103 protein-coding genes, 1 tRNA gene and 3 pseudogenes are annotated in these 113,847 nt (G+C 62.1%); 55 read left to right on the top strand and 52 right to left on the bottom strand.

Going from position 1 to position 113,847, the window contains the following annotated elements:
• Positions 1–248: 248 nt before the first annotated feature.
• The 14 genes from tolQ (at position 249) to ASD03_RS30170 (ending at position 16,811) form a co-directional block, all read left to right on the top strand.
• The gene (gene tolQ / locus ASD03_RS30235) at positions 249–971 is read left to right on the top strand and encodes a protein TolQ (protein ID WP_025424731.1); all 723 of its coding nucleotides are present in this window, start codon (positions 249–251) and stop codon (positions 969–971) included.
• A gap of 27 nt (positions 972–998) precedes the next feature.
• Positions 999–1,451 carry a protein TolR gene (gene tolR / locus ASD03_RS30230; RefSeq protein ID WP_025424730.1) on the top strand — a complete coding sequence of 151 codons (453 nt, stop codon included), beginning with the start codon at positions 999–1,001 and terminating at the stop codon, positions 1,449–1,451.
• A 9-nt stretch (positions 1,452–1,460) separates the two neighbouring features.
• Complete coding sequence (tolA, locus tag ASD03_RS30225) at positions 1,461–2,540, top strand: cell envelope integrity protein TolA (protein ID WP_025424729.1); 1,080 nt, start codon at positions 1,461–1,463, stop codon at positions 2,538–2,540.
• A gap of 78 nt (positions 2,541–2,618) precedes the next feature.
• A complete protein-coding gene (tolB, locus tag ASD03_RS30220) occupies positions 2,619–3,929 on the top strand; it encodes a Tol-Pal system beta propeller repeat protein TolB (RefSeq protein WP_025424728.1) in 1,311 nt (436 codons plus the stop codon).
• 182 nt (positions 3,930–4,111) lie between these two features.
• Positions 4,112–4,642 (top strand): peptidoglycan-associated lipoprotein Pal, encoded by a 531-nt coding sequence (gene pal / locus ASD03_RS30215; protein ID WP_025424727.1) that lies wholly within the window; start codon positions 4,112–4,114, stop codon positions 4,640–4,642.
• 197 nt (positions 4,643–4,839) lie between these two features.
• Positions 4,840–5,871: a tol-pal system protein YbgF gene (ybgF, locus tag ASD03_RS30210; RefSeq protein WP_025424726.1), complete on the top strand. Its 1,032-nt coding sequence runs from the start codon at positions 4,840–4,842 to the stop codon at positions 5,869–5,871.
• A complete protein-coding gene (gene tilS, locus ASD03_RS30205) occupies positions 5,861–7,201 on the top strand; it encodes a tRNA lysidine(34) synthetase TilS (RefSeq protein ID WP_057217918.1) in 1,341 nt (446 codons plus the stop codon). Before ybgF ends, tilS begins: the two co-directional genes overlap by 11 nt.
• Positions 7,202–7,301: 100 nt before the next feature.
• Positions 7,302–9,245 carry an ATP-dependent zinc metalloprotease FtsH gene (ftsH, locus tag ASD03_RS30200; protein ID WP_025424724.1) on the top strand — a complete coding sequence of 648 codons (1,944 nt, stop codon included), beginning with the start codon at positions 7,302–7,304 and terminating at the stop codon, positions 9,243–9,245.
• A 417-nt stretch (positions 9,246–9,662) separates the two neighbouring features.
• Entirely contained in the window at positions 9,663–11,015 is a 1,353-nt protein-coding gene (glmM, locus tag ASD03_RS30195; RefSeq protein ID WP_025424723.1) for a phosphoglucosamine mutase, read from the top strand.
• Positions 11,016–11,245: 230 nt separating this feature from the next.
• Positions 11,246–12,064, top strand: a complete 819-nt coding sequence (locus ASD03_RS30190; protein WP_057206601.1) for an outer membrane protein — start codon at positions 11,246–11,248, stop codon at positions 12,062–12,064.
• Positions 12,065–12,254: 190 nt separating this feature from the next.
• Positions 12,255–13,088 carry an outer membrane protein gene (locus tag ASD03_RS30185; RefSeq protein WP_057206644.1) on the top strand — a complete coding sequence of 278 codons (834 nt, stop codon included), beginning with the start codon at positions 12,255–12,257 and terminating at the stop codon, positions 13,086–13,088.
• 164 nt (positions 13,089–13,252) lie between these two features.
• Positions 13,253–14,431: a phosphoserine transaminase gene (locus tag ASD03_RS30180; protein ID WP_057206599.1), complete on the top strand. Its 1,179-nt coding sequence runs from the start codon at positions 13,253–13,255 to the stop codon at positions 14,429–14,431.
• Positions 14,432–14,517: 86 nt separating this feature from the next.
• Positions 14,518–16,113: a phosphoglycerate dehydrogenase gene (gene serA / locus ASD03_RS30175; RefSeq protein WP_057217916.1), complete on the top strand. Its 1,596-nt coding sequence runs from the start codon at positions 14,518–14,520 to the stop codon at positions 16,111–16,113.
• Between the two features lie 113 nt (positions 16,114–16,226).
• Complete coding sequence (locus tag ASD03_RS30170) at positions 16,227–16,811, top strand: GNAT family N-acetyltransferase (protein ID WP_234907901.1); 585 nt, start codon at positions 16,227–16,229, stop codon at positions 16,809–16,811.
• Between the two features lie 48 nt (positions 16,812–16,859).
• On the opposite strand, the gene ASD03_RS30165 is transcribed toward ASD03_RS30170, so the two are convergent.
• Positions 16,860–17,744, bottom strand: a complete 885-nt coding sequence (locus ASD03_RS30165; protein WP_057206595.1) for a DMT family transporter — start codon at positions 17,742–17,744, stop codon at positions 16,860–16,862.
• A gap of 207 nt (positions 17,745–17,951) precedes the next feature.
• On the opposite strand from ASD03_RS30165, the gene ASD03_RS30160 reads away from it, so the two are divergent.
• Together ASD03_RS30160 and ASD03_RS30155 are read left to right on the top strand one after the other, a co-directional pair.
• The gene (locus ASD03_RS30160; RefSeq protein ID WP_057206594.1) at positions 17,952–19,250 is read left to right on the top strand and encodes an adenylosuccinate synthase; all 1,299 of its coding nucleotides are present in this window, start codon (positions 17,952–17,954) and stop codon (positions 19,248–19,250) included.
• A gap of 63 nt (positions 19,251–19,313) precedes the next feature.
• On the top strand, positions 19,314–21,575 hold the full coding sequence (locus tag ASD03_RS30155; RefSeq protein WP_057217914.1) for a hypothetical protein: 2,262 nt from the start codon (positions 19,314–19,316) through the stop codon (positions 21,573–21,575).
• Positions 21,576–21,662: 87 nt separating this feature from the next.
• Here ASD03_RS30155 and rpoH read toward each other — a convergent pair whose 3' ends face one another.
• Together rpoH and ASD03_RS30145 are read right to left on the bottom strand one after the other, a co-directional pair.
• Positions 21,663–22,568, bottom strand: a complete 906-nt coding sequence (gene rpoH / locus ASD03_RS30150) for an RNA polymerase sigma factor RpoH (protein WP_057217912.1) — start codon at positions 22,566–22,568, stop codon at positions 21,663–21,665.
• Positions 22,569–22,778: 210 nt separating this feature from the next.
• Positions 22,779–23,807 (bottom strand): RluA family pseudouridine synthase, encoded by a 1,029-nt coding sequence (locus ASD03_RS30145; protein WP_025424713.1) that lies wholly within the window; start codon positions 23,805–23,807, stop codon positions 22,779–22,781.
• A 29-nt stretch (positions 23,808–23,836) separates the two neighbouring features.
• Between ASD03_RS30145 and ASD03_RS30140 the strand changes: the two genes are divergently transcribed.
• Positions 23,837–24,220, top strand: coding sequence for a hypothetical protein (locus tag ASD03_RS30140; RefSeq protein WP_025424712.1), 384 nt, complete (start codon positions 23,837–23,839; stop codon positions 24,218–24,220).
• Positions 24,221–24,224: 4 nt separating this feature from the next.
• Complete coding sequence (locus tag ASD03_RS30135; RefSeq protein ID WP_057217911.1) at positions 24,225–25,061, top strand: RNA methyltransferase; 837 nt, start codon at positions 24,225–24,227, stop codon at positions 25,059–25,061.
• 16 nt (positions 25,062–25,077) lie between these two features.
• Here ASD03_RS30135 and ASD03_RS30130 read toward each other — a convergent pair whose 3' ends face one another.
• Both ASD03_RS30130 and ASD03_RS30125 read right to left on the bottom strand, forming a co-directional pair.
• Positions 25,078–26,259 carry a hypothetical protein gene (locus tag ASD03_RS30130; protein WP_057217910.1) on the bottom strand — a complete coding sequence of 394 codons (1,182 nt, stop codon included), beginning with the start codon at positions 26,257–26,259 and terminating at the stop codon, positions 25,078–25,080.
• Between the two features lie 261 nt (positions 26,260–26,520).
• Complete coding sequence (locus tag ASD03_RS30125) at positions 26,521–27,108, bottom strand: EipA family protein (protein ID WP_025424709.1); 588 nt, start codon at positions 27,106–27,108, stop codon at positions 26,521–26,523.
• Positions 27,109–27,385: 277 nt separating this feature from the next.
• On the opposite strand from ASD03_RS30125, the gene ASD03_RS30120 reads away from it, so the two are divergent.
• Entirely contained in the window at positions 27,386–28,039 is a 654-nt protein-coding gene (locus ASD03_RS30120) for a histidine phosphotransferase family protein (protein WP_057206585.1), read from the top strand.
• A 264-nt stretch (positions 28,040–28,303) separates the two neighbouring features.
• Positions 28,304–28,666: a response regulator gene (locus ASD03_RS30115; protein WP_025424707.1), complete on the top strand. Its 363-nt coding sequence runs from the start codon at positions 28,304–28,306 to the stop codon at positions 28,664–28,666.
• 279 nt (positions 28,667–28,945) lie between these two features.
• Here ASD03_RS30115 and ctrA read toward each other — a convergent pair whose 3' ends face one another.
• Positions 28,946–29,647, bottom strand: coding sequence for a cell cycle two-component system response regulator CtrA (gene ctrA, locus ASD03_RS30110; RefSeq protein ID WP_025424706.1), 702 nt, complete (start codon positions 29,645–29,647; stop codon positions 28,946–28,948).
• Between the two features lie 441 nt (positions 29,648–30,088).
• Between ctrA and ASD03_RS30105 the strand changes: the two genes are divergently transcribed.
• Entirely contained in the window at positions 30,089–30,439 is a 351-nt protein-coding gene (locus ASD03_RS30105) for a hypothetical protein (protein ID WP_025424705.1), read from the top strand.
• Between the two features lie 158 nt (positions 30,440–30,597).
• Here ASD03_RS30105 and ASD03_RS30100 read toward each other — a convergent pair whose 3' ends face one another.
• Complete coding sequence (locus ASD03_RS30100) at positions 30,598–30,879, bottom strand: GNAT family N-acetyltransferase (protein ID WP_025424704.1); 282 nt, start codon at positions 30,877–30,879, stop codon at positions 30,598–30,600.
• A 216-nt stretch (positions 30,880–31,095) separates the two neighbouring features.
• Positions 31,096–31,371, bottom strand: coding sequence for a DUF1153 domain-containing protein (locus ASD03_RS30095; protein WP_003527546.1), 276 nt, complete (start codon positions 31,369–31,371; stop codon positions 31,096–31,098).
• 487 nt (positions 31,372–31,858) lie between these two features.
• Here ASD03_RS30095 and ASD03_RS30090 point away from each other — a divergent pair, with 487 nt between their 5' ends.
• From ASD03_RS30090 to ASD03_RS30070, 4 genes and pseudogenes are all read left to right on the top strand, one after another.
• Entirely contained in the window at positions 31,859–32,608 is a 750-nt protein-coding gene (locus tag ASD03_RS30090; protein WP_057217909.1) for a LuxR family transcriptional regulator, read from the top strand.
• 278 nt (positions 32,609–32,886) lie between these two features.
• On the top strand, positions 32,887–34,083 hold the full coding sequence (gene mnmA, locus ASD03_RS30085; RefSeq protein WP_057217975.1) for a tRNA 2-thiouridine(34) synthase MnmA: 1,197 nt from the start codon (positions 32,887–32,889) through the stop codon (positions 34,081–34,083).
• 134 nt (positions 34,084–34,217) lie between these two features.
• Positions 34,218–34,294 (top strand) — tRNA-Met (locus ASD03_RS30080).
• An 895-nt stretch (positions 34,295–35,189) separates the two neighbouring features.
• Positions 35,190–35,630 (top strand): annotated as a pseudogene (locus ASD03_RS30070) (transposase); the annotation flags it as partial.
• A 692-nt stretch (positions 35,631–36,322) separates the two neighbouring features.
• On the opposite strand, the gene ASD03_RS30065 reads toward ASD03_RS30070, so the two are convergent.
• Complete coding sequence (locus ASD03_RS30065) at positions 36,323–37,384, bottom strand: DMT family transporter (RefSeq protein WP_057217905.1); 1,062 nt, start codon at positions 37,382–37,384, stop codon at positions 36,323–36,325.
• A 206-nt stretch (positions 37,385–37,590) separates the two neighbouring features.
• Positions 37,591–37,815 carry a hypothetical protein gene (locus ASD03_RS39475; RefSeq protein ID WP_146160922.1) on the bottom strand — a complete coding sequence of 75 codons (225 nt, stop codon included), beginning with the start codon at positions 37,813–37,815 and terminating at the stop codon, positions 37,591–37,593.
• Positions 37,816–37,956: 141 nt separating this feature from the next.
• Between ASD03_RS39475 and ASD03_RS30060 the strand changes: the two genes are divergently transcribed.
• Complete coding sequence (locus tag ASD03_RS30060; protein WP_113567688.1) at positions 37,957–38,838, top strand: hypothetical protein; 882 nt, start codon at positions 37,957–37,959, stop codon at positions 38,836–38,838.
• A gap of 202 nt (positions 38,839–39,040) precedes the next feature.
• On the opposite strand, the gene ASD03_RS39470 is transcribed toward ASD03_RS30060, so the two are convergent.
• The gene (locus ASD03_RS39470; RefSeq protein ID WP_156408099.1) at positions 39,041–39,199 is read right to left on the bottom strand and encodes a hypothetical protein; all 159 of its coding nucleotides are present in this window, start codon (positions 39,197–39,199) and stop codon (positions 39,041–39,043) included.
• A gap of 119 nt (positions 39,200–39,318) precedes the next feature.
• On the opposite strand from ASD03_RS39470, the gene ASD03_RS30055 reads away from it, so the two are divergent.
• Positions 39,319–39,579: a hypothetical protein gene (locus ASD03_RS30055; protein ID WP_146160921.1), complete on the top strand. Its 261-nt coding sequence runs from the start codon at positions 39,319–39,321 to the stop codon at positions 39,577–39,579.
• An 89-nt stretch (positions 39,580–39,668) separates the two neighbouring features.
• On the opposite strand, the gene ASD03_RS30050 is transcribed toward ASD03_RS30055, so the two are convergent.
• From ASD03_RS30050 to hutF, 6 genes are all read right to left on the bottom strand, one after another.
• A complete protein-coding gene (locus ASD03_RS30050) occupies positions 39,669–40,253 on the bottom strand; it encodes a HutD family protein (RefSeq protein ID WP_057217900.1) in 585 nt (194 codons plus the stop codon).
• Complete coding sequence (hutH, locus tag ASD03_RS30045) at positions 40,250–41,737, bottom strand: histidine ammonia-lyase (RefSeq protein WP_057217899.1); 1,488 nt, start codon at positions 41,735–41,737, stop codon at positions 40,250–40,252. Before hutH ends, ASD03_RS30050 begins: the two co-directional genes overlap by 4 nt.
• Positions 41,730–42,557, bottom strand: coding sequence for a betaine/proline/choline family ABC transporter ATP-binding protein (locus tag ASD03_RS30040; RefSeq protein ID WP_025424694.1), 828 nt, complete (start codon positions 42,555–42,557; stop codon positions 41,730–41,732). Before ASD03_RS30040 ends, hutH begins: the two co-directional genes overlap by 8 nt.
• On the bottom strand, positions 42,550–43,407 hold the full coding sequence (locus ASD03_RS30035) for a proline/glycine betaine ABC transporter permease (protein ID WP_053249722.1): 858 nt from the start codon (positions 43,405–43,407) through the stop codon (positions 42,550–42,552). Before ASD03_RS30035 ends, ASD03_RS30040 begins: the two co-directional genes overlap by 8 nt.
• Before the next feature lie 161 nt (positions 43,408–43,568).
• A complete protein-coding gene (locus ASD03_RS30030; RefSeq protein WP_057206637.1) occupies positions 43,569–44,603 on the bottom strand; it encodes an ABC transporter substrate-binding protein in 1,035 nt (344 codons plus the stop codon).
• A 35-nt stretch (positions 44,604–44,638) separates the two neighbouring features.
• Entirely contained in the window at positions 44,639–46,015 is a 1,377-nt protein-coding gene (gene hutF, locus ASD03_RS30025; RefSeq protein WP_057217898.1) for a formimidoylglutamate deiminase, read from the bottom strand.
• Positions 46,016–46,153: 138 nt separating this feature from the next.
• On the opposite strand from hutF, the gene hutC reads away from it, so the two are divergent.
• Entirely contained in the window at positions 46,154–46,897 is a 744-nt protein-coding gene (gene hutC / locus ASD03_RS30020; protein WP_025424690.1) for a histidine utilization repressor, read from the top strand.
• A gap of 63 nt (positions 46,898–46,960) precedes the next feature.
• On the top strand, positions 46,961–49,888 hold the full coding sequence (locus tag ASD03_RS30015; protein ID WP_038575667.1) for an aminotransferase: 2,928 nt from the start codon (positions 46,961–46,963) through the stop codon (positions 49,886–49,888).
• A 39-nt stretch (positions 49,889–49,927) separates the two neighbouring features.
• On the opposite strand, the gene ASD03_RS30010 is transcribed toward ASD03_RS30015, so the two are convergent.
• The 5 genes from ASD03_RS30010 to ASD03_RS29990 are packed head-to-tail and all read right to left on the bottom strand — an operon-like array spanning position 49,928 to position 55,053.
• Positions 49,928–51,247: an aspartate aminotransferase family protein gene (locus ASD03_RS30010; protein WP_025424688.1), complete on the bottom strand. Its 1,320-nt coding sequence runs from the start codon at positions 51,245–51,247 to the stop codon at positions 49,928–49,930.
• Positions 51,244–52,068 carry an N-formylglutamate amidohydrolase gene (locus ASD03_RS30005; protein ID WP_082557443.1) on the bottom strand — a complete coding sequence of 275 codons (825 nt, stop codon included), beginning with the start codon at positions 52,066–52,068 and terminating at the stop codon, positions 51,244–51,246. Before ASD03_RS30005 ends, ASD03_RS30010 begins: the two co-directional genes overlap by 4 nt.
• Positions 52,069–52,083: 15 nt before the next feature.
• Entirely contained in the window at positions 52,084–53,430 is a 1,347-nt protein-coding gene (locus ASD03_RS30000; protein WP_057217897.1) for a glutamine synthetase family protein, read from the bottom strand.
• Positions 53,431–53,466: 36 nt separating this feature from the next.
• Positions 53,467–54,129, bottom strand: a complete 663-nt coding sequence (locus ASD03_RS29995; RefSeq protein ID WP_025424685.1) for an isochorismatase family cysteine hydrolase — start codon at positions 54,127–54,129, stop codon at positions 53,467–53,469.
• Between the two features lie 42 nt (positions 54,130–54,171).
• A complete protein-coding gene (locus ASD03_RS29990) occupies positions 54,172–55,053 on the bottom strand; it encodes a MurR/RpiR family transcriptional regulator (protein ID WP_025424684.1) in 882 nt (293 codons plus the stop codon).
• A 178-nt stretch (positions 55,054–55,231) separates the two neighbouring features.
• On the opposite strand from ASD03_RS29990, the gene ASD03_RS29985 reads away from it, so the two are divergent.
• From ASD03_RS29985 to ASD03_RS29970, 4 genes are all read left to right on the top strand, one after another.
• Positions 55,232–57,109, top strand: a complete 1,878-nt coding sequence (locus tag ASD03_RS29985) for a branched-chain amino acid ABC transporter ATP-binding protein/permease (protein WP_025424683.1) — start codon at positions 55,232–55,234, stop codon at positions 57,107–57,109.
• Between the two features lie 34 nt (positions 57,110–57,143).
• Positions 57,144–58,307, top strand: coding sequence for an ABC transporter substrate-binding protein (locus ASD03_RS29980; RefSeq protein WP_025424682.1), 1,164 nt, complete (start codon positions 57,144–57,146; stop codon positions 58,305–58,307).
• A gap of 92 nt (positions 58,308–58,399) precedes the next feature.
• Complete coding sequence (locus ASD03_RS29975) at positions 58,400–59,137, top strand: ABC transporter ATP-binding protein (protein WP_107028043.1); 738 nt, start codon at positions 58,400–58,402, stop codon at positions 59,135–59,137.
• A gap of 25 nt (positions 59,138–59,162) precedes the next feature.
• Positions 59,163–60,050, top strand: a complete 888-nt coding sequence (locus ASD03_RS29970) for a branched-chain amino acid ABC transporter permease (RefSeq protein WP_025424680.1) — start codon at positions 59,163–59,165, stop codon at positions 60,048–60,050.
• 509 nt (positions 60,051–60,559) lie between these two features.
• Here ASD03_RS29970 and ASD03_RS29965 read toward each other — a convergent pair.
• Positions 60,560–61,570 carry an amino acid ABC transporter substrate-binding protein gene (locus tag ASD03_RS29965; RefSeq protein ID WP_025424679.1) on the bottom strand — a complete coding sequence of 337 codons (1,011 nt, stop codon included), beginning with the start codon at positions 61,568–61,570 and terminating at the stop codon, positions 60,560–60,562.
• 109 nt (positions 61,571–61,679) lie between these two features.
• The gene (locus ASD03_RS29960) at positions 61,680–64,736 is read right to left on the bottom strand and encodes an aminotransferase class III-fold pyridoxal phosphate-dependent enzyme (protein ID WP_057217892.1); all 3,057 of its coding nucleotides are present in this window, start codon (positions 64,734–64,736) and stop codon (positions 61,680–61,682) included.
• A 79-nt stretch (positions 64,737–64,815) separates the two neighbouring features.
• Here ASD03_RS29960 and ASD03_RS29955 point away from each other — a divergent pair, with 79 nt between their 5' ends.
• Complete coding sequence (locus tag ASD03_RS29955) at positions 64,816–65,298, top strand: Lrp/AsnC family transcriptional regulator (protein WP_051509126.1); 483 nt, start codon at positions 64,816–64,818, stop codon at positions 65,296–65,298.
• Positions 65,299–65,332: 34 nt separating this feature from the next.
• On the opposite strand, the gene ASD03_RS29950 is transcribed toward ASD03_RS29955, so the two are convergent.
• The gene (locus ASD03_RS29950; RefSeq protein ID WP_025424676.1) at positions 65,333–66,274 is read right to left on the bottom strand and encodes an AraC family transcriptional regulator; all 942 of its coding nucleotides are present in this window, start codon (positions 66,272–66,274) and stop codon (positions 65,333–65,335) included.
• A 221-nt stretch (positions 66,275–66,495) separates the two neighbouring features.
• On the opposite strand from ASD03_RS29950, the gene ASD03_RS29945 reads away from it, so the two are divergent.
• Entirely contained in the window at positions 66,496–67,545 is a 1,050-nt protein-coding gene (locus ASD03_RS29945; RefSeq protein WP_025424675.1) for an NAD(P)-dependent alcohol dehydrogenase, read from the top strand.
• Positions 67,546–67,621: 76 nt separating this feature from the next.
• On the opposite strand, the gene ASD03_RS29940 is transcribed toward ASD03_RS29945, so the two are convergent.
• Positions 67,622–68,086, bottom strand: coding sequence for an Lrp/AsnC ligand binding domain-containing protein (locus ASD03_RS29940; protein WP_025424674.1), 465 nt, complete (start codon positions 68,084–68,086; stop codon positions 67,622–67,624).
• A 22-nt stretch (positions 68,087–68,108) separates the two neighbouring features.
• Complete coding sequence (locus ASD03_RS29935) at positions 68,109–69,272, bottom strand: M20 aminoacylase family protein (RefSeq protein ID WP_025424673.1); 1,164 nt, start codon at positions 69,270–69,272, stop codon at positions 68,109–68,111.
• 191 nt (positions 69,273–69,463) lie between these two features.
• On the opposite strand from ASD03_RS29935, the gene ASD03_RS29930 reads away from it, so the two are divergent.
• The 3 genes from ASD03_RS29930 (at position 69,464) to ASD03_RS29920 (ending at position 72,849) form a co-directional block, all read left to right on the top strand.
• The gene (locus ASD03_RS29930; RefSeq protein WP_025424672.1) at positions 69,464–70,534 is read left to right on the top strand and encodes a D-alanyl-D-alanine carboxypeptidase family protein; all 1,071 of its coding nucleotides are present in this window, start codon (positions 69,464–69,466) and stop codon (positions 70,532–70,534) included.
• A 12-nt stretch (positions 70,535–70,546) separates the two neighbouring features.
• A complete protein-coding gene (locus ASD03_RS29925) occupies positions 70,547–71,716 on the top strand; it encodes a GTP-binding protein (protein WP_057217891.1) in 1,170 nt (389 codons plus the stop codon).
• A gap of 452 nt (positions 71,717–72,168) precedes the next feature.
• On the top strand, positions 72,169–72,849 hold the full coding sequence (locus ASD03_RS29920; RefSeq protein WP_025424670.1) for a response regulator transcription factor: 681 nt from the start codon (positions 72,169–72,171) through the stop codon (positions 72,847–72,849).
• A gap of 39 nt (positions 72,850–72,888) precedes the next feature.
• On the opposite strand, the gene ASD03_RS29915 is transcribed toward ASD03_RS29920, so the two are convergent.
• The 7 genes from ASD03_RS29915 to ASD03_RS40075 all read right to left on the bottom strand — a co-directional run bounded on the left by ASD03_RS29915 (position 72,889) and on the right by ASD03_RS40075 (position 78,992).
• A complete protein-coding gene (locus ASD03_RS29915) occupies positions 72,889–74,382 on the bottom strand; it encodes a histidine kinase (protein WP_025424669.1) in 1,494 nt (497 codons plus the stop codon).
• A gap of 225 nt (positions 74,383–74,607) precedes the next feature.
• Complete coding sequence (locus ASD03_RS29910) at positions 74,608–74,793, bottom strand: hypothetical protein (RefSeq protein ID WP_025424668.1); 186 nt, start codon at positions 74,791–74,793, stop codon at positions 74,608–74,610.
• A gap of 178 nt (positions 74,794–74,971) precedes the next feature.
• On the bottom strand, positions 74,972–75,208 hold the full coding sequence (locus tag ASD03_RS29905; protein WP_025424667.1) for a sulfurtransferase TusA family protein: 237 nt from the start codon (positions 75,206–75,208) through the stop codon (positions 74,972–74,974).
• Positions 75,208–76,656, bottom strand: a complete 1,449-nt coding sequence (locus ASD03_RS29900; protein ID WP_025424666.1) for a murein L,D-transpeptidase family protein — start codon at positions 76,654–76,656, stop codon at positions 75,208–75,210. The genes ASD03_RS29905 and ASD03_RS29900 overlap by 1 nt, the downstream gene beginning before the upstream one ends.
• A gap of 209 nt (positions 76,657–76,865) precedes the next feature.
• Positions 76,866–77,819, bottom strand: a complete 954-nt coding sequence (locus ASD03_RS29895) for an acetyl-CoA carboxylase carboxyltransferase subunit alpha (protein ID WP_025424665.1) — start codon at positions 77,817–77,819, stop codon at positions 76,866–76,868.
• A gap of 64 nt (positions 77,820–77,883) precedes the next feature.
• Positions 77,884–78,846, bottom strand: a complete 963-nt coding sequence (xerD, locus tag ASD03_RS29890; protein ID WP_025424664.1) for a site-specific tyrosine recombinase XerD — start codon at positions 78,844–78,846, stop codon at positions 77,884–77,886.
• Entirely contained in the window at positions 78,843–78,992 is a 150-nt protein-coding gene (locus tag ASD03_RS40075; protein ID WP_025424663.1) for a hypothetical protein, read from the bottom strand. Before ASD03_RS40075 ends, xerD begins: the two co-directional genes overlap by 4 nt.
• A gap of 241 nt (positions 78,993–79,233) precedes the next feature.
• Here ASD03_RS40075 and ASD03_RS29885 point away from each other — a divergent pair, with 241 nt between their 5' ends.
• Genes ASD03_RS29885 through ASD03_RS29875 form a run of 3 tightly spaced genes read left to right on the top strand, consistent with a single transcriptional unit; the run spans position 79,234 to position 82,254 of the window.
• Entirely contained in the window at positions 79,234–79,824 is a 591-nt protein-coding gene (locus ASD03_RS29885) for a shikimate kinase (protein WP_025424662.1), read from the top strand.
• A complete protein-coding gene (aroB, locus tag ASD03_RS29880) occupies positions 79,817–80,950 on the top strand; it encodes a 3-dehydroquinate synthase (RefSeq protein WP_025424661.1) in 1,134 nt (377 codons plus the stop codon). Before ASD03_RS29885 ends, aroB begins: the two co-directional genes overlap by 8 nt.
• The gene (locus ASD03_RS29875; protein WP_025424660.1) at positions 80,947–82,254 is read left to right on the top strand and encodes an HlyC/CorC family transporter; all 1,308 of its coding nucleotides are present in this window, start codon (positions 80,947–80,949) and stop codon (positions 82,252–82,254) included. Before aroB ends, ASD03_RS29875 begins: the two co-directional genes overlap by 4 nt.
• 3 nt (positions 82,255–82,257) lie before the next feature.
• Here ASD03_RS29875 and ASD03_RS29870 read toward each other — a convergent pair whose 3' ends face one another.
• Entirely contained in the window at positions 82,258–82,539 is a 282-nt protein-coding gene (locus tag ASD03_RS29870) for a BolA family transcriptional regulator (RefSeq protein ID WP_057217890.1), read from the bottom strand.
• Between the two features lie 143 nt (positions 82,540–82,682).
• On the opposite strand from ASD03_RS29870, the gene ASD03_RS29865 reads away from it, so the two are divergent.
• From ASD03_RS29865 to ASD03_RS29850, 4 genes are all read left to right on the top strand, one after another.
• The gene (locus tag ASD03_RS29865) at positions 82,683–83,318 is read left to right on the top strand and encodes a J domain-containing protein (RefSeq protein ID WP_025424658.1); all 636 of its coding nucleotides are present in this window, start codon (positions 82,683–82,685) and stop codon (positions 83,316–83,318) included.
• Positions 83,319–83,392: 74 nt separating this feature from the next.
• On the top strand, positions 83,393–84,388 hold the full coding sequence (gene cobS / locus ASD03_RS29860; protein ID WP_025424657.1) for a cobaltochelatase subunit CobS: 996 nt from the start codon (positions 83,393–83,395) through the stop codon (positions 84,386–84,388).
• A gap of 103 nt (positions 84,389–84,491) precedes the next feature.
• A complete protein-coding gene (cobT, locus tag ASD03_RS29855; protein ID WP_025424656.1) occupies positions 84,492–86,387 on the top strand; it encodes a cobaltochelatase subunit CobT in 1,896 nt (631 codons plus the stop codon).
• A gap of 110 nt (positions 86,388–86,497) precedes the next feature.
• Positions 86,498–87,490 (top strand): esterase-like activity of phytase family protein, encoded by a 993-nt coding sequence (locus tag ASD03_RS29850; RefSeq protein ID WP_025424655.1) that lies wholly within the window; start codon positions 86,498–86,500, stop codon positions 87,488–87,490.
• Between the two features lie 148 nt (positions 87,491–87,638).
• Here ASD03_RS29850 and ASD03_RS29845 read toward each other — a convergent pair whose 3' ends face one another.
• Positions 87,639–88,277, bottom strand: coding sequence for a queuosine precursor transporter (locus ASD03_RS29845; RefSeq protein ID WP_025424654.1), 639 nt, complete (start codon positions 88,275–88,277; stop codon positions 87,639–87,641).
• A 151-nt stretch (positions 88,278–88,428) separates the two neighbouring features.
• Positions 88,429–88,725, bottom strand: coding sequence for a 50S ribosomal protein L28 (rpmB, locus tag ASD03_RS29840; protein ID WP_025424653.1), 297 nt, complete (start codon positions 88,723–88,725; stop codon positions 88,429–88,431).
• A 389-nt stretch (positions 88,726–89,114) separates the two neighbouring features.
• On the opposite strand from rpmB, the gene ASD03_RS29835 reads away from it, so the two are divergent.
• Together ASD03_RS29835 and ASD03_RS29830 are read left to right on the top strand one after the other, a co-directional pair.
• The gene (locus tag ASD03_RS29835; RefSeq protein WP_025424652.1) at positions 89,115–89,891 is read left to right on the top strand and encodes a DUF3108 domain-containing protein; all 777 of its coding nucleotides are present in this window, start codon (positions 89,115–89,117) and stop codon (positions 89,889–89,891) included.
• A 216-nt stretch (positions 89,892–90,107) separates the two neighbouring features.
• A complete protein-coding gene (locus ASD03_RS29830; protein ID WP_025424651.1) occupies positions 90,108–90,998 on the top strand; it encodes an EamA family transporter in 891 nt (296 codons plus the stop codon).
• 43 nt (positions 90,999–91,041) lie between these two features.
• Here ASD03_RS29830 and ASD03_RS29825 read toward each other — a convergent pair whose 3' ends face one another.
• The gene (locus tag ASD03_RS29825) at positions 91,042–91,485 is read right to left on the bottom strand and encodes a cupin domain-containing protein (protein WP_057217889.1); all 444 of its coding nucleotides are present in this window, start codon (positions 91,483–91,485) and stop codon (positions 91,042–91,044) included.
• A complete protein-coding gene (gloB, locus tag ASD03_RS29820) occupies positions 91,485–92,255 on the bottom strand; it encodes a hydroxyacylglutathione hydrolase (RefSeq protein WP_025424649.1) in 771 nt (256 codons plus the stop codon). The genes ASD03_RS29825 and gloB overlap by 1 nt, the downstream gene beginning before the upstream one ends.
• Positions 92,256–92,437: 182 nt before the next feature.
• On the opposite strand from gloB, the gene ASD03_RS29815 reads away from it, so the two are divergent.
• The 3 genes from ASD03_RS29815 (at position 92,438) to ASD03_RS29805 (ending at position 95,322) form a co-directional block, all read left to right on the top strand.
• Positions 92,438–93,202 (top strand): class I SAM-dependent methyltransferase, encoded by a 765-nt coding sequence (locus ASD03_RS29815; protein WP_025424648.1) that lies wholly within the window; start codon positions 92,438–92,440, stop codon positions 93,200–93,202.
• 90 nt (positions 93,203–93,292) lie between these two features.
• Positions 93,293–94,399: a histidinol-phosphate transaminase gene (hisC, locus tag ASD03_RS29810; protein WP_025424647.1), complete on the top strand. Its 1,107-nt coding sequence runs from the start codon at positions 93,293–93,295 to the stop codon at positions 94,397–94,399.
• Entirely contained in the window at positions 94,396–95,322 is a 927-nt protein-coding gene (locus ASD03_RS29805) for a prephenate/arogenate dehydrogenase family protein (RefSeq protein ID WP_025424646.1), read from the top strand. Before hisC ends, ASD03_RS29805 begins: the two co-directional genes overlap by 4 nt.
• 100 nt (positions 95,323–95,422) lie before the next feature.
• Here ASD03_RS29805 and ASD03_RS29800 read toward each other — a convergent pair whose 3' ends face one another.
• Complete coding sequence (locus ASD03_RS29800) at positions 95,423–96,436, bottom strand: DUF2125 domain-containing protein (protein WP_025424645.1); 1,014 nt, start codon at positions 96,434–96,436, stop codon at positions 95,423–95,425.
• A 193-nt stretch (positions 96,437–96,629) separates the two neighbouring features.
• Here ASD03_RS29800 and ASD03_RS29795 point away from each other — a divergent pair, with 193 nt between their 5' ends.
• The gene (locus ASD03_RS29795) at positions 96,630–97,160 is read left to right on the top strand and encodes a gamma-glutamylcyclotransferase (RefSeq protein WP_038575656.1); all 531 of its coding nucleotides are present in this window, start codon (positions 96,630–96,632) and stop codon (positions 97,158–97,160) included.
• 20 nt (positions 97,161–97,180) lie between these two features.
• Here ASD03_RS29795 and ASD03_RS29790 read toward each other — a convergent pair whose 3' ends face one another.
• The 4 genes from ASD03_RS29790 to ftsE form a co-directional block, all read right to left on the bottom strand.
• A complete protein-coding gene (locus ASD03_RS29790) occupies positions 97,181–97,972 on the bottom strand; it encodes a 1-acyl-sn-glycerol-3-phosphate acyltransferase (protein ID WP_057206564.1) in 792 nt (263 codons plus the stop codon).
• Between the two features lie 123 nt (positions 97,973–98,095).
• A complete protein-coding gene (locus tag ASD03_RS29785; RefSeq protein WP_025424643.1) occupies positions 98,096–98,794 on the bottom strand; it encodes a YdcF family protein in 699 nt (232 codons plus the stop codon).
• Between the two features lie 96 nt (positions 98,795–98,890).
• The gene (locus tag ASD03_RS29780; protein WP_025424642.1) at positions 98,891–99,919 is read right to left on the bottom strand and encodes an ABC transporter permease; all 1,029 of its coding nucleotides are present in this window, start codon (positions 99,917–99,919) and stop codon (positions 98,891–98,893) included.
• Positions 99,912–100,571: a cell division ATP-binding protein FtsE gene (gene ftsE, locus ASD03_RS29775; RefSeq protein ID WP_063934108.1), complete on the bottom strand. Its 660-nt coding sequence runs from the start codon at positions 100,569–100,571 to the stop codon at positions 99,912–99,914. The genes ASD03_RS29780 and ftsE overlap by 8 nt, the downstream gene beginning before the upstream one ends.
• A gap of 257 nt (positions 100,572–100,828) precedes the next feature.
• Here ftsE and ASD03_RS29770 point away from each other — a divergent pair, with 257 nt between their 5' ends.
• The 3 genes from ASD03_RS29770 to ASD03_RS29760 all read left to right on the top strand — a co-directional run bounded on the left by ASD03_RS29770 (position 100,829) and on the right by ASD03_RS29760 (position 102,801).
• On the top strand, positions 100,829–101,533 hold the full coding sequence (locus ASD03_RS29770) for a hypothetical protein (RefSeq protein ID WP_225906529.1): 705 nt from the start codon (positions 100,829–100,831) through the stop codon (positions 101,531–101,533).
• A 63-nt stretch (positions 101,534–101,596) separates the two neighbouring features.
• Positions 101,597–102,142 carry a hypoxanthine phosphoribosyltransferase gene (hpt, locus tag ASD03_RS29765; protein WP_025424639.1) on the top strand — a complete coding sequence of 182 codons (546 nt, stop codon included), beginning with the start codon at positions 101,597–101,599 and terminating at the stop codon, positions 102,140–102,142.
• A 299-nt stretch (positions 102,143–102,441) separates the two neighbouring features.
• Complete coding sequence (locus ASD03_RS29760) at positions 102,442–102,801, top strand: response regulator (protein ID WP_025424638.1); 360 nt, start codon at positions 102,442–102,444, stop codon at positions 102,799–102,801.
• A 126-nt stretch (positions 102,802–102,927) separates the two neighbouring features.
• Here ASD03_RS29760 and ASD03_RS29755 read toward each other — a convergent pair whose 3' ends face one another.
• The 4 genes from ASD03_RS29755 to argH all read right to left on the bottom strand — a co-directional run bounded on the left by ASD03_RS29755 (position 102,928) and on the right by argH (position 108,724).
• A complete protein-coding gene (locus ASD03_RS29755; protein WP_057217887.1) occupies positions 102,928–105,537 on the bottom strand; it encodes a TIGR02302 family protein in 2,610 nt (869 codons plus the stop codon).
• A gap of 154 nt (positions 105,538–105,691) precedes the next feature.
• Positions 105,692–106,960: a diaminopimelate decarboxylase gene (gene lysA, locus ASD03_RS29750; protein WP_025424636.1), complete on the bottom strand. Its 1,269-nt coding sequence runs from the start codon at positions 106,958–106,960 to the stop codon at positions 105,692–105,694.
• Positions 106,961–106,975: 15 nt separating this feature from the next.
• Positions 106,976–107,170, bottom strand: a complete 195-nt coding sequence (locus tag ASD03_RS29745; protein ID WP_038575652.1) for a lipoprotein — start codon at positions 107,168–107,170, stop codon at positions 106,976–106,978.
• Positions 107,171–107,320: 150 nt separating this feature from the next.
• Positions 107,321–108,724 (bottom strand): argininosuccinate lyase, encoded by a 1,404-nt coding sequence (gene argH / locus ASD03_RS29740; RefSeq protein ID WP_025424634.1) that lies wholly within the window; start codon positions 108,722–108,724, stop codon positions 107,321–107,323.
• Between the two features lie 26 nt (positions 108,725–108,750).
• Here argH and ASD03_RS29735 point away from each other — a divergent pair, with 26 nt between their 5' ends.
• Positions 108,751–109,410 carry a TlpA disulfide reductase family protein gene (locus tag ASD03_RS29735; protein WP_057217885.1) on the top strand — a complete coding sequence of 220 codons (660 nt, stop codon included), beginning with the start codon at positions 108,751–108,753 and terminating at the stop codon, positions 109,408–109,410.
• Between the two features lie 3 nt (positions 109,411–109,413).
• On the opposite strand, the gene ASD03_RS29730 is transcribed toward ASD03_RS29735, so the two are convergent.
• From ASD03_RS29730 to ASD03_RS29715, 4 genes and pseudogenes are all read right to left on the bottom strand, one after another.
• The gene (locus ASD03_RS29730; RefSeq protein WP_158071676.1) at positions 109,414–110,697 is read right to left on the bottom strand and encodes a sulfatase-like hydrolase/transferase; all 1,284 of its coding nucleotides are present in this window, start codon (positions 110,695–110,697) and stop codon (positions 109,414–109,416) included.
• Between the two features lie 226 nt (positions 110,698–110,923).
• Complete coding sequence (locus ASD03_RS29725; RefSeq protein ID WP_038576434.1) at positions 110,924–111,796, bottom strand: 3-hydroxybutyryl-CoA dehydrogenase; 873 nt, start codon at positions 111,794–111,796, stop codon at positions 110,924–110,926.
• A 157-nt stretch (positions 111,797–111,953) separates the two neighbouring features.
• Positions 111,954–112,983, bottom strand: a pseudogene (locus tag ASD03_RS29720) (electron transfer flavoprotein subunit alpha/FixB family protein).
• A gap of 117 nt (positions 112,984–113,100) precedes the next feature.
• Positions 113,101–113,831: pseudogene (locus ASD03_RS29715) on the bottom strand (electron transfer flavoprotein subunit beta/FixA family protein).
• Positions 113,832–113,847: the final 16 nt, after the last annotated feature.

The raw sequence follows: 113,847 nt of genomic DNA, 5'->3' as shown, positions 1-113,847 counted from the left end.
GCCGGAAAGACACAGCGCGGTAACACTCCCTTAACCATAATGGTGTCTTAATCAGCCCATCAGGATTTGTGCAGTGCACGTCATCCTTTGACCAAAATTGACGGCAAGAAGGCAACCATAAGCTAATAAAGGTCGCGATGGTGCGACCAGCGGCGGCGCCGGGGCATTCTTGCAACAGGACGTTTGGGCTACCCGGTCACGAGCATGAGCCGCTCTTGCCGGGTGTTTGGATTCGGGGACTGAAAACGATGGAACAGGTTGGATTGGCCGCTGCGACGCACGATGTGACCCTCTGGTCGCTGTTCATGCAAGCGGGCTTTGTCGTGAAGTTGGTCATGCTGGGGCTGATTGCAGCTTCGGTGTGGACATGGGCGATCGTCGTCGACAAGACGCTGAACTACGGCCGTGTCCGTCGCCAGCTCGACGGCTTCGAGCAGGTGTTCTGGTCGGGCCAATCGCTCGAAGAGCTGTACCGCACGCTCTCCGACCGTCAGACGGCGGGCATGGGTGCGATCTTCGTCTCGGCGATGCGCGAATGGAAGAAAAGCTTCGAGCGTGGCGCGCGTTCGCCAATCGGTCTGCAGATGCGTATAGACCGGGCCATGGACGTGACGCTTGCGCGTGAATCGGAATCGCTGGAAGCGCGCCTCGGTTCGCTCGCGACCATCGGTTCGGCGGCACCCTTCATCGGCCTCTTCGGTACCGTCGTCGGTATCATGACCTCGTTCCAGGCGATCGCCGGTTCGAAGTCGACCAACCTTGCAGTTGTGGCCCCCGGTATCGCCGAAGCGCTGCTGGCAACGGCCATCGGCCTGCTCGCCGCTATTCCCGCGGTTATCGCCTACAACAAGTTTTCCGCTGACGCCGGCAAGCTGTCGGCGCGTATGGAAGCCTTCGCCGACGAGTTTTCCGCGATCCTGTCGCGGCAGATCGACGAGAAACTGCAGAACCCGCGCCAGGCCGCGCAGTAATCGCCAGAGAGCACGGAGACCACGCTGATGGGTATGTCGGTTGGCGGAGCCAAGGGGTCGGGCGGCGGTCGCCGCCGCCGCGGCGGCAAGAAAGCGATCATGAGCGAAATCAACGTCACGCCCTTTGTGGACGTGATGCTGGTGCTGCTGATCATCTTCATGGTCGCCGCACCGATGATGACGGTCGGCGTGCCGATCGACCTGCCGGAAACGCAGGCCAAGGCGCTTAATTCCGATACGCAGCCGATCACCGTTTCGGTCAACCCCGCCGGTGAGATCTTCCTGCAGGAAACGCCGATCGCGATCGAAGAGGTCGTGCCCAAGCTCGAGGCGATTGCCACCACCGGCTACAACGAACGCATCTACGTGCGCGGTGACACCAATGCCGACTATGGCACGGTGATGAAGGTCATGGCGCGCATCTCGGCTGCAGGGTTCAAGAACCTCGGCCTCGTGACGCTGCAAGAACAGGAAAAGTGATCCTTGGCCATGAAGGGCAGTCTCGCCACATCTGGTCTGCTTCACGCTCTGGTTCTGACCTGGGCGCTGGTTTCGCTCGGCAGCCCGGCTGACTTCCAGGTCGCCGACGTCGAAGCCTTGCCTGTCGATATCGTACCCTATTCGGAAATGACCCAGGTCCAGCAGGGCGACAAGAAGGCACCGAAGAAGGAAACATCGTCGCCGGTTCCGACCAAACGTCCGGAAACGAGCCAGCCGGCCGAGAACATCGGCGACAACGACACGGACCTGAAAACGCCGCCGACGCCGAACGCCAAGCCGTCGAAGAGCGAGGCCACGGCCTCGCCGGAAAAGAACGAGAAGCCCGAACCGACGCCCGATCCGGTCGAGCAGGAAATCAAGAAGGTCGAGGAGACGAAGCCTGCTTCCGAACCGGCGACCGAAGTCGCGGCACTGCCGGAAGCCAAGCAGGAAGTAAAGCCCGAAACCAAGCCGGAACCGGCGCCGGCCGAAGAAAAGCCGGCCGAAAATCCGGAAGCCGAAGCGTTGCCCGAAAAGGTGCCGACGCCGGCTGCCAAGCCCAAGGTCGAAAAACCGGCACAGTCGGCAAAGACACCTGACCGCAAGAACGAGCAGACGCCGAAGGAACAGAAGAAGGCGGCCTCCACTGAGGAGAGCAAGTTTAACGCTGACGAAATTGCCGCCCTTCTCAACCGGCAAGATCCCTCTGCCGGTGGCGCCAAGCGCTCGACGCAGGAGGCGGCTCTCGGTGGCAAGAAGACCATCGGCGTGGGCTTGAGCGCCAACGAGATCGACGGTGTGAAGGGTCAGATCCAGGACAAATGGTCGCTGATGGCCGGTCTCACAGGCGTCGAGGAAGTGCGCGTCTCGATCCGGGTGCAACTGGATCCCTCGGGCAACATCGTCGGTGAGCCGGAGGTGACCGCCACGGGGGGGCCGGAAGGAACGCGCCGCGCCGTCGAGAGCAGCACGCTGCGCGCGCTCCGCCGCTCGGCACCGCTACAGAACCTGCCGCCTGAAAAATATGACGGCGAAAAAGGATGGAATACCCTCGTGCTGAACTTCGACCCCTCGGATTTCGCACTCTAGAGCTGCCGGGATTGGAATCATGCCGGATAGCAAACCAACCCTGCAAACCCTTCGTACTAAGCTGAAAGGCTTGTCTCTATGATCAAGAGCTCTTTTTTCCGCGCCCTGATGGTGGCAGCGGGTCTGCTGGCCGCCTTCGTGGCGGCGACGCCGGCGAATGCGGTCGTTGAAATCAACATCAACAAGGGCAATGTCGAACCGTTGCCGATCGCGATCACCGACTTCCTGCAGGGTGAACTCGGCAAGAAGATTTCGGACGTGGTCGCAGCCGACCTCAAGCGGTCGGGCCTGTTTAAGCCGATCGACCGCGGTGCCTTCATCGAAAAGATCAGCAACCCCGACGCCGCGCCGCGGTTCGAGGACTGGAAGGTCATCAACGCCCAGGCGCTCGTCACCGGTCGCGTGACGCAGGAGGCGGACGGTCGCCTGAAGGCCGAGTTCCGGCTTTGGGACACGTTTGCCGGCACGCAGATGACCGGGCAGCAGTTCTTCACCCAGCCTGAAAACTGGCGTCGTGTTGCCCATATCATCGCCGATGCGATCTATGAGCGCATCACCGGCGAAAAGGGCTACTTCGATACGCGTGTCGTCTACGTTGCCGAAAGCGGCCCGAAGACCGCCCGCAAGCGCCAGCTTGCGATCATGGACCAGGATGGCGCAAATCCACGACCGCTCACCAACTCCAACGACATCGTTCTGACGCCGCGCTTCTCGCCGAACCGTCAGGAAGTCACCTACATGTCGTTCGAAAACCAGCAGCCGCGGGTCTACCTGCTGCAGCTGGAGACCGGACAGCGGGAGGTTGTCGGCAACTTTCCGGGCATGACCTTCTCGCCGCGCTTCTCGCCCGATGGCCAGCGCGTCATCATGAGCCTGCAGCAGGACGGCAACGCCAACATCTACACGATGGACCTGCGCTCGCGCACGACGACACGGCTCACCAGCACGCCGGCGATCGATACGGCACCGTCCTATTCGCCGGATGGTGGCCAGATCGCCTTTGAAAGCGACCGCGGCGGACGTCAGCAGATCTACGTCATGGGTGCCGATGGCTCCGGTCAGCGTCGTATCTCCTTCGGCGACGGTTCCTATTCGACGCCGGTCTGGTCTCCGCGTGGCGACCTCATCGCCTTCACCAAGCAGTCGGGCGGCAAGTTCTCGATCGGCGTGATGAAGCCGGACGGTTCGGGTGAGCGCATCCTGACCACAGGCTTCCACAATGAAGGCCCGACCTGGGCGCCGAACGGCCGCGTTTTGATGTTCTTCCGCCAGAACGCCGGTGCCGGCGGACCGCAGCTCTACTCGATCGATCTGACCGGTTACAACGAGCAGGCCGTCCCGACACAGGGCTTTGCCTCGGACCCGGCCTGGTCGCCGCGGCTTGAATAGCAGGCTCGCCTTTGCGGCGGGGATTGTGGCGACGATGCCGCTTTCTCGCCGCAAAGTGCTGGTCTAGCAGGCGCCGAGCTTAAATTATCGATTTGTTAACCATAACTGTTGAATAGCGATTAACCGCTTCCGGTTACAGTCTGGCAACCGTGAATTCAGACACTTCTCAAGGAGACCGGCGCATGAGCCGAATTGACACCCCGGCCGCAGGCCGCATGCAGACCATCGCTCGCAACCCGGTCATGATCGCACTTGTCATGACCCTTGCCATCGCTGGCTGCGCCTCGAAGAAGAACATGCCGAACAATGCCAACGAGCTTGGTCTCGGCGCCGGCGCTGCAACGCCGGGTTCGCAGCAGGACTTCACCGTCAATGTCGGCGACCGTATCTTCTTCGACACGGACTCGACCTCGATCCGCGCCGACGCCCAGCAGACGCTCGACCGTCAGGCTCAGTGGCTGGCCAAGTACCCGAACTACGCCGTCACCGTCGAAGGCCATGCCGACGAACGCGGCACCCGCGAATACAACCTGGCACTCGGCGCTCGCCGCGCTGCTTCCACCAAGGACTATCTGATTTCGCGCGGCGTTCCGGCCAACCGCCTGAAGACGATCTCCTACGGCAAGGAAAAGCCGGTTGCCGTTTGCGACGACATCTCGTGCTGGTCGCAGAACCGCCGCGCCGTGACCGTTCTCGGTGGCGCCGGCATGTGATCTTCCGATCACGCATCGCTAAATTATAAGGGCGGCCTTGTGCCGCCCTTTGCTTTTTTACCACACTTTGGCCGAACTCCGTTGCTTTTTCAGGGTAATTGGAAAACTGTGCGGCAATCATCCAGATGAATCGGCGAGATGTATTGCGGGGCCCGATTCCAGGGTGGGAAAACCGGTATTCGAACAGGACAAATGAAATGAAGAAATTTGTCGTGGCTGGACTGCTTGGTCTCGCGGCCCTTTCGGGCCTGGGCCAGACAGTAAACGCCATGCCGCTTTCCGGGCTCATGGCCCGAACGACACACGCCGACACGGCAGGGGCGCACAGTCTTCCCGTCGTGAAGGTACAGGCGTCCGAAACCACACGGGTCGGCCAACTTGAAGAACAGATCCGCTCGCTCAACGGGCGTATCGAGGAAATGAGCTTCCAACTCCTGCAGATGCAGGAGCAGATCCGGAAGTTCCAGGAGGACAACGAGTTCCGCTTCCAGGATCTGGAAAGCGGCAAGGCCTCCCCGAAGAAGAGCGGCGCATTGCAGACGCCGAAGTCCAGCGATCAGGCGTCCGTCACCCCTCAGGTGACGGATAGCCAGACGATGGCGCCTGTCGATCCCGGCACCGGCATGGCCGCATCGGGTGCCAATCAGGGCACGACCGGTGCGGCACCGCCGACGACACTCGGCCAGATCGTCTTCGACGAGAGCGGCAATCCGATTTCGACGACGACAGACGCACAGCCTGGCGCCAACGCCACGCCTCCCGGTGTCGATCCCGGCGTAGCACTTCCGGGCACCGATGGCGGGCTCAACGCCAATCCGGATAGCCAGCGGCAGACGGCAGCGCTCGACAACCCCGGCGACCTCTACCAGTCGGCCTATGGGCACGTGCTTTCCGGCGACTACAGCACCGCCGAGCAGGAGTTCCGCGACTATCTCGACGTCTTCCCGCAGGGCGAAAAGGCGGCCGATGCCAGTTTCTGGATGGGCGAGGCGCAGTATTCGCAGGGCAAGTACAGCGAAGCTGCCAAGACGTTCCTGAATGCACACCAGGCGCACGCCAAATCGCCGAAGGCTCCGGAAATGCTGCTGAAACTCGGCATGTCGCTTGGCGCGCTCGACAACAAGGAAACTGCCTGCGCCACGTTGCGTGAGGTGAACAAGCGCTATCCGAAGGCCTCGCCGGCCGTGCGCGCAAAGGTGACGAGCGAGCAAAGCCGCTTTGGCTGCTGAGACGCCGGGGCACCTGGCCGTTCTCGAAACGGCGAAACGATTTCTTTCATTCTTCCATCGGCCCGCCCGACTGCTCGTAGCTGTCTCAGGCGGTAGCGATTCCAAGGGACTGCTTCTTGCCCTGCACCGGGCGATCGAGGCAACCGGCAAAGCCGACCTTTCCCTTGCCGCCTGCACGGTCGACCATGCCCTGAGGCCCGGCTCCGCCGATGAAGCGGAGGCGATCGCCGCCTTCTGCGCCAGCCTCGGCATTGCACATATGGTCAAACGCTGGGACGGCCACAAGCCGACGGCGGGAATTCAGGCCGCGGCACGTAACAAGCGCTATCAACTGCTGGCGAGCGCTGCCGATGAACTCGGGGCCACCTGCATCGTCACCGGGCACACCCTCGATGACCAGCGCGAGACGATCCTGATGCGGTCCGAGCGCGGGCAGGGGCCCGGTGGCGCCGGAATGGCCGACGCAACGCTCTACGACAAGCGCTTCTGGGTGTTGCGCCCGTTTCTCGGCCTTCGCCGCGCCGACATACGCGCTTTTCTGAGCGCGGAGGGCGTTGGCTGGTTCGACGATCCGAGCAACATGAATATGCGCTTTGAGCGTGTGCGCACCCGCGAGCGCCTCGCCGAAACGGGCGACGAAGTGGCTGCCGCATGGGATGCTGCGTCGCGGGCGCGCTCCTCGGCAAGGGCCGCCGCCTGGCTGAAGCTTCATGCGCGCGTTCACGAAAACCTCGTGGTGAGCTTTGCCGGCGCTGCTGTCGCCAGATGCGTCGACGCCGACTGCCGCCGCGCGCTTCTGGCAATGGCTGCTGTCGTCGGTGGCAGGACGCATCCACTGGCCGCGGAAACGGTGACGCGACTGATGGCGTTTCTCGAGCGGGACGAACCCGGACGGCTGACGGCGGGACGCGTCGTGTTCGACAGGCGTGCGACCGACCTTTACCTTTATCGCGAAACGCGCGATCTGCCGCTTCTGGCGCTGAGGCCTGGCGAGGCCGGCATCTGGGATGGCCGCTTTACGGTTCGAAATGTCGGAAATGGCATGGTGCAGATCGGCGCCACCAACGATGGCGGCCTGCAACAACAGAGACTTATTGCCGCAGGACTGCCACCGGGCGTTGCCAAGCGGGCGTCGGTTTCCGCGCCTTGTGTTGTATCCACAGACGACAATTGCGTCGCGAAGACCGACGTTGAGCCGCGCATAGGCCCCTACGACACCTTTTTGCCGGGTTTCGACCTGATCATGGCGGAGATGATTGCCGGATTGTTCGGGCGTCAGCCCTATGTTCGGTCGCCGGTTCACGATCTGTTGACAGAAATGGAACGGTAGTTGGCGGTTTGCCTTGGCAAGGCGTCGCCAGAACCCTATGTTAGGGGCAAGAAAGCGGCCCGGCGAAATGTGCGGGTCGTGACAGGTTCCGGGGAGTTCGATGAACCCTAATTTTCGTAATTTTGCCCTTTGGGCAATCATAGCGCTTTTGCTGATCGCGCTGTTTAGCATGTTTCAGCAACCGACCGAGCGCACCGGCTCGCGCGAGATTCCGTTCTCGCAGTTCCTCAAGGACGTCGATGCGAGCCGCGTCAAGGAAGTCGTGATCACCGGCTCCAAGGTCATCGGCAGCTATTCTGAAAGCGGCGCGACGTTCCAGACTTATGCACCTTCGGTTGACACCGCGCTCACCGAGCGTCTGGAAGCCAAGGACGTGACGGTAACCGTTCGTCCGGAAACCGATGGCTCCTCCGGGTTCCTGAGCTATATCGGCACGCTGCTGCCAATGCTTTTGATCCTCGGCGTCTGGCTGTTCTTCATGCGTCAGATGCAGGGCGGTTCGCGAGGCGCCATGGGCTTTGGCAAATCCAAGGCCAAGCTTCTGACGGAAGCGCATGGCCGCGTCACCTTTGACGACGTTGCCGGTGTCGATGAAGCCAAGCAGGATCTGGAAGAAATCGTCGAATTCCTGCGCGACCCGCAGAAGTTCCAGCGGCTCGGCGGACGTATTCCGCGCGGCGTGCTGCTCGTCGGCCCTCCCGGTACCGGTAAGACGCTGCTTGCCCGCTCGGTCGCAGGTGAAGCCAACGTTCCCTTCTTCACCATCTCCGGTTCGGACTTCGTCGAAATGTTCGTCGGCGTCGGCGCAAGCCGTGTGCGCGACATGTTCGAACAGGCCAAGAAGAATGCGCCCTGCATCATCTTCATCGACGAAATCGACGCCGTCGGTCGCCATCGCGGCGCCGGTCTCGGCGGCGGCAACGACGAACGCGAGCAGACGCTGAACCAGTTGCTGGTCGAGATGGACGGCTTTGAGGCCAATGAAGGCATCATCCTGATCGCGGCGACCAACCGTCCCGACGTTCTCGATCCGGCCCTTCTGCGCCCGGGCCGTTTCGACCGCCAGGTCGTGGTGCCGAACCCGGATATCAACGGCCGCGAACGCATCCTCAAGGTGCACGTTCGCAACGTGCCGCTGGCGCCGAATGTCGACCTCAAGGTTCTGGCCCGCGGCACGCCCGGCTTTTCCGGTGCCGACCTGATGAACCTCGTCAACGAAGCTGCCCTGATGGCCGCGCGCCGCAACAAGCGCGTCGTCACCATGCTCGAGTTCGAAGACGCCAAGGACAAGATCATGATGGGTGCGGAGCGCCGCTCCTCCGCCATGACCGAAGCCGAAAAGAAGCTGACCGCCTACCACGAAGCCGGACACGCAATCCTGGCGCTCAACGTTCCCTCGGCCGATCCGCTGCACAAGGCGACTATCATTCCGCGTGGACGAGCGCTTGGCATGGTGATGCAGCTGCCGGAAGGCGACCGCTATTCCATGAGCTACAAGTGGATGGTCTCGCGGCTCGCCATCATGATGGGCGGACGCGTCGCCGAAGAACTGACTTTTGGCAAGGAGAACATCACCTCCGGCGCTTCATCCGACATCGAGCAGGCAACCAAGCTTGCTCGAGCGATGGTGACGCAGTGGGGCTTCTCCGACCAGCTCGGCCAGGTTTCCTACGGCGAGAACCAGCAGGAAGTCTTCCTTGGTCACTCCGTTGCGCAGCAGAAGAACGTTTCGGAAGCGACCGCTCAGAAGATCGACAACGAAATCCGTCGTCTGATCGATGAGGCCTACGAGACCGCCCGCAAGATCCTCACCGACAAGAACCACGAGTTCGTGGCTTTGGCGGAAGGGCTGCTCGAGTACGAAACCCTGACCGGCGAAGAGATCAAGGCGCTGATCCGCGGCGAAAAGCCGGCGCGCGACCTCGGCGACGACACCCCGCCGCATCGCGGCTCCGCCGTGCCTTCCGCTGGCGTGAAGAAAGAGGGTTCGTCGGGTAACAAGGGCGAAGAATCCGAAGGTGGGTTCGAGCCGCAGCCGCAATAGCGGTTTTGGTTTCAGACGCTTAACTCAGAAGCCGCCGCGCCGGAGGGTGCGGCGGCTTTTTGTTGCTACTGCACGTTTTCCTTAAATCGCATTCGATTTAAGGATAAAAACATGCAGTAATTCAAAGTGCTACAGCGACCTTTGCGCGTCCAATAAGACGCGCGGCGCTGTACGTGCAGGATTGCACTTGGTAACGCGTTGTAATGATTTCTGATGCTATCGTCGCTGCCGTTTGCATTGGTTTTGTGTCAAAGAAGAAACGAAATACTCTCGGCCTTTGCTTCGGCATCAATGTCGCGGGGGCCACGGCAACAGCCGGAATGATATGAGGTCTGGTCAATGAAACCCAGTCGCGGAGCACGCAGACAGGTGAAGCAGGCAAAGCCTGCATTGACCCAGCAGAACGATGGAGTTCTTATGAAGCGCAAGTATTTCGGCACGGACGGTATCCGCGGTCAGTCCAATATCTTTCCAATGACGCCGGATCTCGCCATGCGGGTCGGCATTGCAGTCGGTACGATCTTCCGCAATGGCGCCCATCGCCACCGGGTGGTGATCGGCAAGGACACGCGCCTCTCCGGCTATATGCTTGAAAACGCCATGGTTGCCGGTTTTACGGCTGCGGGTCTCGACGTGTTCCTGCTCGGACCGATCCCGACCCCCGGCGTTGCCATGCTGACGCGCTCGCTGCGCGCTGATATCGGTGTGATGATTTCCGCGTCGCACAATCCGTTCCAGGACAACGGCATCAAGCTGTTCGGCCCTGATGGCTATAAGCTCTCCGACGATATCGAAGCCAAGATCGAAGCGCTGCTCGATCAGGATCTGTCCGGCCAGCTCGCCAAGGCGGAAGACATCGGCCGCGCCAAGCGCGTCGACGGCGACATTTATCGTTATCTCGAACACGCCAAGCGCACCCTGCCGCGCGACGTCACCCTTCAGGGCCTGCGGATCGCCATCGATTGCGCCAACGGCGCCGCCTACAAGGTTGCACCCCAGGCGCTTTGGGAACTCGGCGCCGAGGTGGTGTCGATCGGGACCGAGCCGAATGGTGTCAATATCAACCTCGATTGCGGCTCGACCCATCCGGCGGCCCTTTCCAGGAAGGTGCATGAGGTGCGCGCCGACATCGGTATCGCGCTTGATGGCGACGCCGACCGGGTTCTGATCGTCGATGAGAACGGCACTGTGATCGATGGCGACCAACTGATGGCTGTTATCGCCGACAGCTGGGCCGAGGATGGCACGCTGCGTGGCGGCGCGATCGCCGCAACCGTCATGTCCAACCTGGGGCTGGAGCGTTACCTCAAGGGCCGTGGTATCGAGCTGCGCCGCACCAAGGTCGGCGACCGCTACGTTGTCGAGCAGATGCGCCAGGACGGCCTGAATGTCGGTGGCGAGCAGTCCGGCCACATCGTGCTGTCGGACTTCGGCACGACCGGTGACGGTCTCGTGGCCGCCCTGCAGATCCTTGCGGTCGTCAAGCGCCTGGGCAAGCCGGTGAGCGAGGTCTGCCACCGTTTCGAGCCGGTGCCACAGGTCTTGAAGAATGTGCGCGTGTCCGCCGGCAAGCCGCTCGAGGATGCAGCCGTGCGCCAGGCGATTGCCGATGCGGAAGCCGAGCTTGCCAAGTCCGGCCGCCTGCTGATCCGTCCGTCGGGTACAGAGCCTTTGATCCGGGTCATGGCCGAGGGCGATGACCGCGGCCAGGTCGAGCGGATCGTCGACGGGCTGATCAATGTCATCGGCAGCGCGCGTAACGCTGCTTAAAAGCGTACCTTCAGAAGTTTCCTCCAGGGCCGGTGACAATCACCGGCCTTTTCTTTGCTCGCCAAAGAACAAGTTGCCGCAGCCCGGAGTATTAACGTTCCTTAATGCACACGGTAAACGTTTGTAGTTAATCGGAGTTTAACCTTTCCCCCTCATTATCCATAACCAACGTCAGGATTTGGACACCACTTTCATGGTGCACCAAGCAACCGAATGTATTGGAGTGGGCCATGAAGAGAATTTTGAGTGGCGTTGTTGCAGTCTTGCTCAGCGGCACGGCAGCTTTTGCTGCCGACATTTACCAACCGCCTGTCGAAGCGCCTATCGTCGAGCCAGTGATCCAGACCAGCGGCTGGTATCTGCGCGGCGACGTCGGCTACGCCTGGAACGACCTGCGCGGCGCGAATTACTACCAGGGAGGCCCGGGCGGCTCTATCGCTGAGTTCGCCTCGGCCGATATCGATGACTCCTGGGTCATTGGCGGCGGTGTCGGTTACCAGTTCAACAACTATCTGCGCACCGACGTCACGCTCGACTACTGGGGCGGTGGCGACTTCAACGGCTCGACCTTGGGCGGCTGCGGGATCGTCGCGGGTCCCTGCGTGTCAAGTGACACAAGCTCGGTTTCCGCCTGGAGCTTGATGGCCAACGCCTATGTCGACATCGGCACCTACGGCGCCTTCACCCCCTATGTCGGTGCCGGTATCGGTGCCACGCACGTGAAATGGGACGGACTGCGCAACACCAGCTGCAGTGTCAGCAATCCGGCAGATTGCGACCCGACGACGGATCACGGTGGCGAGAGCGATTGGCGCTTCACCTACGCGCTCATGGCCGGTACTGCGATCGACCTGACCTGCAATCTCAAGGCAGACGTTGGCTACCGCTTCCGCCAGGTCGATGATGGCGACATGTTCGGCTACAACAACGGCGGCGGCCCGGGCTTCGACGAGGGTTTCTACATCCACGAGGCACGCGCTGGTCTGCGCTACTCCTTCGGCAATGTCTGCGAAGTTCCCTACGAGCCGGAGCCGATCGTCTACAAGTAAGACATATGACGCTGAAATCATGAAGGCCGCCCCCGGGGCGGCCTTTGTCGTTTCGCCCAAAGCTTTGCCCAAATCCCAACGGGCATGGTTAACCGCGAGTTAACCTCCGTCTGCAATAGTTAACGCTGAACGAAGCAGCTGGTGGGTGGATCCTATTCGGCGACGGCAATGGCAGCGAAAGGGCATGGGCATGGAATGGCGAAACGGGATCTGCGGAGCCGCGTTCGGTGTCGGCCTGTTGCTTTCCGGTCCGGCAGTTGCCGCAGACGAGACCCTGATCGACGCCCCCGAAATCACGATTGCCCAGGAAGCAACCGGCAGCAGCGGCCTCTACCTGCGCGGCGACATCGGTTACGCCGGCTGGCGCGACGAAGGCGATCCTAGCTACCGCACCTTCGATCAGGGGACCGGTTACAGCAATATTCCGTTCGACGGTGCACGCTTCGATAAACCGCTTTCGGGCACCATCGGCCTCGGCTACCAGATCACCGACACTTTCCGCGCTGACCTCACGGTCGATTATTTCGAGGGTCGTTTCGACGGCTCGTCGCTGACCGCAAGCCCCTGCGCGGGGCAGGGTGCCGGCACGTCCTGCGCCTTTGCCGCGACGGCGGATTTTTCCGCGCTGGGCCTGATGGCGAACGCCTATGTCGATTTCGGAACGCTCGCCGGCTTCACGCCCTATCTCGGCGCCGGTATCGGCGCGACCAATCTGCGTTGGAATACCGCCTTTGCCAGTGAGAGCTGCGTTGCCGGCGGCGGCGCCTGTGCCGGCGCTCCGGCCACAACCTCATTTGACGGTCGCGACAGCTGGCGCTTCACCTATGCGCTGATGACCGGCGTCTCCTACGACCTCAGCGATCGTCTGAAGCTCGATGTCGGCTACCGTTACTCGCATATCGGCGACGGCGAGATGTTCGGCTTCGGTGCCGAGGCACTGGCGGGTGCGAGCGGGGCAAAGGGTTTCGACGATGGACTTTCCCGTCACGAGATCAGAGCCGGCCTGCGCTTCTCGTTCTGGTAACATTCGGTCGGCAGGCGCAGCCTCATCTTTGCTGATATTGCCTGCGACGCCATAAATATTCTCGATTGCGACACAAGTCGCTTGACTTCCTTCCGGACCCGCAATATTTCCGACGGCGGGACACCCTTCCCCAACGAAGGGCTATCTATCTGGAAGGATAGCACATGACGAAGCCTGCCAAGCCGGACATCCGTCCGAACAACACCCATTTTTCTTCTGGCCCTTGCTCGAAGCGCCCCGGTTGGTCGCTCGATGCTCTCTCCGACGCTCCGCTCGGTCGTTCGCACCGCGCCAAGGTCGGCAAGACGAAGCTCAAGCAGGCCATCGATCTTACCCGTGACATTCTTGACGTGCCGGCCGATTACCGCATCGGCATCGTGCCCGCTTCCGATACCGGCGCCGTCGAAATGGCGCTCTGGTCGATGCTCGGCCAGCGTGGCGTCGACATGGTCGCCTGGGAAAGCTTTGGCGCCGGCTGGGTGACCGATGTGGTCAAGCAGCTGAAGCTCGCCGATGTACGCAAGTTCGAAGCCGGTTACGGCGAACTTCCCGATCTCTCCAAGGTCGATTTCGATCGTGACGTCGTCTTCACCTGGAACGGCACGACCTCGGGTGTGCGCGTTCCGAATGCCGACTTCATTCCGGCCGACCGCAAGGGCCTGACCATTTGCGACGCGACGTCTGCCGCCTTTGCGCAGAACCTCGATTTCGCCAAGCTCGATGTCGTCACCTTCTCCTGGCAGAAGGTTCTGGGCGGCGAGGGCGCACACGGCGTCATCATTCTTTCGCCGCGTGCCGTCGAACGCCTGCTGACCTATGTGCCGGCCTGGCCGCTGCCGAAGATCTTCCGCATGACCTCCGGCGGCAAGCTGATCGAAGGCATCTTCACCGGCGAGACCATCAACACGCCTTCGATGCTCTGCGTCGAAGACTACATCGATGCGCTCGTCTGGGCTGAGAAGGTCGGTGGGCTCAAGGGCCTGATGGCGCGTGCCGACGCCAATGCCAAGGTGATCTTCGACTTCGTTGCAGCCAACGGCTGGATCGCCAATCTGGCGGTCAAGGACGAAACCCGCTCCAATACGTCGGTCTGCCTGAAGATCGTCGACACGGACGTCGCCGCACTGGATGCGGATGGACAGGCAGCCTTTGCCAAGGGCGTTGTCGCCCTGCTCGAAAAAGAAGGTGTCGCGTTCGACATCGGCCATTATCGCGATGCACCGTCCGGTCTCAGAATTTGGGCCGGTGCCACGATTGAGGCATCCGACATGGCAGCTCTGATGCCGTGGCTGACCTGGGCTTTTGAGACCCAGAAGGCGACGCTGTCGCTGGCAGCGGCCTAACCCAAGCGTTTGCTTCGCTCCCGATGGGGGAGCGAAGCCCTTGTACCGCATTCCCGTTCAGACCTGATCTTCTCAAGGAGGCCATCATGGCACCTCGCGTTCTCGTATCCGACGAACTGTCGGAAACCGCCGTCCAGATCTTCCGCGACCGCGGCGTTGAAGTCGATTTCCAGCCGAAGCTCGGCAAGGACAAGGACAAGCTCGCCGAAATCATCGGCAACTATGACGGTCTTGCCATTCGCTCGGCCACCAAGGCGACCGAGAAGCTGATCGCCGCTGCGACCAATCTCAAGGTCATTGGCCGTGCCGGCATCGGCGTCGACAATGTCGATATTCCGGCCGCTTCGCGCCGCGGTATCATTGTCATGAACACGCCCTTCGGCAATTCGATCACCACGGCCGAACACGCCATCGCGCTGCTTTTTGCCGTTGCCCGCCAGCTTCCGGCCGCCGACACCTCGACGCAGGCCGGCAAGTGGGAGAAGTCCCGCTTCATGGGTGTCGAAATCACCGGCAAGACGCTTGGCGTCATCGGCGCCGGCAACATCGGCTCGATCGTCTGCTCGCGCGCCATCGGCCTCAAGATGCATGTGCTTGCCTATGACCCGTTCCTGTCGAAGGAGCGCGCCGAAGAAATGGGCGTCACCAAGGTCGAGCTCGACGAGCTGCTGGCCCAGGCCGACTTCATCACCCTGCACGTGCCGCTGACGGACAAGACCCGCAGCATCCTCAATGCCGAAGCTCTGGCCAAGACCAAGCCGGGCGTGCGCATCATCAACTGCGCCCGCGGCGGCCTCGTCGACGAGAAGGCGCTGGCCGACGCGATCAAGTCCGGCCACGTTGCCGGCGCCGGCTTTGACGTGTTCGAGGTCGAGCCTGCGACGGAAAGCCCGCTCTTCGGCCTGGCGAACGTCGTCTGCACGCCGCATCTCGGTGCGTCGACCACGGAAGCACAGGAAAACGTCGCCCTGCAGGTCGCCGAACAGATGTCGGACTATCTCGTCAAGGGTGCCGTTTCCAACGCCATCAACATGCCCTCGATCACCGCCGAAGAAGCCCCGATCCTCAAGCCCTTCATCCGGCTTGCCGACGTGCTTGGCGCCTTCGTCGGCCAGGTGACGGAAAGCGCGATCAAGGAAATCGAGATCCTCTACGATGGCGCGACCGCAGCGATGAACACCAAGGCGTTGACCAGTGCCGTGCTCGCCGGTCTCATCCGGCCGCAGGTGGCCGATGTCAACATGGTTTCGGCTCCGATCATGATCAAGGAAAAGGGCGTCATTCTTTCCGAGGTCAAGCGTGACAAGACCGGCGTCTTCGACGGCTACATCAAGCTGACGGTCAAGACCGCCAACCAGACCCGCTCGGTCGCCGGTACGGTGTTCTCCGACGGCAAGCCGCGCTTTATCCAGATCAAGGGCATCAACCTTGATGCGGATGTCGGCAGCCACATGGTCTACATCACCAACACCGACGTACCCGGCATGATCGGCTTCATCGGCATGACCCTCGGCGATGCCGGCGTCAACATCGCCAACTTCCAGCTTGGTCGCGAGAAGGAAGCCGGCGACGCCATCGCGTTGCTCTATGTCGACGGCCCGGTTTCCGATGACGTGCTCGACAAGCTGCGCGCCAACGGCGCGATCCGCCAGGCAAAACCGCTGGTGTTCAACATCGATTGATCATGGATGCAGCAGCCTTGCGCACCGCCTGGTGCGCAAGGCTGAAGGGCGCAAATCGGCCATGATTTTGTGACCCATGCGCCAGCGAATGGCCGGCTCGCCAAGGCGGGCAGATGATTGAATTCGAGAACGACCAGGAACGCATCGGACAAGCCGGTGCGTTCTTTCGGTTTGAAACATTGATGACGGCAATGACACGACAGGCATTCCGCTGGCGCGAGGCCAGCCTTCCCGATCTCGTTTCGGTCTCCGAAATCCAGCTGGTGGTTCACGAGGCATTCCCCGAGGACGATCACGTGCTTGCCGATCGGCTGGAATTGAGCCCCGAGGGCTGCTTCATGCTGGAGGTCGGCGGCGTCGCCCAAGGCTATGTCTTGAGCCATCCCTGGCTCCGCCGTGCGCCGCCTTCGCTGAACGCGGTGCTGGGCGAGATCCCAGAAACCGCCGACACCTGGTACATTCACGATCTGGCGCTTTTGCCTGAGACCCGCGGATCCGGGGCAGGGGGCAACGTCGTGCCGCTGCTCGCCGTTATCGCCCGGTCGGAAGGCTACCACTCGATGTCGCTGGTGTCGGTCAACGGTTCGCGCGGCTTCTGGGAGCGGCAGGGGTTTTCCGTCCGCATGGACAAGCGGCTGGCAAGCAAGCTTGCAAGCTACGGCGAGGATGCGCTCTACATGGAGCGGTTGCTCGCCTGAAAGAGCGCCGGCTCGGCCGGAAGAGGTCAATATCCGTGCGGGTTGGTATTAGTGTTTCGGGCGGCCCTTCTCGGCAATGGCGATGCCGCCGAGAACAAGCAGCAGGGCGATGAAATGGAAGGTGTGGAAGGTCTCGCCGACCAGCATGACCGACAGCAGCGTGCCGAAGACCGGGATGGCATTGATGAAGAGCCCGGCACGGTTGGCGCCGATCATCTCGACGCCGCGGACATAGAGCACCTGCGACATCAATGACGGGAAGATGGCGGCGTAGAGCACGATGATCCAGCCGGTCGTGTCAGGAAAGATCGCCGTGCCGTTGCCGATCTCCCAGAAGAGCAGTGGAATGGCGCTGAGCAGGGCGCCGAAGGCGGGTGCGGCGATGAAACTCTGCCAATGCATCGTGGGCTTCCAGCGCAGTGCCACGGTATAGGCGGCGTAAACGATGCAGGCGGCGATCATCAGGGCGTCGCCGAAGTTGAACTCCAGTTGCAGCAGGCTGGCGATGTCGCCGTGCGCGGCGGTGATCAGCACGCCGATCAGCGTCACGGTGAAGCCGATCACCTGTGCGATCGAGGCGCGGGTTCGAAACAGCATGAAATTGAACAGGAAGATCAGCATGGGGATGCCGGCCTGCAGGATGACCGCGTTGATCGCGCTGGTATATTTCAGCGCAGAATAGAGCAGGGCGTTGAAGGTGGTGAAACCGATGACGCCATAGGCCAGCAGCTGCAGCCAATGCTGCTTGATCTTCTGCCAATCGCGGCGGATCTGCGGCGTCATTAGCACCAGGATGATGAGAAGCGCAAACACCCAGCGAAGGGTGGTGAGCATCATCGGACTGACATGCCCGACGGCCATTTTTCCGGCGACCGAATTGCCGCCCCAGAAGAGTGCGGTGACGCAGAGATAGAAATAAGCCCTGGAATTCACGATGCTGCAACCTGCTGGGATGACGGGGATTGATTGCCGCAAGGGCGGGAGAGACGCAAGATATAGGCGCTAAATCCAGCGCTTGTCATGCAAAAAGGGCGGAACGCCCGTCATAACGGGGTCGCTTTCCCGGTGACAACACAGTATAGATGCGCGGGTTTTGAGAACAGCGCAACCCTACTTGCGCGCGTCAACAGGAAGAGAATTATGACGAATGTCGTGGTGGTCGGATCCCAGTGGGGTGATGAAGGCAAAGGCAAGATTGTAGATTGGCTCTCGGAACGCGCGGATATCGTCGTGCGCTTTCAGGGCGGTCACAACGCCGGCCATACCCTGGTGATCGACGGCGTCAGCTACAAGCTGTCGCTGCTTCCGTCCGGCGTCGTGCGTCCCGGCAAGCTCGCCGTCATCGGCAACGGCGTGGTCATCGACCCGCATGCGCTGATCGCTGAAATCGACAAGCTCGGCAAGCAGGGCGTGACGATCACCCCGGAGAACCTGCGCGTTGCCGACAACGCCACGCTCATTCTTTCGCTGCACCGCGAACTCGACGGCTTCCGCGAAGACGCTGCCTCCAACAGCGGCACCAAGATCGGCACCACCCGCCGCGGCATCGGCCCGGCCTATGAAGACAAGGTCGGCCGTCGTGCGATCCGCGTGATGGACCTTGCCGATCTCGAAACCCTGCCGGCCAAGGTCGATCGCCTGCTGACGCACCACAACGCGCTGCGTCGTGGCCTCGGCGAACCGGAAATCAGCCATGACGCGATCATGCTCGAGCTGTCTTCGGTTGCCGACAAGGTACTGCCGTTCATGGAAACCGTCTGGGTGCTGCTCGACAAGGCGCGGCGCAAGGGCGCCCGCATCCTGTTCGAAGGCGCGCAGGGCACGCTTCTCGACATCGATCATGGCACCTATCCGTTCGTAACCTCGTCCAACACCGTTGCAGGTCAGGCCGCCGCCGGTTCGGGCATGGGCCCGGGCTCGCTCGGCTACATTCTCGGTATCACCAAGGCCTATACGACCCGCGTCGGCGAGGGCCCGTTCCCGACCGAACTGCACGACGAGATCGGCCAGTTCCTCGGCGAGCGCGGCCACGAATTCGGCACCGTTACCGGACGCAAGCGCCGCTGCGGCTGGTTCGATGCTGCGCTCGTGCGCCAGTCGGTCGCTGCCAACGGCATCACCGGCATCGCGCTGACCAAGCTCGACGTGCTCGATGGCCTTGATGAACTGAAGATTTGCGTCGGATATACTCTCGACGGACAGCAGATCGATCATCTTCCGGCAAGCCAGGCGCAGCAAGCTTCGGCAAAGCCAGTCTATATTACACTTGAAGGCTGGAAGGAATCGACTGTCGGCGCACGCAGCTGGGCAGATCTTCCGGCACAGGCGATCAAGTATGTTCGCCAGGTCGAGGAACTCATCGGTGCACCGGTGGCTCTTCTTTCGACCAGCCCGGAGCGGGACGACACAATACTTGTGACGGACCCCTTTGAGGACTAGTGTCGGCGGACTGACATTGCGTCGTGATCGCAAACACATGCCTGAGCGTATGAGAAAGTTCTGATGGCGGATTTTGTTGCAGTTATTCGCAGGACCGTTGACGGCCTGTCGGAAAACACACCGGAAATGCGGGATAAGGTCTACGAGAAGGCGCGCGCCGCCGTGCGTCGCCAGCTCGAGAATATGAATCCGCGTCCGTCGGACGATATGATCAATCGTCAGCTGGCAAAGCTCGAAAACGCGATCGGCGAGGTCGACAGCGAATATGCTGAGGCGCTTCCGGCGGTCGACGAGGTCGAGCCAGAGGCTGAAGTCGTGGATGCGGTCGTGCCCGCTGAGGCGGAACCGGAACCGGGCGAAGTCGTCGAGACGCCTGTCGAGCAGGTCGAGTCCGAGGCGGAAAGCGAGCCGGTGACGGCCGCTGCCGAAGAACCGGCGACAGAAGCCGTTGGCGATGTCGAGCCTGCTGACGCCGACTCGTCCGTCGAGCATGATGAGCAGCTGTATGCCGAGCCCGTGCCCGCCGAAGCAACGGCCGAACACGCCGAAGCCGTCGAAGAGCAGGCCGAGCCGACTTGGCAGCCGCCGGTCGAGGACGAGCAGCCGGTCGAGGCACAGGCGCATGATGAGGAAATCGTCGCACCCGCCCAGCCTGCCGCTGAAGAGGTCTATGACCACGCGCCGGTTGCCCCCGCCATCGAGCCTGAACCCGAATCGGTGCAGGATGCGACCTGGGATGCGCCCGCTGTCGCGCCTGCTCCGGAAACGTCAGCGCGTTCGGAGTGGGAACTGCCGGACTGGGAAGACACGAAGCCCGCTCCTGAGCGTTCCTCACTGGACGCGAAACCGGACAACGTGGTCGACGATGCCGGTGCACCTGAGTTGCTCGGCATGCATCCCGTCGAGGAAAAGCCTGCCGAAATAGAGCCAGCGGCGCCGAAAGCGGATGCCAGCCGTTCCTGGTCGTTCGACGACGACGATCCGTTTGCCTCGATCACCGAGCGCCCGGCTCAAAAGGCCAGCGACGCCGAAATTTCCGATTGGTCGTGGCCGGTCGAAAAGACATCGCCAACGCCGGCCGCAAACTCGGCGGAGACCGCAAGCCAGCAGGAACGCGCCGGCACGGCCTGGGATCACATTGACGATCTTCTGGGTCTTGAAGGCGGCGCGACAACGGCGGCCAGCGCTGCTGCGGGAACTGCGACGGCCAAGGATGCCGATCGCGGCATCGAGATGCCGGCGCGGCCGACTTCGTATCGCACGACGCCAAAGCCTTCGCGCTTCAGCGTCAAGCGCCTGGTGATCGTCGCCGGCCTGCTGCTCGTGCTCGGCGGCGGCGGGTTTGCCTACTGGCAAAACCGGGAAGCGGGCAATGCCTGGATCTCCGGCATGGTCGCTTCGATCACATCCGCTGTTTCCAGTAATGGCGAGACGCCCGCAGAACAGCAGAGCACGCCCCCCGCGCAGACCGGCGAGACCGCGACCCAACAGCCCGGCGGGCATGACGACACGGCTGTTCCGGACAACACGTCGACGAAATTTACCCAGCGCCTGCTTGCCGATGGCTCGGAAACCGATGCCGGCCCGGCCGTCTTGAACGGTGAAAGTGCCGCGCAGGAAGGCAAGTCGGTCGCACCGCAGACCGAAGCCGGAAAACCGCAGGAAGAAGCGGCCGGTACGCCTGGTACCGACGCCGGAACGCCTGGTACAGGTCTGCAACCCGGCGCTCAGCCGGCACAGCCGGATGTTGCGGTTGCCAACGGCGAAAAGATGTTCCTCTACGAAGAGCGGCTCGGCCAATCCTCTCCGACCGCCATTCCAGGAACGGTCGCCTGGTCGGTCAAGGAGGAGTCGCCGGGTGGCGACGCCAAGCCGGAACCGGCAATTCAGGCTCAGATCACTGTGCCGGACCGCGGGCTGACGGCGCTGATGACGATCAAGCGCAATGCGGATCCGTCCCTGCCGGCGAGCCACGTGATCGAGTTCGTGTTCTCGCTGCCGCAGAACTTCGAAGGCGGCGCCATAGACGGTGTGCAGCGCGTTTCGATGAAGCGGACGGAGCAGGATCGTGGCGATGCGCTGATCGCGGTACCCGCCAAGATCACCGACGACTTCCACATGATCGCGCTCAACGACTTCGCCGAAGCGGTCGGCAGCAATACCGAACTGCTGCGCAGCCGCGGCTGGATCGATATCCCGCTGACATACCGCAACGGTCGCCGCGCCTTGCTGACGCTTGAAAAGGGCCAGAGTGGCAACGAAGCCTTCAGCCAGGCGATGCGCGCTTGGGGATCGTCAGGCAATACGGCAGCGACAGGCCAATAGGGCCGGACACGCTGAAGCAGAAACAACAAAAAACCCGGCGAGAACTTCGCTGGGTTTTTTCGTTTCCTGTTATCCCAAGCCTCGGACTTATGCGCCTTCGACGACGCGCAAGGCTTGGGCATTCTCCAACGCCGCCTTGCGGACGGCGTCCTGGACCTTTTCAAAGGCCCTGACTTCGATCTGGCGCACGCGCTCGCGGCTGATATCGAACTCAGTCGACAGGTCTTCGAGCGTCAACGGATCTTCGGTAAGGCGGCGCGCCTCGAAGATGCGGCGTTCACGATCGTTGAGCACCTTCATCGCGTTTGCGAGCAAGGCCTTGCGGCTGTCCAACTCGTCCTGCTCGATCAGGATCTGTTCCTGATTGTCGTGGTCGTCGACGAGCCAATCCTGCCATTGTCCGGATTCGCCTTCGCTCGCCCTGATCGGCGCGTTCAGCGAAGCATCGCCGGACAGGCGACGGTTCATCGAGATGACCTCGTCCTCGCTGACCTTCAGCGTCGTGGCGATTTCCTTGACGTGCTCAGGCTTCAGGTCGCCTTCGTCGAGCGCCTGGATCTTGCCCTTGAGGCGACGCAGGTTGAAGAACAGCCGCTTCTGGTTGGCGGTCGTACCCATCTTGACCAGCGACCAGGAGCGCAGGATGTATTCCTGGATGGCGGCCTTGATCCACCACATGGCATAGGTCGCCAGACGGAAGCCGCGATCGGGCTCGAACTTCTTGACGGCCTGCATCAGGCCGACGTTGCCTTCAGACACGACTTCGCCGATCGGCAGGCCGTAGCCGCGATAACCCATCGCGATCTTGGCGACGAGGCGCAGGTGGCTGGTGACGAGCTTGTGAGCGGCGTTGCGGTCGTCATGCTCCTGATACCGCTTGGCGAGCATGTACTCTTCCTGCGGCTCGAGCATGGGAAATTTGCGGATTTCGTCGAGATAACGATTGAGGCCGCCTTCACCAGCGGCAATGGACGGCAAATTGTTTCGGGCCATGAAGCACCCCCCTTTATAGTCTCCGGCCTCCGGGCGGCAGGCCGGGCATGTGGGTCTTCGTTAAGACCCCACGAGGCTACAAAATAAGTACGGCGAAAGCATGATTCAAGGAGTCCGGTTTCACTAACATGTGACGCCGGAGGCAAGACAGATCACGAATAGAGGCGCAGTTAAGATTGGAATCCTGCGGCCGAAATTCAAGAGGTGGCGCTACGTTGCGCCACGCAGGGCCTCGACCAGGGCCGCCATGTCTTCAGGCATCGGGGCCTCGAAGTGCATGGTCTCGCCGGTCGACGGATGTTCGAACTGCAGCATGAAGGCATGCAGGGCCTGGCGGTGGAATTGGCTGACCACGGACTTTGCCGCTTCCGGCAAGAGGTTGGCCTTGGTGCGGAAGGCCGCGCCATATTCCGGGTCGCCGATCAGCGGATGCCCGATGTGAGCCATGTGCACGCGGATCTGGTGGGTGCGACCGGTTTCGAGGTGGCATTCCACCGTCGATGCCAGGCTGGTGCCGTCGGGCTTTTCCAGATAGCGCTCGACGACCTCGTAATGGGTGATCGCTTCGCGGGCGTCGTCGCTGTCCTCGCGTTTTACGGCGCGCTTGGTGCGGTCTCCCGCCCGGCCGAGAGGGGCGTCGATGGTGCCCTTCAGCTGGCGCGGACGGCCCCAGACGACGGCCCGGTAGGCGCGCTCGAGCGGGCCGGTGCGGCCGTGATCGGCAAACTGGTCCGACAGATGGCGATGGGCGGCGTCGTTCTTGGCGACGACCATGACCCCGCTCGTTTCCTTGTCGAGGCGGTGGACGATACCGGGCCGCTTGACGCCGCCGATGCCCGAGAGGCTGTTGCCGCAATGGTGGATGAGAGCATTGACCAGCGTGCCCGTCCAATTGCCGGCGCCGGGATGAACGACAAGCCCTGCCGGCTTGCACAGGACGATAAGGTGGTCGTCCTCATAGAGCACGTCGAGCGGGATATCCTCGCCCTTCGGCTCCGGATCTTCCGGCTCGGGCAGGTCGATCTCGAAATGGTCGCCCGGCTGGACCTTCTTCTTCGGTTCGGTCACCAGCTTGCCGTTGATCGAAACAGCACCCTGCTCGATCAGGCTCTTGATCCGGTTGCGGGAAAACTCGCCCGAAAGTGCCTCGGTCAGGAAGGAATCGAGCCGCCCTGCGGCGTCCTCGCCCGCCGTCAGGACTTTCCTATTGGCTGCTGCTTGTTTAAAGGGGTCGTTCATTCCGTTTTAATTCCGATAAAAGGCCAATCATGACCGCGACCGCGCCCGATGACCAGGAAGACAAGCCGCTAGACCCGGCGATGGAGAATGTTCGCCGCAAGATGGTGCGGCTGCAACTCGTCTCGGCAGGCGTGATGTTGGTCATGCTTATGGCTGTCCTCGGAACGATTGTCTACAAGCTGACCCGCACGGACGAAAAGGCGCAGGCGCAATCCGCAGCCATCGCCGTTCCGAGCGAGGCGCCGGTCAATGCGGTTGCCGCCCTCCCGGCCGGCTTCACGGTGACCAACGTCGCGCTGTCGGGCTCGCAGGTGCTTTTCTACGGCAATCTGCCCGGCGCCGAGCCGCGCGCCATCGTCTTCGATATCGCCGCCGGCCGCATCGTGGCCGACATCACCGTCAGGACCAACTGACGGTATGAGCTCAAGCGCCTCGCCTCCGATCCGCATCGATGATCCGGCAGATCCGCGGATCGCCGGCCTCGTGTCGATCAAGGAGCGCGACCTGACGGGCCGACAGGGGCGTTTCATCGCTGAAGGCACGGTGGTGCTGCGCATGCTGGCGGCGGCGCATCGCTCCAACAGCGGGCTTGGCGCCGAGGCCATCCTGCTTCTCGAAAGCCGTGTGGCCGGCGTGGAGGCCATTCTGGCGGAATTTCCCGCTGACGTGCCCGTCTATGTGGCGGCGGCACCGGTGTTCGACGCGATTGCCGGCTTCAACATGCACCGTGGCGTGCTGGCACTCGGGCGCCGTGACGGCGTTGCCGGCCGGGACGCGCTGCTCGCCTCACTGCCGGCTACGAGCCTTGTGCTCGCAGCCTGTGGCATCTCCAATCACGACAATATGGGCTCGCTGTTTCGCAATGCGGCGGCCTTCGGCGTCGATGCGGTGCTGATGGATGAGACGAGCTGCGATCCGATGTACCGCAAGGCGATCCGCGTTTCCGTCGGCTCGGTGCTGACTGTGCCGTTTGCGCGCGAAGGGTCGGCGGCGTCGCTGATCGAACGGCTGCAGGCCGAGGGCTTTGCGATCTGGGGGCTGTCGCCGGCCGGCGAAACCGACATCGGCGGAATACCGCCGGCCAGGCGCACTGCCTTGCTCGTCGGAACGGAAGGTGAGGGGCTGCCGCCGGCCATCCTGAAATCCATACGCACCGCGCGCATTCGCCAGCGGCCCGGGCTCGACAGCCTCAATGTCTCGATGGCAGCCGGCATCGCGCTGCATCAGGTCGCCTTGATCAACGACCGGATCTGACGCGCACCGAAAGTGCCTATTCCTTCGGCAGGATTTCCTTTGCCCGCTTTGCCAGGCTCTTGCGGCCGGCCACATCGTTCTTGTCATCACCCGCGAGCAGGCTGAGGATCGGCGAGGCGGCGCCCTCGCGCGTTGCCGTCAGAGCCACCATGCCGGCGGCAATTTCCGCCACTTCCTCGCGCAAGGCATCGTCATGGGCGGTCGTCTTGGAATTGGTCAACCGTTCCGACAGGGCGGCCGCACGGTTCTTGAGTTCATGCGAAAGCGCCGCAGTTTCCAGCGGCGGCACGCCCGGTTGCTCGATGAGCTGCGCAGGGTGCGCGGCAACGCCCTCCGACGGCTCGCTGCCGCTTGCGCGACGGTCCTTGCGCGCTGGGAAGGCGATACCTGCCGCGCGCAACACCTTGGCGGCATCCCGCATGTCCTGGTTCACGTCTTTCACCTTGGTCTTCAGTCGTTCGATTTCATCGGCGCGTCGCTCGAGCGCGCTTTCGCGATCGGCGCCTGCAGCCAGTTCCCGCGAAAGCTTGTCTTCCAGTCGCTGCAGGCGGCTCTCGTCACGGGCAAGACGCAGCTCCATTTCCTTGGCATGCGCGCTTTCCGTCTTCAGATCTGCACGCAGCGCATCGCGCTCGTCGCGGAGCGTCGCGACGCGGCTCTTGAGGTTTTCGGCCTCTGTCTCGCCGGCGGCAAGGTCGAGGCGTAGATTGTCGATGGCGGCGGCCTGTTGCGCCAACTGATTGGTCAGAGTCTTGATCGTTTCCGCCTTGCCGGCGTTGTCGCGCTCGACGGTTTCGAGCGAAACCTTCATGCGCTCCAGTCGCTGCTCGAACTGTCGGATCGCCGAGCGCATGTCGGCGGCTTCGACGTTCATGTCGGCAAGCTGGGAATGCAGATCGGCATTCTCGCCGTTCAGGCGGCGTGCCTCCTGCAGTGTCTTCTCGTTGTTGAGCATCAGCGATACGCCCTTGTCGCGCTCGCGCTTCAGGGCTTGCTGCGTGCGTGCGTTCTCGGCGGCAAAGGTGGCGCGGGCGGCATCTTTCTGGGCGCGCACTTCCTGGGGGCTGAGCGGCATGGTCGCCTTCAGACGATCCTCGGCAAAGCGCACGATGCGGCGGTGAATGGCCGGCGCGACGAGAAGGCCGATGATGATCGCCGTCAGGAAGCCCAGGGCAAAGAGGAGCGAGAATTCAATCACGAGCTGGCCGTTTCAAAGCTGGACCGGAAGCAAACGCCCCGCCCGACCATCATAGTCAGAGCAAGGCGCTTGATGTTACTTTCCTGCACTAAACATGACGTTTCGTGCGCTGCAAGTATTTGACGCGGGATTTCGCCAAAGCGCACCCGCCATCTACAGCGCCGCGCGTCTTGTTAGACGCGCAAAGGTCGCTGTAGCACTTTAAATTGCTGCATGTTTTTTCCTTAAATCGAATAGGATTCAAGGAAACATGCAGTTAGGTCAGAAGGGGTTCCAGGTCGGGTTCTGCGTCATCTTGAGATAGCCGACATTGACCCCGAGCCGGGCGCCGATGCCGGTGCGGATCGGGACGACGACGATGTGTTCGTCGGTGAGCACCGTCATGCCGACGCCGGCCACGACATAGGCCGAACCGGAGACGCCGCCAAACCGCTTGTAGAGGGATGGCACGCTCGGAAGGTTGTAGACCAGCATCATCGTTCGGCTGCCCTGTCCGCCCCAGTCGATGCCGAGTGATGGCCCCTGCCAGAAGACGTTGTGCTGGCCGGCATTCTTGGTGTTGAGTTCGCCTTCCCCGTAGGTCAGGCCAGCGATGAAGGCGCCAGAACCTTCCTGTCCGAGGATATAGCCGTTCGGCAGGCCGTAACGTTCGAAGGCGCGCTCCACCACCTTGGCGAGGCCGCCCGAGGTTTCGCCGAAGAAGCCGTGACCGGCATCGACGATCTCCTGCATCGAATATTGACTATTCGCCTGCTGGGCATGGGCGGCGGATATGGCGCCGGCCATCAGGAACATCGTCGCCAGGATAGCGCGGCTGGCCATCGTGGCTGCCTTCATGATCTGCTGCATCGTTTCCTCCGTCAGGCGCGAAAATCACTCGCTTGCGGGTTTGCTATGGCCGGCATCGCCTGTGACGGCGCGGCCAGCGGGGGTCTGGACCATTTCCCTGCAATTTGAACCGATGGTCTTAACAATCGGTTTACCAAATGTGGTGTCATTATGATCCACTGATGAACGGCTGCGCCGGGCAGCCCATGGCTTGCGTCTTAGCGCCTGAGGCTTTACCGGCTCTGCCCGAGCGCGTGCCTCATGTCCGCATGCCGATGGAACCGAACAAGGAAAGACGATGGCAACGAATCCGAACCTGACATTGACGGGACCCGATCTGGCCGCGCTTCTGTGCAGCCGGGTTTGCCACGACATCATCTCGCCGGTCGGCGCCATCAACAATGGCCTGGAACTTCTGGACGAGGGCGGCGCCGATGCCGACGCCATGGACCTCATCCGCACCAGCGCACTCAACGCGTCGGTCCGCCTGAAGTTCGCTCGCCTCGCCTTCGGCGCCTCCGGCTCGGTCGGCGCGTCGATCGATACCGGCGAAGCGGAAAAGGCGGCCAAGGACTTTGCCGCCGCCGAGAAGAAGACCGAGGTCAACTGGCACGGGCCGCGCGCCATCATCGCCAAGAACCGGGTCAAGCTCCTCCTGAATCTTTTCCTCATCGCCTATGGGGCGATCCCGCGCGGTGGCGTCATCGACATCACGCTCGAAAATCCCGAGCTCGACGCAGTGTTCACGCTGGCCTGCAAGGGCCGGATGATGCGCGTGCCGCCGCGTCTGGTCGAACTTCTGTCCGGCACGCCGGAAGAGGCGGTCGATGCGCATTCGATCCAGCCCTACTACACGGTGCTGCTCGGCGAGGAAGCGGGCATGACGATCGATGTGGTTTCGACCGGCGAAGAGATCATCTTCACGGCGCGTATGAAGCCGGTCGACGCCTAAGTCCGGCGCTGCCTTTGCTGTTTTGATACATGTCCGGCGCGGTGTGGCGATGGCCCCCGCGCCGGACATTTGCGTGGCCACAGTTTGAGCGCCCGCCTTTCCTGGCTTTTGGCCGGTTCACCGAAAAATTAATATTTTCAGCGTGTTAAAAACAGCCGGAGAGCCTGCGTTAAGCAAGCTCCGTAACGAAATCTTTGCCAAATTTGTATAGGGTTGTTTCAGGCGTGCGAGCACGCGTATAGGTAAGTCATGAAGGAGTTGGACATGCGGCGCTTGATGATTGCCGACGGCTCGGATGTCGTCAGGAAAGTTGGGAAACGTATCCTGTCCGGCATGGGCTTCCTTGTCTACGAAGCGCCGAGCGGCCTTGAGGCGCTGGTGCGCTGCGAAGCCGAGCTGCCGAATATTCTCGTGGTCGACGCCGGCCTGGAGGGCGCTCTGGATCTCATCGCCAATATCAGGCGACTGCCGAATGGTGCGTCTGTGCGCATCTATTACTGCGTCGTCGAGGCGGATCTGAAGAAGATGATGGCCGGCAAGCGCGCCGGTGCCGATGATTTCCTGCTGAAGCCGTTCGATCGCAAGATCCTGACGAGCGTCTTTGCCAGCCAGTCGATGGCGGCCTGAACCGCAATAAACGTGTTTCCGGACTGAACAAGCCGCGGCAGTTGCTGCGGCTTTTTGCTGTCTCGTCTTGGCACTTTTTGCATGACACCCGAGATCAAGGCCTTGGCAGGCGCATGTCACCACCTTCGGACCTTTGACACCAGGAAGCACCTGATCACCGAGGGAAGGGGCGACCATAACGAAAAAACCCGCCTCGAAGGGCGGGTTTGTTCAAAAGGCGTCCGTTGGCGTCATGCCTGGATATGCGGGTCCATGCCGCGCCCGGAAGAAAGCTCGAAATCAGGCGGTTTCGGCGTATTCGGCACCATCCGGCTCGCGCAGAACGTAGCCACGGCCCCAGACGGTTTCGATGTAGTTGGCGCCGCCGGCAGCATTGGCAAGCTTCTTGCGCAGCTTGCAGATGAAGACGTCGATGATCTTCAGTTCCGGCTCGTCCATACCGCCGTAGAGGTGGTTGAGGAACATTTCCTTGGTGAGCGTCGTGCCCTTGCGCAGCGAAAGCAGCTCGAGCATCTGGTATTCCTTGCCGGTGAGGTGGACGCGCTGTCCGCCGACTTCCACCGTCTTGGCATCGAGATTGACGATCAGTTCGCCGGTCGAGATGACCGACTGGGCATGACCCTTGGAACGGCGAACGATCGCATGGATGCGCGCCACCAGTTCGTCCTTGTGGAAGGGCTTGGTCATGTAGTCGTCGGCGCCGAAGCCGAGACCGCGAACCTTGTCTTCAATTCCGGCCATGCCGGAGAGAATGAGGATCGGCGTCTTCACCTTGGAAAGACGCAGTGTTCTCAAGACCTCGTAACCGGACATGTCCGGAAGGTTGAGGTCGAGAAGGATGATGTCGTAGTCATAGAGTTTGCCGAGATCGACGCCTTCCTCACCGAGATCGGTGGTGTAAACGTTGAAACTCTCGGACTTGAGCATCAGCTCAATGCTCTGAGCCGTTGCGCTGTCGTCTTCAATTAGTAGAACCCGCATATTCTTCCCCTTTTCCGCCGCCCAAGGTCATCGTGGCCCCCTTACGCGATACGGATCCAGTCGTTGCCTGATTTGGAGGCTGCCATCAAATGGTTAACAAATTCTGATTCACTCTGGCAAGCTGTATCGAGATTGTTAAATATTTTTAGCAGTTCCCTGATTTCAAACGTGAATCCAAAATGGCACTTTTCATGCGAAACATGAGGAAATGCCGCTATCTGACTCTTCTGACTCGTTAATGCCGGGGCCGTCATATTTCGTGCCTCAGTATTTACGGAGCCTTAAATCATCACCCCTATGATTAACGATGCCCGTAAACGAAAGGTTACCAGCGGTAGGCTTTTGTTAATATCGCTGTCGATTTTCGTTTTCTGTCTGTTGGGGCAGGCTCGACGGGCCAAATCAGTAACCGGGGTCTCGTTATCCACGGGAGTATTGCGTATGAAAGCACGTGAGAGCCTTGTCCGCCTGAAGGAATTTCAGGTCAGGGAGAAGCAGCGTCAGCTGAGCCAGCTTCAGATGATGATGGCTGAGTTCGAACGGATGACCAAGGATCTGGAAAATCAGATTGTTTTCGAGGAAAAGAAGTCGGGCATTTCCGATCCCTCGCATTTTGCCTATCCCACTTTCGCCAAGGCTGCTCGTCAAAGAGCCGACAATCTTCAGGTCTCCATTCGTGAACTGAAGGCGCAGCAGGATGCGGCCGAACTTGCACTTGAAGAAGTGCAGGCCGAATTTGCGAAGGCGGCGGCGCTCGAGGAACGGGATACGACGACGCGTCTCAGGGCGTAAGCTCCTTAGCCGTTTCGAGGCAGATGATTTTCATTCTTTGTCGGGCGATGCCGATGGCATGGCCCGATCCGGCACGATTGTCACAAGAACGAAAAACCCGCGCGACAGGCATCTGTCGGGCGGGTTTTCCCATTTCGGAACTTTGGTGGTTTGCCGCCTCAGGCCTGGATCACGTCCTGCCAATCGGGATGGCGCAGCGCCTGCGCGCGCATGAACGGGCAGAGCGGAATGATCTTCCAGCCGCCCTTGCGCGCTTCGTCGATTGCATGTTTTGCCAGCGCCTGGCCGACGCCCTTGCCGCGCAACTCGTCGGGAACGAGCGTGTGATCGACGATGATCAGTTTCGGCGATGAGCGGGAATAGGTCATCTCGCCGGTATAGCCTTCGACGGTTGTCGAGTAGCGGCCGTGCGAACCGATTTCTTCGTGGGCGATATCCATCTCAGCATCCCTTCACATTCAACGTTTGCGTGTTGCTGAAGATGCTATCGCATGACTGCAGCATTCGAAACCGGTTTGGCGAACGCGAAGGGGAAACGCACTGTCGCCGAAATGTTGCCTATTGAAAGACGGGGCGGAGCGGGCGACGGAAAACGAAGACGGCGGCCACCGGAAATTCCGGAGCCGCCGTTCGACCTATGGCCCTGTTGGGGGCTTTTAGTGGCGATATTGCTGGATGCGTGTGGTGCGCAGGCCGGCCAGACCGTGATCGTTGATGGAGGACTGCCAGGAAAGGAATTCCTCGACAGTGAGGGTATAGCGTTCGCACGCTTCCTCAAGGCTCAAAAGGCCACCGCGGACAGCGGCAACCACCTCAGCCTTCCTGCGAATAACCCAGCGCCGGGTATTCGCCGGCGGCAGATCCGCAATCGTCAGAGGACTGCCATCGGGGCCGATGACATATTTTACACGTGGTCGCATCATTTCGGTCATGGGACTCTCTACACAAACTCAAGACCATATGTTGCTGACCTTAGCCCGCCACATTTAACATTTGCCTAAGCGGTCGGTAACAATTTGCTCATAATTTTAAATACTTCCGCACACTCCCTCGATCACTTCCGCAACGTCCCGCCGGCGATCGCGACGCCTGTCGCGCTCGACAAGAGCCGCCTTAATGCCCGGAAAGCTTTGGATTATCGCGGATTTTACATGGGAGCCATGCAATTACCACATTTCACTTTAACTAAAATTCTTGGTAACGAGGCGCCGAAATAAAGGATGAGCGACGTTTGTGCGCTCCCGAATCATTCTTGGTGCATCGTCATATTTTCACAACCGGTCGCGTTGCTTTCGCGGGCATGCCGGAGAGGGTGGCTGTATTCTGGCTGCCGGGTGAAGTTCATGCACCGGATGATTTTCGGGGCTGTTTGTATTCTCTCGACCAGGTGCGTTGGCACCGGTGATGTGGTGATCAGAGATGAAGGAATCGAATGAACCAGCCTTGCTGCGCGAGGCTGAGACGGCGGACATGATTTCCGAAATCGATACGGCTGCCGTCCGCACGGAATACGAACTTCTGCACCTGATGCGGCGGTTGATCGCGCGCTATGGCTTCGGCCATTTCATGATCGCGCGCCTGCCGCTGGCCGAACAGCAGCGCTTTTCCGAGCGCCTGGTGCTCAGCAACTGGCCGTCGGAGCTGGTGCGCCAGTACGACGCCTGCGAGATCTTTCAGTCGAGCGTACTGGTCGAGCGCCTGCGTGGCACCAAGCTGCCGGTAACCGGCGGCGCCGAGCTGCTCGATGCCGCCGGCAAGCCGACCGACGAGGCGATGGTGCACCGGCTGCTGGCGCATCCGGAGATGGGGCGCCATTTCGCCGTCCAGTTGCATACGAGCAGCGGCGATCCCTTCGTCGCCATGCTGTCCGGGCGACGGGAACCGCCTGTCGGCGTCGAGCAGGCTACGCTCTATCTTTCCCTCGTGCAGCTGTTCGAATGCCTTGAGCGTACCTTCGACACCGGCAGTTCGGCGCGCGAAAAGCTGTCGAGCCGCGAGATCGAGTGTCTGCGCTGGGCGGCAGCCGGCAAGAGCAGCGACGAGATCGCCATCATCCTCGGCATCTCCACCTATACGGTCAGCAGCTACTTCAAGAGCGCGACCCGCAAGCTCGACGCCGTCAACCGCATGCAGGCGATCGCCCGCGCCATGAGGCTGAAACTGATCTGAGACGGACCGCCCTGACCGGCCTGGCGCCATAGCACCGCCCTTGCCGCCGGGCGGACAAGTTTCTATATGTCGGCGACTGGAGCCTCCCGCTTTTCAAGAAAGCGGAGAAGATACTCTGGACATTGTCGTGCTACAGCGATCTTGGCGCGTCTGAATAAGACGCGCGGCGCTGTAGAAGCCGAACGCGTGCCGCGTGCTATCGCGCAGGCATTGCATCGCATGAAGCGTGAAACAGGGGCGAGCGTTGTCGCTGCCACCCGAAGGCCGGATTGGATCCCGTGAATAGTCTCAATTTTGACCGCAAGCCCGAAGATACGCGTGTCGTTGTCGCCATGTCCGGCGGCGTCGATAGTTCCGTCGTCGCGGGCCTGCTCAAACGCGAGGGTTACGACGTTCTCGGCATCACGCTGCAGCTCTACGACCACGGTGCCGCCGTCCACCGTGCCGGCTCCTGCTGTGCCGGCCAGGACATCGACGACGCGCGACGCGTCTGCGAAACGCTCGGCATCCCGCATTACGTGCTCGATTACGAAGCGCGCTTCCGCGAAACGGTGATCAACCCGTTTGCCGAAAGCTATGTCGCCGGCGAAACGCCGATCCCCTGCGTTGCCTGTAACCAGACGGTGAAGTTTGCCGATCTCCTGGCGACGGCCAAGGAGCTCGGTGCCGATGCGCTGGCGACCGGCCACTACATCCGCTCGCGGCCGAGCCCGAACCCGCGCTATGCCGGCCAGCGGGCGCTCTATCGCCCGACTGACGCCGATCGCGACCAGAGCTACTTCCTCTTTGCCACCACGCAGGAGCAGATCGACTATCTGCGCTTCCCGCTCGGCCACCTGTCCAAGGCCGAGACGCGGGCGTTGGCGGAAGAGATGGGCCTTGTCGTCGCCCAGAAGGCCGACAGCCAGGACATCTGTTTCGTGCCGCAGGGCAAGTACAGCGACATCGTTTCCAAGCTGAAGCCGAATGCAGCGCTTGCCGGCGAGATCGTGCATCTCGATGGCCGCATACTCGGCACCCATGACGGCATTTTGCACTACACGATCGGCCAGCGCCGCGGCATCGGCATTGCCACCGGCGAGCCGCTCTATGTCGTCTATCTCGACGCCCGCTCGCGCCGCGTCATCGTCGGCCCCAAGGAAGCGCTGGAAACGCGCCGGGTCTACCTGCGCGACGTCAACTGGCTGGGCGACGAAGATCTCGAAGACGTGGCAGCCGATGGCTTCGACTGTTTCGCCAAGGTCCGCTCCACCCGCCAGCCGGCACCCGCCATTCTGAAGCGCGACGCCGAGGGTCTCTATGTCGAGCTTGCCGAGGGCGAAGCCGGCATCGCGCCGGGCCAGGCCTGCGCGCTCTATTCCGGCGTCGGTGAAGACGCCCGCGTCTACGGCGGCGGCTTCATCCGCAAATCCGAGCGGGAAGCCGGTGCCGAAGCCGCGTTGAAGGTGCTTCTGGCAGCGCCTGCGGCTGCCTGAGGCAGTCATTTCCGATCGCGCGGGAAAACTTCACATTTTCCCCGCGACTTGGCTTGACACTTGGCTGAACCGGGCCTTATAAGCCGCCCGTCCAGTCAAGACGGCTTCACCTTCGAAGCCCTGACGCGGTACCCGGCGGAGTAGCTCAGTAGGTTAGAGCAGAGGAATCATAATCCTTGTGTCGGGGGTTCGAATCCCTCCTCCGCTACCAAAACTACAAATTTCTTAACTTTATTTGATGATTCGATTGTTTCGGCTACGGCTCACTTTCGTCGTTCGTTGTTACTGGATGCCTTTGTCGGTCACCAAGCCGTTCCGCTGTGGGTCACTCTACTGGGATTTGCTGCCCCGCTTATTGCATTAGCCGGATCGGCGGTCGGTTACGTCGTTAAACTTTACCAGGGTGCTGCGGCCCGTAAGAGAGATCAGTTTTTTGAGCTGATGGCTTTCATAGACAGCCACGACAGACCGATTGCCACGAAGGTTGCTGCCGTCTACCGACTGCGCGACTTCCCGAAAGATAGAAATTTCATAGTCCGCTTTTGCCGAACGCAACGTGAAAACATTCAGGGCAGTGCGGCACAATCCTTAAGGGAGGAGATGGACGCAACAGCGCTCTTTTTCCAAAACAACTCGGACCCAATCTAGCTTTGATAGATTCACCCTTGGCTCGCTGCCCATTGGGCTACGAACAGTTTGACTAGACCGATCGCGATACTCAGTTCACCATCGTGATACCCAGCTAGCAAAATCGGCAAAGCCAAAGACCTCCGCTGCGTCTCCCAATTCAACGCAGCAGCGTTTGAAGGTGCTCGAAGCGAAACTGTTCTGTAAGCGTTGCGGACATCGCTTCCACAAGCGCTTCGCAGTCGCCTAAACGTTGCGTTGAGTGCCGCTAAATTGCAGGCAATGGGAGAGGCAATTGCAGTTCGAATACACCGATCCGCAGGGTCGTGTCCCCACAGGTGGTGTAGCTCGGCGGTAGCGAAGCCGCTCGCGAGCGCGCCCTCAACAGCGCCGTAGTGAGCGGGCGGCGGAGCGGTGGTCATCGATGTTCTCCGGTAGGGTCGGGTTGCTGACACCAACCTGATTCGAAGGAACCACCGATGACCGACGACATGATGAACCTGCGTGCGCTCGTGGAGAAGTCCCCCGACGCCGATCTTTTGCGCGAGATGATCGGTTTTGCCGCCGAGCGGCTGATGGAGCTGGAGGTGGGCGCCGCCACCGGTGCCGGCTATGGCGAGAAGAACCCGCTGCGGACGGCCCAACGCAACGGCTACCGCGAGCGGGATTGGGAGACGCGCGCCGGAACCGTCGAGCTGCGCATTCCGAAGCTCAGGAAGGGCTCTTACTTTCCGGGCTTCCTGGAGCCGCGGCGCATGGCCGAGAAGGCGCTGACGGCGGTCATCCAGGAAGCCTATGTGCAGGGAATCTCGACCCGCTCGGTCGACGATCTGGTCAAGGCCATGGGCATGAGTGGCATCTCCAAGAGCCAGGTCAGCCGGCTGTGCGAGGAGATCGACGGCAAGGTCAAGGCCTTCCTCGAAATATCCTCCGCCGTGGCCGGTGCTGCAATCGAAATTGTCAACGTGGATCGCCTCAAGGAGATGAACGTTGTCAACGGGGGAAATTCGGATGTCTCCTTGAGCGTCCAGGCTCGTAACAAAATGCTTTATGTGCTCGGAGAGAGAGATTCCCTCTACGGACATCACAAGGTATTGTTCTGCTATATCAAAGGCACTGGATTTGTGTTCTTCGGCCTGATTGAGGCCCAAGGCCGTGAAGCGGAGTTAATGCAGTTTGAGGCAGTCGAGTTAGTCGTCAATGGAGAGAAGCTTGCCATCGATATTTCGGACAGAGCGATGCGTTTTGTCTCGGGGCGATATGTTGCAATCAACTGTCGGCTGTCTCACGAAGAAGCGCGCTTGATCGCATACTCTGACAGTTTTGGGGTCATGGTCCGCGCTTCGCGTGAGGCGCCGGTGTTCCTTGGGATTTTTGCGATGTCGACCGAGGGCGGCAGAGAACAGCTTGAAACGTTTTTCGGCGCACTGTCCGTGGAGCAATAGGAACAATTGTTGGGGACCTAGGCGATGTTGGCGGCAACTGTCATCAACAACGGTTTTGCCATCGCGAAAATACCAGGTTTGGCGGCTTTCTGAGAACTCAACCTGAGCGCCCGCGCTGCACGCCCTCTCCATAACGTCCGGCAACACAATCTTCACCCTATCGCTTCTCACCCATGACTATGCCGATGGTGCAGGTCCGGATAATGCGGGTGCTTATGCCGCATCGGTTCGTGGCGGTGCCAGTGGGAATGCGGTTCGGTGACCGGGCCGTCGTGGCTGTGGGTGTGATGTTCGTCGTGGATATGGGCGTGTTCGTGCTCGAGCGCCTCGTGGGTGTGTTCGTGGTCGTGGCGCTCTGCCAGGTGCATCCAGAGGCCAAAGGCCATCAGCAGGCCGGCTGAGAGGAATTGCAGGGTGATCGTGTCGCGGAAGAGGGCGATCGAGAGGAGGGCGCCGATGAAGGGGGCGAGCGAGAAGTAGGCGCCAGTGCGCGCCGTGCCGAGATGGCGCAGGCCGAGCATGAAGAAGACGAGGCTGATGCCGATGCCGAGGAAGCCGACGAGGGCGGCGGCAGCGGTGAGGCCGACGGACGGCAGCGAAGCGCCGAGCGACAGGGCAAGCGCGAGGTTGGTGGCGCCCGCCGCCAAACCCTTGATCATCGCGATCTGGACGGGATCAGCCGACGAGAGCTTTCGCGTCAGATTGTTGTCGATGCCCCAGGCAAGGCAGGCGCCCGCGATCAGCAGGCTGCCGCGGTCGAGGCTCAGGCCCGCACCGTTCCACGACAGGAGAACCGCGCCGCATAAAATTGCGGCTGCGCCCAGGAGCAGGCGGCGATCGACATTCTCGCGAAACACCAGCCAGGCAATCGCCATTGTCGCCAGTCCCTCGAGGTTGAGGAGCAGCGATCCGGAGGCGGCCGTGGTCTGGGATAGGCCGAACATCAACAGTAGCGGGCCGAGCACGCCGCCGAACAGGATGACTGACATCAGCCAGGGAATATCGGCGCGCGCCAGCGGCGCTTCGACGCCATCGAGCCCGACCAGGGCGCGGGCGCGGTGGACGATCGCCAGGCCAATCCCGGCGCCGAGATAAAGCATGCCGGCGAGCAGCCAGGGATCGACGGAACCGAGCAGAAGTTTTGAAAGCGGCGTCGAGGCGCCGAAGAGAACTGCGGACCCCAGGGCGAGGGGAACGCCGGGCCAGAGGTGGGAATGATCGCTCGACATCGGAAACTTCCTGGCATCGGATGGGCATCGGCCATGAGGCGGCCGGTGCGGTCCATCCAAGCAGCAAAGTCATGCCAGGGGAAGTCTTTGTTCGTGCCGACAATGGGAAGGGAGATTTCTCCACCAGGACATCGGCCGTTAAAGTTTCAAGGAGACCGGCCGGCTCTGCCTGACGCGGAGAATAGCGCCGGCCGACTGCGCAACGGTCAGGCCGCGATCATGGCGATCGCCGTACTTAGGTTCGCCCGCCGCCTTGCCGCCAAGAGTGCGGCTATCAGGGAGATCTGGAGAAAAGCGCCAAACTGGCCGTGCGGATGAACGTTGGGCAGATCGAGGTCGATCTCGCCGGTACGTCGGCCGCGGTCTCGAAGCTCTGGGGGTGCCTGAACCGGTCGTAGCCAATGGCTGCCCGCCCAGGTTGCTGCTGCCAATTCAGCCTCCTGCTGTCAGCGCGGAACGCTGGCGGGCCGACCATTGCCGTTGTAGGCTAAACGCAACTTTGAATATATGAGCGATTCGGCGAATATTCGAAACTCCGTGCTGGCCCGTTTTCCGCTATCTTGGCCGCGTGTATGCTGATCAGTCTGCCGGCCCAGTCTCAGGCCCTCACGGATGATCTGACCACGGGAACGCTGACCGGCACCTGTGAGAGCCTCATCGTTGCAGGTGAAGACTGGACGAGCCAATGTGACGGCATGCTGGTACAATCGGTTTATCCAGACGGCCGATCCGGTTTCACGGTTTTCCTCAAGTCCGGCGTTGCAGTGACTTTCCGAGGACGCGAGGCCGAGAAGCCCGACCCGGACAGTCAGTTGCAGAGCGTCAACAGGATCGTTGTGGACCCCGGTAAGGAAGCGGCTGAATTCGAGATGAAGGAAGTGGCTGGCGGATGCGGTTACACCAACCCCTTCAAGGGCGAGGCCATGACGGTATGCGAGGCCACCGATATCGGCAAAAGCCAGTACGCTCTGCAGTTCAGGTCCGACGGAAAGCCGCCGCAGATGGAGCGCGATCGGAGTGACCAGGACGAGGCGAAGCGCGAAAGCTCTGAGCAAAAATTTCAGGTGGGCAGTTGGACTGGAGACCCATTGGATGGGGGACGAAAAGGCTGTCTGATGTCGAAAAACGTCGACCGAAAGATCGCGCTCATCCTGTATGCCGACCGTAATCAGGCGTTTCACCTCAGCCTCTTCAACAACAGCTGGAATCTCACCGAGAAGAGCGCATCCGCGGGTGACTTGAGGATCGGCGGCAAGGCGTTTGCACTACGCGAAGTCGATATCCGCACGCCTCATCTCCTGACTGTTCACGTCGGCGCTGACAGGGACGCGTTGCAATCGGCGTTAGCGCAAAGCGCTGAACTGACGTTTCAATCGGCCGGCGCTGCGCAAACCAGGGTCGATCTCGCGGGAGCCGATGAGGCCATCAAGGCGCTCAATGCCTGCGTGAAGTGAAACGCCGTGTTTGCCGGCCACGGACATCAGGTTTTCGCGGTGAGGAGTTCGAGGCGAAGACCGTCGCCTCGTGTGGCTGCCAACGCGTGGAGGGTGAGCAGGGACATCATGGCTGGCTCCATCGTTTGATCGAGCACTCTTGCCCCTCAGCGTCGGGCAAGCCACCCGGTTTCCTGCCCGGTGGAAATCGAGACGGCGCGCTTTAGCGATGGATGGACGAGGTGATCGTGCTGTAGTCGGGCAGGGTGATGTCGGCAATTTCTGCCGCCCGATATTGGGACAGGGCCACATTCATGAAGGCGATCACTGCCAGAGAGAAGGCCAGAACGGTGATGGAAACGCCGAAACCGGTCTTGATCATGTCCGTATCCTCCAAGCCTTGTGTTTGCTGTTGAGAGACTGTCAAACCGTGGCATGGAGACTATCCTGTGGCGTCGAATGCGCTGTTCCCCGGGTAACACGCCGTATGGTTACCGAATTATGAACGGAAAAATCGGTGCCAATCCTGGCGAGGAGCGTCGAGAATGCTCAGGCTTGCCGGATTTCGACGCTATCTCCCGGCGCCAGCGCCCGGTGCTGGACGATGGCTCGCCGATCCTCGGAGAAGCGGAAGGCAGCCCGCTCTACATCCTGGTGAAGGAGGGGGAGCGCTGGATGATCGCCATCGGCCAGAACACCAAGATCCAGACGGAGGCGATCATGACGCAGCAGAAGGAGATCAGCGCCAGCGACGCAAAGTAGCCGTTGGTGTTGGCGCCGTCCGTTCGGTTGTAAGCTGAGGTTGCGCGATCGGAGAGCGGCGCGGAGCTGGCCGCCGGCACCAGGCGCAGTCAGACGCTCGGCGCCGGGTCGATCTCGATGAGAAACACCTCGCACGGTGCCGGCGCCTTCACCGTGGCCGCAACCGGCCCCTCGAGGATCACCGCATCGCCGACGGAAAGCGCAAGCGTCTGGCCGTTACCATCCAGCTCCACCGCGCCGCGATGGCAAAAGACCATGGTGGTGGTAGCCTCGCTCGCCAGCGAATGCTCGCCGTCGATCGCCAGCCGGCGCACCTGATGGATGAGCTTGCGCCGGCGGGTCATGACATTGAGGTCGACGATCGTGCCGTTAATCAGGCTGGCCGATGTGGCGACGTCGGCGGGGAAGGCAAGGGGCGCATCCGCCTCCGTCAATCGGGCCGGGTCGCGGCCTTCGATCAAGAGCGTCATGCCGTTGCCTTTAAGGATCGACAGCGTGCGGTCGATGCCGGGAAAAGCAGAGAAGGGGCCATCGCTTGCGACGGTCGCCATGCTCACCCGCCAGTCAAACTCCGAAAGCGATGCGCCTTCCGGAAAGACTGATATCTCGATGGTTTCGCCGCCGCCGTTTTTCCAGGGCATGCGCTTGTGGCCGGAGGCGGGCAGGAGCTTCATGGCGTCTCTTCCTGAATGACGAGCCGCATGCGGTCGAAATCCTCGTTCATCGGCCGGTCGTCTGCATAGACGGGAACGACGGCGCGGATGCGCTGGTAGAGCGCCTCGGTGCGTTTCGCCTTGGCCGTTGCGCGGGGCTGCAGGTCATAGGCCTGTGCGGCCGCGAGCAGCTCGATTGCAAGAATGCGCTCGAGGTTGTCGACGATTTCAAGCGCCTTCCATGCGGCGGGCGTGGCGTGCGTCAGGATATCCTCCTGCAGCGCCGAGGTGATGCCACCATCAAGGCTGGCGGGGGCTGCTAGGCGACGGTTCTCCGCGGCAAGGGCAGCCGCCGTATACTGGGCGATCATGTAGCCGGAGGAAACACCACTGTCGCCGGCGAGAAAGGCGGGCAGGCCACTGACGAGCGGGTTCACCAGCCGGTCGATGCGACGCTCAGATATCGCGGCAACTTCGGCAACGGCGACCGCGAGACTGTCCATGGCGAGACCGAGTGCTGCTCCAACCGCATGAGCCTGCGAATGCACCTCCGGCGCCTCCGGCGTGCCTGAAACGGCCGGGTTGTCGGTGAGGCTTGCCAGCTCCCGGTTCACCACCTCGGCCACATGGTCGAAGGCGTCGCGGGCGGCGCCATGCACATGCGGCACGGCGCGCAGGCTCAAGGGATCCTGTGTGCGCGTGCCGGCGCTTGCCGCCAGCATTGGGCTATCCTCCAGAAGGTCGCGCAGCGTCTTGCCGACCGCCTGCAGTCCGGACGAGTGCCGTAGCGCCAGCGGGCCGGCGGCAAAGGCATTGGCCTGGCTGCCGAGGTTTTCATAGGTCAGCGCCGATGCGGCATCCGCCCAGGCGAAGAGTTTTTGTGCGCGCGACAGCGCCAGCGCGGCAAGGCCGGTGGCGCAGGGCGTGCCGTTGACGAGGCTCAAGCCCTCCTTGGCCTGCAACTGCAGGGGCTGGAGCTCGAGCCGACGCAAGGCTTCGGCACCGCTGACTGTTGCCTTGCCGTCGTTTGCCGAGCCATGGCCGATCAGCACGAGGCCGATCGACGCGGCATGGGAGAGGTAGCCGACAGAGCCACGCGACGGAATATTGGGGATGAGGCCCGCATTGAGCAGCGCCAGAAGTGCCTCGACCGTCTCGATGCGGACGCCGGAATAGCCATGGGCGAAATTGGCGATCTGGGCAGCCATCACCGCCCGTGCCTCGGTTCGCCCGAGCGGCTCACCGACGCCGCAGGCATGGCTGAGGATGATGTTGCGCGACAGCGCCTGCTGGTTTTCCCGGTCGATGATGACATCGCAAAGCGCACCGACACCTGTGTTGATGCCGTAGCCGCGGATGCCGCGATCGACCAGCGCCTCGACCACGGCGCGGGCCTTGACGATGCGCTGGCGAGCGGCCGCGGAAAGCGTCAGCCGAGCGCCATCTGCGACCGCGGCGATCTCGACCCAGGTTGCAGGTCCATCAAGCGTGACGGTTTCAGTCATGAGTTTCTGGCCTTCCCTGGCGGCGCTGGACGAACCGGGCGACATAGTCGTTGGCGGGCTTGTCGAGAATATCGTCAGGCGTTCCCACCTGCACCACCTGGCCGTCCTTCAGGATGGCGATTTCCGAGCCGATGCGCAAAGCCTCGTCGAGATCGTGAGTGATGAAGACGATGGTCTTCGACAGGTTCTGCTGCAGCTGCAGCAACTGGTCCTGCATGTCGGCGCGGATCAGCGGATCGAGCGCCGAGAAGGCTTCGTCCATCAGGATGACATCGGTATCGGCGGCAAGCGCCCGGGCAAGGCCGACGCGCTGTTTCATGCCGCCCGAAAGCTGATGCGGGAACTTGGCGTCGTAGCCGGAAAGCCCGACGGTCTCGATCCATTTCATGCCGATGTCGCGGCTGTCGGCCTTGGAAAGGCCGCGCACCCGCTGGCCGTAGACGACGTTCTGCAGCACGGTGCGGTGCGGCATCAGGGCAAAGCTCTGGAACACCATGCTGACGCGGTGCATGCGGAAGGTGCGAAGCGCCTTGGCGTCGAGCTCGAGGATGTTGCTGCCGTCGAAGACCACCTGGCCGCTGGTCGGTTCGATCAGCCGGTTGATGTGGCGCACAAGCGTCGACTTGCCCGATCCGGACAGGCCCATGATGACGAAGATCTTGCCGGCACCGATCGTCAGGCTGACGTCGTTGAGGCCGACGCTGCAGCCGGAGCGGGCGAGAATCTCAGATTTGTCGAGGCCGTCCTTGGCCATGGCGAGTGCCGCCTTGGCGTCCTGGCCGAAGATCTTGTAGACGTTGCGGATCTCGATATCAGCCATTGCGGGGATCCTCCGTCCGGCTCTTGCCGAAACCTTGCGTGATGCGGTCGAGTACGATTGCCAGAATGACGATGCCGATGCCGGCTTCCAGGCCCTTGCCGACGTCAAGCGTCTGGATGCCGTTCAGCACCTGCTCGCCGAGGCCGCGCGCGCCGATCATCGAGGCGACGACCACCATCGACAGCGCCATCATGATTGTCTGGTTGAGGCCGGCCATGATCGTCGGGGTTGCCAGCGGCAGTTCGACGCCGAAGAGGATCTGGTTGGGGCTGCCGCCGAAGGCCGTTGCCGCTTCGACCACCTCGTGGTCGACCTGGCGAATGCCGAGGTCGGTGAGGCGGATCAGTGGCGGCACGGCATAGATGATGGTGGCGAGGATCGCCGGCACCTTGCCGAGGCCGAAGAGCATCAGCGCCGGGATCAGATAGACGAAGCTCGGCATGGTCTGCATCACGTCGAGCACCGGCAGCGTGATGTTGCGCACCAGCCGGCTCTTGGCGACGAGAATGCCCATGGGAACTCCGATGGCCACAGACACCAGCGTCGCCATCAGCATCAGCGCCAGCGTCTGCATGGTAAGATCCCAGAGGCCGAGCACGCCGACGAAGAACAGGAGCGCGCCGACGGCGACCGTCAGCGTCCAGCGCTTGGAGCTTTGCCAGGCAAGCGCCATGAAGGCGAGGATGACGACCCACCAGGGCAGGCCGCGCAGGATCCATTCGATGAACAGCACGGCTTTCAGGATCACCGCGCTGATCGCCTTGAAGACCCAGCCATAGCTGCTGACCAGCGTCTGGATGAACTCGTTCACCGGCGCGCGGATGGAGAGATTGAGGGAATCCGGAAACATCGGATGTCGTTCCTTGCTCGGGCCATGACGGACGCAATGCCGCCGCCGATGGCGCTTGCCTCGGGGTGTCGAAGGGTGGGGCCGGCGCGGGTCCGATGGGACCGCCCTGTCTCAGACAGAGGTGAGGCGCATCAGACCCGCGTCGGCCGACCGAACGGACTTTACTTCAGGCTGGCTTCGATCTTGCCGCGGGCCTCGTCGGAGACCCACTTGCCCCAGATGTCGCCCTTGGTCTTCAGGAACTCGGCCGCTGCCGCCACTGCATCGACCTTCTGGTCGGTCATGTAGGCAAGGCTGCCGTTGACGTCTTCCAGAGGGAAGGTCGCCTTTTCGAGGATGGCGATGATCTCGGGGGCTTCCTGGGCGAAGGTGCTGTTGACGCCGTAGGAGACATCGACGGACGGGAAGGCGCAGCCCTGGTCGCGCTTGCCGGTGGCGCTCGAAAGCTCCTTCCAGCAGGCTTCGTTGTAGGCCGGCTCTTCAAGCTGGACGAGCTTGAACTTGCCCATGATCGCGGTCGGCGACCAGTAGTAGAACAGGATCGGCTCGCCCTGCAGATAGGCCGAAGTGATTGCGGAATCGAGCGCCGTGCCGGTGCCGGGACGGAAGTTCACATAGGTCTCGCCGAGCTTGTAGGCATCGAGCTTGGCGGTGCTGACACCCTCGCAGGTCCAGCCGGACGGGCAATTGAGGAAGCGGCCCTTGGACGGCTCCTCCGGATCGGCGAAGAGTTCGACGATCTTGGCATCGGAAAGCTGCGAGACGCTCTTCAGGTCCGGCGCTTTGGCCTCGATGTTGCGGCTGGCATCGCCCTTGATGACGTATTCCGGCACGAACCAGCCTTCGCTGGCGCCGACGAAGGTCTTGCCGATGGCCACGACCTTCTTTTCCTCGACAGCCTTGTTCCAGATGTCGGAGCGGCCGAGCCATTCCTCGGCGAAGATCTGGACGTCGTTGTTGGCGGTCGCCTGTTCGAGCGTCACCGAATTGCCGGGGATCGAATCCACCTGGCAGTCGTAGCCCTTCGACAGGATGGTTTTCATCACCTCGGTGATGAACGCGCCGCTTTCCCAGTCGATGCCGGCGAAGGTAACGGTCTTGCCGTCGCCGCAATAGGAGGCGCTGGCGTTGCCGGCAGAAGCGGCAAGCACGAGGCCGGTGGCGGCGAGGGTGAGTTTCAGTTTGCTGATCGACATGCGCATTCCCCTTTTTTTGATAGTCGCTTCGATTGCTACTTCAGTTTCATAAGCACCCGCGCGAAAGCACGGTCGATGTCTTCCTCCCGATCATGGCGTCCGTTGCGGATCTTCCACTGTCCCGCGACCATGACGTCGCGGACGGTCTCGCCGCCGAGCGCAAACAGCCAGCGGTCGAGGGTCTGATTGCCGCTTGCGGCGGCGATGTACGGATTGGAGCCGTCGAGCACGACGAAATCGGCGCGGGCACCGACTGCAATGCCGGCAGCCTTATGGCCGACAGCCTGGGCGCCACCCTTGAGGGCCGCATCGAAAATGGTGTGGCCGACCGATGCGCCCGGGCCGGCGGCGAGCCGGTTGCGACGCCGGTCGCGCAGGCGCTGGCCGTATTCCAGCAACCGCAGTTCTTCGGCGACGCTGGTTGCCACATGGCTGTCGGTGCCGATGCCGAGGCGTCCGCCTTCGGCGATGTAGTCGACGGCTGGAAAGATGCCGTCGCCAAGATTGGCTTCCGTTGCCGGGCAAAGGCCGGCGACCGCGCCCGACCGTGCCAGCCGCTGTCTTTCCTCGTCGGTCAGATGGGTCGCGTGGATCAAGCACCAGCGCTCGTCGACGGGCATTTCGTTGAGCAACCACTGAACAGGGCGGCGACCGCTCCAGGCAAGGCTGTCTTCGACTTCCTTGGTCTGTTCGGCGACGTGAATATGGATCGGTCCGTTGACGGGTGCACGTTCGAGGATCGTGCGCATCTCTTCCGGGGTCGCGGCGCGCAGTGAATGGATGGCGTAGCCGAGCGTCTGGCCATTGTCGCGGCAGATCGGCGCCAGGCGTTCCAGGAGTGCGAGGAAACGATCGGGGTCATGCAGGAAGGGGCGCTGGCCGACGTTCGGGGCGACGCCGCCGAAATTGGCATGAGCGTAGAAGACCGGCAGATGGGTGAGGCCGATGCCGGTCGATTGCGCGGCAGCGAGAATGCGCAGCGACATCTCGGCCGTGTCGGAATAGGGCGTGCCGTCGGCGGTGTGGTGCAGGTAATGGAATTCGGCAACGTGGCCGAAGCCGCCCTTCAGCATCTCCATGTAGAGCTTGGCGGCGATCGCCTCGACGTCGTCGGGGTTCACCAGTCCGACCGTGCGGTACATTTCTTCCCGCCAGGTCCAGAAACTGTCGTTGCCGCTGCCGGCGACCTCGGCGAGGCCCGCCATGGCGCGCTGGAAGGCGTGGGAATGCAGATTGGCGACGGCTGGAATGAGCGGTCCGGCAACGCGTTCGTCGCCGTCGGCGATCGTCTGATCGGTCTCAATGGAGGCGATCCCGCCTGACGCATCGAGCGCAATGGCGACATTCTGCGCCCAGCCTGTCGGCAGAAGCGCATGGTCGGCGAAGAGCCGGTTGACGGGAAAAGTTGCCATGTTGCGATTTTCCTGTACGTAGTTGTATATGGAACTATAGATATTTTACGGTGGCGCGCAAGCGCGAAATGAACGAAAAGAATCATTGCCGGATACGCATGATTTGTTTGCTTTCCGGAAAGGGCGGGAAAAATGCCGATAACGGCACTCAGGCGAAGGATCGAAATGGCCGCATTCGAGGACGGACCGGTGCCACGCTACGAGGCGGTGAAGCAGTTCATCCGCACCCGCATCGACAGCGGGGAATGGCCGGCACATCATCGTATTCCTTCCGAAAACGAGATCGTCGCCGATCTCGGCGTCAGCCGCATGACCGCGAACCGGGCGCTGCGGGAGCTGGCGACCGAGGGCGCGATCACCCGCGTTCAGGGGGTAGGGTCGTTCGTCGCGGCACACAAGGGCAGCACGGCGCTCTTGGAAGTGCGCAACATCGCCGACGAGATCCGCGAGCGCGGCCACGCCCATACTTCGCGCATGACGCTGATGCAGGAGGAGGTAGCACCTTCGGAAATCGGCTATGCGCTCGGGCTTGTTACCGGCGCACGAGTTTTCCATTCGATCATGGTGCATTCGGAAAACGGCCTGCCGATTCAGATCGAGGACCGGTTCGTCAACCCGGCCATCTGCCCGAAATACATGGAGCAGGATTTCCGCGACATGACGCCGAACGCCTATCTGACGGCGGTGGCACCGATCACCCGCACCGAACAGATCGTCGAGGCGGTGTCGCCGCAGCCATGGGAATGCAAGCTGCTCGGCATCGACCGCAACGAGCCTTGTCTTATGATCCGGCGTCGCACCTGGTCCGACACCGCCAATGTGACGACGGCGCGCCTGCTCTATCCCGGGACGCGCTATCGCCTTGAAGGTGTGTCGCAATAGTCAGGAGACCCGTTCGGTCGATTCGGAAGTCGGCATGATGCCGGATGTGATGGAGGCGACACTATGGTTGAAGACGCGCTGAAGCTTCGCACGCAATTGCCAAGGCCCGATGTGACGCCCGAGGACGCTGCGCGCATTCTTTCGGAGCATTTCGGCCTTTCCGGCACCCTGACCGAACTGGGCAGCCAGCAGGATCGCAACTACCGGATCGACACCGGCGAGGCACTTTTCGTCCTGAAGATCTGCCGAGCGGCCTACGATCCGCTGGAACTGCAAGCCCAGAACGCCGCCTTGTTGCATCTCGCCCGTCAGACCGGCTCGGTGCGGGTGCCGCAGGTCATGCGCGCGCTCGATGGCAACGACATCGTCGATGTGACGGTGCGCGGCGAGGACTATCGCGTTCGCCTGTTGACCTATCTCGATGGCGTGCCGTTGACGCGGCGCAAACATCTGACAGCGGAAACCGTGGCCGCGCTCGGCGACATTGCCGGGCGGCTGGCGGTGGCACTCAGCGATTTCGATCATCCGGGCCTCGACCGCGAGCTGCAATGGGATCTACGCCACGCCGCACCGGTCGCCTTGCACCTGCTTTCCGCCATGACCGACGAGGGCCTGAAGAAGCGCATCGCCGAGGCGATGGTCGGGGCCATGCGCCGGCTGCAGCCGCTGACGGCCGATCTGCGCCTCCAGGCGATCCACCATGATGTGACTGACGACAATGTCGTCGGCCAACCGGATGCGGCCGGCCGGCCGATCCCGGATGGCGTCATCGATTTCGGCGATATTCTGAAGGGCTGGCTCGTCGCAGAGCTCGCCGTCACATGCGCTTCGCTGCTGCATCATGCCGATGGCGATCCTCTCTTCGTTCTGCCGGCCATCAGGGCCTTTCACGCGGTTTGCCCGCTTGAGGAAAACGAGCTGAAGGCATTGTGGCCGCTGATCGTTGCGCGTGCCGCGGTTCTGATCGCCAGTTCCGAGCAGCAGCTCACCATCGATCCTGAGAACGCCTATGTGCAGGGCAACGCGGCCCATGAGCGCGAGATCTTCGACGTTGCCGTCTCCGTACCGCCGGCCATGATGCAATACGCGATCCTGCGTGCCGTCGATGCGGTACCGGAGGCGACGATGCCGGTGGTGGGTGAGGGATTGCTCGTCGACATCGAGCCTGCCGGCGTGCGCCAGATCGATCTTTCCATCTTGAGCCCGCTGCTTCCCGAGGAGCGCTGGCAGCACGAGGCGCTGCCGGCCTCGTTGCTGCAGACGGCGGCGCACGCGATCGGGATGGCGTCGACCCGGTATGGCGAGTACCGGATGACCGAGAGCGCGCTTCGGGCGTCCGCGCCGATGCCGACCTTCGCCCTGCATGTCGATCTCTGCCTGCCGACCGGGACTGTCGTCAGGGCACCCTTTGCCGGCCGACCCGAATGGCATGACGGGCGGATGGTCCTGAACGGTGGGGCGGTCGTTCTCCATCTCTCCGGTCTCGAACCGTCCGAGGATACGGAAGAGACGGTTGCTGCCGGCACGCCGATCGGCACGGTGGTCGAGGCCGGCCATGGGCTTGGCCTGATCCGGGTGCAGCTCTGCCGCGAACCGGGACTGAACCCGCCGCTGTTTGTCCCGGCCCATCAGGCGGATGCGTGGCGCATGCTCTGCCCGTCACCATCAGGCATCCTCGGTTTCGACTGCGATGCGCCGAGACCGCATTCGACCGACCTGCTTGACCGCCGCAAGCGGCACTTCGCCAGGCAGCAGAAAAACTACTATCGCAATCCACCGCAGATCGAACGCGGCTGGAAGGAACATCTGTTCGACGTCGAGGGCAGGGCCTATCTCGACATGGTCAACAACGTCACCATCCTCGGCCACGGACATCCGCGGCTGGCGGCAGCGGTCGGCCGGCAATGGTCGCTGCTCAATACGAATTCGCGTTTCCATTATGCTTCGGTCGCCGAGTTTTCCGCGCGGCTTGCAGCACTCGCGCCCGATGGCCTCGACACGGTGTTCCTGGTCAACAGCGGCTCGGAAGCGAACGATCTCGCCTTGCGGCTCGCCTGGGCCTTTTCCGGCCAGCGCAACATCGTCAGTCTGCTCGAGGCCTATCACGGCTGGACGGTGGCGAGCGACGCGGTCTCGACCTCGATCGCTGACAACCCGCAGGCGCTTGAGACCCGCCCTGACTGGGTGCATGCCGTGGTGGCGCCAAACACCTATCGAGGCCCGTTCCGCGGCGCCGGCACGACCGACAATTACGTCCGGTCGGTTGCGACCAAGCTGCGCGAACTGGAGGACGGGGGGCAAGGCCTTGCCGGCTTCATCTGTGAGCCGGTCTATGGCAACGCCGGCGGCATTCCCTTGCCGAAAGGCTATCTCGACGCCGTCTATGCCATGGTTCGCCAGCGCGGTGGTGTCTGCATCGCAGACGAGGTGCAGGTCGGTTACGGCAGGCTCGGGGACTATTTCTGGGGTTTCGAGGAACAGGGCGTCGTGCCCGATATCATCACCATCGCCAAGGGCATGGGCAACGGCCATCCGCTCGGCGCCGTCATCACGCGGCGTGAGATTGCCGACGCCCTGGAGAAGGAAGGTTATTTCTTCTCGTCATCAGGCGGCAGTCCGGTGAGTTCCATCGTCGGTCAGACGGTGCTCGATCTTCTCGAAGAGGAGAAATTGCAGGACAACGCGCGCGTCGTCGGCGGCTACCTCAAGACGAGGCTCGAAGCGCTGGAGCAGCGGTTTCCGCTGGTCGGCGCCGTGCACGGCATGGGGCTTTATCTCGGTGTCGAGTTCGTCCGCGATCGCGAAACGCTGGAGCCCGCGACAGAAGAGACCGCGGCCATCTGCGATCGCCTTCTTGAGTTTGGCGTCATCATGCAGCCGACCGGCGACCACCTGAACGTCTTGAAGATCAAGCCGCCGCTCTGCCTCAGCCGGGAAAGCGCCGACTTTTTTGCCGACATGCTCACGCGTGTTCTTGACGAGGGTTGGTAGACGCGGGTCCCACCGACGGCAGACGCCGGTAGGACTGCCTCACCAGCCGGCGAATTCTGAAAGCACCGCGTCTGAAACCCGGCCGGCTACGACATCGCCAAAGGCGCGGTCGAGAATGTCGAGCGCCTGGTCGATGTCCGCGTCCGAGATCGTCAGCGGCGGGGTCATCTCCAAAACGTTCGAATTCATGCCGACATAATAGACGACGAGGCCGAGCTCATAGGCGCGGTAGATCAGCTTGGCCGTTTCTCTTGCTGCCGGTGAACGGCTGTCGCGGTCGGCAATCAGCTCCACGCCGCAGGCAAGGCCGCGTCCGCGCACATCGCCGATCAGCGTGTGACGCCCGGAAAGCTGCCGCAGGCCCTGGCGCAAACGTTCGCCCTTTCGGTGGGCAGCTTCGGCCAGTCCCTCGCGCTCGATGGTTTCGAGCACGGCAAGGCCGGCAGCTGTCGACACCGGGTTGCCATGTAGCGTCTGCATCGCAAAGGCCGTGGCGCAATCCATGATCTCGGCCGGGCCGATCGCTGCCGAAAGCGGCAGGCCGCCGCCGAGCCCTTTGCCGACCGTCAGGATATCGGGCACAAAATCCTCATGCTCGAAGCAGTGCATCCTGCCGCTGCGGCCGAGCCCGACCTTGACTTCGTCGCAGACGACGAGGATGCCGTGCCGTTGGCAGAGATCGGCAAATTTTTCGAAGAACCCCATCGGCGGCACGATCAGCCCGCCGTCGGACTGGATCGGCTCGATGAAGGCGCAGCCGATCCGCTCCGGCGGTGCCGAGGTCGCAAACTGCTGTTTCAGGAGGTCGAGGATTGCCTCGCCTGTAACGTCGCCTTGATAAGGCCGGTAGGGATCGGGGTAGGGCAGCAGGATCAGCCCCTCCGCCTTGGTCGCACCCGCCTGGACGCTGTGGCCGGAAAAGGCCATCGAGCCGGTGGTGCAGCCGTGATAGGCGCCAATGAAAGAGATGACGCCGGTGCGGCCGGTGGTTTTGGCGATCGCCCGGAAGACTGCTTCGTTGGCGTCGGAGCCGGAATGGCCGAACCACACCTTGTTGCGTCCCTTGCCGGGGAAAAGGCCGAGCAGTTTTTCCGCAAGGGCGGTCGCCGGTGCGTTGGCGGCGGAGAGAACGCTTGCGCCCGCCGGGTTGGCAACAGCCCGCGACACGGCCTCGACCAGGGCGGGATGGCCATAACCAAGGCTTGCAGCTCCCCAGGCGCCGGAAAGGTCGATCAGCTCGCGGCCGTTCTCCTCGACGAGACGTACACCCTTGCCGCCGGCGATGGCGAGCGGAAAGAAGCGCAGCTTCTGCAGGTTGGCAATCGCGTGTCCGTCCCTGGCGTAAAGGCCTTCGGTCACGGGCGGCACTCCCTGAGGCTCGTCTGGAGACAACGGGTCAGCCGCTCACCCCACGCCTTTACGCCCGCGTCGGTATCGATCAGGTCATGCCTGACTTCGATCAGCACGCCCGGCAGCTGGCGCGCGTCGGCATGCACCGGCACCGTATAATCCTCGTCCGGGTGGATGTTGTAGGGCTCGTTGTCGCCGATCGTCAGTTGCTCTTCCGAACTCAGGTCCCGGATCAGCGACTGCGCGAAAGCCTCGGCATCGCGATAGAGAATGCCCGCCTGCCACGGGCGCTGATTGCCGAAATAGACGGGGGTGAAACTGTGCACGCCAACGACAAACGGCCGTTCACCCCTTGTCTGCAGTAGATCAAGGCGCCGGGAAACGGCATCGGCGAAGGGCCTGAACAGCGTATCGATCCGCTGCTGTCGCTCCATCTCGCTCAGATCCCGGTTGGCCGGGATCTCCGTCGTTTCGCTCACTTCCGGAATGAAGGACGGCGCCGAAAGCGGACGGTTGCAGTCGATCACCAACCTTGAATAGTTGGTGAAGAACAACGGCGCGTCGAGGCTGAGGCTTAGATGCTGGGCGAGTGCCAAGGCCCCGATGTCCCAGGCGATATGGCGCTGGCGCTCGTGTTCGGGCAATCCCATGTCACCGAGTGCACGCGGCATGCGGTTGGACGCATGCTCGCACAAAAGCAGGAACGGCGATTTGCCGTCCGGGTTAAACACCGCATAGGGCGGCGGCTCGTCGATCGCCAGAAGCGGCTGGCGGGCGTCGTGCCTGCCGCGTCGGTCGTCGGGGCTCTTGATGGCCGTTGTCGAAGTCATGGGAGCCTATCCGTATCAGTAGACGGCCGCGTAGCGGGCGCAGAGTTCGTCGGGGGAGAGGCCGTCGACGATCTCGATTTCCTTGCGCTTCATCGCGACGTAGCAACCGAGGAAGTCCTTGGCGAACCAGCCGGTCACCACCTTGTCTTCGGCAAGCGTTTCGAGCGCTTCCGGCAGGCTTGCAGGCAGGCGGCGGATGCCGAGCTTCTTCTGGTCCGCGTCGGAAAAATCGGACGGGTCCGAGTTGATCAGCGGCGGCTGTTCGAGGCCAGCCCGGATACCTTCGAGGCCGGCCTTGAGCAGGACGGCCAGCGACAGATGCGGGCTCGCGCAGGCGTCGGCGGCGCGGTACTCCATGTTGAACTGCTTGGCCGGATTGCTGCCGGGCAGATCCAGCGTCGGGCAGATGCGGAGCGTCGCCTCGCGGTTCTTTTCGCCAAGGCAGGTATAGGCAGCGCTCCAATGGTGCGGAACGAGCCGCATGTAGGAGAGCACCGACGGGGCGGTGAAGGCGGTCAGCGCCGGGAGGTGGCGGATAACGCCGGCGGCGAAAGACCCGGCGACCTTCGACAGGCGACCCGGGCGCGACGCGTCGAAGGTGACAGGATTGCCGTCAAGATCGGTGAAGCTGACATGTAGGTGCACGCCGTTGCCCACGCCGTTGGCGCTCGTCTTCGGTGCGAAGCTTGCGTTCCAGCCGAAGAGGGCGGCCACTTCCTTGGTGATGGCGCGGATCGTGGCGCCACGGTCGGCAGCGGTCAGCGCATCCGCCGGGCGGCAGGTGATCTCGAACTGGTCCTTGCCATATTCGGGCAGGAACATTTCCGGCTCGGCGCCCGCCTCCTGCAGTGCCGTCATCAACAGCGGGCCGAAGGGTTCGGCACGGCGTTGCGCGCGCAGGCCGAAGGACGGCGCGTCGGGCCAGTCGACGCCGAGAAGCTGGAACTCCTGCTCGACGGCGGAGATGACTTTCAGCCCGGCCTCGCGCTCGAATTCCTCAAGCGTGCGCTTGAGCAAGCTGCGAACGCAGCACTCCCACGGGTCGCCTTTGAGGTCGGTGATATCGGAGTGATAGAAATGCAGCGGGGTGACGTCGGGCAGGCAGGTGACGCGCGCCTTGCTGGCGGGGTCGGCCATCAGCCTGAGGTCGCCGGCCGAGCCCCAGGGATTGTTTTCGGCGATCTGGTCGAAGGGTGTCAGCGCCAGATTGGCAGGCACCCAGCCGACGCCCTTGCGCAGATAGTCGTCGATCTGTGCAGCGGCAAAGCTGCGGCCGCGGGTGATGCCGGCGATGTCGGTGGTGACGAAGGTCGCGAGTTCCGTCAGTGCGGAATGAGCCTTGCCGTTGTTGGTCTCGGTCATGAATTCCCCTCTTGTCTCAAGATCTTCGGCAGCGGCTCAGGCTTGGCGCAGGCCCTGAAGGCGGTTGACGACGGTGTCGGTATCGGTGGTCCAGCAGTAGCCGGAATAGGCGCGAAGGGCGCCTTCGTGGCGCTCGGGGCTGTAGGTCGCACAGGCGTCGCTGACGACGGTGACGAGATAGCCGCGGTCGGCGGCGTCGCGCACCGCCATGTCGACGCACTGGTCGGTGATGACGCCGGCGATGATCAGATAGCGGGTGTTGAGGTTGCGCAGGATGTAGTCGATGTTGGTCGAGTTGAAGACGCCGGAAGAGGTTTTCGGCAGCACGATCTCGTTGTCGACAGGCGCCAGTTCGGGAATGACCTGGCCCTCGGGCGAGCCCTTCGGCACATGCATGTCGGAAAGCTTGTGGTCGAGCGAGCGGTCGCGGCCGTCAAGCGTCAGGCTCTCGATGATGGTGTGCAGCACTTCGCAGCCGGAACTGCGGGCCGCCTCGAGGATGCGGACCTGGTTGGGGATCACCGTCTGGCGCAGCCGCTTGTGATAGTAGCTGTCGGCGTCCTGCGGGTGGGTCGGATCGAGATTGGGTTCGCACCAGATGCGCTGCATGTCGACGAACAGCACGGACGTGCGGCCGCGCTCGTAGTCGCTGTCGCGCCTCAGCATGTCGTCACCGACCTTCACTGTAACGGCACTCATTCGGATTCTCCTCGGTTGTGGTCCTGGCCTTTCGGCAGATAGTCAGCGGCCGTCGTCGACGTTCGGGTTGAGAGCGTCTTCGGTGATGGCGTAGCCGCGGCGCAGCTCCTCCATCTTCTCGATGCGGGCGCGCGATTGGGTGGCGAGACGGGCCGTCAGCGCGGCGATCAGCGCTTCCGTCTGGGCGATCGCCGGCACCATCGTGTCGTAGGGCGAGACCGTATCGACCGGCGCCGTCAGCGTGACGGTGGCGAATTCGGCGATCGGCGAAAGCCACCGGTCGGTGAACAGCACGATCCGTGCGCCTTGTGCGGCCGCCTGCTTGGCGAAGCGAATGGTGTCGTTCTGGTAGCGGCGGTAATCGTAGACGAACAGCACGTCGCGTTTGCCGAGATCGACGAGCTGGTCGACCTGGTCGGCCTGGCTGCCGTTGATCCAGCGGGTGTCGCCGCGCAGCTGCTTCATATGCGACCAGAGCAGGCCGGCGAGAAAACCGCTGAACCGACCGCCGAGGCAATGCGCTCGTGCGCTCGTGTCTGCCGCCGCATCGACCGCCGCCTCGAAATCCTCCGACGGCAGCATCTGCATCGAAGCTTCGAGCGCATGGATGCTGGCGCGCAGGAAGTACTGGTAGAAGTTCTCCTGTTCCAGCGACGGCCGCCGCTCGTCGAGCATCGACAGCGGCGAACTCATGCGTTCCTGCACTTCGCCGAGCAGCGCCTTCTGAAACTCCGGATAGCCCTCGAAGCCAAGCTTGTTGGCGAAGCGCACCACGGTCGGATTGCTGACCCCCGCCGACGAAGCCAGATAGGCAACGGTATTCAATCCCGCTGCCGGATAGTTCGACAGGAGCTGCCGCACGATCTTCAGTTCCGATCGTGTGAAAGTAATAGCCCCGTCTGTCAGTCGATCCCGGATTGCCACGATTTCCGCCTCCCAAAAATGATGGCTTGAACCCCGATTTCTAATTTTTGTTACATAATTGCTAGCAGAGAATGTTTTTTGAAACAAGATTGACATTTGATCGCGATGGGATAACTTTCATTACGGGAACTGGCCCGAGCCAAAAACAAAGGCGGGCCGACAATCCGGGGGAATGCAGATGGTCCGCGTCAGGCGAGAAACCGTCGTCGGTATCCTTTTAACGTCGTTGCCGCTGCTGGTGGCCGCTGCCGTCGCTTCGCTGGTTTTTCCGGGGAGCGGTGAGCGCCTCGTGACGCTGTTCATGATCAACGTGATCGCAGTGCTCGGCATCGGCATGTATGCTGGCAATTCGGGCATCGTTTCCTTCGGCCATGTCGGCTTCATGGCGATCGGCGCCTATGCGTCCGGCCTTCTCACCATCAACCCGATCGTCCAGAAGACGGCGCTGCCGCACCTGCCGGAATGGCTCGCCGGCATCGGCATGTCGTTCCTGCCGGCGCTTGCCGTGGCGCTGGTGGTCGTGGCGCTAGTCGCGGTGCTGATCGGAATACCCGTCGCGCGCCTTGCCGGTTCATCGGCTTCGATCGCGACGCTCGGCTTTCTCGTGATCGTCCATGTCGTGTTGGTCGCCTCGACCGATATCACCCGCGGCAGCCAGACCTTCTTCGGCATCCCGCGCGCGGTCAATCTGTGGGTGGCGTTGCCTTTTGCGGTGGCCGCCATCGCCATCGCCCGTCTCTACCGGGATTCGAGCGCGGGGCTGAAGTTGAGGGCCTCACGTGAGGACGAGATCGCCTCGACCGCCGTCGGCGTCAATGTCAGGCTTCATCGGTTTGTCGGCTGGGTCCTCGGCGCCATTCTGGCAGGGGCGGCGGGCGCGTTGCTGGCGCATTTCCTCGGCGCCTTCTCGCCCAAGGACTTCTATTTCAACCTGACCTTCGTGCTGCTCGCCATGCTGATCCTCGGTGGCGTCACCACCGTTTCGGGTGCGGTCGGCGGAACGGCCGTGATCATGCTGATCGTCGAGCTTCTGCGCAAACTCGAAGGCGGTGTCGACCTCGGCTTCGTCACGCTTCCGACCGTCTTCGGTCTCACGGATATCGGCATCGGCGTTGCGATCCTGGTGGTGATGTATCGGCTCCAGGACGGGATCTTCGGGGTCCGCGAGCTGGATGAGCGTCTTGCCTGGTTGAAGCGCTTTGCCGCAAAGCCTGCGACAGCCTCCGACAGCGCGCAAAAAATTGCTCCGGTCCCACCGGGCGGAACACTCAAGGTCGAAAATCTCGGCAAGAAATTCGCCGGACTTGTGGCGCTGGAAAACGCCAATTTCGAGATCAAGCCGGGTCTCGTGACCGGTCTCATCGGCCCGAATGGGGCCGGCAAGTCGACGCTGATCAACAGCGTCTCCGGCGTCGTTCCGCCGTCGAGTGGCCGCGTGCTGATCGACGGCAAAGATATCGCATCGCTGTCGGTTCACGCGGTTCCGGTCGCCGGCCTCGCGCGCACCTTCCAGAACATCCGCCTGTTCAAGAACCTGACCGTGCTCGAAAACGTCACGGTGGCGGCGAGTGCTTTGAAGGGCAATGGCGAGGACCCGATGGAAAGCGCCCGGCTGGTGCTTTCAGAGGTTGGGCTCGACGGCTTTTCCGACCAGCTTGCCGGAACACTTTCCTATGGCGCGCAACGCCGTCTCGAGATCGCCCGCGCACTGGCCTTGAGGCCGCGCTACCTGCTGCTCGACGAGCCGGCGGCCGGCATGAACCCTGCCGAAACGCAGGAACTGATGCACGTGCTCGACCGCATCCGCACGAAGTACCGCCTCGGCCTGCTCGTCGTCGAGCATGACCTGAAGCTGATCATGCGGCTCTGCGATATCGTCGTCGTCCTCAACAAGGGCCAGCAGATCGCCATCGGCACACCGGCGGAGATCCAGGCCAACCCGGCTGTGATCGAAGCCTATATCGGCCGTCGCCGTTCGTCAGCGCAGGCGCAGCATGAGGTTGTCGAGGCCACCGGTCTCCGGCCGGGCACAGGCAGCCTTCACAATCCAGCTTGATCAGCAAACGAAATCAGAAAGAGGGAGCTTACCGATGAAATCGAATCTCAGGGCACTGTGCCTCACCACCATCCTTAGCGGCTTCGCGCTGTCGCCGCTGCCGGCATTTGCCGAAGATTTGGTCATCGGTCTTGCCACCGCCCAAACCGGCGGCCTTGCTCCCTATGACCAGCCGTCGCTGAAGGGCCTGGAAATGGCCGTCGAGGAAATCAACGCGGCTGGCGGCGCTGCCGGCAAGTTCCCGATCAAGCTGGTGGCCAAGGACACGCGCTCGGACGCTGCCCAGACGGCACTGGTGGCGCAGGAACTGGTTGATCAGGGCGTCAAGATCATGATCACGCCTTGCGATGCCGATCCGTCGATCGCCGCCGGCCAGGTGACGCAGGCGGCGCAAATCCCTGCCTTCTCGTTCTGTGCGACCACCCCGACCATGCCGCTTGCTGTCGGCGACTACATGTTCGGCAACTATCCCGCCGACAACGTCCAGGCCGCAGTGCTCGCAGCCTACGCCGTCGAGAAGGGCTACAAGAAGGCTTACATCCTCAAGTCTCCCGATAGCGCCTATACGCTGAAGCTTCCGGAATATTTCGGCGAAGCCTTCAAGGCCAAGGGCGGCGAGCTTCTGGGCGAAGGCACCTTCAGCATGGGCCAGCAGGATTTCGGCGCCGAAGTCACCAAGATCAAGGCGATGAATCCGGCACCCGACGTCATCATGACGGCTGCCTACGAGCCCGATTTTCCGGCCTTCATCCGCCAGCTGCGCGGCGCCGGCGTCACCATTCCGATCCTCGGCAGCGACGGCATCGATTCGCCGACGACATTCGGACTTGGCGCCACCGTCGACGGCGTGGTCTTCACCACGGCCGGGTTTGCCAGTGAGGGCAGCCCGCTCGCCGACTTCAACGTGAAGTACAAGGAGAAGTTCGGTCAGGTGCCGGATACGGTCTACATTGCCAACGGCTACGACCTCGGCAAGGTCATCGACGCTGCCGTGACCGAAGCCAACAGCATCGACCCGGTCGCCATCCGCAACGCCATCGCCTCGCTCGAAAACGTCCAGGGTGTCACCGGCCCGATCAGCTACGCCGGCACGCAAGGCATGCCATTGCGTTCGGTCTCGCTGGTTCGCATCGGAGGTGGCAACCGCGAGCTGATCAGCCAGGGCGTTCCCGCCGCGGCCGACATTCCGGCCCCCTGAGCCGCCACCACTTGCGATCTTCGGCGTCGCGCCGGAGATCGTTCGGCCGCCTGCAGGGCCGTCTCGCAATCCATGGCAAGGACTTTGCCCCGATGATGCACAGTGAAATTCCCGCTCAGAAGCCCCTGCTCGAAGTGAGCGGCCTCAAGGTTGCCTATGGTGCCGTCGAGGCGCTGAAGGGGGTCGATCTCACCGTCAACAAAGGGCAGATCGTCACGCTGCTCGGCGCCAACGGCGCCGGCAAGAGCTCGACGCTGAATGCGCTGATGGGCCTGGCGGCAAAGAAGGCGGGGCGGGTGTCGTTCAATGGCCAGGACATTTCCGGCCTGCCGCCGGAACAGATCGTCAGGCTCGGCATGACGCTGACGCCGGAAGGCCGGCGCATCTTTCCAAGCCTGACGGTGGACGAACACCTGCTGCTTGGCGGCGCCATGCACAAGGCGCGCGGGGTGATATCCGACGTGCGCGAGGACATGCTGTCGCGTTTCCCGATCCTGAAAGAACGTCTTAGCCAGAAAGCCGGTTCGCTGTCCGGTGGCGAGCAGCAGATGCTGGCGATCGCCCGTTCGATGATGTCGTCGCCCGACCTTTTGCTGCTCGACGAGCCTTCGCTCGGGCTGGCGCCGCAGGTGGTCGACCTGATCTTCGACCTGATCGCCGGTCTGCGCCAGAAGGGCCTGACGATCCTGCTCGTCGAGCAGAACGTAGCACTTTCGCTCGAAATCGCCGACGCGGGCTATGTCATGGCGAACGGGCGCATCGTGCTCTCCGGCACTGCCGCCGAACTTCGCAATTCAACTGAAATCCAGGGTGCCTATCTCGGCGCTTGAGGCCGGGGGCAAAGAGGTCACAACGATGGACATGTTCCTGCAGCAGCTGGTCAACGCGCTGAGCCTCGGCGGCACCTATGCGCTTCTCGCGCTTGGGCTCGCGGTCGTCTTCTCGATCATGGGGCTGATCAATTTCGCCCATGGCGAACTGATGACGGCGGCGGGCTACGGGCTGTGCTTCGCCCTTCTGCTGGGCGTGCCCTTTCCGCTCGCCATCTTCGGCGCGCTGATGATCGCGGTGGCGCTTGCCATGTTGATGGAGCGCATCGCCTTTCGGCCGGTGCGGGGCGCGAGCGGCACGACGCTGCTTCTCACCAGCTTTGCCGTCAGCGCCATCCTGCGCGTCATCTTCCAGAACTTCATTTCGGCGCGGCCGAAGCCGGTGCCGATGCCGGAGAGCTTTTCCGGGACGATCGAGATCGGTGGCCTTCACCTCGGCCTGATCCAAGGCACATCGATCCTGGTCACGGTCATCATGCTCGTCGGGCTCAACCTCTTCCTGCGCACCACCGTTCTCGGCCGGGCGATGCGTGCGGCTTCGGAGGATTTCGCCATCGTCCGGCTGATGGGTATTCGCGCCAATGCCGTGGTTGCGACCGCCTTTGCCATTTCGGGACTGCTCGCGGGCGTCGCGGGCATTCTCTGGGTGGCGCAGCGCGGCAGCGTCGATCCGCTGATGGGCTTCCTGCCGGTCTTGAAGGCCTTCATCGCCGCGATCATTGGCGGGCTCGGCAGCCTCTCCGGCGCCGTTGCCGGCGGCTTCCTGCTCGGCTTCATCGAGGTGTTCCTGCAGGCCTATCTGCCGGAAAGCCTGCTCAGCTACCGCGATGCCTTCACCATCCTGCTCGTCATCGGCGTGCTTCTCTTCGCGCCGCAGGGGCTGCTTGCGCGCAAGACGATCGTCAAACTCTGAAGGGTTGCGCCCCACCTGTCGGTTGACCAGAAAAAACGCTCCGGCGTCGGAAATGTCAGACGGTGACAGATCCTGCTGTTTGACGAAAGGGGCATCCCCACGCCCTCATTCCGGCCTTGTGCCGGAATCCAGCGATCCGACGTCGGTCGGGTCAGAGGACTTTTCAGCCCAAGGACTTGGGCTGGCTGGATCCCTGTGACAGGCACAGGGATGAGGGAAGTCTTCGCTGGTGTCGGGATTTCCCGATCTGCTATGACGAGGCCTGACTTGTCGACTGTCCGCTGTCCATCATCGCCGTACGTTTTGTCGGAACCTCCAGATCCCCCTTGGGAAAGCTGCCACAAGCGGCGTTGCGCAACGCCTCGCTCCGAGCAGACAGACAGAATGCAACCGCCCCTTGTCAAACGCCAGAAGCGAAAAACGCCGCGGTGAGGGCCGCGGCGCATGGTTGGTTGGTCTATTTATTGGCGCAATTCCGGAGGGAAGACCTTCTCCGGATTTGCCTGCGATCAGCGCGCCGGCGGCGCGTACATCAGGCCGCCCTGGCTCCACAGCTTGTTGAGGCCGCGGTCGATCTTGAGCGCACTGTCCTTGCCCAGGTGCTTTTCGAAGACCTCGCCATAGTTGCCGACGGCGGAGATCGCCTGGAAGGCCCATGTCGGGCCGAGGCCCAGCGCCTTGCCGGCTTCGTTGTCGATGCCCAGGAACCGCTTCTGGCCGACCGTGCCGCTTTCCTGCATCTTGGCCGCGTTCTCCTTGGTGATACCAAGTTCTTCGGCCTCGATCATCGCGAACAATGTCCAGCGAACGACCTTGAACCACTGCTCGTCGCCCTGGCGCACGGCCGGTCCGAGCGGCTCCTTGGAGATGACTTCCGGCAACACGACGAAGCGGTCCGGGTCGTTCAGCGTCAGGCGCTGGGCGTAGAGCGCCGAGGCGTCGGTCGAATAGACGTCGCAGCGCGCCGTGTTGAAGGCCTGGATCGTCTGGTCGGGCTTTTCGAAAGCGATGACCTGGTACTGGATGTTGTTGGAGCTGAAGTAGTCGGCCATGTTCTGCTCGGTGGTCGTGCCGGTTTCCGTGCAGACGGAGGCGCCCGAGAGTTCCTTGACGCTCTTCACGCCGAGGTCGTTGCGCACCATGAAGGCCTGGCCGTCATAGTAGTTGACGCCGACGAAGCTCATGCCGAGATCGCTGTCGCGCGACAGCGTCCAGGTGGTCTGGCGCGAAAGCAGATCGACTTCGCCCGACTGCAGCGCGGTGAAGCGCTCCTTGGTCGAGAGCGGCACGTATTTCACCTTGTCCGGGTTGCCGAGCGTGGCCGCAGCGACCGCGCGGCAGAAGTCGATGTCGAAGCCGCTCCACTCGCCCTTGTCGTTCGGCGCGGAAAAGCCGAGCACGCCCTGGCTGACGCCGCAGCGAAGTTCGCCGCGTTCCTTGACGACATCAAGCGTGGCGGCGCTGGCTGCCGTTCCGGCGAGAAACGCCGCACTCGCAAGTGCTAGAATTCCAAGTTTCATTGTCCTGTTCTCCTCTTGTTATGCAGTTTTAAAGGCACGCGTCTTCGCTGCCGGGGCACGTGCGCGTCCCGGCCAACTGGCTATCGTTTCGGCGGTATCGAGCCCGGTCTTAACCGAGCTTCCTGCTCACATCCGCAAAGGTCTCTTCGAGGACGGCGAGCAGATGATCGGCGTCGCGTTTCGAGAAGATCATCGGCGGACGCATCTTCAAGACGTTGTCATGTGGCCCTTCGGTGCCCATCAACACGCCGCGCTGGCGGGCGCCGTTGGAAACGGCCCGGGCAAATTCGGTGGCGGGTGCCTTGGTATTGCGGTCGCTGACCAGTTCGATGCCAAGGAACAGCCCCATGCCGCGGACGTCGCCGATCACCTCGTAACGCGCCTGCATCGCCCGGAAGGAGCCGATGAGGTAGTTGCCGATAGCAAGTGCGTTGCCGCGCAGGTCCTGCCCCTCGATGACGTCGAGCACGGCAAGGCCGACGGCGCAGGAAACCGGGTTTCCGCCGAAGGTGTTGAAGTACTCCATGCCGTTGTTGAAGCTGTCGGTGACCTCGCGGGTGGTGACGACGGCGGCCAGCGGATGGCCGTCGCCGATCGGCTTGCCCATGGTGACGATGTCGGGAACGATCCCTTGAGTCTCGAACGCCCACCAGTGGCTGCCGACACGGCCGAAGCCGACCTGAACCTCATCGGCGACGCAGACGCCGCCGGCTTCGCGCACCAGGCGATAGACTTCCTTCAAGTAGCCTTCGGGCAGGAACACCTGGCCGGCAACGCTCGGGATCGATTCCGCGATGAAGAAGCCGAGGCCTTCGCCCTTTGCCTGCATGGCCGCGATCTGCTCTGCGACGCTTTCGGCAAAGCGCTTGCCGTGTTCTTCTGCCGGCCAATCGGCGGGCGCGCGATAGCTGTCGGGAACGGCAGCGACATGGACATGCGGTTTCGGGCCCTTGCCGCCTTTGCGACGGAATTTGTAGGGGCTGATGTCGATCAGCTCCTGCGTGGTGCCGTGATAGGACCAGTCGAGCGTGATGGCGTTTTCACGGCCCGTATGCGCGCGCATCATGCGCAGCGCCAGGCTGTTTGCCTCCGAGCCGCTGTTGACGAAACCGGCGACTGTCAGTTCTTTCGGCAGCGTCGCGGTCAGCCGTTCCGCATAGGCGACAATATTGTCGTGCAGATAGCGCGTGTTGGTGTTGAGGATCGCCGCCTGCTTCGTCATCGCCTCGACGACCGCGGGATGGGCGTGGCCGATGTGGCAGACATTGTTGAAGCAGTCGAGATAGGCGCGGCCACTGTCGTCGATCAGCCAGACGCCTTCGCCGCGCACGAACTTGATCGGCTTTTCGTAGGAGATCGACAGGTTCGGCAGCAGCAGTTCCTTGCGCAGCTTGACGATCTCGTCATGCGCACGACCGCTCTTTGCGTAAAACTCCTCGGCAATGCCGGCGAAGGTGCGCGCATCGGGGAAGAGCTCGGCCCAGACGTCGAGATATTGCGGTTCGCCGACGCCGAGGATTTCGGTCGCCGAAAGGTTTGCGTCGATGGAAAGCTGCAAATGCAGGTGCGGCGCCCAGCCGCCGTTTTCCATCGGAGCACCCATTTCGCCGACGAGCGCACCGGCTTCGAGCCGGTCGCCAGCCTTGATCCGGCCCATTGTCTCGTGCGCCAGATGACCCCAGAGCGACACGAAGGGCGGGCAGCCCTCGGGTTCGTGGCGAAGCGCAATCAGGCAGCCGTAACCAAGCGGGTCCGCCTCGATCTCGACGCTGACGACGGTGGCGGCGATCGGTGTGAACACCTTGGTGCCGGCTGCCATGAACAGGTCGAGCCCGAGATGGCAGGTGCGGCGGGTGTTCTCGACCAGCCGTGAGACGAACATTTCGCCGGCATAGACGGTGCGCGCCTCACCCCAGGGGCCGATGCCGAGATCGACGCCGTTTTCGCGGCAATAGTCTTCCCAGATCGCCTGGGCCTCATCCGGCTGTTCACCGGCGGATTTCACCGTCATCGGATGATCAGGGTCGCCGTAGGGCACGAGCGCTGCTGGGTAGGTCGCGGCCGGGCGTTCGAGCAGCGGCGCGAGCGCCTTGCGGTTTTCGCTAATCCAGGCGGTAACGCCGCGCGTTCCCGGAGCTGCCTCGAAGCCGCAGGCCTTGCGCAGGATCGCGGTGGCAAAGCGCGGGTTCATCCGGTCGAGTTTGCGCAAGAGCGTCCAGGCTGGCCTTTCGCTGATGGCAAGGTAAGGATTGTCGGTCGTGTGGGCGCGGCGCGAGGCCGAGATCGTCACCGAGGTGACGAGCCGCATGGCGATGAGGTCGAAGAGAAGATCGACTTCCTCTTCGAGCAGCGGATATTCCGCGTGGAAGCCGCGGGCGATGGCGGCGGTGGCGCCGATCGGGTCGGGATGGTCGAGACCGGCATAGGCGGCGGCAATGGCGACTTCGGCAATGACGGGCGCATAGAGTGCGTCGCCGAAATCGATCAGCCCGGAGATGCGGTCATGATCTGATTTGTCGACCAGTACGTTCCAGTCGTTGGCGTCGTTGTGGATGACAGCCGACCGCAGTGTCGCCAGCCTCGGCTCCACCGACTTTGCAAAGCGGACAAGGAAACGCTCCAGCAATGCGCGGTCATCCGGCTCGGTTACATGGTTCAGCCTGTCCCTGGAACGGCCGGCCTTGCGAATGTCCCAGTCGAGGTCGCGCAACGCACCCGGATGCATGAAGCCTTTCAGCGAGGCGTCGAAGCGGCCGAGCATCTGGCCGAGCGACTGGAGCGCACTGGTGCTGCGGCCGGTTTCGGCGAGCGGGTTGCCCGAGACCCAGCTGACGAGGCGCAGCCTGTGGCTGACGCCGTGCTGGCTGGTGGTTCCGGCAAGGCTGGTGCCGGCCAATGTCGGCTTGATGTGCGGCACCGGCAATTCGGCGGCAAAGGTTCCGACATGGCTGAGCAGCGCCGTCTGGAAGTCGCTCTCGACCTCGGGCTCGGCGGCATTGACGACCTTCAGGATATAGGTGGCGCCGTCGGCGGCCTCGACCTTGAAGTTCTGGTCGCGTTCGCTGGCCAGCAGCGACAGCGTGCCGGAAAGGCCGTAATGCTGCTTCAGCAGTGCTGACGCAGCGTCGATAGAAAAGTCTGGTGTCGTCTTCAGCATGTCGTTCATGGGAACCCTCGTCTTGAGAGGCAGAGTTGCACGAGCGGCCGACGCATGCATCCGGCATTATGCCGGTTGCACCGACATTATGTTTATAATAACCGTCATCTTGTCGGCGCGCTCGGAGGCGGAAATCATGCAGGACATCGACGCGATCGACCGGACGATCCTCAGCATCCTGTCGCGGGAGGCGCGCATCCCGATGAAGTCGCTGGCGGGCAGGATCGGGCTTTCCCGAAGTGCGACGACGGAGCGCGTCACCCGCCTGGAAAAGGCGGGCATCATTCGCGGCTACCGCGCCGATATCGGCCAGCTGGAGGAGGGGCAGATCCAGGCCTTCCTGCTCGTCACGCTGCAGCGTACGCCGTCGATCGGCGTGCTTGACCGGCTCGCCGGCTTTTCTTCCGTGCGCAAGGTTTCCTCCGTCAGCGGCCAGCTCGATCTGGTCGTCGAGGTCGAGGTCGGCTCCATCAACGCGCTGAATGAACTGCGCAACGAAGTGGCGACCATGGACAACGTCGAGGATCTGACGACGTCGATCGTGCTCAGGCGGGATATCGAGCGTAGCTGATATTCCCGGGGATATCGAAAGAACCTGAGGCGTATCACCCCTCGCTCAGCATCTCCGCCTCGCCGGAGAAGCGCTCGACCAACGTACGGCGCACGCGGCCGATGTCGCGCAACGGCGGCTCGCCGAAGTGGCGGGCATATTCGCGACTGAATTGCGACTGGCTCTCGTAGCCGACCTGATGGCCGGCATCTCCGGCATCGAGACTTTCTTCCAGCATCAGCCGCCGCGCCTCCTGCAGCCGCAACTGCTTCTGGTACTGCAGCGGGCTCATTGCGGTGATCGCCTTGAAATGGTGGTGCAGCGACGAAACGCTCATCGAGACCCGGCTCGCTAGGTCGTCGATGCGCAGCGGCCGGGAATAGTGCTCCTTCAGCCAGGCGACGGCGCGGCCGACCTGATGCGGCTGGCTTTCGACTGTTGCCATCTGGCGAAGCCGGTGGCCGTGCGGGCCGGTCACCAGGCGATACAGAATTTCCTGCTCGACCAGCGGCAGCAGTGCGGGAATATCGTCGGGCCGGTCGAGTAGCCGCAAGAGCCTGAGTGCTGCATCTTCGAGGTCAGGTGTGATCTTGCTGACCGTCATGCCGCGCGGCGAGGCGGAGGCCGGCATATGCCCCTGCGCCAGAAAGTCGAGCAATGCCGGAATCTTGGCCGTATCGATCTGGAAGGCGAAGCTGAGATAAGGCTCGTCGGCCGAAGCCTTGCAGACCTGCGACAACACCGGCAGGTCGATCGACGTCAGCAGATAATCGGAAGCGCCATAGATCAGCGTCTCGTCGCCGAGTACCACGCGCTTGGCGCCCTGGACGATGATCGCAAGGCTCGGCTTGTAGGCCGCGCAATTGACGGGTGCGTCGCCGGAATGGCGATGAATGCTCAAACCTGGGATTGCGGTCTGGTGGTCGCCGTCCTTCCCGGTGATCCGGGCAATGACGTCGATCATGTCCTGTCTGGCAGTCTGTCGCGTGGCTGTCATATTCTGTGGTCTTTCCAGCGGCTTAGCATTGTGTGCGGCAATGCTCAGATAAGGCTTCGAAGCGCTATTGCCATCATATATTTTTCATTCTTGCAGGATCGGGCAAAAACTTTGCAGGATCGCGATAACGCTTTTGCCGATCGCGAACGCATAGTCCCTGCCTGCGATCTGCCGGTAACGCTCCGGTCATTTCGCATCTCCCAAAATTGAAGGACAGACTGATGGCCATTGCAAGAGGATATGCGGCGACCGACGCGTCGAAACCGCTGACGCCCTTCACCTTCGAACGTCGCGAGCCGCGCGACAACGACGTGGTGATCGACATCAAATATTGCGGCGTCTGCCACTCCGACATTCACCAGGCACGCAACGAATGGGGCAACTCGGCCTTCCCGATGGTCCCCGGCCACGAGATCGTCGGCATCGTCACCGCCGTCGGCTCCAAGGTCACCAAATTCAAGGTGGGTGACCGCGCCGGCGTCGGCTGCTTCGTCGATTCGTGCACCACCTGCGCGACACGCGACGTCGATCTGGAGCATTACATGCCAGGTCTGGTGGTGACCTATAACGGCGTCGAGGCCGACGGCAAGACAGCGACGCAGGGTGGCTACTCCGACAGCATCGTCGTCAAGGAAGGCTATGTCCTGTCGATCCCGGAAAACCTGCCGCTCGACGCGGCGGCACCGCTTTTGTGTGCCGGCATCACGCTCTATTCGCCGCTTCGTCACTGGAAGGCCGGTCCCGGCAAGAAGGTCGCGATCGTCGGCATGGGCGGTCTCGGCCATATGGGCGTCAAGATCGCCCACGCCATGGGCGCGGAGGTGACGGTGCTCAGCCAAAGCCTGTCGAAGAAGGAAGACGGGCTGAAGCTCGGTGCCGACCACTACTTCGCCACCAACGATCCGGAAACCTTCAAGACGCTTCAGGGCCAGTTCGACCTGATCATCTGCACGGTCGCAGCCGAGATCGACTGGAACGCCTATCTCAACCTGTTGAAGGTCGACGGCGATTTCGTGCTGGTCGGTATTCCGGAAAATGCCGTGCCGGTCCATGCCTTCGCGCTGGTTCCGGCCCGCCGCAGCATTTCCGGCTCGATGATCGGTTCGATCAAGGAAACCCAGGAAATGCTCGACTTCTGCGGCGCCCACAACATCGTCTCGGAGATCGAAACGATCAAGATCCAGGAGATCAACGAAGCCTACGAGCGTGTCGTCAAGAGCGACGTCCGCTACCGCTTCGTCATCGACATGGCGTCGCTCGACGCGGCGTAAGCGCGGGTTCAGGGGTGCCGTACTAAAGTGCTTGCCCCGGGATCCCATCGGCTCCCGGGGTCATTCTTATTTGGTCTCAGACGAGCGGCAGTGGCCCGTCGTTCTTGATCTCTTCCATGACAGCATAGGTGCGGGTTTCCTTGACGCCCGGCAGCGTCCACAGCACCTGGCCAAGGAAATTGCGGTAGGCCGCCATGTCCTCGAAGCGGGTCTTGACGAGATAGTCGAAGCCGCCGGCGACCATGTGACATTCGAGAACCGCCGGCGCCTGCTTGATCGCGATCGCGAACTGATCGAACACGTCGGGCGTCGTCTTGTCGAGCATGACCTCGATGAAGACGAGCAGGCCGAAGCCGAGCTTCTGCGGATCGAGACGGGCGCCGAAGCCCGAAACATACCCTTCCTTCAACAGCCGGCGCAGTCTTTCGCTTGTTGCCGTCGGTGACAGGCCGATGCGATCGGCAAGCTCCAGATTGGTGATCCGGCCATCCGCCTGCAGGATGTTGAGAATTCTACGGTCTATCTTGTCGATCTGATGCATCGTGCCGCCTCCCGCTCGCGCCTCAGGCGGCAAGTCGCGTTTCCGCGAGTTTCACCCAATAGGAAATCCCGTGCGGGATCGCTTCGTCGTTGAAGTCATAGCCCGGGTGGTGCAGCCCGGCGGTGTCGCCGTTGCCCATGAAAATGAAGGCCCCCGGGCGGGCGAGCAGCATGTAGGAGAAATCCTCGCCGCCCATCATCGGATCGAGCGACGGCCTGATATTGCCTTCGCCGGCAATTTCCGCCGCTGCCTTCAGCGCGTAGCCCGTCTCGTCCTCATGGTTGACGGTCACCGGATAGTTGCGGCTGTACCAGACATCGACGGTTGCGCCATAGACGTCGGCGATGCCTTCGGCGATCAGCCGGATGCGGGTCTCGCCGATATCGCGCACTTCGGGCTTCAGGGTGCGCACGGTGCCGCCGAGCACCGCCTCCTCCGGGATGACGTTGTGGGCAAAGCCGGCGTTGAATTTGGTGACCGAGACCACGACGGAAGCGAGCGGATCGACCGTTCTCGACGCGATTGTCTGCAATGCAGTGACGATCTGCGTGCCGATGACGATCGGGTCGATCGTCTTGTGCGGCTGGGCCGCATGGCCGCCACGGCCCTTGATGGTGATGGTGAACTCGTCGGTCGAGGCCATGATCGCGCCGACGCGGCTGCCGAAATGCCCGACGGGCATGCCAGGCATATTGTGCATGCCGTAGACTTCGGCGATGTCGAAGCGCTCCATCATGCCGTCCTTGACCATCTCGTTGCCGCCGCCGCCGCCTTCTTCTGCCGGCTGGAAGATGACCGCGACGCTGCCAGCGAAGTTGCGGGTCTCGGCCAGATATTTGGCCGCGCCGAGCAGCATGGCGGTGTGGCCGTCATGGCCGCAGGCGTGCATCTTGCCGGAAGTTTCCGACGCCCAGGACTTGCCTGATGTCTCGGTGATCGGCAGCGCATCCATGTCGGCGCGCAGGCCGATGGTGCGGCCAGCACCGAGATTGCCCTTGATCAGGCCGACGACGCCGGTCCGACCAAGGCCGGTCACGATTTCGTCAACGCCGAACTCCTTCAGTTTCATTTCGACGAAGGCTGCCGTATTTTCCACCGCGAACAGGAGCTCGGGGTTCTTGTGCAGATGACGCCGCCATTCGGTGACTTCGTTTTGCAGTTCGGCGGCGCGGTTGAGAATCGGCATGAGTTGAGTCCTGTCGGTCTGTTCGATCACATCTATCTGCGGTGGATTGGCGCAGCAGCCAACGAATGGGCTTTGCCATCTCCTCGCCATATAGGCTAAATAGCCGGACGAGACGAGGCAACAGCGGAATTTCGAGGACTATGGTGGTGACAGCAGGATTTTTCATGCGAGGCAAGGCAAGAGCAGTGGGTATCGTGGCCGGTGCCTGCGCGAGCCTTCTCATGGCTATGCCGGCGGTTGCCAATCCGCGGCTCGTCGTCGACGTCAATACGTTGAAGGTTTACGAGCATCAGGACATCTTCCAGAAATGGTATCCGGCGTCGCTGACCAAGCTGATGACGGCCTATACCACCTTCCGGGCGATCAAGTCGGGACAGTTGGCGCTGACAAGCCCTGTGGTGATGACCAAGAACGCCGCTTCGGAGCCGCCGAGCAAGATGTTCTACAAGCCCGGCCAGGCGATGACGCTCGACAGCGCGCTGAAGATGATGCTGGTGAAGTCGGCGAACGACGTGGCCGTGGCGATCGCCGAAACCGTTGGCGGTTCCGAGCCCGCCTTCATCGACAGGATGAATTCCGAAGCGCGCCGCATCGGCATGACGTCGTCGCATTTCATCAATGCCAACGGCCTGCCGGGGCCCGGCCAGTACACCACCGCGCGCGACCTTGCCGTGCTGGCGATCACGCTGAAGCGCGAGTTTCCCGAATACGCGTCCTATTTCTCGCTGGAAGGGTTCACCACCGGCAAGAAGGACTATGCGAACTACAACATGCTGATCGGCCGGTTCGAAGGCGCTGACGGCATGAAGACCGGTTTCATCTGCGCGTCCGGTTTCAACCAGGTCTCCTCGGCGACGCGTGATGGCCGCAGCGTCGTTTCCGTCGTGCTTGGCGAAGACAGCCTCGGCGCCCGTGCCGACGAATCCGCGCGCCTGCTGCAGACGGCGCTGACGACATCGGGAACAGCCAAGCCGTCGCTGGTACAGATCGCGCCTTATGGTGAAACGCGCGACCTGGTTGCCGATGTCAGCAAGCAGATCTGCTCGAAAGCGGCAGCCAAGGTGCGCAGCGAAGGGCGTGACGAAGCCGGGCGGCAGAAGCTGCTCTCGCCGTTCATCCACGAGATCGGCCGTCCGCTGAAGCTGGCCTTTGCCGGCCTCATCCCCGGCAGCGGCGACAAGCTGGCCAAGGTGGGCGCCGATCCGGCTGGCCAGGGCGATGTCGCCAATGTGCCGATCCCGGTGCCGCGGCCGAGCCTCTGATCGGAGTTTCCAATGGTTAGCCCACTGCCGGCCGTGCCGGTTTCGATCCTGACCGGTTTTCTCGGTGCGGGCAAAACGACGCTGCTGAACCGGCTTCTGAAGGACCCGGATCTCTCGGATACGGCCGTCATCATCAACGAATTCGGCGATGTCTCCATCGACCACCTGTTGGTGGAAGCCTCAAGCGACGGCGTCATCGAGCTTTCCGACGGCTGCCTGTGCTGCACGGTGCGCGGCGAGCTGGTGGATACGCTTGCCGACCTCATGGACCGGATGCAGACCGGCCGGATCAAGCCGCTGAAGCGCGTCGTCATCGAGACGACCGGACTTGCCGACCCGGCGCCGGTGCTGCAATCGGTGATCGGCAACCCGGTGATTGCCCAGAGTTTTCGTCTCGATGGCGTGGTGACTGTGGTGGATGCGGTCAACGGGCTGCAGACGCTTGCCAACCACGAGGAAGCTCTGAAGCAGGTCGCGGTCGCCGATCGCATCGTCATCAGCAAGGCGGACCTTGCCGACCAGGCACAATTGGACGAGTTACGGTTGCGACTGCGGGCGCTCAATCCGCGCGCGCCGTTCATTGATGGCGACAGTCCCGAAGCAGGGCGGGGCGCGCTCTTTGCCTGCGGCCTTTACGACCCGGCGTCGAAGATCGCCGATGTCGGCCGCTGGCTGCAGGACGAAGCCGATCATGGGCATCATCTCCACGATCAGCATCATCATGACGGCGACCACGGCCACCATCGCGATCATGATCACCACCACCACCACCACCACCACCATCATCACGATGCGACGCGCCACGGGGCGGACATCCGTTCGTTCAGCATCGTGCATGACAGGCCGATCGAGCCGATGGCGCTCGACATGTTCATCGATCTATTGCGCTCGGCCCATGGCGAGAAGCTGTTGCGGATGAAGGCGATTGTCGCAGTCTCCGACAATCCGGAGCGGCCGTTGGTCCTGCATGGCGTGCAGAATGTCTTTCACACGCCGGAGCGGCTGTCCGTCTGGCCGGATCCGGCTGATCGGCGCACGCGTATGGTGCTGATCACCAAGGGGTTGAGCGAAGCATTCGTGCGCGACCTTTTCGATGCCTTTACGGGCAAGCCACGCATTGATCGTCCCGACGCGCAGGCGCTTTCCGATAATCCTCTCGTGGTGCCTGGAATGAAATTCTAGAATTGTTTGCGTGACGCCGGCCGTCTTTTGCTGCAAATGGCGCGGGAAACGGTTAAAATCTGTAGTACTTTCGGGTGATGTTTCAGCAGGCGCATAAACATTTTTGGGCTAATATTTTGGCTTTACTTCTAACTTGCCGAAACCGCTCTGAGAATGGCGATGTTTGTGCCATGGACGCGTGGATTCACCAATCAACACGCGGTGTCAGATCTATAACTGCCTGTAAAGATTGAAGTCAACGAACCTTTGTCCGGTTTTTCCCATACGGTGCTTGTCGGCCTCTTAAATCAAAAAGGGCGAGTATTTGCGCGGTATTGTCGATGTTTAGTCCGCGGCTTTCGCCACGTCGGACCGATATTTCTGTGCTTGCCAAATTAACTAGAAGTTAGTGTCTTCTTTAAAACACTGATCTGATGAACTAGCATGTTTGTTGCGGAGGGAGAGCAACGACCATGTCGATATCAGTTGCATTTGTTGACGACCATCCGATCCTCCTGGAAGGACTGGTCAGCTTATATTCTGGAAAAAGTGACCTCGAGATCGTCGCGAAGGGCGAAAACGCGGTCGATGCTTTGAAAATAGTTGAAGAATTTTCACCTGAAGTTCTCGTGCTCGATTTGAGCATGCCCGGCGATGCCATTGCGGCTATCGAGCTGGTTACGCAAAAATACAAAGACACGCGGATCATCGTCTTCACCGCAAATTCAAGCATTGAAACCGCGATACAAGTCCTGAACTACGGGGTCTCTGGCTATGTGCTGAAGGGCAGCAGCGCCAGCGACCTGCACGAGGCCATACGCACGGTCTATGACGGTGAAACGTTCATCACGGCGGGGTTCGCGACCAAGGTCATCATGGCCATGAAGACAGCGGAAATCCGTCGGCGATCCCAGGCACAACGACGCCTGAGCCTGCGCGAAGAGCAGATCGTTCGCCATCTCATGCGTGGCAGCACCAACCGCGAAATAGCGGCCTGCCTCGATATCAGCGAAAAGACCGTCAAGCATTACATGACGGTGTTGATGCAGAAACTCGACGTCAGGAACCGTGTGGAAGTGGTGCTGGCGGCGCAGCGCCTGGATGTGTTGCCGGACGGCTCTGCCGAACGCAGCGCATCACGGCGCATCAACTAGCGCATGTCGCGCAAAGCGGTTTTGCGGTGACGACATGCTCTAGTGACGATCGAACGAGCCGCCGCTGTGATCGAGTGGCAGAACCGCTGTTACCACCGTTCCGCTCGCCCGGCGGATGGTACGCATGCGACCGCCAAATGCGCGAATGCGGCGCTTCTGCGTGATGGTGCCGAGCCCTGTGCGGCCGGTGCTGCGCACGGACACAGTCGTCGATGGTGCGGTGCCCACATCGGCCACGGTGATGAAGAGGCGGTTATGGCGCGTGCCGTAGCGCAGGTGCTGGCGGTTGCCCGGCGCATGTCGCTCGCTGTTCATCAGGGCTTCCTGGATGAAACGATAGACGCAGATGTTGAGGTGTGGATCGACCGTCTGCGAGGCGATCAGTCCGACAACATCGATCTCGCGGCCGATGACATCCACGTGCCGCCTTACCGCAAGCTGGATCGTGTCGCTGAGCGACATGTCGTCGAGCTCCGGCAGCACGAGATCGGTCGAAATGTTCCTCAGCTCCTCAAGTGCCGTCGTAACCGTACTGACCAGCTTGTCGATATCCTGCCGCCTTACCGGATCCGCTGACTGGCCGCCGATCGGTTGCGTGGCCATATCGCTCAGCCTCAGCTTCAGCAAGGTCAACAGCTGGACCGGACCATCGTGCAGATCCGTACCGATCTGGTCGAGGATCATCTCATTGAGCTTGCCGGCCTCGAGCCGCGCCGTTTCCGCAGCCCCACGCAGCCGTCGGTTCTGGTTGGAGAGTTCCAGCGCGCGTCGCAGGCTGTGGCGGATGGCGGCGTGTTGGCGATCGATGAGCAGGCTGCCGCTACGAACGATCAGGAAGAGGAGCGCCAGCATCGGGACCGAGACGAGAAGCACGATGCTGATCGTCTCCCGCCAGGCCGTCGACAGTTCGCCCACCAGGAAATCGGGGCGCTCGTAGAATTCACCGACCAACAGCACCTTGCCGGCTTCGTTTCGCACGAGCGGGGCGTAGACCTCGATGTACATGCCGCGCTGCTCGTCACCGGTGTATTCGTGTTTCTCGATCATCGTACGCGAAACGACGATCTCGCCCGCCAAGGCGCGCTGTAGCTCTTCGAAGACAACCTCCTCGTCGATCTCCTTGCCCGAAGTCGAATACATCAGGCTTCCGTCTGGCCCCCAGATCTTCAGCTCGTGGACATGCTGGCCGAGCGCGCTGGTGCCCAGCAGCTGCTTGAGTTTGTCTTCGACGAATGGCGGCAGCACGCCGCGTTTGATGTCCTCCTCGGAGATCAGCGGCGCAACAAATGTCTGGAGATAGGCAGCGCCGAGCGAGCCGACGCTATTGAAGACGGTCTTTTCCAGACGGTTCGTCGTCCAGACCGCGAGTGCGATCATCAACGCCACAACGACGAAGGAGGCAATGATGATGAACTGCACCTCAAGCCGCAGTCGCTGGAATGTCGACAGCAGGTTTCTCAAGGTTGCTGCCTGGCGCAGGTTCAGCAGGAAGGTTTGCTTGGCGGTTTCTGTGTCGTTCCCAACGGAGTCCATGAAATTTGCCCGATCACCTGCTAGTGTTTTTATGTTCCCTGTTCTTTAAAAATGCGACCGCCAATTCCGGCATCACAGGCAAAAAACGCGATAAATCGGATTTCGCACGCTGGTTGTCAGTTTGGCAGACATTCACTCTGTACGATCCTGCAAAATCTAGCGGCGACTAAGGTCCGACTCTAGGGGACCTTAGTCGGTGGTCGAACGGGCCTTTGGTCGCGAAAATCACACGACGTTATTCGTCGCGCTGACGACGGCTTCGCTGCGCGTCCAATTCTTCCACCATGGTCTCACCTGATCACCGGGGGTGGCGATAGCACCGTTCCGCTCGAGAATGACGATCCGTTGCTCATAGGGGTGGCTGGCCAGTTCGCAACCGCGGACGATATTCCGATCCATTTTGCGCTTCATCGCCCTCATCCGCTCCACTGAGGACCGCGACGACGATTGCCCTATCAACACGGCCACGCCTTTCGTCAAGGAAACCCGACCCACGGGCGCATGCGTCGCATCAGGTCTGCCAGCGCGAACGCATTACACAAGGGACGCGGTGCGGACGGTTCAAGACCAAGGACGCTGCTGTTTGGCTTCAAGCGCCCTTGCGGATCAGAAAGCGATAACCGCCGTCGGCCGGCGAGGCCGCTTCGAGGCTGTGGCCGTCTTCCCGGCAGAAATGCGGGATATCGATCACCGCCATCGGATCGGTCGTCTCGATCTCGAGCAGCGCGCCTGCAGCCATGGAGGCGATGCGTTTGCGCGCCTTCAAAACGGGAAGGGGGCACTTAAGCCCCCTGAGGTCGTAAATCGTCTTCTCTTCGCCAGGCATCAATTGCCCCAGATCTTCCAGAACGGCCGCTTCTTCGGTGGCTGCTCCACGGCAACAGGCGCTTCGGCTGCAGGCTCGACGGCGCCTTCGGCATTTGCCGATGCCACGGCGGTCGTCTCGGGCTGAACCTTTTGCTGGGCTCCAGCCGACCGTGTCTGCTTTGCCGCTGTGCCTGCCGGTTGTGTCTGCGGCTGAACGGCAGCCTGTTGCTCCGGAGCTTCGGCGACGGGTGCCGGTGCCTGTTCTGCGGGTTCGCTCCTGGAGAACAGGCTCCAGAAGGATTTCTTGGCCGGCTGCTCGACGGCTGCCTGCAGCACGGGCTGGGGGATCGGGTTGGCGGCCGGAACCGGCACATGGGTGCCACCCTGTGTCGCCTTTTCCAGTTCCTTCTTCTGGATCTCGACAGCCAGCTTGGTTTCTTCGGCTTCCTTCTGCGCGGCTAGCTTCTTTTCGAGGTCGCTTGCCTTCATCAGCTTGCCGGCATCGATCGAATTGCCGGTCGGCGCGTAGGCAAGCTCGCGGCCGGTGCGCTGCTTGGCGACGATCGCCTTGCGCTCGGCCTCGCTCGGCTCATACCAGACCATGCCGTCATACTTCTTCATGGCCTTGTCGTAGTCGAGCTTATAGCCCTTTTCGAAAGTCGACATGGCCATCTGCAAGGCAGGTGGGGTCGACATCGCCGGGCACGTGCCGCCCGGGTTGAAGGCGGCGCTGCCCTGCTGGTTGAAGACGTATTTCTTCTCGCAGACATTGATTTCCGGAGGACGCTTGGTGACTTCGAACTGATCGTAGCCGACCTTCAACATGTTCCAGAAATCGATGTTGGGATTGTTGCGATGACGCGCCATGTTCTCGGCGGTCATGCGGAAAGGAAATGCCTGCAGCTGGACGCTCTGCTGTCCGCCCTTGAAGGCGTCGCGCGCCATGGCGAAAATCTCGATCATCTGCTCGTCGGTCATCGAGTAGCAGCCGGACGACGAACAGGCGCCGTGGATCATCAGATGCGTACCCTGACGGCCGTTGGCGCGGTCATAGGTGTTGGGGTAGCCGGTGTTGATCGCCAGATAGTATTTCGAGTTGGGATTCAGCTGCTGCGGGAACAGCGGATAGAAGCCCTCCGGCGCCTGACGGTCGCCTTCTTTCACCTTCGGACCAAGTTTGCCCGACCAGGCGCAAATCTTGTAGCTCTTCAAGAGCTGGAAGCGGTTGGACGTGTTGGCCTTCCAGACTTCGAGCGTGCCTTCTTCCTTGAAGATGCGCAGCGCGATCGGGGATGTCTTCTGCATCCCGAGCTCGCTCATCTTGGCGCTCATCTTGCTCGAGAGCTGATATTCGGTCTTGTTCTTGACAGTCGAAAGATCGACCGTCGCCGTATCCAGGGCATCGTTGGTGCAGCCGGCAAGCAGCGCGGCGACAGCGGCGGTGGCTACAAGGTTTCTCAAGCGCATCGGCGAAAGCCCGTTCAAACCAAAATTCGTCAGTGAGAGCCGCGTTCGCAGAAGGGCCCTTAGGGAATCAGTAAGCCATTATACTTCACGAATTCTTAACCCTGCAGGGCACGCTGCGCACGCCGTTGTTCATGACCGTACGAATATGGCCAAGATTTGGCCACAGTCCGATTTGTGGTTGCGAATTTTCGGCGAACAATCGCGTCGGATCAGAGGTTCCGGCCGATATTCAGGTACTTCTGTCGGCGATCGGTGCGCAATTCGTCGCCGTTGCGTCCGGACAATTCCTTCAGAGCGTCGGCAATCACCGTTCCGGTGCGGGCGATCACCGATTGCGGATCGCGGTGCGCGCCACCGACAGGCTCGGGAATGATGCCGTCGATCACGCCGAGCGCCTTCAGGTCCTCTGAGGTGATCTTCATGTTGCTGGCGGCTTCCTTGGCGCGGGTCGAATCGCGCCAGAGGATCGAGGCTGCGCCTTCCGGCGAGATGACGCTGTAGATCGCATGCTCGAGCATATAGACGCGGTTGCCGGTGGCGATCGCGATTGCGCCGCCGGAGCCGCCTTCGCCGATGACGACGGTGACGATCGGCACGCGCACGTTCAGGCACATTTCCGTCGAGCGGGCGATGGCTTCCGCCTGGCCGCGTTCTTCCGCGCCGACGCCGGGATAGGCACCGGCGGTGTCGATCAGCGTGATCAGCGGCAGGCCGAAGCGGTCGGCCATTTCCATGACCCGGATCGCCTTGCGGTAGCCTTCAGGGCGCGGGCTGCCGAAGTTGTGCTTGATGCGCGACTTGGTATCGCTGCCTTTTTCCTGACCGAGGACGGCGACAGGCATGCCGCGAAAACGCGCAAGCCCGGCCTGGATGGCCTCGTCATTGCCATAGTTGCGGTCGCCGGCAAGCGACGTGAACTCGGTGAACAGTTCCGAGGCGTAATCGAGGAAATGCGGACGCGAGGGGTGGCGGGCGACCTGGGTCTTCTGCCACGGCGTCAGCTTCGAATAGATCTCGGCCATCGCATCGCGGACCCGTGTCTCGAGCCGTTCGACCTCATCCGAAGTGTTCACACTCTCGTCTTCGCCAGCGAGCTTCTTCAGTTCGAGAATCTTGCCTTCGAGGTCGGAGATAGGTTTTTCGAAATCGAGATAGTTGTGCATGAGATGCGTTTCCGATCGTTTTGCCACAAGGATCTGCCGGCCGAAACCAGCCTGCCCGGCGGTCCTAATCCTGTTTTTTCGCCTGTTTGGCAAGAGGGTGATGGTTTTGCACGAGGTCGTGCAGCCGTTCTTCCAGAACATGTGTATAGATTTGTGTCGTCGAAATGTCCGAGTGACCCAACAGTTCCTGGACGGCACGAAGGTCGGCGCCGTTGGCAAGCAGGTGGCTGGCGAAGGCATGACGCAGCACATGCGGCGAGATCGTCGCCACGCGGATGCCGGCACGCGCCGCCAGTGATTTCAGGTCGCGGGCAAAGACCTGGCGGGGGAGAAAACCTGCCTTTGCCGTTGACGGAAACAGCCACGGGCTTTCGCGCTCGCCCCTGTCGGCTTTTGCCGTTTCTTCTTCGAGGGCTGCCCCATAAAGACGCATCGCGCGGATCGCGGCCTGGGAGAGCGGCACCAGCCGCTCCTTGTTGCCCTTGCCACGGACGACGAGAAAGCGCCCGTTCTGGGCGAGCACGCTTGCGGGCAGCGACACCAGTTCGCTGACACGCATGCCGGTGGCATAAAGAAGCTCCATCAAAGCGTGCATGCGCAGCTTGGAAAGCCGCTCCGGTCCGCCTGCCGTCGCCTCGGCTTCGGTCTCGGCCCGGCCGATCAGTCGTGACACGTCGTCGATGCTCAGCGTCTTCGGCAGGCTTCTACCCTTTTTGGGCGCATCGAGTATGCCTGTCGGGTCGTCGGTGCGCAGGCCTTCTGCATAGAGGAATTTGTAGAACTGCCTGAGCGCCGACAGCCTGCGCGCCTGCGAGGACGGCTTGAAGCCTTGGCCCGCCAGATGGGCGAGATAATGCCGGAGATCGTCGGTCGCCGCACTCGTCAGCCCCGTTCCGCGGCCGCGCATGTGGGACAAGGCGTCTTCCAGATCGCGCTCGTAGGATTGCAGCGTATTGACGGCGGCGCCGCGTTCGGCGCTCATCATTTCGAGGAAGGCCTCGACGTGTGCCGCGGAAAGATCGCTCATTGTGTCTTGTTGACCCGTTCGGATGGGATCTTCACGGTCACGTTGCGCTCGACCGGCTCGACGAAGGTGACGAGCGCGATCATCGTGCCGTAGATCAGCCCGGCGATGACGCCGCAGAAGAACAGGAACCGGAAGAGGGTGGGCATTTCAGTTTCCTCCGCAGGATCCCTTAAACCGGAACGAATTTAAGGATAAAATCATGCAGCCGTTGAATGTGCTGGGGCAACCGTGTGCGCGCTGGACCGGACGCGCCGCACTTTGGTAGATGCCCGATCTATATGAACGCCCCTTTCGCCAAGTTCAAGAAGCATGCACGGACGCGCGCGACGGCTTGACGCTCCACCCCGATTTGTCGATACCGGAAGGGAATGGGGAATAAGAAGTCCAATGAACGACGTGATCGAACCGGTTTCCGCGACGCTTGCCGAACGGGCGAAGCTTGCGCTCGGTAAACGCAATCTCGTTTTCATCGGCCTGATGGGCGCCGGAAAATCCGCGATCGGCCGGTTGGCGGCGCAGGCGCTCGGCATTCCCTTCGTCGATTCCGACCACGAGATCGAGCGCGTCTCGCGCATGACGATCAGCGATCTCTTTGCCCGCTACGGCGAGGACGAATTTCGGGCGCTGGAAGCACGTGTGTTGAAACGCCTGCTGCGCACCGGCCCCCGTGTCGTTTCCACCGGCGGCGGCGCCTATATCAACGAGCGATCGCGCCGCCAGATCAAGCGCGGCGGCTTGACGATCTGGCTCAATGCCGAATTGGACGTGCTCTGGGAGCGGGTCAACAAGCGCGACACACGTCCTCTGTTGAAGACCGAGAACCCCAAGCAGACGCTCGAAAACCTGATGCGCGCCCGCTACCCGATCTACGCCGAAGCCGATCTGACGGTGATGTCGCGCGATGTGAGCAAGGAGACGATGGTGGAGGACGTTCTCACCGCCGTCATAGATTTCCGGAAAGTGCCAAATGATGAATAGCCATGTGATGCCTGCTGCCGAGCGCAAGGTTCGCGTCGATCTCGGTGATCGTTCCTATGACATTCTGATCGGTCCGGGGCTGATCGCTGCTGCCGGCAACGAGATCGCCTCGCGCCTCAAGGGGCGCAAGGTGGCCGTCATCACCGACGAAAACGTCGGTCCGCGCTATCTCGAACCGCTGATGGCGAGCCTGAAGCAGAGAGACATCGAAGCCGTGTCGCTGGTGTTGCCGGCGGGCGAAAAGACCAAGAGTTTCGAGCATCTCATTCCCGCCTGCGAAGCCATACTCGGTGCACGGATCGAGCGCAACGACGCGGTGATCGCGCTTGGCGGCGGTGTCATCGGCGACCTGACCGGCTTTGCGGCCGGTATCGTGCGTCGCGGCTCGCGCTTCATCCAGATCCCGACATCGCTGCTGGCGCAGGTCGATTCCTCGGTCGGCGGCAAGACCGGTATCAATTCGCCGCACGGCAAGAACCTGATCGGCGTTTTCCACCAGCCGGATCTGGTGCTTGCCGACACGGATGTGCTCGACACGCTGAGCCCGCGCGAATTCCGCGCCGGCTATGCCGAGGTTGCGAAATACGGGCTGATCGACAAGCCGGACTTCTTCGCCTGGCTGGAGAAAAACTGGCAGGCGGTGTTTTCCGGCGGGGCTGCGCGCATCGAGGCAATCGCAGTGAGCTGCCAGGCCAAGGCCGATGTCGTGGCGGCGGACGAGCGCGAGAACGGTTTGCGTGCACTGCTCAACCTCGGCCACACCTTCGGCCACGCGCTGGAAGCCGCCACCGAATACGACAGCGCCCGCCTGGTGCATGGCGAGGGCGTGGCGATCGGCATGGTGCTGGCGCATCAATTCTCGACGCGCATGAACCTTGCGAGCGCCGATGATGCGAGCCGGGTCGAAACGCACTTGAGAGCCGTCGGCCTGCCGACGCGCATGACCGAAATCCCCGGTAGCCTGCCGCCGGCTGAAAAGCTGATGGACGCGATTGCCCAGGACAAGAAGGTCAAGGGCGGCAAGCTCACCTTCATCCTGACCCGGGGCATCGGCCAGTCCTTCGTCGCCGACGATGTGCCGGCCTCCGAGGTCCTGAGCTTCCTGAGGGAAAAGCACCCGCAATGACCGGCGAAGCATTCCTGGCATTTCTCGGCGAATACTGGCTGTCGATTGCCGCGGTCTTCTGCCTGCTATTGTTTTCCGCTTTCTTTTCGGGCTCCGAAACGGCTCTGACTGCGGCTTCGCGCTCGCGCATGCATTCGCTTGAGAACAATGGCGACGAGCGGGCGGGTATCGTCAATCGCCTGATCGAGCGCCGCGATCGGCTGATCGGCGCGCTTTTGATCGGCAACAACCTCGTCAACATTCTCGCCTCGTCCTTGACGACGAGCCTGTTGATCGGCCTGCTCGGCAATTCGGGCGTGGCGATCGCCACGGTCGTCATGACCGTGCTGTTGGTAATTTTTTCCGAAGTGCTGCCGAAGAGTTGGGCGATTGCGTCGCCGGATCGCTTTGCACTTGCCGTCGCGCCGCTGGTTCGCCCCTTCGTCGCCGTGGCCGGGCCGCTGTCGAGCCTTGTCAACGGCATCGTGCGGCGCATCCTGTTTCTCTTCGGCGTCAACCTTTCGTCCGACATGTCGATGCTTTCGGCGCATGACGAGCTGCGCGGCGCAGTCGACCTGCTGCACCGCGAAGGCTCGGTCATCAAGGCCGACCGGGATCGGCTCGGCGGCGTGCTCGATCTCGGGGAACTCGAGATTTCCGACATCATGATCCACCGCACCAATATGCGGGCGATCAACGCCGACGATCCGCCTGAAATCTGCGTGCGCGATATCCTGCAGAGCCCGTTCACGCGCCTGCCGCTGTGGCGGAGCTCCACCGACAACATCATCGGGGTGGTGCATTCGAAAGATTTGCTGCGCGCGCTTGCCGAGCCGGATGTCGAGCCGGAAAACCTCGACATCGTCAAGATCGCGCAGAAACCCTGGTTCGTCCCCGACACGACCAACCTCAAGGACCAGCTCAACGCCTTCCTGCGCCGCAAGCTGCATCTTGCTATCGTCGTCGACGAATACGGTCAGGTTCAGGGACTGGTGACGCTGGAGGATATTCTGGAGGAGATCGTCGGTGATATCGCCGACGAGCACGATCTCGATATCCAGGGTGTTCGCCAGGAGGCAGACGGGTCCATCGTGGTCGACGGCTCGGTGCCGATCCGTGACCTCAACCGTGCGCTCGACTGGTCACTGCCGGATGAGGAAGCGACGACGGTCGCCGGTTTGGTGATCCACGAGTCGAAAAGCATCCCGGAGGAGCGCCAGGCCTTCACCTTCCATGGCAAGCGCTTCATCGTGATGAAGCGGGTGAAGAACCGGATCACGAAACTCAGGATCCGCCCGGCCGAGGACCAGACGCCGATCGGCTGATGCCTACCAGCGCGTCGGCTCACCGGGGGCTGCAGGCTCGACGGCCAGCGCGTGCAGGCCGGCGTCGAGTTCGGGCTTCAACAGGTCGTTGATGGCGCGATGGCGCGCCACTCGGCTCATGCCGGCAAAGGCGTCGGCAACGATGCGGACCCGCATGTGGGTTTCGCCGCCGCCGTCGAAATCAGGATGATGACCCGCATGCAGGTGGCTCTCGTTGATCACGGCCAGCCGTTCGGGGTGGAAGGCTTCGGTCAATTTCTGTTCGATCGTGTCCCGCAGCGACATTCTTCCGTCCCATTTCCTTGGTTGCTGGATGCCCTTATGTTGGTCGGGTCCGGCAGCGCGGCCTAGGCGGCGCAAAATGCCCGCACAAAGCCAGCAACATTCCGCTTTGTCAATTCTTGTTGTGGCCCCGGCCAACCCCCATAATGAGCGCCATGAGACTCGATTCAAAATACTTCGATCGCATTCGGACACGGCGCAAGGTCGAGCCGCGCGCAGAGCCGGCCGCCCCCACCTGTCAGTGGGACGGCTGCGACAAGAAGGGCGTTCATCGCGCACCCGTCGGCCGCAACGCCGAGGGGCAGTATTTCATGTTCTGCTTCGAGCATGTGAAGGAATACAACAAGGGCTACAACTACTTCTCCGGTCTGTCCGACAGCGAAGTCGCGCGCTATCAGAAGGAAGCGGTGACCGGGCATCGTCCGACTTGGACGGTCGGCGTCAACAAGAATGCCAAGAATAGTCCGACCCAATCGCAGACCCGTTCGGGCTCTGCCGGGGCGCAGGCGCGCATGCGCGATCCCTTCGGGTTCGTCAGTGAGGCAAAAGCGCGCGCCGGCCGTCCTGAGCCGCGCCAGCGCAAGCTGAAGACGCTCGAAGCCAAGGCCTATGAAACGCTCGGCCTTAGCGCTTCGGCGACAGCCAGCGATATCAAGGCGGCCTACAAGGATCTGGTCAAGAAACACCACCCTGATGCCAATGGCGGGGACAGGGGATCGGAGGAGCGTTTTCGCGCAGTAATTCAAGCCTACCAATTGTTAAAACAGGCTGGTTTCTGCTAACAACGCGGATTATTACAGAAGCACTTTTGCAGGCGAATGCGCGGGTGCCGTCCGGTGGCCGCTCTGGAGACATGATGAGCAAGATTGACCTCGACATTTCCAACCTCCCCGACACAACCGTCTCGGTTCGGGACGTTTTCGGCATTGACACGGATTTGCGCGTTCCCGCCTACTCGAAGGCCGACGCCTACGTGCCGGATCTCGATCCGGACTACCTCTTCGACCGCGAAACCACGCTCGCCATTCTCGCAGGCTTTGCCCATAACCGACGCGTGATGGTCTCGGGTTATCACGGAACCGGTAAGTCCACCCACATCGAGCAGGTCGCAGCGCGCCTCAACTGGCCGTGCGTGCGCGTCAACCTCGACAGCCATGTCAGCCGTATCGACCTCGTCGGCAAGGACGCGATCGTCGTCAAGGACGGCCTGCAGGTCACCGAGTTCAAGGACGGCATCCTTCCCTGGGCCTACCAGCACAACGTCGCGCTCGTCTTCGACGAATACGATGCCGGCCGCCCGGACGTGATGTTCGTCATTCAGCGCGTGCTGGAATCCTCCGGCCGCCTGACGCTGCTCGACCAGAGCCGCGTCATTCGTCCGCACCCGGCATTCCGCCTGTTTGCAACCGCCAACACGGTCGGTCTCGGCGATACCACCGGCCTCTACCATGGCACGCAGCAGATCAACCAGGCGCAGATGGACCGTTGGTCGATCGTGACGACGCTCAACTACCTGCCGCATGACAAGGAAGTCGATATCGTCGCCGCCAAGGTCAAGGGCTTTACCGCCGACAAGGGCCGCGAGACGGTATCGAAGATGGTGCGCGTTGCCGATCTTACCCGCGCCGCCTTCATCAATGGCGACCTGTCGACGGTCATGAGCCCGCGTACGGTCATCACCTGGGCCGAGAACGCCTATATCTTCGGCGATATCGCCTTTGCCTTCCGCGTGACCTTCCTCAACAAGTGCGACGAGCTGGAGCGGGCGCTTGTCGCCGAGCATTATCAGCGCGCTTTCGGCATCGAGCTGAAGGAAAGCGCTGCCAACATCGTGCTTGAAGCCACCGCCTGATCCATCGTCCGTCTTTCCCCGGGAAAGGCGGACTTGTGACCCTGTGGCAAACTCGATGATGCCCCACCAGGCATCATCGCATCTGGCTGAAGAAGGAACTGTCGTGAGCTCGAACTCCAAGGCAAAGCCGACCACGCGCGAAAATGCAGCCGAACCGTTCAAGCGGGCGCTTTCCGGCTGCATCCGATCGATCGCGGGCGATGCCGAGGTCGAGGTGGCTTTTGCCAACGAGCGACCGGGCATAACAGGCGAACGCATCCGTCTGCCCGAAATCTCCAAGCGGCCGACGCGGCAGGAACTTGCCGTGACGCGCGGTCTCGGCGACAGCATGGCGCTGCGCAAGGCCTGTCATGACGCACGCGTCCACGCGACGATGTCGCCGCAGGGCGCCGACGCGCGGGTGATCTTCGATGCCGTCGAGCAAGCGCGTGTCGAGGCGATCGGCTCGCTGCGCATGGAAGGCGTTGCCAAGAACCTGAGCTCGATGCTCGAAGAGAAATATTCCAAGGCCAATTTCGGCGCGATCAGCAAGCAGGCCGATGCACCGCTCGGCGAGGCTGTTGCTTTGCTGGTGCGCGAGAAGCTGACCGGCGAGAAGCCGCCGGCATCCGCCGGTAAGGTGCTCGATCTCTGGCGCGACTTCATCGAGGAGAAGGCTGCCGGCGACATCAAGAATCTGTCGTCGACGCTCAACGACCAGCAGGCTTTCGCCCGCGTCGTGCGCGATATGCTGACATCGATGGATGTTGCCGAGAAATACGGCGACGACGACATCGAGCCGGACGAGCAGGAAAGCGAGACCGACGAGGATCAGCCGCGCAGCCAGGAGCAGGACGAAAACGCCAGCGACGAGGAAGCCGGCGACGATGCGGCCCCTGCCGACGAAAACCAGGCTGCTGAAGAGCAGATGGAAGAAGGCGAGATGGACGGCGCGGAGATCTCCGACGACGACCTGCAGGACGAGGGTGACGAGGACAGCGAGACGCCCGGCGAGGTCAAGCGCCCGAACCAGCCGTTTGCCGACTTCAACGAGAAAGTCGACTACACCGTCTTCACCCGCGAGTTCGACGAGACCATCGCCTCGGAAGAGCTCTGCGACGAGGCGGAACTCGACCGGCTGCGCGCGTTCCTCGACAAGCAGCTCTCGCACCTTCAAGGTGCCGTCGGGCGGCTTGCAAACCGGCTACAGCGCCGCCTGATGGCGCAGCAGAACCGCTCTTGGGAGTTCGACCTGGAAGAGGGCTATCTCGACACTGCGCGCCTGCAGCGCATCGTCATCGATCCGATGCAGCCGCTGTCGTTCAAGCGCGAGAAGGATACCAATTTCCGCGATACGGTCGTGACCCTCCTGATCGACAATTCCGGCTCCATGCGCGGCCGGCCGATCACGGTTGCCGCGACCTGCGCCGACATCCTTGCGCGCACGCTGGAGCGCTGCGGCGTCAAGGTCGAGATCCTTGGCTTTACCACCAAGGCGTGGAAGGGCGGGCAATCGCGTGAGAAGTGGCTGGCCGGTGGCAAGCCACAATCGCCGGGCCGCCTCAACGATCTGCGCCATATCATCTACAAGTCGGCCGATGCGCCGTGGCGGCGTGCACGCCGCAATCTCGGCCTGATGATGCGCGAGGGCTTGCTCAAGGAAAACATCGACGGCGAGGCGCTGATCTGGGCGCATGAGCGCCTGATGGCGCGGCGCGAGCAGCGCCGCATCCTGATGATGATTTCCGATGGCGCGCCGGTCGACGACTCGACGCTGTCGGTCAATCCGGGCAACTATCTCGAACGGCACCTGCGTGCCGTGATCGAGCAGATCGAGACGCGCTCGCCGGTCGAGCTTTTGGCAATCGGCATCGGTCACGACGTAACGCGCTATTATCGCCGCGCCGTGACCATCGTCGATGCGGATGAACTGGCCGGCGCGATGACCGAGCAGCTCGCCGATCTGTTCGAAGACGAAAGCATGCGCCGCCGTCCGGGGCGCATGCGCCGCGCTAGCTAATCTTTCGCGAAACCGGGGCGACCGTCTGTCGCCCCGTTCATCCCCTAGGCCGCTGCCGCGGTTGCCATCTCCTCCCCGCCTATTCTGCCCGCCCGAAGGAACTCCCCCAGATGCTTGGCCGCGGTCTCCTCGTTCTTTCCCTGTTGGCCTCGACCGGCGTGGCTTTGGCCGCCGGCGGCAGCGAGACGCTGCCCATTCGCAGCCGGCAGATAGACCCATTCAAGGTCGGCTCCAACCAGACGCGGTTCGGTCAGCTGGAATTCATCGGCGGCCTGGAGATGACGTCTTCCAATGCGCTGTTCGGCGCCGTATCCGCGATCCGATTCCGGCCGGATGGCACCTCCTTCGTCGCCGTCATGGATACGGGGCATTGGCTCGAAGGGGCGGTGATCCGTGATGCGAACGGCAGGCTTTCCGGTCTCACGGACCTGACGGCAACACCGATGGCGGACAGGAGCGGCGCGGTCGGGCTGGAGAAATGGAAGGTGGATTCCGAAGGTCTGGCACTGCGCGAGGGCGAGGTGATCGTCAGCTACGAGCAGGCCCACCGCATCGATATCTACCCGGATCCGGGTTTCTCGACTTCGGGGCCGGTCGGCAGCATGCCGCTGCCATTTCCAACAACCGAGCTGCGCAACAATGGCGGGCTTGAGACCGTGGCGATTTCGCCGAAGGATGGCCCGCTCGGCGGCGCTGCCGTCACCGTGTCCGAGCGCAGCGTCGACAAGGCGGACAATCTTCTGGCAGGCATTCTCGATGGCCCGATGAAGGGCGCCTTTGCCGTTACCCGTACCGATCCCTACGCCGTTACCGACGGCGCTTTCCTGCCCGATGGCGACCTTCTGCTGCTGGAACGTCGGTTCAACTTCGCCTCCGGTCTCGGCATGCGCATCCGCCGCATTCCGGGAGCCAGCATTCGGCCTGGCGCCGTGGTCGACGGCGACGTCATTCTCGAAGCCGACATGGGCTATCAGATCGACAACATGGAGGGCCTCGACGTGGTCGCTGGCGCCAGTGGCGATGTCCGCGTCATCGTCATCTCCGATGACAACCACTCGATCCTCGAGCGCAATCTGATGCTGGAATTCCGCCTGATCAAATGAAAACGGGGCCATTCGGCCCCGTCATCAATCACTTGTTCTGCTGCTGCATGTTTCCTGAAATCGTATTCGATTTAAGGATCAAAACATGCAGCAATTCAAAGTGCTACAGCGACCTTTGCGCGTCTATAAGACGCGCTGCGCTGTAGTATCAGGCTGTCGCCTTGCCTGATGGCATCGGCTTGATCACGCTCATCAGCGCGCCGTAGGGCAAAAGCATGATGATGCCGCAGAGGATCTTCACCGTCAGGTCGCCGAGCGCCCAGGAGATCCAGCGCGGAGCCTCGGTCGCAAGGATGCCGAGCAGCGGTGCTGTCTCCAGCGCAAAGCTGTCATTCGGCCCAAAGAACACGAAGAACGGCGCAAAGGCGAAGGAGAAGAACATGGCCGTGTCGAGCGCCGAGCCGATCAGCGAGCCTGCCAGCGGCGCATGCCACCAGCTCTGGCGGCGGAGCTTGTTGAACACGGAGATATCAAGCAGCTGGCCGAACAGGAAGGCGGAGCCGGAAGCGATGGCGATGCGCGGCGTCGCTGCGAAGAAGGACAGAACGATCGCCACGAGGAAGCCGACAACGACGACACGACGCGCAATGCGCGGGCCGAAATGGCGGTTGGTCAGGTCGGTGACGAGGAACGCGAAGGGATAGCTGAAGGCACCCCAGGTCAGGAGGTCGCCGAGCTGCATGCCGGCGATCGAGCCCGGCAGCGGATACTGAACGAGGAAGTTTGAGGCCACGACCACCAAGGTCATGAACGCGACATAGATGAAGAACGTGCGGTTGATCAGCATTTTTTTATCCTGGGAGATGCCACCAGTTGAGCGGAAGCCAGGCTTGAACGCCGGGCCGATGAAAATCTGCAAATTAAACACGAGAAAAAGGCTTGCCGGATAAACCCGCAAGCCTTTTTAAAGTCGTGTCGAAGACAGACGCTGGCGCTGATTAAGCGGCAGCGGCTTCAGCGTTCTTCTTGACGATCTGACGGCGCAGCAGGCGAGCGCGCATGCTCAGCTCGTTCTCGTCGGCCTTCACGAGGAAAGCGTCAAGACCACCGCGGTGTTCAACCGAGCGGAGAGCCGCTGCGGAAACGCGCAGGCGGAAGCGCTGGCCGAGAGCATCGGAAATCAGCGTGACGTTGCACAGGTTCGGAAGGAACTTGCGCTTGGTCTTGTTGTTGGCGTGGCTGACATTGTTGCCCGACTGGACGCCCTTGCCGGTCAATTCGCAACTACGGGACATGGTACACCTATTCTCTTTATCGCCGCCGGACGATGCGGTAGCGGGCCCAGAGCCCAGGCCGCGTTCCTGTTGGCCATTATTGGAAAGTTGCGGTTCTATAGTCAGAGACAGCCCGCCCGTCAAGCCAAACCTCTTGCATTCTCGGAAAACCGCCGTTTCTCCCGGCTGTTTCTGCATCAGGCAAGCTCGATCGCGGCCACAATAATGCTTCACGCGAGTCATTCCAAGCTGATTTACGATGCGCTATCTGTTGTCCTGCGGATGCAGCAGAGGTCCATGATGCGGTAGCGTTCCGGCCGCCGGATCTGTCGGAAAAGGCGTAGAAAAGCCGTAAACGACCTGCATTCCAAGGCATGGCGACGGCATTCGAGTAATGGATCTCTCAGGGCATGAAGTTGCGCATCGGTTCTCGCGCGGTAGCGCTGTTGTCAGTGGCAATGTTTTCCACAGCATCGCTTGCTGCAGATATCGAACATCAGACGGATTACAGCATCTCGCTTGCCGGTTTGCCGCTTGCGAGAGCGTCGTTCCATACGGCGCTTGTAAAGAATCGCTACACGATATCAGGAACGCTGCATTCGGCCGGCCTCGTCGACATTTTCAGCCGGACTTCGGGGCAGACCCGTGTTTCCGGCGTCATCGGCCGCGACTATCTGCGCGCAAACGAATATTCGATGTCCTATCGCAGCGGCAAGAAGGGCCGGGCGATCAGCGTCACCTACAGCAACGGCAACGTCGTGCATGCCAGCATGAATCCGAAGCGCACGCCGCTGCCGAAGAACTGGGTGCCGGTGACCTCGCGCGACATGCGCAACGTGCTCGATCCCTTGTCCGGCCTTATCATTCCCGGTAATGCCCGCGTCTGCCCCAATACCCTTCCGATCTTCGACGGCGAATCGCGTCTCGACATCAAGCTGTCGGCGAGGGGGACCAGGCCGTTCAAGACCAAGGGATTCGAAGGCGAGGTGATCGTCTGCGGCATCCGCTTTGTTCCGAAGGCGGGCTACAAGAAGGGGCGCGAAGACGTCGAATATCTCAGGCAGCTGCAGACCATGGAAATCTGGTTTGCCAAATCTGATGTCGTCGATGTCTATGCGCCCGTCTATGTGCGCATCCCGACCAAGCTTGGCCCCGTGACGGTTTCCGCGACGCGATTCGGCGGTTGATCCACCGAATGGTGGAGATTATCACTAACATTTCACGCCGAGTACTAACATTTCGCGCCGAGTCGTGATTTTATCCGCGCCGGTTTCCGCTACAGCGCAGCGCGTCAAACGTGACGTGCTGCGCTGTAGCGCTTGAAGCTTGCTGCATAATTTTCTCCTTAAATCGATTCCGATCTAAGGAATTATGCAGTTGGAGGCTGCACGAGGGGATAAGACATGAAATTCAAGGCAACGTTGATCGGTGCAACCGCCATTTTGATGTGGTCGCTCCTGGCGCTGTTTACCGCTGCATCCGGCAAGATGCCGCCGTTCCAGTTGTCAGCCATCTGTTTCCTCATCGGCAGCATTCCGGGGGTCGTCGTTCTCGCGCTGAAGCCGGAGCGGCTGGCGCTGTTGAAGCAGCCGGCGAAGGTCTGGATCACCGGCATCGCCGGTCTTTTCGGTTATCACTTTCTCTACTTTACCGCACTTCGCAACGCGCCGGCTGTCGAAGCCGGTCTGATCGCCTATCTCTGGCCGCTGCTGATCGTCGTCGGCTCTGCCCTATTGCCGGGCGAGCGGCTGCGCTGGTACCACGTTGCCGGCGCTTTTGCCGGCCTGATGGGAACGATCATGATCATCGCCCGCAACGGTATCGCCTTTGACGACGCCTATCTGATGGGGTACGGCGCAGCCCTGCTGTGCGCCTTCACCTGGTCCGGTTATTCGCTGCTGACGCGCCGCTTCGAGGCGGTCTCGACCGACGTCGTCACCGGCTTCTGCCTGGCGACATCGCTTCTCTCGTTCGTCTGCCATCTTGGTCTCGAGACGACCGTCTGGCCGGAAACGACGTTCGAGTGGCTGGCGGTTGCGGGCCTCGGCCTGCTGCCGGTCGGTGCCGCCTTCTATGCCTGGGACTTCGGCGTCAAGAACGGCAATATCCAGCTGCTCGGCGTTGCCAGCTACGCCGCACCGGTTCTGTCGACGCTGATCCTCATCCTGTTCGGTTTTGCCGAGCCGTCATGGCGTATCGCCGCCGCATGCCTTTTCGTGACGGGCGGCGCGGTGCTGGCGGCCAAGGACATGATCTTTCGTAAGGCGCGCACGGCGGTGCAGCCGGCAGAGTAACCTTCCGGGCGGAAAACCGCTTCACACTTTTCCTGAAAATGCTCTATTTCTCAGGCGGCGCCCAGTCGGGGGCCGCCATCTCGAAGACTGAGAAATCGAAGCCCGGCGCCACCGTGCAGCCGACAAGCGTCCAGTCGCCGAGCGAGACGGCGGATTGCCACCAGTTGGGCGGCACGAGCCCCTGTGGGCGCTCGCCGCCGAGAATGCCGGGGCCGAGGCGCAGAACCGTTGCAGGCTCGCTGTCGGCGGCAATGCTGAGCTCCAGCGGCGCGCCAGCATAGTGATGCCAGACCTCGGCGGCGTCACGTACCCGATGCCAGTGCGAGCGCTCGCCGCGCTCCAGCAGATAGTAGATCGCCGTCGAGTGGCCGCGCGGCCCGCCGTTGGCGTCGCGGAAGGTCTGCACATACCAGCCCCCTTCGGGGTGGCGCGTCAGCCCAAGGATCTCGATGATGGCGCCCGGCGTCAGTTCCTGATCGGCCGTCATCAGAAATTATCCTTGCGCTTGCGGATTTCGGCAAAGACAGCCGCATCGGTCGCCCCTTCCATGCCGAGATGCGCGCGGATCTTCGGGTCGGCGGCGCGCAGGAACGGGTTGGTGCGCCTTTCGAGGCCGATGGTCGTCGGCGCCGTAAAGCCGCCATCGCAGCGGGTTTCTTCGATCTCGGCCGCACGCTCCCTCAATGCATCATTGTCCGGGTCGATCGTCACGGCGAAATGGGCGTTCGACAGCGTGTATTCGTGGCCGAAATAAACAGTAGTGTCGTCGGGCAGGGCGAGAAGTCGGCTGAGCGACTGCCACATCGTTTCCGGCGTTCCCTCGAACAGGCGGCCGCAGCCGAGCGCAAACAGGGTGTCGGCGGCAAAGAGCAGCTTATCCTCAGGAAGGTGGAAACAGATATGGCCGGCGGTGTGGCCGGGCGTCTCGATGACGTCGACCGGGTGGCCGGCAAAATCGAAGCGTTCAGCGTGACGCACGCTCCTGTCGATGCCGGGGATATTGGCCGCCTCTGCCGCCGGCCCGATGATGGTGGCGCCGAAACGATCCTTGAGCGCGACGTTGGCCGCGACATGGTCTCCGTGGTGATGGGTGGTGAGGATATGGGTGAGCGTCCAGCCACGCCGCTCCAGGGCCTCCAGGATCGGCTGCTCCTCGGGCGCGTCGATCGAGGCGGTGGCGCCGCTTACCGGATCGTGCAGCAGCACGCCGAAATTGTCGGTGCGGCAAAGAAAGAGGTCAAGTTCGAGCGCGGCCATGGCGTGTCTTCCGATCGGGCTTCTGCTGCAGGCGCCTTCGATCGCGGTCGATCAAAGGACAAATCATGCGGCGAGTTTAACGCTACAGCGCCCCTTTGCACGCTCTATGAGCATGCGGTGCTGTGGTGACTGCCGCCGAATGTAGCGAGGCTTGCCTTGAAGTCTACCGCTTCAAGGCTAACATGTTGCGCATGCACACCGATATCGTCGACCTCCGAGAATTCTATCACTCCGAACTGGGCCGCATGGCCGAACAGTCCGTCACCATTGCGCTGTCTTCGGTCTGGGCGCGCCTGCCCGAGGAGCGGCTTGTCGGGCTCGGCTATGCCGTGCCCTATCTCGAGCGTTTCCGGAAGGACACGGAGCGGACCTTTGCTTTCATGCCGGCGGGGCAGGGGGCGGTGAACTGGCCGGTTGCCGAGTTGTCGTCGACCGCGCTGGTGTTCGACGAGGAATTGCCGCTGCCCGATTCTTCCATCGACCGGGTTTTGATGGTGCATTCGCTGGAATTTGCCGAAAGCCCGCGCGAGACGATGAAGGAGATCTGGCGGGTGCTGGCGCCGGGCGGCCGGCTGGTGATCGTCGTGCCCAATCGTCGTGGTGTCTGGGCGCGCATGGAGCATACGCCGTTCGGCTCGGGGCGGCCCTATTCGCGCGGTCAGCTGACGGCGCTTCTGCGCGAGACGAACTTCACACCCGGCGCCTCGTCGGAGGCACTGTTCTTCCCGCCGTCGAAGCTGAAGATGATCCTGCGCCTGCGCCGGGGCTTCGAGCGGCTTGGCCGCTCGCTCTGGCCGGTGTTCTCGGGCGTGATCGTGGTGGAGGCGCAGAAGCGGCTTTATCAGGGCCTGCCGGTTGCCGCGCGTGCGTCGCGGCGCGTGTTCGTGCCGGTGCTGGCGCCACAGGGTATCCCGAGCACCCGGGAGCGCCCGCGCGCCCAGCCTTGATCGCCACTCTGCCGGGCTTGCCGACCCTCGACAAATGCCGATTGCGCCGGTATTGGCTTGGCCTCATTTCCTGCCTTGAAAGCTGATCCGATGAGCCTTGCCTCGAAGAGCCCGCAGCCGCGTCCCGGCATTCTGGACATTGCCGCCTATGTGCCCGGCAAGGAGCATGCCCCCGGTGTCGCCAAGGTCCACAAGCTCTCGTCCAACGAGACGCCACTCGGCGCCAGCCCCAGGGCGATCGAGGCCTTCCAGGCCGCGGCCTTCAACCTGGAGCGCTACCCCGACGGCCAGGCCCAGGCGCTGCGCGCGGCGATCGGTGCTGTGCACGGGCTCAACCCGGCAAACATCCTGTGCGGCAACGGCTCGGACGAACTGCTCGGTCTCCTGTGCCACACCTATCTGGCGCCCGGCGACGAAGGCATCATCACGGAGCACGGGTTCGTGGTCTACAAGATCCAGATCATGGCCGCCGGCGGTACGCCGGTCATGGTCAAGGAGCGCAACGCGACCGTCGACGTCGATGCCATTCTCGCGGCGGTCACCGAGCGCACGAAGATCGTCTTCATCGCCAATCCGGCGAACCCGACTGGAACCTATATTCCCGTCGACGAAGTTCGCCGTCTGCATGCGGGCCTGCCCGAGGGCGTGCTTCTGGTGCTCGATGCCGCCTATGCCGAATATGTTCGGCGCAACGATTATGCGGCCGGGCTCGAACTGGTGTCGGCCAACCGCAACGTCGTCATGACCCGGACGTTCTCCAAGATCTACGGTCTTGCCGGTCTGCGTATCGGCTGGATGTACGCTCCGCCGCAAGTGATCGACGCGGTCGATCGCGTGCGCGGGCCGTTCAACCTCAGTGCGGCGGCGATTGCAGCCGGTGCCGCGGCCGTGCGCGATCAGGCCTTCGTCGCTGAGGCGGTCGACCATAACCTCGTCTGGCTGGAGCGTGTCAGCCGCGCGGTGGAATCGATCGGTCTCACGATCACGCTATCGGTTACCAACTTCGTGCTCATCCATTTCCCGGACGAGGACGGCATGCGTGCGAACGACGCGGATACGTTCCTCACTCATCGCGGCTACATCCTGCGTGCGATTGCGGCCTACGGCTTTCCCAATGCCCTGCGCATGACCATCGGCTCGCAGGAAGCCAATGAGGGCGTGATCGCGGCACTGACAGAATTCATGGGACGGAAATGATGACACAGCAGTTTGAAACGATCGCACTTATCGGCATCGGCCTCATCGGCTCATCGATCGCCCGGGAAATCCGAGACAAGCAGCTCGCCCAAACCCTGGTGATCTCGACCCGCAGCGAAGCGACGCTTTCGCGCGCCGAGGAGCTTGGCCTTGGCGATCGCTATACGCTGTCGGCTGCCGATGCGGTGCGCGGTGCCGATCTCGTCATCGTGTCGGTGCCTGTCGGTGCGTCCGGTGCGGTGGCCGCGGAAATCGCCGCCCACCTGAAGCCTGGCGCGATCGTCACCGATGTCGGCTCGACCAAGGGCTCGGTCATCGCCCAAATGGCGCCGCATCTGCCCGCCACGGTTCATTTCGTGCCAGGGCATCCGATCGCCGGTACCGAGCATTCCGGTCCGGACGCCGGCTTCGTCGGCCTCTTCCGCGGTCGCTGGTGCATCCTGACGCCGCCGGACGGCCAGGACGAGGAAGCGATCGCGCGGCTGCGGCTGTTCTGGGAAACGCTTGGTTCTATGGTCGAGCAAATGGATGCCGAGCATCACGACAAGGTGCTGGCGATCGTCTCGCACCTACCGCACATCATCGCCTACAACATCGTCGGCACGGCGGACGATCTGGAAGCGGTGACCGAATCCGAAGTCATCAAATATTCCGCGTCCGGTTTCCGCGACTTCACCCGCCTGGCCGCGTCCGACCCAACCATGTGGCGCGACGTCTGCCTGCACAACAAGGACGCGATCCTCGAAATGCTGTCGCGGTTTTCCGAGGACCTCGCCTATCTGCAGCGGGCAATCCGCTGGGGCGACGGCGACAAGCTGTTCGATCTCTTCACCCGCACCCGCGCGATCCGGCGGTCGATCATCCAGGCAGGTCAGGACACGGCCATGCCGGACTTCGGCCGTCACGCGATGGATCAGAAGTAGCCGATAAACGAAAGAGCCCGGGGCGTGGATCATCCACGCCCCGGGCTCTTTGTATTCTCGCGAAGGCCGCCAGAGCGAGCGGCTTTTCGCTGCACCGGGATCAGAGCGTCGGCAGCACGCCGATCGGGATGAAGGCGAGGAAGGCGGTGCCGTCGCGCACGTTGAGCTTGACTGTCGCCTCGTTCTTGCCGTTGGCCAGCGCCTTCAGCATGTTGGCCGTGTTGTTGACCAGGTTCGCATCGTCGGGGATCAGCGTGACCAGGTTTGTGCGCCAGGCGTCGATATTGGTCATCGTCAGCGAAAACTCGCCGGAGATCAGCCCCTGGTCGTTGACCGAGAAGGGGCCCGACAGCTTGGCGTTCATGCCCGAGCCAAGGTCGACTGTCATCTGGCGCAGTTCGCCCTTGCTCCCGCGCAGCATCGCCGGCGTCGGGATGCCGGAGCCCATCCAGCTCGCCTTGTCGACAAAGGTGAGGTCGGCGGCAAGATTGGCGGGTGGCGCGAAGCTTGCGCCGTTCTCAGGACGAAGATCGAGCTTGTCGACGCTCAAGGCCGCATCGAGATCGTTGCCGTTCTGACGCAGGTGCATTTCGCCGTGGCTGGCGCCGAAGCCGAAGCTGTCGCCGGTCAGCGGCAGGCGCACGGTGCCGGTCAGGTTGTCATAGGTCAGCGAACTGCGGTCGAGCCCGGAAAGGGTCGCCCTGACGCTTGCATGCAGCAGCGTCCAGTCGGCCGAGACATTGAGGTCGGGCGAAACGCGCAGTTCGGCCGGACCATCGAGCTCGATGATCGCATGGCTGGGCTGGTAGACTTGTGCCGCGGTCCGAAGCGCGCCGAAGGAGGCGGAGGCACCGCGGCGGGTGTCGTCGAGATTGACCTTGTCGCAGAACAGGCCGATGCGGAACGGGAAGCCGCGCACGTCCATGTTCGTGCACTCGCCGCCGAGCCCGTTTGCCCGGCCGTCCGCGAGCTGGGTCGTCAGGCGCTTCTCGACCTGGTCGGCGACGGCATACCAGCCGGCCGAATAGGCGGCACAGACGATCACTATGCCGGCGATAAGCCAGCGAAACTTCCGGCTGACCGGCGAGGGATTGGCGACTGCGGTTGCGGTCATGGTAACGCGTACTCCACCAAACTCAGATCGCGGCCGCCTTTCGGGTGGCGCCGCCGATCCTGCTTATTATCTTTCATTCTATGCACGGGAACGACTTGTCTCTTCCGTGCCGAGATGCTGTGCCGTAGAAAAACCGACATGGCTGGCCACCGATGAGCCGACGATTCGGCGATGAGCAGACAGCGCGGATTGAATGACAGTGGATATGGACGAATTTTGGGTCTTTGGCTACGGGTCGCTGATGTGGAACCCGGGCTTCCGGTTCGAGGAAAGATCGACGGCGCGGGCATTTGGCTATCGTCGGTCGCTTTGCGTGCGCTCTTGGGTGCATCGCGGTACTCAGCAGCGGCCGGGCCTGGTGCTCGGGCTCGACTATGGCGGCTCGTGCATCGGCGCGGCTTTTCGCATCGACAACGGCGAGAGGGCGGCGGTGATCGACTATTTGCGGGAACGCGAGCTTGTCACGCATGTCTACAAGGAAAAGACGATGCCGGTGCAGCTTGCCGACGGGCGGCGGGTTCCGGCGCTGACCTATGTGATCGACCGCGCCCATGTGCAGTATGCCGGAGCGCTGAGCGCTCCGGAGGCTGCGGCGATCGTCGCCGTCTCGTCGGGAAAGTCGGGTCCGAACAGCGAATACGTGTTCAACACGCTTGCCCACCTCAAGGAGATGGGCATTCGCGACCATTGGCTGGAAGAGGTCGTGGCGACCCTTAACGCATAATGTCCGGGATCAGGCTCGGTTTAGCCGCGGCCCATCGCCTTCAGTTCGGCAAGGCGCTGCTTTGCCGTCGGCGGCAGCGGCAGATGCGGGTTGTTTCTGACCGTCTCGATCAGAAGCTCGTCGCTTGCCGTCTCGGTCACCTCGATCAGCCTGGCGAGGAACTCGTCCGGATCGAGGCCCGCCTCGATCGGCGGCAGCACGCGAACCTTGAAATGGCCGGGGAAACGCAGAAACTTGCGGCGCGGCCAGAACAGGCCTGGATGCATGGCGACGGGCACAACAGGCACGTTGAGGTCACGGTAAAGTCGGGCGATGCCATATTTATAGTGCGGCGGTGCGCCGGGCGGCCTGCGGGTGCCTTCGGGATAGATGATCAGTTCTCGGCCGGACGCCATTTCCTGCTTGGTCCGATCCATGACTTCGGTCATGGCCCGGCCACGCGCGGCACGGTTCACCGGCACCATGCGCTGCTTGCGGACGTACCAGCCGAAGAGCGGGATCCAGGTCAGTTCGCGCTTGAGAATGAAGAAGGGATCGTTGAGCCAGGGCAGGAGCGCATAGACATCCCAGAACGACTGGTGCTTGGGCGCGAAGATGTAGCCGCTCTTGGGGATGTTCTCCAAGCCCTCGATCTCGAAGGTCGTGCCGACAATCTTTTTGAACAGCCAATGATTGCTGCGCGCCCAGTTCTTCGGAACGAACCAGGCCTTCTTCCGCGACACCAGAAAATAGGCCGGCGTGAAGACAATCATCTGCAGGATCAGATTGACGTAGAAGACCAGATTGAAAAGGACCGAACGCAGGACGATCATCAGCAGGCTCTCGAGGCGAGTTCAGGGATATCCAGCCCGTGGGCCGATGGATCGCTGCGTACACGAATAAACGCCGAAGGAAAACCGCCCGTCGTCACTTTGCTGATTAAGGGGTGGCAGCGATTATTCTTCGGCCGGTGTCGCACGCGAGGGAACGGTGCGCAATCCGCTCGCCGGGCGGGCACCGGCCATATCGCGCACGGAGGCGACGGAATACTTGCCGAACTCCAGCAGGATCGATTTCAGCACCATCGGATTGCGCAGCCAGTTCGTCGTCTTGAGGTCGGAGTTGACGACAGGATAGGCGATGAATTCGGTCTCCGGGCGGGCGCGACGCAACTCGAGCAGGCTTCGCGGCATATGGTAGTTGTTGGTCACAACAAGTACGCGCTTGTAGCCGTGATCGCTGATCCATTGGCTCGCCTCGGTCGCATTGCCGATCGTGTCGATCGCCTCGTGGCCGATGTCGACGCAGCATTTGAAGAGATCGGCCGAGCTTTGGGTGTTGCGCCGGATCTGGCTGCCGGTGGTCGCCGGGTGGACGCCCGAAATCAGCAGCCTTTTGCCGGCCCCGGATTTCAAGAGGTCGACCGCCTGATCGATGCGCTGGAAGCCGCCGGTCAAGACGACGATCGCTTCCGCCTTCGGGTCTTCCGGCGGTTGCATGGACGCGACGGTATCGGCGAAATTGAGGAAGGCCGCGACCACGATCGCGAACGGCACAAGCAGAATGAAAAAGGTCCGGCGGAGAATTTTGCGCAAGGGACTACGGGGTCGGCGTTCCTGCTCGGCCCCGCCTTGCCATTTGCCTCCTCCGGCCATCCCGCTCCCGCGAAGTCCTTGCGCCATCATGATTCTCTTCAGATAGCGCCAGATTGCGGCAAGGAATGGATCGAATAAAGGTGAAACATCTGGGCGTCAGCTTTGGTAGGTATCCGTACGTCCGGGATCAGAGCGGATCAGGTCGATCTCGTAGATCGTGCGCGTTACCGTGAGCCGAGCCGTCAGCGTCGTCAACACCGCAATGACGATCATGATGGCAAGAATACCGAGATAACCACTGTAACCGATGGTGAACGTGCCGAAGAGGGCGGTGGCCTGGTCCGTTTCCGGCGTCGCCAATGTGCGCGATTGCCAGTAGCCAGCAAGCGCGAAGAACAGCGCCGCCAGCAGCCCGCCGGCGCCGGCCCCCTTGAGGCTTATTCTGAGGAAATGCTTCTGGAACTCCGATGCCACGAATCCTGCCTCGGCGCCGACGAAATGCAGCACTTCGACGATATGGCGGTTTCCGGACAGTGCGCCGCGCGTGGCGAAGATGACGGTCAGCACCATGGTCGAGAAAACGAGGATCAGCACGCCGGTCCCGATCATTGCCGTGGTGTTTGCCATCGCCACCAGGCGGTCGACCCAGGTACGGTGATCGTCGAGGAAGGCCTGCGGGATGATCTCGGTCAGCGCCTTGCGCATGGCTGCGAAATCGGGCGGATTGTTTTCATCGATGGTGATGATGACGAGGCGGGGAACGGGCAATTCGTCGAGATCGAGGCCTTCGCCGAGCCAGGGCTCAAGCAGGCGGGCCGTTGCTGCGCGGTCGACGATGTTGCCACCTGTCGCTCCGCTGAAGGTCAGGGCCAGATCTCGCGCATCGGCAAGCGCCTTTTCCATATCGAGACCGTCGTCCGGTTTGATCTGGATGGTGATCTCGCGGGAAATCTGGCTCTGCCAGCTTTGGGCCGTGGCGCGCACCATGCTGACACCGCCGAGCGTGAGGCAGGCGAGGAACGACATGATCGCGATCACGCACATCAGCGCGTGACCGGACACGTTCGTCGACGGCACGATCGGCCCCATCGGGCGCACGCGCATCTCCGTGCGGCGCGGCTGCTGCTGCGGTTCCGGTTGCTGCTCCGGCACCTCATGGGTGCGTTTGGTGCGGCCCTCACTCATAGATATCGAGCCGCCCTTGCGAAAGGATCATGCGCCGCGCCTCGACCTGATCCATCAGCGACAGATCGTGGGTGGCAATGACGACGGCGGTGCCGAGCCGGTTGAGTTCGAGGAAGAGGTTCAGCAAGCGGCGGGCCATCGGCGGGTCGACGTTGCCGGTCGGCTCGTCCGCAAGCAGGATTTCGGGGCGGTCAATCAGCGCGCGGGCGATTGCCGCGCGTTGCTTCTCGCCGCCGGAAAGTACGGGCGGCAGCACATTGATGCGCTCGCCAAGCCCAACCCATTTCAACAGTTCGAGCACGTCGGCGCGGTAGCTCGATTCGTCCTTGCCGCGCACGCGCAGCGGAAGCGCAACGTTCTCATAGGTGGTCAGATGATCGAGCAGGCGGAAGTCCTGGAAAACGATGCCGACGCGCCGGCGCAGCATGGGGAACTCTTCGCGCGGGATCGACGAAATGTTGCGGTCGAACATGCGGATCAGACCGCGCGTCGGCTGCAGCGAGAGGAAGAGCAGGCGCAACAGCGTCGTCTTGCCGGCGCCGGAGGGGCCGGTGAGGAATTGGAACGACCGGCGCGGAATGTCGAAGGTCAGGTCCCGGAGAATTTCCGGCCCCATGCCATAACGCAATCCGACGTTCTCAAAATGAATCAATGGGTACCCATCTCTCTCACGACCCGTGCGGTTCTGCTTGGGGACGGCTATCTGCGCATAGGACGCCAAGCGCCGAAAGGCAAAACCGCCAGCGGAATCATGGTTAAGCAGCGGTTAATTTTTCATGAAAAGACGCCGCTTTCACGGCCTCTTTCCGAAGCATTAACCATTTCGGTTTACGTGTCGGAAAGATTTGATGCAATGCCCTGATTCTTGCACCGCCAGGGATCGGCGCATTGCCCGATGGTTTCGCATGGATGGCAGGTCCGTCCGCGATCCAGGAGGAAAAGGCGATGCAGGCATTCCGCACGAAATCGGCTGGAGCCGCGGCCTATGCCGATCTGCTGCCACCGGACCGCGGTCCACGCGAAGCTGCACCCGCGCCGCGCCGCGTCGACTATGTCGACGCCGAATTCGAGACCGTTTCGGCGACGGCCCGCCGCAATCCCTATCCCGTTTTCAATGACAATCGGCGGCACACTCGACGCCACGGCCCGACATTGACGGTCGTTCGCGACGAGAAGGCCGCCCTCAGGCGCCTGTTGTCTCTCGCCGAGACTTGGTTGCGCGCCATGCCGGCACGTCGGTTCGCCGCGCTTGTCGCAGCTTTCGCCCTTGCGGCGTTTGCGGCTATCATCGTCCTTTCGACCGGTGACGGGGTCGAAAGCGAGCCATTGGCGATCACCGACGTCACTGCGTCGCTCGATTATTCCGGCGGCATGCGGGTACTTTCGGTCTACGGCTCCATCGACAATTCCTCTTCCGCCCTGCAGCGACTGCCGTTGGTCGTGGTGGATGTGGTCAGCAATGGCCGCAAGGTTACGGCGACGCGATTGATGCCGGAGGGTGCCGCCATCGCACCCGGCGAGAGCCGCCGCTTCGTGACCAGGCTCCCATATGCAGGTGGAAAAATGCCCGAGGTGAAGGTTTCCTTCGCCGAAAACGGTGTCTCCGTGCGCTGATTGTGCTAAGCGGGCGCAAAAGGGAAGGCGTTTGTCTTCCGGATGAAACGCTGGAGAAACCGCATGCCCGTCGTTCGCGGAAAGAATATCGAGCCCCTTTATACGGCAGAGACGATCGCCGCACGCAACACCGAGCTTGCCGACATGATCGTCGAGGGTCCGCACAAGGACCTTCTGGTGATCGCGGTGCTCAAGGGCTCGTTCATCTTTGCCGCGGACCTGATCCGCGCCATGCACAACACCGGCCTGGCACCGGAAGTCGAGTTCATCACGCTGTCGAGCTACGGGCTCGGCACGGTCTCCCAGGGCGTAAAGATCATCAAGGACATCGATAGCGACGTGCATGGCCGCGACGTGCTCCTGATCGACGATATCCTGGAATCCGGGCGCACCCTGCGTTTTGCGAAGGAACTGATGTACGAGCGCGGCGCGCGCAACGTCACCATTGCGGTGCTGCTCGACAAGCGCGTCAAGCGCAAGGTCGAGCTCGAGGCCGACTATGTTGGCTTCGAATGCCCTGATCATTTCGTCGTCGGCTACGGCATGGACGTGGCTTACGCGTTCCGAGAACTGCCCTTCGTTGGCGTCGTCACCGGCGACGCCGAGTAGAGACGAGAATGTGCAGCGCTGCGGCGTTTGAGATCGCGGCGCTGTAATGACCTCCAGGCCGCGTTCAGCGCTCGAAGCAGGGCCGCTGTAAAACGCGCATTCCGAAATCCAGCCGCCCGGCGTTTACCGAACACAAAGAAAAAGCTGGTTGTTTGGGGTCGTGTCGCGTTTCGCCCCCTGGGATGCCACGTGCCGCTGCGGACTGCCTCACGATTCTTGTGAGTGTTGCCGTATCCATTGGAATGGGCCGGCCTCTTCGCGAGAGAGCCGTGCCGTTGCAGCGAACGCGGGAGGCCATGATGGCGAAGATCCTGATTACCGAGGACGAGGATGCATTGCGCTCCTTCGTCGCCCGGGCCTTGAGGCTCGATGGACATGAGACCGTGGAGGCTGGAGACGGCGCAGATGGGCTTGCCTGCCTGCAGACCGAGAATTTCGATCTGCTGCTGTCAGATATCCGCATGCCCGTCATGGACGGCATCGAATTGACGCATCAGGCGTCCGCAGCCTTTCCGGCGATGAAGATCCTGCTGATGACCGGTTACGCCGAACAGCGCGAGCGGGCCGACGATCTCGCCGACAAGATCGTCGACGTCATCTCCAAGCCCTTTTCCCTGCCTGACATCCGCAAGGCGGTGGCCCTGGCGCTCGCTGCCTGACGGGTCCCCCTCCATCGCCCGATCGTGGGCGAGGCATTGATTGTTTGGCGATCTGACAAATTGAATACGGCCCTGGCGCGTTTCCGCTCCAGGGCCGTCGTCGTTTCCGGCTCTTTTGGCCGAGGGTCAGCGCATGTCGAGCAGGCGTTCGAGATACTGGCGCTCGGCCTCGGGCGACAGCGTGTTGCCAAGGCGGCGGCGGATTTCGTCGAGAATCTCACGCGCCCGCTGGGTGTCGATTTCATCGGGAACTTTCACCTGGTCGCCGAAGTCCGGACCGGCATTCTGCTGGCGTCGACCGAGCGGGTCGCGACCATTCTGGCCGTATTGCGGGACGCCCTGACCGGGTCCTTGTCCCTGGGCCTGCATCTGGTTCATCATGTCCTGGGCGCCGTCACGCAGCGCCTGCAGTGCGCGGCCCTGGCTGCCGACGGCCGGTTCGCCCTGGCCCTTGCCAAGGGAGCCGGAGGCGCCTTCCATTTCGCGCTTGGCGTCGCCGAACCCCTTGCCGGGCTTGATGCCAAGGCTCTCCAGACCCTTCTGCAGTTCGCCGAGTTGCTTGCCCAACGCATCCTGCTGCTGCTTCAGCTGCTTCAGCGCTTCCTTCAGTTGCTCGGCGGTCATGTCGTCGAGCGGGCCGTTCTCGTCACCACGCTGGCCCGGATCCTGCGGCATGTCCTGACCATAAAGCTCGTTGTCCTCGCCCTGCAGCGGGTCGCCGCGCTGCATGCGGTCTCGCTGCGCCTGGTCGAGCTTGAACGTCTCGTCCATCAGCTTTTGCTGCTCCTGCATCAGCTGGCCGAGCTTGTCCATCTGCTCGCGCATGGCGTTGTTCTGTTCGCCCATCTGTTGCTGGCCGCGGTTGGCCTGCAGGTTGTTCATCAGACGCTGAAGCTCCGACAGCATCTGACGGGCCTGGTCGCGCGCACCCGATCGCGCCAGGTTCTCGATCTGGTTCATCATCCTGTCCAGATCCTGTTGGCGCAGAACATTGTTCTGATCCGGATTGGCGGCCATGCGCGGGTTTTTCGCGGCCTCCTTGGCCAGCGCCTGCATATATTCCTGCATGGCCTCGCGCAGTTCCTTCATCAGCTTGGCGATTTCCTCGTCGGGCGCATTGCGATCAAGCGCATCCGACAACGCCTGTTGCGCATCGCGCAGACGTCGGTCGGCGAGCGACAGATCGCCATCCTCGATGCCTAGCGCGATTTCCCAGAGATGCTTGGCGGCGTCGCGCAGCATGTCGTCGTTGCGCGCCAGCGCCATGCGCGAACGTGCCGATTTCAGGAGCAGGAAATGGGTGAGGTTGGGGATCGTTTCCTCGGCGAAGCTGGCGATCGCGTCATTGAGGTCGATCGCCCGCGGCAGGTCGTTGGCGTTGAGTGCAAAGACCTGTCGCTGTTCGGCAACGGCGCCCGCCAGCGGATTGAAGAATTGCCGCGCCGGAAGGATCATGTCCTGCGGCACGCTTCTCCCCTCCTGACCGGCGGCATCGCGGGCAACGAGGGTGACGCGAACGCGCTTGCCGGCCAGCGGATGTTCGCTGAGGTTGCGGCTGGTCGTGCCCTTGGCCTCGCGGGCGTTGCGGCGCGGCAGGTCGAGACGATACTCGGGAAGCGGATAGAGCGGCCGTGCGTCCTTCGCCTGTTCGTCCAAAGGCTTGATCTCAGCCCAGGCCTGAGCGATGCCGTAGTCGTCGCTCGCCAGGAAGGCGATGTCGAGCGAGGCATTTGGGGTGGGCTTTGGCAGGCCGTCAAAGGCGATCTGAGGCACGCTGTCGGGGGTGATCTTGAACGTCCACTTCTGGCCACCGACGGAGAGTTCGCCGTCCTTTACGATCTTGTAGAGGTGATTGCGCACGGCATTGTCGGGCGCCTTCTGGGCGGCCGGTTCCGCTGACGCAGTCTTTTCGTCCGGCTTTTCCCCGGCGGTCGGGATGACGATCGCGTCGGCCGATCCGTGTTCCGAATAGCGGACGGCTTCTTCCGTGCCGGCGCCAGTGACGCGCACGGTCAGATCGCTGAACTGCGGAATGGTAATCGCCGCCGTTTCGTCAGATGGGGACGCGACGCCCTGGCGGCCCGTGAGGAAGACGGGCGCACGCCCGGTATAGGCGGGCGGTGTCACCCAGGCATCGACCCGGATGTCGGCGACTTCGCTTGCTGGCTGCGGCAGGTGGAAGGCGTCCGAGAGAAGCCCCGCCCGGTTGGAATAGGAATAGGCGAAAGCGACGCAGGCGATCAGAACCGGCAGCGCCCGCAGCGCGAAAGGGTCGTGGCGGGCAATGTCGGGACGCGGCAGGCCCGTGTCGAGGGCACGGATCATCCCCGCCATGCGCGTCTGATGTTCGCGCCACAGCGCCTCGCCGAAGGCGCCGCCGGTTGCCGGAATGTCGTCCTGAACACGGATCGCCTGGTGGGGAAGGGCGTTGCGCTCTTCCAGCATCCGATCGGCATCGACGTTCCCAGGTAATCTCAACCGGGTCAGCGGAACGAGGGAGGCGATGAAGGCGACGAGAAAGCCCAGAAGCAGGGCGGCATGCAGCCAAAGCGGAGCAATGCGGAAGAGGCCGAGCCAGGCGGCCGACAGAAACAGGAGCACGATCGAAGCGGGAACGAGGGCGCGCGGCAAAACCTGCTCGGCGATCAACACCGCCCGCGCGACAAACCTTTTCAGCGCCAGCGTTCTGGCAAACGACTTCGGTTGTGGCGTTTCATCCTGCCGGAATTGCGTCATCCGCCCAAGTTCCCTTTCGGTCGCTCATGACCGCTCGTGACCGACCTATTGAATGATCAGGATAACATCGTTTGTGGCGAAGACGAGGGCGACAACAAAATCGTGATCGCCCGCGCGGGCGATCCACAGATCATCGTCCGATCCGAAAGACTGCTCAGTCGAGCCAGTCCGGAACCGAATCAAGCCCGATCAGGTCATCGTAGCTTTGGCGCGGCCGGATCACGTGGAAGCGATCGCCCTTGACCAGCACTTCCGGGATCAGCAGCCGGCTGTTGTAGGTGCTCGCCTGGACAGCGCCATAGGCGCCGGCAGAACTGATGGCGAAGAGATCGCCCGGCTTCGGCATGGCCATTTCGCGGTCAAGCGCCAGATAGTCGCCGGTCTCGCACACCGGGCCGACGACGTCGGCCTTGATGCGGGGCGCATTGGCGGCTGAAATGCGAACCGGCCTGATCTCGTGATAGGCCTCGTAGAGCGTCGGGCGGATCAGGTCGTTCATGGCGCCGTCGACAATGACGAAGGTCTTGTCGCCGCCATCCTTGACGTAGATGACCTCGGTCACGAGGATGCCGGCGTTGCCGACGATCAGCCGGCCCGGCTCGGTGACGATCTTGCAGCCGAGCGACTGCAGCTGGCTCTTGACGATTTCGGCATAGGCATCGGGCAGCGGCGGCGGATTGTTGTCTTCCTTGTAGGGAATGCCGAGACCGCCGCCGATATCGACGTGATCGATCGCGTGGCCGTCGCTGCGTAGCGTGTCGACCAGTTCGCGCAGCAGCTTGAAAGCGTCGTCGAAGGGCTGCAGCTCGGTGATCTGGCTGCCGATATGCATATCGATGCCGGTGACCTGGATGCCGGGCAGTGTCGCGGCATGGGCGTAGACGGCGCGGGCACGCTCCCACGAAATGCCGAACTTGTTTTCCTTCTTGCCGGTCGAGATCTTCGAGTGGGTGCGCGCGTCGACATCCGGGTTGATGCGGAAGGAGACGTGAGCACGCTTGCCGGCGCGAACGGCGCGCTGGTTCAGGACCTCGAGTTCCGGTTCGGACTCGACGTTGAAGCAGTAGATGCCGGCCTCGAGCGCCAGGTCCATTTCCTGCGGGGTCTTGCCGACGCCGGAGAACATGATGCGGCTTGCCGGAATGCCGGCGGCCAGCGCGCGGCGCAACTCACCGCCCGACACCACATCGACGCCGGCGCCAAGGCGCGCAAGCGTCTTCAGCACGGCCTGGTTCGAATTGGCCTTCATGGCGTAGCAGACCATCGCATCGACGTCGGCAAAGGCCTTGGAGAAGACCTTGTAGTGCCGCTCGAGCGTCGCCGTCGAGTAACAGTAGAAGGGCGTTCCGACGGCGCGGGCGATGTCGGTCACCGGCACGTCTTCGGCGTAGAGAATTCCGTCGCGGTATTCGAAATGGTTCACGGGGCGTGGCTCGGCTTAGAGGAGGGGATCGAGCAGGAAAGGGCGGTCGTCAGCCTGTTCTTTCTTTTCGACAGTTCCGGCAGGGGCCAGGGTGTTGATCGGCGCCGTCGAGCCGGGTCGGTCGAGGTCGCCCTTGCGTCCACAACCGACAAGAACCAGCCCGGGGATCGCCAGAAGAAGCGCAAACCGGGCCGCCTTCGTGAATGTCATCGTGATTTTCCTTCGCGGGGACTGATGCTGGTGCGATGTCTTATCGATTTTTCCGGCGCTTGTGCACCCTGATTCTGCGACGGGATTCAGCCCCTTGCGCTCAGGCACGTCGTTGCCCCGAAACCGCAACGCGGTCTCGGGGGACAAGCATCAGTTGCGCGCGCGCCACCAGGCGATCTGCTTGCGAACCTCGTTCGGTGCGGTGCCGCCGAAGGACGTGCGACTGGCGACCGAGGCCTCGACGGTCAGCACGTCGAACACCTTGGCGGTGATCGAAGGATGGATCGACTGCAGGTCTTCAAGCGAGAGGTCGGCGAGGTCGCAGGCCTTCTGTTCCGCAAGGGCGACGGCGCGGCCGGTGACATGGTGGGCGTCGCGGAAGGGCAGGCCGGCCTCGCGTACCAGCCAGTCAGCAAGGTCGGTCGCTGTCGAATAGCCGGAACCGGCAGCCGCCTTCATCCGGTCGGCCCGAATGGTCATGTCGCGCACCATGCCGGTCATCGCGGCAACGGCGAGTTCGAGGCTCTCGGCCGCGTCGAAGACCTGTTCCTTGTCTTCCTGCATGTCCTTGGAATAGGCGAGCGGCAGGCCCTTCATGACGGTCAGAAGCGCGATCAGCGAGCCGTTGATGCGGCCGGTCTTGGCGCGCACCAGCTCGGCGGCATCGGGGTTCTTCTTCTGCGGCATGATCGAGGAGCCGGTCGAAAACGCGTCGGACAGACGAATGAAGCCGAACTGCGGCGTCGACCAGATGACGATCTCTTCGGCAAGGCGCGACATGTGCGTGGCGGCGATTGCGGCAATCGACAGGAATTCGAGCGCGAAGTCGCGGTCCGAAACTGTGTCGATCGAATTGCGGGTGGGGCCGGCAAAGCCGAGTGCGCTCGCGGTCATGTGCCGATCGATCGGGAAGCCGGTGCCGGCAAGGGCGGCCGCGCCGATCGGGCTTTCATCCATGTGCTCGATGGCGTGGCGCACGCGCGAGCGGTCGCGGCCGAACATCTCGACATAGGCCATGCAGTGATGGCCGAAGGTGACGGGCTGGGCCGTCTGCAGATGGGTGAAGCCGGGCATGACGGTCTCGGCATGTTCCTCGGCGCGGTCGAGGAAGGCGGCGATCAGGCCGGTCAGCGCCTTTTCGGTCCTCTGCAGCTCTTCCTTGACCCACAGACGGAAATCGAGCGCCACCTGGTCGTTACGCGAGCGGGCCGTGTGCAGCCGGCCGGCGGCCGGGCCGATCAGGGTCGCAAGCCGGGCCTCGATGTTCATGTGGATGTCTTCGAGGCGGCGAGAGAATTCGAACTGGCCGCTTTCGATCTCTGACAGGATCGTGTTGAGACCGTGAACGATCTTGTCTTTGTCCTCGGCCGAAATGATGCCTTGATGCGCCAGCATGGTCGCATGCGCTATTGAGCCGCGGATGTCCTGAGCATAGAGCTTCTTGTCGAAGCCGATCGAGGCATTTATCTCCTCCATGATCGCGTCCGGACCCGAGGCGAAGCGACCGCCCCACATCTGGTTGGAGGTTTTTGTCTCGGAATTGCCGTCAGCCATGAAGAATGCCCGCCTTGGAGAATGAAATGCCCGACCAGAAGAAATCCCCCCCGGCCGTGAAATTGTTCGCGCTCGCCGCCTTGTTCGGCGTGATCATCGGTGCGGCTGCGGTATACGTGAAGGAGACGGGGTCTGGCAATGCCGAGCCGACCGAAACGGCAGCTGCCGTCTGCCCGTTGACGGGCGAAAAGGTCGCCTCGCTGACGCCGTTCATGAAGGGCCAGGTGGCGGCGATGTCGCCGGCCGCCTCGCCACGCCCGATCGCACTCGATTTCAACGACCCGGACGGCAAGCCGACGACGGTTGCCGCCTTTGCCGGCAAGACGATGCTTGTCAATCTCTGGGCCACCTGGTGTGGCCCCTGCCGCGAGGAAATGCCTGCCCTCAACGCGCTGCAGAAGTCCCTCGGCAGCGACAAGTTCGAGGTGGTCGCGATCAACATCGACGTCGGCGACGACGAGAAGCCGAAGGCCTTCCTCGACGAGACCGCCGTGCACGACCTGCGCTACTATCGCGATGCGTCAATGGGCGTCTTCAACAATCTGAAGAAGGAAGGCCTTGCCTTCGGCCTGCCGGCAACCTTGCTGCTCGACGACAAGGGATGCCTGATCGGCTCGATGAATGGCCCGGCGGCCTGGAACAGCGACGATGCCAAAGCGCTGATCAAAGCGGCCACGGGCGGGTAGGCGTCACTCTCCGTGGGTTGTGGTGCGGTTGTCGCGCAACAGGTGCCACTGCACCTTGTGGGGGGTGAAATGCTCTGCCGCTGCACGTTCCCACAACGGCGTGGGATGGTCACCAACGATGAAGATGTCGGTCGGCGGCAGGTTCGGGTCTGTGGCAATAGACGCGACGCCGTCAAAAACGTCAGCCCACAGCTCGGTAAGCTCGCAGACTTTCGTATTGGCAATTTCAGCTGCGTCACTGCCGCATTTGAAATTGCCTCCCTGCTTAGGCACGTAAGGTATATGGGAATTTAGTGTCAGCCAGTATAGGAGTTTCCGCTCAGCCGGGTTTGTCGTCAGCCGGTCGCGGACGGCACTTGCAATGTCGTTGTCGCACAGACCCGTGAAAACGCTGCCGCAGCGCTGGTGAAACCTATTGCTGTCGGTCGCAAGGCCTTCAAGGAAGTGCGATTCGAGAAAACCGATTCTTGGATACCACTTGTCCCGTTCGAACATCCTCTGCGAAAAGCCGTGATAGGAGATTGTTCGATAGCCCCGATCAGCCATGGCGGCCGGAAAGCAGTCGTAGCTGGTCCGGCGAAGATAATCGGTGTGATCGCCCCATTGTCCGCAGAGTTCGCGGGATTCAGCGCCCGTAGTCGAACCCTCGAAGTTGCTGAGGCCACTTGAAAGTTCATAGCGCCCGGTATCCAGTGCTGGCTGCAGACGCCGTGAAAGAATTGCAGTGTGCTCAGGGCTGGAGAATGCGCCAAGCCCTTCCACCATTACGAACAACAAGTTGCGACCACCATTCGCTACAGCGGCGGCGTCGATACCATTGATCGAGAGTGCGCTTTCAAATGAGTCAGCAGGTTGCTTCAGGAAAGGGCGATTGATATGGCGCTCCAACATCACCACGCTGAAAGCGACGAGAGCCCCTGGCAGTAGCGATGCGCCTCGCAATACCTGTCGATTGTGATTCACGAGGCAGGCGATTGCAACGCCATTCGCGATAAAGAGGCTGATCACGACGACGTAAAATACGGAAGAGGTGAGATCCAGCGATGCCATGTAGCGCACCGACTGGATTGCAGCGCCGAGCGGCAGGTGGAACGCTACCATAACCACGAGGCCGAAATCGATGAGGGCAATGAGCGGGAATAGCAGGTAGGCCAACGTAGGTTTGGCGCGCAGCGCGAATAGGCCTCCAATCAAGTAAAGGAATGGCGAAAGCGGTCGTGCGGCCACATAGAACGGCAAGACCAGCAGCATCATCAGATTAGGCGCTAGGCCGAGGATGAGCGCCAAGCGCCACGCCCTCGCACTCCAAAGTGAGGGGAATGACCGTGCCGCCATTGAGGATATCGCTTGCGAAATCATATTCTCTCCCACGTGACTAGGAGAGGGCGTAACAGAACTGTCTTTAAGCTAAGTTACCAGTATGGCGAGCAAATTCCTTGTCGCGCAAGATGTAGGGTTGTGGATCCCGCGGAGATTGGACGTTCTTACTTGAACAGAATCCTATGTTCGAGACCTAGCGGGTCGGCACCGGCACGTCGCCGCGGTAGTCGTAGAAGCCGCGGCCGGACTTGCGGCCGAGCCAACCAGCTTCGACGTATTTTACCAGGAGCGGGCAGGGGCGGTATTTCGAGTCCGCCAAGCCGTCGTGCAGGACCTGCATGATCGACAGGCAGGTGTCGAGACCGATGAAGTCGGCGAGCTGCAGCGGACCCATCGGGTGGTTGGCGCCGAGCTTCATGGCGGTGTCGATCGCCTCGACCGTGCCGACGCCCTCATAGAGGGTGTAGATCGCCTCGTTGATCATCGGCAGCAGGATGCGGTTGACGATGAAGGCCGGGAAGTCTTCGGCGACCGTGACGGTCTTGTCGAGCGTGCCGACAAATTCCTTGGCGGCCTTGAACGTGCCTTCGTCCGTGGCGATGCCGCGCACGAGCTCGACCAGCTTCATCACCGGAACCGGGTTCATGAAGTGGATGCCCATGAACTTTTCCGGACGGTCGGTCGCAGATGCAAGGCGGGTGATCGACAGCGAAGAGGTGTTGGTCGCAAGCAGCGCTTCCGGCTTCATGATCGGGCATACCTGGCCGTAGATCTTGCGCTTGATGGTTTCGTCCTCGGTGACGGCCTCGATGACGAGGTCCACCTGCGACAGGTCGTTGATGTCGGACGAGCCCTTGATCAGCGCCAGCGCGCTCTTGCGAGCCTCGTCGGTCATCTTGCCTGATGACACCTGGCGGGCAAGGTTGCCGTTGACGGTGGCGAGGCCCGCCTCGATGCGATCAGCGGCAAGATCGTAGATCTGCACCTTGTATCCGGCCATCGCCGAAACATGCGCAATGCCGCAGCCCATTTGCCCGGCACCAATAACTCCGACCGTCTTGATCATCGCGGCGAACATCCATCTTCAAGAATTTTGGCGGCCGTGCCGCCGTCACATACGAAAATACCGGGCCGGTCTGGCCGGCCCGGTAGATTGTTAATGCCAAGTCCGCGCTTTTGCCAGCCCTTTTCCTTGAGGCTCGGGAAGTGCGGTTGGCGAATGGTTACAGCGCCTTTTCGAGCTCCGGCAGGGCTTCGAACAGGTCGGCGACGAGGCCGTAGTCGGCAACCTGGAAGATCGGCGCCTCCTCGTCCTTGTTGATGGCGACGATCACCTTTGAGTCCTTCATGCCGGCCAGATGCTGGATCGCACCGGAGATGCCGCAGGCAATGTAGAGATCGGGGGCGACCACCTTGCCGGTCTGGCCGACCTGCCAGTCGTTTGGGGCATATCCGGCGTCGACCGCCGCGCGCGATGCACCGACGGCTGCACCGAGCTTGTCGGCAACCGGCAGGATCACTTCCTTGAATTTTTCCGACGAGCCGAGTGCACGGCCACCCGAGATGATGATCTTGGCCGAGGTCAGCTCCGGACGATCCGACGACGACAGCGCGTCGGCAACGAAGGTCGACAGACCCGGATTGGCCGCAGCCGCGATCGTCTCGAGCGAAGCCGAGCCACCTTCGGCAGCGGAGGCGAACGAGGCGGTGCGCACGGTGATGACCTCTCGACAGACCCGGATTGGCCGCAGCCGCGATCGTCTCGAGCGAAGCCGAGCCACCTTCGGCAGCGGAGGCGAACGAGGCGGTGCGCACGGTGATGACCTTTTTCGCTTCCGTCGTCTGCACCGTCTGGATGGCGTTGCCGGCATAGATCGGACGCTTGAAGGTATCGGACGAGACCACCTCGGTGATTTCGGAAACCTGGGCAACATCGAGAAGCGCTGCAACCCGCGGCAGGACGTTCTTGCCGACCGAAGTRGCAGCAGCAAGGATGGTGTCGTAATTGCCCGACAGCGAAACGATCAGCGCCGCCAAGGGTTCGGCCAGATTGTTGGCAAGGCTTGCATCCTCGGCCACCAGCACCTTGGCAACGCCGGAAAGCTTGGCGGCCTGGTCGGCAGCCGCCTTGGCACCGGCACCGGCCACCAGCACATGCACGTCGCCGCCRATTTTGGCGGCCGCCGTCAGCGCCTTTGCSGTCTGGTCGGAAASGTGGCTGCCGYCGTGGTCAGCCAGAAGCAGAATAGCCATGGTTTTGTTCTCCCTTTCGGTTCGAGCTCAACGATCCCTTGGCGATCGGAGCTCAACGGTTCTGACGTGGTTCATGCGTTTGTCCGCAAACCGGTTCCCACTTTGCGGAMGCATGAACTAGAGCACGCCGGCTTCGGTCTTGAGCTTTTCGACCAGTTCGGCCACCGACTTGACCTTGATGCCGGCCTTGCGGCCTTCCGGCTCCTCGGTCTTCAGCACCTTCAGCCGCGCSGTSGTGTCGACRCCGAAGTCGGCAGGGGTCTTYTTGTCGAGCGGCTTCTTCTTCGCCTTCATGATGTTGGGAAGCGAGGCATAACGCGGCTCGTTCAGGCGCAGGTCGGTGGTCACCACCGCCGGCAGCTTGATGTCGATCGTCTGCAGGCCGCCGTCGACCTCGCGCGTCACCCTTGCTGTGCCCTCTGGTGCCTTGCCGTCACCGATYTCGACCTTGGAGGCAAAGGTGCCCTGGGCCCAGCCCAATCATCATCGATCGCCTGCTTGCCGACGATGATCAGCCCCGGCTGTTCGGCCTCGGCCACACCCTTGACGATCTTGGCAACAGTGAGCGGCTCGACCTGGTCGTCGGTCTCGACCAGGATCGCCCGRTCGGCGCCCATGGCSAGCGCCGTSCGCAGCGTTTCCTCGGCCTTGGCCGGACCGACCGAGACGACCACGACCTCGTCGGCCTTGCCGGCTTCCTTCAGCCGCAGCGCYTCTTCCACCGAGATCTCGTCGAACGGGTTCATCGACATCTTCACGTTGGCAAGCTCGACACCCGAGCCGTCAGCCTTCACCCGGATCTTGACGTTGTAGTCAACCACCCGCTTRACCGTCACAAGTATTTTCATGGAAGTATTTTCATGG

This window comes from Ensifer sp. Root127, assembly GCF_001425225.1.
GTDB classification, from domain to species: domain Bacteria; phylum Pseudomonadota; class Alphaproteobacteria; order Rhizobiales; family Rhizobiaceae; genus Ensifer; species Ensifer canadensis.
This window is presented reverse-complemented; position numbering and strand designations above follow the sequence as displayed.

Coding starts and splice junctions, on each gene's coding strand:
- tolQ (WP_025424731.1), top strand. CDS start 249: ATGGAACAGGTTGGATTGGCCGCTGCGACGCACGATGTGACCCTCTGG.
- tolR (WP_025424730.1), top strand. CDS start 999: ATGGGTATGTCGGTTGGCGGAGCCAAGGGGTCGGGCGGCGGTCGCCGC.
- tolA (WP_025424729.1), top strand. CDS start 1,461: ATGAAGGGCAGTCTCGCCACATCTGGTCTGCTTCACGCTCTGGTTCTG.
- tolB (WP_025424728.1), top strand. CDS start 2,619: ATGATCAAGAGCTCTTTTTTCCGCGCCCTGATGGTGGCAGCGGGTCTG.
- pal (WP_025424727.1), top strand. CDS start 4,112: ATGAGCCGAATTGACACCCCGGCCGCAGGCCGCATGCAGACCATCGCT.
- ybgF (WP_025424726.1), top strand. CDS start 4,840: ATGAAGAAATTTGTCGTGGCTGGACTGCTTGGTCTCGCGGCCCTTTCG.
- ftsH (WP_025424724.1), top strand. CDS start 7,302: ATGAACCCTAATTTTCGTAATTTTGCCCTTTGGGCAATCATAGCGCTT.
- glmM (WP_025424723.1), top strand. CDS start 9,663: ATGAAGCGCAAGTATTTCGGCACGGACGGTATCCGCGGTCAGTCCAAT.
- ASD03_RS30190 (WP_057206601.1), top strand. CDS start 11,246: ATGAAGAGAATTTTGAGTGGCGTTGTTGCAGTCTTGCTCAGCGGCACG.
- ASD03_RS30185 (WP_057206644.1), top strand. CDS start 12,255: ATGGAATGGCGAAACGGGATCTGCGGAGCCGCGTTCGGTGTCGGCCTG.
- ASD03_RS30180 (WP_057206599.1), top strand. CDS start 13,253: ATGACGAAGCCTGCCAAGCCGGACATCCGTCCGAACAACACCCATTTT.
- serA (WP_057217916.1), top strand. CDS start 14,518: ATGGCACCTCGCGTTCTCGTATCCGACGAACTGTCGGAAACCGCCGTC.
- ASD03_RS30170 (WP_234907901.1), top strand. CDS start 16,227: ATGATTGAATTCGAGAACGACCAGGAACGCATCGGACAAGCCGGTGCG.
- ASD03_RS30160 (WP_057206594.1), top strand. CDS start 17,952: ATGACGAATGTCGTGGTGGTCGGATCCCAGTGGGGTGATGAAGGCAAA.
- ASD03_RS30155 (WP_057217914.1), top strand. CDS start 19,314: ATGGCGGATTTTGTTGCAGTTATTCGCAGGACCGTTGACGGCCTGTCG.
- rpoH (WP_057217912.1), bottom strand. CDS start 22,568: ATGGCCCGAAACAATTTGCCGTCCATTGCCGCTGGTGAAGGCGGCCTC.
- ASD03_RS30145 (WP_025424713.1), bottom strand. CDS start 23,807: ATGAACGACCCCTTTAAACAAGCAGCAGCCAATAGGAAAGTCCTGACG.
- ASD03_RS30140 (WP_025424712.1), top strand. CDS start 23,837: ATGACCGCGACCGCGCCCGATGACCAGGAAGACAAGCCGCTAGACCCG.
- ASD03_RS30135 (WP_057217911.1), top strand. CDS start 24,225: ATGAGCTCAAGCGCCTCGCCTCCGATCCGCATCGATGATCCGGCAGAT.
- ASD03_RS30125 (WP_025424709.1), bottom strand. CDS start 27,108: ATGCAGCAGATCATGAAGGCAGCCACGATGGCCAGCCGCGCTATCCTG.
- ASD03_RS30120 (WP_057206585.1), top strand. CDS start 27,386: ATGGCAACGAATCCGAACCTGACATTGACGGGACCCGATCTGGCCGCG.
- ASD03_RS30115 (WP_025424707.1), top strand. CDS start 28,304: ATGCGGCGCTTGATGATTGCCGACGGCTCGGATGTCGTCAGGAAAGTT.
- ctrA (WP_025424706.1), bottom strand. CDS start 29,647: ATGCGGGTTCTACTAATTGAAGACGACAGCGCAACGGCTCAGAGCATT.
- ASD03_RS30105 (WP_025424705.1), top strand. CDS start 30,089: ATGAAAGCACGTGAGAGCCTTGTCCGCCTGAAGGAATTTCAGGTCAGG.
- ASD03_RS30100 (WP_025424704.1), bottom strand. CDS start 30,879: ATGGATATCGCCCACGAAGAAATCGGTTCGCACGGCCGCTACTCGACA.
- ASD03_RS30095 (WP_003527546.1), bottom strand. CDS start 31,371: ATGACCGAAATGATGCGACCACGTGTAAAATATGTCATCGGCCCCGAT.
- ASD03_RS30090 (WP_057217909.1), top strand. CDS start 31,859: ATGAAGGAATCGAATGAACCAGCCTTGCTGCGCGAGGCTGAGACGGCG.
- ASD03_RS30065 (WP_057217905.1), bottom strand. CDS start 37,384: ATGTCGAGCGATCATTCCCACCTCTGGCCCGGCGTTCCCCTCGCCCTG.
- ASD03_RS30060 (WP_113567688.1), top strand. CDS start 37,957: ATGCTGATCAGTCTGCCGGCCCAGTCTCAGGCCCTCACGGATGATCTG.
- ASD03_RS39470 (WP_156408099.1), bottom strand. CDS start 39,199: ATGATCAAGACCGGTTTCGGCGTTTCCATCACCGTTCTGGCCTTCTCT.
- ASD03_RS30055 (WP_146160921.1), top strand. CDS start 39,319: ATGAACGGAAAAATCGGTGCCAATCCTGGCGAGGAGCGTCGAGAATGC.
- ASD03_RS30050 (WP_057217900.1), bottom strand. CDS start 40,253: ATGAAGCTCCTGCCCGCCTCCGGCCACAAGCGCATGCCCTGGAAAAAC.
- hutH (WP_057217899.1), bottom strand. CDS start 41,737: ATGACTGAAACCGTCACGCTTGATGGACCTGCAACCTGGGTCGAGATC.
- ASD03_RS30040 (WP_025424694.1), bottom strand. CDS start 42,557: ATGGCTGATATCGAGATCCGCAACGTCTACAAGATCTTCGGCCAGGAC.
- ASD03_RS30035 (WP_053249722.1), bottom strand. CDS start 43,407: ATGTTTCCGGATTCCCTCAATCTCTCCATCCGCGCGCCGGTGAACGAG.
- ASD03_RS30030 (WP_057206637.1), bottom strand. CDS start 44,603: ATGTCGATCAGCAAACTGAAACTCACCCTCGCCGCCACCGGCCTCGTG.
- hutF (WP_057217898.1), bottom strand. CDS start 46,015: ATGGCAACTTTTCCCGTCAACCGGCTCTTCGCCGACCATGCGCTTCTG.
- ASD03_RS30015 (WP_038575667.1), top strand. CDS start 46,961: ATGGTTGAAGACGCGCTGAAGCTTCGCACGCAATTGCCAAGGCCCGAT.
- ASD03_RS30005 (WP_082557443.1), bottom strand. CDS start 52,068: ATGACTTCGACAACGGCCATCAAGAGCCCCGACGACCGACGCGGCAGG.
- ASD03_RS30000 (WP_057217897.1), bottom strand. CDS start 53,430: ATGACCGAGACCAACAACGGCAAGGCTCATTCCGCACTGACGGAACTC.
- ASD03_RS29995 (WP_025424685.1), bottom strand. CDS start 54,129: ATGAGTGCCGTTACAGTGAAGGTCGGTGACGACATGCTGAGGCGCGAC.
- ASD03_RS29985 (WP_025424683.1), top strand. CDS start 55,232: ATGGTCCGCGTCAGGCGAGAAACCGTCGTCGGTATCCTTTTAACGTCG.
- ASD03_RS29980 (WP_025424682.1), top strand. CDS start 57,144: ATGAAATCGAATCTCAGGGCACTGTGCCTCACCACCATCCTTAGCGGC.
- ASD03_RS29975 (WP_107028043.1), top strand. CDS start 58,400: ATGATGCACAGTGAAATTCCCGCTCAGAAGCCCCTGCTCGAAGTGAGC.
- ASD03_RS29970 (WP_025424680.1), top strand. CDS start 59,163: ATGGACATGTTCCTGCAGCAGCTGGTCAACGCGCTGAGCCTCGGCGGC.
- ASD03_RS29965 (WP_025424679.1), bottom strand. CDS start 61,570: ATGAAACTTGGAATTCTAGCACTTGCGAGTGCGGCGTTTCTCGCCGGA.
- ASD03_RS29960 (WP_057217892.1), bottom strand. CDS start 64,736: ATGAACGACATGCTGAAGACGACACCAGACTTTTCTATCGACGCTGCG.
- ASD03_RS29955 (WP_051509126.1), top strand. CDS start 64,816: ATGTTTATAATAACCGTCATCTTGTCGGCGCGCTCGGAGGCGGAAATC.
- ASD03_RS29950 (WP_025424676.1), bottom strand. CDS start 66,274: ATGACAGCCACGCGACAGACTGCCAGACAGGACATGATCGACGTCATT.
- ASD03_RS29945 (WP_025424675.1), top strand. CDS start 66,496: ATGGCCATTGCAAGAGGATATGCGGCGACCGACGCGTCGAAACCGCTG.
- ASD03_RS29940 (WP_025424674.1), bottom strand. CDS start 68,086: ATGCATCAGATCGACAAGATAGACCGTAGAATTCTCAACATCCTGCAG.
- ASD03_RS29935 (WP_025424673.1), bottom strand. CDS start 69,272: ATGCCGATTCTCAACCGCGCCGCCGAACTGCAAAACGAAGTCACCGAA.
- ASD03_RS29925 (WP_057217891.1), top strand. CDS start 70,547: ATGGTTAGCCCACTGCCGGCCGTGCCGGTTTCGATCCTGACCGGTTTT.
- ASD03_RS29920 (WP_025424670.1), top strand. CDS start 72,169: ATGTCGATATCAGTTGCATTTGTTGACGACCATCCGATCCTCCTGGAA.
- ASD03_RS29915 (WP_025424669.1), bottom strand. CDS start 74,382: ATGGACTCCGTTGGGAACGACACAGAAACCGCCAAGCAAACCTTCCTG.
- ASD03_RS29910 (WP_025424668.1), bottom strand. CDS start 74,793: ATGAAGCGCAAAATGGATCGGAATATCGTCCGCGGTTGCGAACTGGCC.
- ASD03_RS29905 (WP_025424667.1), bottom strand. CDS start 75,208: ATGCCTGGCGAAGAGAAGACGATTTACGACCTCAGGGGGCTTAAGTGC.
- ASD03_RS29900 (WP_025424666.1), bottom strand. CDS start 76,656: ATGCGCTTGAGAAACCTTGTAGCCACCGCCGCTGTCGCCGCGCTGCTT.
- ASD03_RS29895 (WP_025424665.1), bottom strand. CDS start 77,819: ATGCACAACTATCTCGATTTCGAAAAACCTATCTCCGACCTCGAAGGC.
- xerD (WP_025424664.1), bottom strand. CDS start 78,846: ATGAGCGATCTTTCCGCGGCACACGTCGAGGCCTTCCTCGAAATGATG.
- ASD03_RS40075 (WP_025424663.1), bottom strand. CDS start 78,992: ATGCCCACCCTCTTCCGGTTCCTGTTCTTCTGCGGCGTCATCGCCGGG.
- ASD03_RS29885 (WP_025424662.1), top strand. CDS start 79,234: ATGAACGACGTGATCGAACCGGTTTCCGCGACGCTTGCCGAACGGGCG.
- aroB (WP_025424661.1), top strand. CDS start 79,817: ATGAATAGCCATGTGATGCCTGCTGCCGAGCGCAAGGTTCGCGTCGAT.
- ASD03_RS29875 (WP_025424660.1), top strand. CDS start 80,947: ATGACCGGCGAAGCATTCCTGGCATTTCTCGGCGAATACTGGCTGTCG.
- ASD03_RS29870 (WP_057217890.1), bottom strand. CDS start 82,539: ATGTCGCTGCGGGACACGATCGAACAGAAATTGACCGAAGCCTTCCAC.
- ASD03_RS29865 (WP_025424658.1), top strand. CDS start 82,683: ATGAGCGCCATGAGACTCGATTCAAAATACTTCGATCGCATTCGGACA.
- cobS (WP_025424657.1), top strand. CDS start 83,393: ATGAGCAAGATTGACCTCGACATTTCCAACCTCCCCGACACAACCGTC.
- ASD03_RS29850 (WP_025424655.1), top strand. CDS start 86,498: ATGCTTGGCCGCGGTCTCCTCGTTCTTTCCCTGTTGGCCTCGACCGGC.
- ASD03_RS29845 (WP_025424654.1), bottom strand. CDS start 88,277: ATGCTGATCAACCGCACGTTCTTCATCTATGTCGCGTTCATGACCTTG.
- rpmB (WP_025424653.1), bottom strand. CDS start 88,725: ATGTCCCGTAGTTGCGAATTGACCGGCAAGGGCGTCCAGTCGGGCAAC.
- ASD03_RS29835 (WP_025424652.1), top strand. CDS start 89,115: ATGAAGTTGCGCATCGGTTCTCGCGCGGTAGCGCTGTTGTCAGTGGCA.
- ASD03_RS29830 (WP_025424651.1), top strand. CDS start 90,108: ATGAAATTCAAGGCAACGTTGATCGGTGCAACCGCCATTTTGATGTGG.
- ASD03_RS29825 (WP_057217889.1), bottom strand. CDS start 91,485: ATGACGGCCGATCAGGAACTGACGCCGGGCGCCATCATCGAGATCCTT.
- gloB (WP_025424649.1), bottom strand. CDS start 92,255: ATGGCCGCGCTCGAACTTGACCTCTTTCTTTGCCGCACCGACAATTTC.
- ASD03_RS29815 (WP_025424648.1), top strand. CDS start 92,438: ATGTTGCGCATGCACACCGATATCGTCGACCTCCGAGAATTCTATCAC.
- hisC (WP_025424647.1), top strand. CDS start 93,293: ATGAGCCTTGCCTCGAAGAGCCCGCAGCCGCGTCCCGGCATTCTGGAC.
- ASD03_RS29805 (WP_025424646.1), top strand. CDS start 94,396: ATGATGACACAGCAGTTTGAAACGATCGCACTTATCGGCATCGGCCTC.
- ASD03_RS29800 (WP_025424645.1), bottom strand. CDS start 96,436: ATGACCGCAACCGCAGTCGCCAATCCCTCGCCGGTCAGCCGGAAGTTT.
- ASD03_RS29795 (WP_038575656.1), top strand. CDS start 96,630: ATGACAGTGGATATGGACGAATTTTGGGTCTTTGGCTACGGGTCGCTG.
- ASD03_RS29790 (WP_057206564.1), bottom strand. CDS start 97,972: ATGATCGTCCTGCGTTCGGTCCTTTTCAATCTGGTCTTCTACGTCAAT.
- ASD03_RS29785 (WP_025424643.1), bottom strand. CDS start 98,794: ATGGCCGGAGGAGGCAAATGGCAAGGCGGGGCCGAGCAGGAACGCCGA.
- ASD03_RS29780 (WP_025424642.1), bottom strand. CDS start 99,919: ATGAGTGAGGGCCGCACCAAACGCACCCATGAGGTGCCGGAGCAGCAA.
- ASD03_RS29770 (WP_225906529.1), top strand. CDS start 100,829: ATGGCAGGTCCGTCCGCGATCCAGGAGGAAAAGGCGATGCAGGCATTC.
- hpt (WP_025424639.1), top strand. CDS start 101,597: ATGCCCGTCGTTCGCGGAAAGAATATCGAGCCCCTTTATACGGCAGAG.
- ASD03_RS29760 (WP_025424638.1), top strand. CDS start 102,442: ATGGCGAAGATCCTGATTACCGAGGACGAGGATGCATTGCGCTCCTTC.
- ASD03_RS29755 (WP_057217887.1), bottom strand. CDS start 105,537: ATGACGCAATTCCGGCAGGATGAAACGCCACAACCGAAGTCGTTTGCC.
- ASD03_RS29745 (WP_038575652.1), bottom strand. CDS start 107,170: ATGACATTCACGAAGGCGGCCCGGTTTGCGCTTCTTCTGGCGATCCCC.
- argH (WP_025424634.1), bottom strand. CDS start 108,724: ATGGCTGACGGCAATTCCGAGACAAAAACCTCCAACCAGATGTGGGGC.
- ASD03_RS29735 (WP_057217885.1), top strand. CDS start 108,751: ATGCCCGACCAGAAGAAATCCCCCCCGGCCGTGAAATTGTTCGCGCTC.
- ASD03_RS29725 (WP_038576434.1), bottom strand. CDS start 111,796: ATGATCAAGACGGTCGGAGTTATTGGTGCCGGGCAAATGGGCTGCGGC.